107 protein-coding genes, 2 pseudogenes and 1 riboswitch (2 of these 110 cut by a window edge) are annotated in these 113,174 nt (G+C 62.9%); of the genes and pseudogenes, 66 read left to right on the top strand and 43 right to left on the bottom strand.

What is annotated here, in order from left to right; genetic code table 11:
* A protein-coding gene (locus tag BN2154_RS02195; protein ID WP_050617231.1) for a CRISPR-associated endonuclease Cas3'' crosses the window boundary here: on the bottom strand, positions 1-1,872 show its 5' portion. It extends 276 nt beyond the left edge of the window; 1,872 of the gene's 2,148 nt are visible here — the first part of the coding sequence; its start codon is at positions 1,870-1,872; its stop codon lies off the left edge, out of view.
* Positions 1,873-2,119: 247 nt separating this feature from the next.
* Between BN2154_RS02195 and BN2154_RS02190 the strand changes: the two genes are divergently transcribed.
* The gene (locus tag BN2154_RS02190) at positions 2,120-8,800 is read left to right on the top strand and encodes a phosphodiester glycosidase family protein (RefSeq protein WP_242853668.1); all 6,681 of its coding nucleotides are present in this window, start codon (positions 2,120-2,122) and stop codon (positions 8,798-8,800) included.
* Positions 8,801-8,892: 92 nt separating this feature from the next.
* On the opposite strand, the gene BN2154_RS02185 is transcribed toward BN2154_RS02190, so the two are convergent.
* From BN2154_RS02185 to BN2154_RS02160, 6 genes are all read right to left on the bottom strand, one after another.
* A complete protein-coding gene (locus tag BN2154_RS02185) occupies positions 8,893-9,648 on the bottom strand; it encodes a polysaccharide deacetylase family protein (protein ID WP_050617230.1) in 756 nt (251 codons plus the stop codon).
* Positions 9,649-9,732: 84 nt separating this feature from the next.
* Complete coding sequence (locus BN2154_RS02180; protein ID WP_050617229.1) at positions 9,733-10,122, bottom strand: hypothetical protein; 390 nt, start codon at positions 10,120-10,122, stop codon at positions 9,733-9,735.
* A gap of 101 nt (positions 10,123-10,223) precedes the next feature.
* Positions 10,224-11,624, bottom strand: coding sequence for a short-chain fatty acid transporter (locus BN2154_RS02175; protein ID WP_050617228.1), 1,401 nt, complete (start codon positions 11,622-11,624; stop codon positions 10,224-10,226).
* 60 nt (positions 11,625-11,684) lie between these two features.
* The gene (locus BN2154_RS02170; protein ID WP_050617227.1) at positions 11,685-12,614 is read right to left on the bottom strand and encodes a 3-hydroxyacyl-CoA dehydrogenase family protein; all 930 of its coding nucleotides are present in this window, start codon (positions 12,612-12,614) and stop codon (positions 11,685-11,687) included.
* 14 nt (positions 12,615-12,628) lie between these two features.
* Complete coding sequence (locus BN2154_RS02165) at positions 12,629-12,820, bottom strand: hypothetical protein (protein WP_050617226.1); 192 nt, start codon at positions 12,818-12,820, stop codon at positions 12,629-12,631.
* Positions 12,817-13,656 carry a beta-keto acid cleavage family enzyme gene (locus BN2154_RS02160; RefSeq protein ID WP_050617225.1) on the bottom strand — a complete coding sequence of 280 codons (840 nt, stop codon included), beginning with the start codon at positions 13,654-13,656 and terminating at the stop codon, positions 12,817-12,819. The genes BN2154_RS02165 and BN2154_RS02160 overlap by 4 nt, the downstream gene beginning before the upstream one ends.
* Here BN2154_RS02160 and BN2154_RS15630 point away from each other — a divergent pair.
* Positions 13,643-14,059: a hypothetical protein gene (locus BN2154_RS15630; RefSeq protein ID WP_154666618.1), complete on the top strand. Its 417-nt coding sequence runs from the start codon at positions 13,643-13,645 to the stop codon at positions 14,057-14,059. The two genes, BN2154_RS02160 and BN2154_RS15630, sit on opposite strands and share 14 nt — an antisense overlap.
* Here BN2154_RS15630 and BN2154_RS02155 read toward each other — a convergent pair.
* The 8 genes and pseudogenes from BN2154_RS02155 to BN2154_RS02130 all read right to left on the bottom strand — a co-directional run bounded on the left by BN2154_RS02155 (position 13,993) and on the right by BN2154_RS02130 (position 21,923).
* Complete coding sequence (locus BN2154_RS02155; RefSeq protein ID WP_242853667.1) at positions 13,993-15,498, bottom strand: sigma-54 interaction domain-containing protein; 1,506 nt, start codon at positions 15,496-15,498, stop codon at positions 13,993-13,995. The genes BN2154_RS15630 and BN2154_RS02155 overlap by 67 nt on opposite strands.
* Positions 15,499-15,630: 132 nt before the next feature.
* Positions 15,631-17,052, bottom strand: coding sequence for a sigma-54 interaction domain-containing protein (locus tag BN2154_RS02150; RefSeq protein ID WP_050617224.1), 1,422 nt, complete (start codon positions 17,050-17,052; stop codon positions 15,631-15,633).
* An 82-nt stretch (positions 17,053-17,134) separates the two neighbouring features.
* Positions 17,135-17,482 (bottom strand): acyl-CoA dehydrogenase family protein, encoded by a 348-nt coding sequence (locus BN2154_RS16555; protein ID WP_368013980.1) that lies wholly within the window; start codon positions 17,480-17,482, stop codon positions 17,135-17,137.
* A 202-nt stretch (positions 17,483-17,684) separates the two neighbouring features.
* A pseudogene (locus BN2154_RS16550) lies at positions 17,685-17,855 on the bottom strand (acyl-CoA dehydrogenase family protein); the annotation flags it as partial.
* Between the two features lie 145 nt (positions 17,856-18,000).
* Positions 18,001-18,243, bottom strand: a pseudogene (locus tag BN2154_RS16545) (acyl-CoA dehydrogenase family protein); the annotation flags it as partial.
* Between the two features lie 118 nt (positions 18,244-18,361).
* Positions 18,362-19,600: a CaiB/BaiF CoA transferase family protein gene (locus BN2154_RS02140; RefSeq protein WP_050617223.1), complete on the bottom strand. Its 1,239-nt coding sequence runs from the start codon at positions 19,598-19,600 to the stop codon at positions 18,362-18,364.
* A gap of 146 nt (positions 19,601-19,746) precedes the next feature.
* Entirely contained in the window at positions 19,747-21,063 is a 1,317-nt protein-coding gene (locus BN2154_RS02135; protein ID WP_050617222.1) for a GntP family permease, read from the bottom strand.
* A 53-nt stretch (positions 21,064-21,116) separates the two neighbouring features.
* Complete coding sequence (locus tag BN2154_RS02130; RefSeq protein ID WP_050617221.1) at positions 21,117-21,923, bottom strand: enoyl-CoA hydratase-related protein; 807 nt, start codon at positions 21,921-21,923, stop codon at positions 21,117-21,119.
* A 573-nt stretch (positions 21,924-22,496) separates the two neighbouring features.
* Between BN2154_RS02130 and BN2154_RS16415 the strand changes: the two genes are divergently transcribed.
* Positions 22,497-24,833, top strand: a complete 2,337-nt coding sequence (locus BN2154_RS16415; RefSeq protein ID WP_050617220.1) for an S-layer homology domain-containing protein — start codon at positions 22,497-22,499, stop codon at positions 24,831-24,833.
* Positions 24,834-24,983: 150 nt separating this feature from the next.
* On the opposite strand, the gene BN2154_RS02120 is transcribed toward BN2154_RS16415, so the two are convergent.
* The 11 genes from BN2154_RS02120 to BN2154_RS02070 all read right to left on the bottom strand — a co-directional run bounded on the left by BN2154_RS02120 (position 24,984) and on the right by BN2154_RS02070 (position 36,628).
* Positions 24,984-25,784: a gluconate 5-dehydrogenase gene (locus BN2154_RS02120; RefSeq protein WP_050617219.1), complete on the bottom strand. Its 801-nt coding sequence runs from the start codon at positions 25,782-25,784 to the stop codon at positions 24,984-24,986.
* 5 nt (positions 25,785-25,789) lie between these two features.
* The gene (gene kduI, locus BN2154_RS02115; protein ID WP_050617218.1) at positions 25,790-26,632 is read right to left on the bottom strand and encodes a 5-dehydro-4-deoxy-D-glucuronate isomerase; all 843 of its coding nucleotides are present in this window, start codon (positions 26,630-26,632) and stop codon (positions 25,790-25,792) included.
* 15 nt (positions 26,633-26,647) lie between these two features.
* Positions 26,648-27,067 (bottom strand): HIT family protein, encoded by a 420-nt coding sequence (locus BN2154_RS02110; protein WP_050617217.1) that lies wholly within the window; start codon positions 27,065-27,067, stop codon positions 26,648-26,650.
* Between the two features lie 17 nt (positions 27,068-27,084).
* Positions 27,085-28,563 (bottom strand): UxaA family hydrolase, encoded by a 1,479-nt coding sequence (locus BN2154_RS02105; RefSeq protein ID WP_050617216.1) that lies wholly within the window; start codon positions 28,561-28,563, stop codon positions 27,085-27,087.
* 11 nt (positions 28,564-28,574) lie between these two features.
* Positions 28,575-30,068: a tagaturonate reductase gene (locus BN2154_RS02100; RefSeq protein ID WP_050617215.1), complete on the bottom strand. Its 1,494-nt coding sequence runs from the start codon at positions 30,066-30,068 to the stop codon at positions 28,575-28,577.
* A 5-nt stretch (positions 30,069-30,073) separates the two neighbouring features.
* Positions 30,074-31,273, bottom strand: coding sequence for an MFS transporter (locus BN2154_RS02095; RefSeq protein WP_195892297.1), 1,200 nt, complete (start codon positions 31,271-31,273; stop codon positions 30,074-30,076).
* A 15-nt stretch (positions 31,274-31,288) separates the two neighbouring features.
* Entirely contained in the window at positions 31,289-32,722 is a 1,434-nt protein-coding gene (gene uxaC / locus BN2154_RS02090) for a glucuronate isomerase (RefSeq protein ID WP_050617213.1), read from the bottom strand.
* 35 nt (positions 32,723-32,757) lie between these two features.
* On the bottom strand, positions 32,758-33,843 hold the full coding sequence (locus BN2154_RS02085; RefSeq protein ID WP_050617212.1) for a sugar kinase: 1,086 nt from the start codon (positions 33,841-33,843) through the stop codon (positions 32,758-32,760).
* 43 nt (positions 33,844-33,886) lie between these two features.
* Positions 33,887-34,909, bottom strand: coding sequence for a sugar kinase (locus BN2154_RS02080; protein WP_050617596.1), 1,023 nt, complete (start codon positions 34,907-34,909; stop codon positions 33,887-33,889).
* A gap of 18 nt (positions 34,910-34,927) precedes the next feature.
* Positions 34,928-35,890, bottom strand: a complete 963-nt coding sequence (gene eda / locus BN2154_RS02075) for a VOC family protein (protein ID WP_050617211.1) — start codon at positions 35,888-35,890, stop codon at positions 34,928-34,930.
* A 204-nt stretch (positions 35,891-36,094) separates the two neighbouring features.
* Positions 36,095-36,628, bottom strand: coding sequence for a YcxB family protein (locus BN2154_RS02070; RefSeq protein ID WP_195892296.1), 534 nt, complete (start codon positions 36,626-36,628; stop codon positions 36,095-36,097).
* Between the two features lie 418 nt (positions 36,629-37,046).
* Here BN2154_RS02070 and BN2154_RS02065 point away from each other — a divergent pair, with 418 nt between their 5' ends.
* The 42 genes from BN2154_RS02065 (at position 37,047) to BN2154_RS01860 (ending at position 70,973) form a co-directional block, all read left to right on the top strand.
* Positions 37,047-38,126, top strand: coding sequence for a TRAP transporter substrate-binding protein (locus BN2154_RS02065; protein WP_050617209.1), 1,080 nt, complete (start codon positions 37,047-37,049; stop codon positions 38,124-38,126).
* Between the two features lie 98 nt (positions 38,127-38,224).
* Positions 38,225-38,752, top strand: coding sequence for a TRAP transporter small permease (locus BN2154_RS02060; protein WP_050617208.1), 528 nt, complete (start codon positions 38,225-38,227; stop codon positions 38,750-38,752).
* Positions 38,752-40,050, top strand: coding sequence for a TRAP transporter large permease (locus BN2154_RS02055; RefSeq protein ID WP_050617207.1), 1,299 nt, complete (start codon positions 38,752-38,754; stop codon positions 40,048-40,050). The genes BN2154_RS02060 and BN2154_RS02055 overlap by 1 nt, the downstream gene beginning before the upstream one ends.
* A gap of 26 nt (positions 40,051-40,076) precedes the next feature.
* A complete protein-coding gene (uxuA, locus tag BN2154_RS02050; RefSeq protein WP_050617206.1) occupies positions 40,077-41,156 on the top strand; it encodes a mannonate dehydratase in 1,080 nt (359 codons plus the stop codon).
* Between the two features lie 13 nt (positions 41,157-41,169).
* On the top strand, positions 41,170-42,786 hold the full coding sequence (locus BN2154_RS02045; protein ID WP_050617205.1) for a mannitol dehydrogenase family protein: 1,617 nt from the start codon (positions 41,170-41,172) through the stop codon (positions 42,784-42,786).
* Between the two features lie 68 nt (positions 42,787-42,854).
* On the top strand, positions 42,855-43,529 hold the full coding sequence (locus BN2154_RS02040) for a GntR family transcriptional regulator (protein WP_050617204.1): 675 nt from the start codon (positions 42,855-42,857) through the stop codon (positions 43,527-43,529).
* A gap of 298 nt (positions 43,530-43,827) precedes the next feature.
* Entirely contained in the window at positions 43,828-44,892 is a 1,065-nt protein-coding gene (locus BN2154_RS02035) for a substrate-binding domain-containing protein (RefSeq protein ID WP_050617203.1), read from the top strand.
* A gap of 191 nt (positions 44,893-45,083) precedes the next feature.
* Positions 45,084-46,190 (top strand): bilirubin reductase, encoded by a 1,107-nt coding sequence (gene bilR / locus BN2154_RS02030; RefSeq protein WP_050617202.1) that lies wholly within the window; start codon positions 45,084-45,086, stop codon positions 46,188-46,190.
* 235 nt (positions 46,191-46,425) lie between these two features.
* Complete coding sequence (locus BN2154_RS02025; RefSeq protein ID WP_195892295.1) at positions 46,426-53,055, top strand: alpha/beta hydrolase domain-containing protein; 6,630 nt, start codon at positions 46,426-46,428, stop codon at positions 53,053-53,055.
* A gap of 508 nt (positions 53,056-53,563) precedes the next feature.
* Positions 53,564-53,878: a 30S ribosomal protein S10 gene (rpsJ, locus tag BN2154_RS02020; protein WP_050617200.1), complete on the top strand. Its 315-nt coding sequence runs from the start codon at positions 53,564-53,566 to the stop codon at positions 53,876-53,878.
* 128 nt (positions 53,879-54,006) lie between these two features.
* Entirely contained in the window at positions 54,007-54,726 is a 720-nt protein-coding gene (gene rplC / locus BN2154_RS02015; RefSeq protein WP_050617199.1) for a 50S ribosomal protein L3, read from the top strand.
* A gap of 18 nt (positions 54,727-54,744) precedes the next feature.
* Positions 54,745-55,365: a 50S ribosomal protein L4 gene (gene rplD, locus BN2154_RS02010; protein ID WP_050617198.1), complete on the top strand. Its 621-nt coding sequence runs from the start codon at positions 54,745-54,747 to the stop codon at positions 55,363-55,365.
* A complete protein-coding gene (gene rplW / locus BN2154_RS02005; RefSeq protein ID WP_050617197.1) occupies positions 55,365-55,664 on the top strand; it encodes a 50S ribosomal protein L23 in 300 nt (99 codons plus the stop codon). Before rplD ends, rplW begins: the two co-directional genes overlap by 1 nt.
* A gap of 15 nt (positions 55,665-55,679) precedes the next feature.
* A complete protein-coding gene (gene rplB / locus BN2154_RS02000; protein ID WP_050617196.1) occupies positions 55,680-56,513 on the top strand; it encodes a 50S ribosomal protein L2 in 834 nt (277 codons plus the stop codon).
* 14 nt (positions 56,514-56,527) lie between these two features.
* Positions 56,528-56,800 carry a 30S ribosomal protein S19 gene (gene rpsS / locus BN2154_RS01995; RefSeq protein ID WP_050617195.1) on the top strand — a complete coding sequence of 91 codons (273 nt, stop codon included), beginning with the start codon at positions 56,528-56,530 and terminating at the stop codon, positions 56,798-56,800.
* A gap of 15 nt (positions 56,801-56,815) precedes the next feature.
* Positions 56,816-57,148, top strand: coding sequence for a 50S ribosomal protein L22 (gene rplV, locus BN2154_RS01990; RefSeq protein WP_050617194.1), 333 nt, complete (start codon positions 56,816-56,818; stop codon positions 57,146-57,148).
* Positions 57,149-57,165: 17 nt separating this feature from the next.
* Positions 57,166-58,062 carry a 30S ribosomal protein S3 gene (rpsC, locus tag BN2154_RS01985; protein WP_050617193.1) on the top strand — a complete coding sequence of 299 codons (897 nt, stop codon included), beginning with the start codon at positions 57,166-57,168 and terminating at the stop codon, positions 58,060-58,062.
* Positions 58,062-58,496, top strand: a complete 435-nt coding sequence (gene rplP / locus BN2154_RS01980; protein WP_050617192.1) for a 50S ribosomal protein L16 — start codon at positions 58,062-58,064, stop codon at positions 58,494-58,496. The genes rpsC and rplP overlap by 1 nt, the downstream gene beginning before the upstream one ends.
* Before the next feature lie 2 nt (positions 58,497-58,498).
* Positions 58,499-58,696: a 50S ribosomal protein L29 gene (rpmC, locus tag BN2154_RS01975; RefSeq protein ID WP_050617191.1), complete on the top strand. Its 198-nt coding sequence runs from the start codon at positions 58,499-58,501 to the stop codon at positions 58,694-58,696.
* A gap of 17 nt (positions 58,697-58,713) precedes the next feature.
* Positions 58,714-58,974 (top strand): 30S ribosomal protein S17, encoded by a 261-nt coding sequence (gene rpsQ, locus BN2154_RS01970; protein ID WP_050617190.1) that lies wholly within the window; start codon positions 58,714-58,716, stop codon positions 58,972-58,974.
* A gap of 12 nt (positions 58,975-58,986) precedes the next feature.
* Entirely contained in the window at positions 58,987-59,355 is a 369-nt protein-coding gene (gene rplN, locus BN2154_RS01965; RefSeq protein WP_050617189.1) for a 50S ribosomal protein L14, read from the top strand.
* Positions 59,356-59,372: 17 nt separating this feature from the next.
* Entirely contained in the window at positions 59,373-59,690 is a 318-nt protein-coding gene (gene rplX, locus BN2154_RS01960; protein WP_050617188.1) for a 50S ribosomal protein L24, read from the top strand.
* Between the two features lie 32 nt (positions 59,691-59,722).
* Positions 59,723-60,265 carry a 50S ribosomal protein L5 gene (gene rplE, locus BN2154_RS01955; RefSeq protein ID WP_050617595.1) on the top strand — a complete coding sequence of 181 codons (543 nt, stop codon included), beginning with the start codon at positions 59,723-59,725 and terminating at the stop codon, positions 60,263-60,265.
* 15 nt (positions 60,266-60,280) lie between these two features.
* Entirely contained in the window at positions 60,281-60,466 is a 186-nt protein-coding gene (locus BN2154_RS01950) for a type Z 30S ribosomal protein S14 (RefSeq protein WP_006573415.1), read from the top strand.
* Positions 60,467-60,601: 135 nt separating this feature from the next.
* Complete coding sequence (rpsH, locus tag BN2154_RS01945) at positions 60,602-61,000, top strand: 30S ribosomal protein S8 (RefSeq protein WP_050617187.1); 399 nt, start codon at positions 60,602-60,604, stop codon at positions 60,998-61,000.
* 15 nt (positions 61,001-61,015) lie between these two features.
* Positions 61,016-61,564, top strand: a complete 549-nt coding sequence (rplF, locus tag BN2154_RS01940; protein ID WP_050617186.1) for a 50S ribosomal protein L6 — start codon at positions 61,016-61,018, stop codon at positions 61,562-61,564.
* Between the two features lie 14 nt (positions 61,565-61,578).
* On the top strand, positions 61,579-61,938 hold the full coding sequence (gene rplR / locus BN2154_RS01935; RefSeq protein WP_050617185.1) for a 50S ribosomal protein L18: 360 nt from the start codon (positions 61,579-61,581) through the stop codon (positions 61,936-61,938).
* Between the two features lie 18 nt (positions 61,939-61,956).
* Positions 61,957-62,457, top strand: a complete 501-nt coding sequence (rpsE, locus tag BN2154_RS01930; protein ID WP_050617184.1) for a 30S ribosomal protein S5 — start codon at positions 61,957-61,959, stop codon at positions 62,455-62,457.
* A gap of 14 nt (positions 62,458-62,471) precedes the next feature.
* A complete protein-coding gene (rpmD, locus tag BN2154_RS01925) occupies positions 62,472-62,654 on the top strand; it encodes a 50S ribosomal protein L30 (RefSeq protein ID WP_050617183.1) in 183 nt (60 codons plus the stop codon).
* A 13-nt stretch (positions 62,655-62,667) separates the two neighbouring features.
* Positions 62,668-63,108 carry a 50S ribosomal protein L15 gene (rplO, locus tag BN2154_RS01920; RefSeq protein ID WP_050617182.1) on the top strand — a complete coding sequence of 147 codons (441 nt, stop codon included), beginning with the start codon at positions 62,668-62,670 and terminating at the stop codon, positions 63,106-63,108.
* Between the two features lies 1 nt (position 63,109).
* Positions 63,110-64,480 (top strand): preprotein translocase subunit SecY, encoded by a 1,371-nt coding sequence (gene secY / locus BN2154_RS01915; RefSeq protein WP_050617181.1) that lies wholly within the window; start codon positions 63,110-63,112, stop codon positions 64,478-64,480.
* A 15-nt stretch (positions 64,481-64,495) separates the two neighbouring features.
* The gene (locus BN2154_RS01910) at positions 64,496-65,137 is read left to right on the top strand and encodes an adenylate kinase (protein ID WP_050617180.1); all 642 of its coding nucleotides are present in this window, start codon (positions 64,496-64,498) and stop codon (positions 65,135-65,137) included.
* 2 nt (positions 65,138-65,139) lie between these two features.
* Positions 65,140-65,904, top strand: coding sequence for a type I methionyl aminopeptidase (gene map, locus BN2154_RS01905; protein WP_050617594.1), 765 nt, complete (start codon positions 65,140-65,142; stop codon positions 65,902-65,904).
* Complete coding sequence (locus BN2154_RS01900; RefSeq protein WP_050617179.1) at positions 65,897-66,181, top strand: KOW domain-containing RNA-binding protein; 285 nt, start codon at positions 65,897-65,899, stop codon at positions 66,179-66,181. The genes map and BN2154_RS01900 overlap by 8 nt, the downstream gene beginning before the upstream one ends.
* 2 nt (positions 66,182-66,183) lie before the next feature.
* The gene (gene infA / locus BN2154_RS01895; RefSeq protein ID WP_050617178.1) at positions 66,184-66,402 is read left to right on the top strand and encodes a translation initiation factor IF-1; all 219 of its coding nucleotides are present in this window, start codon (positions 66,184-66,186) and stop codon (positions 66,400-66,402) included.
* A gap of 87 nt (positions 66,403-66,489) precedes the next feature.
* Positions 66,490-66,603, top strand: a complete 114-nt coding sequence (rpmJ, locus tag BN2154_RS01890; RefSeq protein ID WP_006573428.1) for a 50S ribosomal protein L36 — start codon at positions 66,490-66,492, stop codon at positions 66,601-66,603.
* An 18-nt stretch (positions 66,604-66,621) separates the two neighbouring features.
* Entirely contained in the window at positions 66,622-66,990 is a 369-nt protein-coding gene (gene rpsM / locus BN2154_RS01885) for a 30S ribosomal protein S13 (RefSeq protein ID WP_050617177.1), read from the top strand.
* A 16-nt stretch (positions 66,991-67,006) separates the two neighbouring features.
* A complete protein-coding gene (rpsK, locus tag BN2154_RS01880) occupies positions 67,007-67,408 on the top strand; it encodes a 30S ribosomal protein S11 (protein WP_050617176.1) in 402 nt (133 codons plus the stop codon).
* Between the two features lie 18 nt (positions 67,409-67,426).
* Entirely contained in the window at positions 67,427-68,056 is a 630-nt protein-coding gene (gene rpsD / locus BN2154_RS01875; protein ID WP_050617175.1) for a 30S ribosomal protein S4, read from the top strand.
* A 136-nt stretch (positions 68,057-68,192) separates the two neighbouring features.
* Positions 68,193-69,143 carry a DNA-directed RNA polymerase subunit alpha gene (locus tag BN2154_RS01870; protein ID WP_050617174.1) on the top strand — a complete coding sequence of 317 codons (951 nt, stop codon included), beginning with the start codon at positions 68,193-68,195 and terminating at the stop codon, positions 69,141-69,143.
* A 189-nt stretch (positions 69,144-69,332) separates the two neighbouring features.
* Positions 69,333-69,674 (top strand): 50S ribosomal protein L17, encoded by a 342-nt coding sequence (gene rplQ / locus BN2154_RS01865; protein ID WP_050617173.1) that lies wholly within the window; start codon positions 69,333-69,335, stop codon positions 69,672-69,674.
* Positions 69,675-69,806: 132 nt separating this feature from the next.
* The gene (locus tag BN2154_RS01860; RefSeq protein ID WP_050617172.1) at positions 69,807-70,973 is read left to right on the top strand and encodes an aminotransferase class I/II-fold pyridoxal phosphate-dependent enzyme; all 1,167 of its coding nucleotides are present in this window, start codon (positions 69,807-69,809) and stop codon (positions 70,971-70,973) included.
* 97 nt (positions 70,974-71,070) lie between these two features.
* Here BN2154_RS01860 and BN2154_RS01855 read toward each other — a convergent pair whose 3' ends face one another.
* The 5 genes from BN2154_RS01855 to BN2154_RS01835 form a co-directional block, all read right to left on the bottom strand.
* Complete coding sequence (locus BN2154_RS01855) at positions 71,071-73,716, bottom strand: ATP-binding cassette domain-containing protein (protein ID WP_050617171.1); 2,646 nt, start codon at positions 73,714-73,716, stop codon at positions 71,071-71,073.
* Positions 73,689-74,591, bottom strand: coding sequence for an energy-coupling factor transporter transmembrane component T (locus BN2154_RS01850; RefSeq protein WP_050617170.1), 903 nt, complete (start codon positions 74,589-74,591; stop codon positions 73,689-73,691). The genes BN2154_RS01855 and BN2154_RS01850 overlap by 28 nt, the downstream gene beginning before the upstream one ends.
* A gap of 50 nt (positions 74,592-74,641) precedes the next feature.
* The gene (locus BN2154_RS01845) at positions 74,642-75,505 is read right to left on the bottom strand and encodes a DUF4430 domain-containing protein (RefSeq protein WP_050617169.1); all 864 of its coding nucleotides are present in this window, start codon (positions 75,503-75,505) and stop codon (positions 74,642-74,644) included.
* A gap of 10 nt (positions 75,506-75,515) precedes the next feature.
* Positions 75,516-77,171 carry an S-layer homology domain-containing protein gene (locus BN2154_RS01840; RefSeq protein WP_050617168.1) on the bottom strand — a complete coding sequence of 552 codons (1,656 nt, stop codon included), beginning with the start codon at positions 77,169-77,171 and terminating at the stop codon, positions 75,516-75,518.
* Positions 77,172-77,276: 105 nt separating this feature from the next.
* A riboswitch (cobalamin riboswitch) is annotated at positions 77,277-77,514 on the bottom strand.
* 205 nt (positions 77,515-77,719) lie between these two features.
* A complete protein-coding gene (locus tag BN2154_RS01835; protein WP_050617167.1) occupies positions 77,720-78,124 on the bottom strand; it encodes a hypothetical protein in 405 nt (134 codons plus the stop codon).
* Positions 78,125-78,436: 312 nt separating this feature from the next.
* Between BN2154_RS01835 and BN2154_RS01830 the strand changes: the two genes are divergently transcribed.
* From BN2154_RS01830 to BN2154_RS01800, 7 genes are all read left to right on the top strand, one after another.
* Entirely contained in the window at positions 78,437-79,573 is a 1,137-nt protein-coding gene (locus BN2154_RS01830; RefSeq protein ID WP_050617166.1) for a galactose ABC transporter substrate-binding protein, read from the top strand.
* Positions 79,574-79,765: 192 nt separating this feature from the next.
* A complete protein-coding gene (locus BN2154_RS01825; protein WP_050617165.1) occupies positions 79,766-81,265 on the top strand; it encodes a sugar ABC transporter ATP-binding protein in 1,500 nt (499 codons plus the stop codon).
* Positions 81,266-81,281: 16 nt separating this feature from the next.
* Positions 81,282-82,331: a galactose/methyl galactoside ABC transporter permease MglC gene (locus BN2154_RS01820; RefSeq protein WP_094762309.1), complete on the top strand. Its 1,050-nt coding sequence runs from the start codon at positions 81,282-81,284 to the stop codon at positions 82,329-82,331.
* A 105-nt stretch (positions 82,332-82,436) separates the two neighbouring features.
* Positions 82,437-84,023 (top strand): response regulator, encoded by a 1,587-nt coding sequence (locus BN2154_RS01815; RefSeq protein ID WP_050617164.1) that lies wholly within the window; start codon positions 82,437-82,439, stop codon positions 84,021-84,023.
* Positions 84,024-84,068: 45 nt separating this feature from the next.
* Positions 84,069-85,868, top strand: a complete 1,800-nt coding sequence (locus BN2154_RS01810) for a sensor histidine kinase (RefSeq protein ID WP_050617592.1) — start codon at positions 84,069-84,071, stop codon at positions 85,866-85,868.
* Entirely contained in the window at positions 85,865-86,824 is a 960-nt protein-coding gene (locus BN2154_RS01805) for a sugar ABC transporter substrate-binding protein (RefSeq protein WP_050617163.1), read from the top strand. The genes BN2154_RS01810 and BN2154_RS01805 overlap by 4 nt, the downstream gene beginning before the upstream one ends.
* A gap of 30 nt (positions 86,825-86,854) precedes the next feature.
* On the top strand, positions 86,855-87,901 hold the full coding sequence (locus BN2154_RS01800; protein ID WP_050617162.1) for a galactose ABC transporter substrate-binding protein: 1,047 nt from the start codon (positions 86,855-86,857) through the stop codon (positions 87,899-87,901).
* A 46-nt stretch (positions 87,902-87,947) separates the two neighbouring features.
* On the opposite strand, the gene BN2154_RS01795 is transcribed toward BN2154_RS01800, so the two are convergent.
* Positions 87,948-88,769, bottom strand: a complete 822-nt coding sequence (locus BN2154_RS01795; RefSeq protein WP_195892294.1) for an AraC family transcriptional regulator — start codon at positions 88,767-88,769, stop codon at positions 87,948-87,950.
* Positions 88,770-88,920: 151 nt separating this feature from the next.
* Between BN2154_RS01795 and BN2154_RS01790 the strand changes: the two genes are divergently transcribed.
* The 11 genes from BN2154_RS01790 to cysK all read left to right on the top strand — a co-directional run bounded on the left by BN2154_RS01790 (position 88,921) and on the right by cysK (position 100,313).
* Positions 88,921-90,204, top strand: a complete 1,284-nt coding sequence (locus tag BN2154_RS01790) for a galactokinase (RefSeq protein WP_050617160.1) — start codon at positions 88,921-88,923, stop codon at positions 90,202-90,204.
* A gap of 14 nt (positions 90,205-90,218) precedes the next feature.
* The gene (galT, locus tag BN2154_RS01785; protein WP_094762307.1) at positions 90,219-91,706 is read left to right on the top strand and encodes a UDP-glucose--hexose-1-phosphate uridylyltransferase; all 1,488 of its coding nucleotides are present in this window, start codon (positions 90,219-90,221) and stop codon (positions 91,704-91,706) included.
* A gap of 19 nt (positions 91,707-91,725) precedes the next feature.
* Positions 91,726-92,712: a UDP-glucose 4-epimerase GalE gene (galE, locus tag BN2154_RS01780; protein ID WP_050617159.1), complete on the top strand. Its 987-nt coding sequence runs from the start codon at positions 91,726-91,728 to the stop codon at positions 92,710-92,712.
* Between the two features lie 3 nt (positions 92,713-92,715).
* Positions 92,716-93,738 carry an aldose epimerase family protein gene (locus BN2154_RS01775; protein ID WP_050617158.1) on the top strand — a complete coding sequence of 341 codons (1,023 nt, stop codon included), beginning with the start codon at positions 92,716-92,718 and terminating at the stop codon, positions 93,736-93,738.
* Positions 93,739-93,830: 92 nt separating this feature from the next.
* Positions 93,831-94,265, top strand: a complete 435-nt coding sequence (locus BN2154_RS01770; RefSeq protein WP_050617157.1) for an RrF2 family transcriptional regulator — start codon at positions 93,831-93,833, stop codon at positions 94,263-94,265.
* Between the two features lie 149 nt (positions 94,266-94,414).
* The gene (gene nifS / locus BN2154_RS01765; RefSeq protein ID WP_050617156.1) at positions 94,415-95,608 is read left to right on the top strand and encodes a cysteine desulfurase NifS; all 1,194 of its coding nucleotides are present in this window, start codon (positions 94,415-94,417) and stop codon (positions 95,606-95,608) included.
* A gap of 29 nt (positions 95,609-95,637) precedes the next feature.
* A complete protein-coding gene (gene nifU / locus BN2154_RS01760) occupies positions 95,638-96,078 on the top strand; it encodes a Fe-S cluster assembly scaffold protein NifU (protein WP_050617155.1) in 441 nt (146 codons plus the stop codon).
* Between the two features lie 129 nt (positions 96,079-96,207).
* Positions 96,208-97,239 carry a methionine ABC transporter ATP-binding protein gene (locus BN2154_RS01755; protein ID WP_050617590.1) on the top strand — a complete coding sequence of 344 codons (1,032 nt, stop codon included), beginning with the start codon at positions 96,208-96,210 and terminating at the stop codon, positions 97,237-97,239.
* Positions 97,232-98,005, top strand: a complete 774-nt coding sequence (locus BN2154_RS01750) for a methionine ABC transporter permease (protein WP_050617154.1) — start codon at positions 97,232-97,234, stop codon at positions 98,003-98,005. The genes BN2154_RS01755 and BN2154_RS01750 overlap by 8 nt, the downstream gene beginning before the upstream one ends.
* A 418-nt stretch (positions 98,006-98,423) precedes the next feature.
* Positions 98,424-99,314 (top strand): MetQ/NlpA family ABC transporter substrate-binding protein, encoded by an 891-nt coding sequence (locus BN2154_RS01745; protein WP_050617153.1) that lies wholly within the window; start codon positions 98,424-98,426, stop codon positions 99,312-99,314.
* Positions 99,315-99,395: 81 nt separating this feature from the next.
* Positions 99,396-100,313 carry a cysteine synthase A gene (cysK, locus tag BN2154_RS01740; RefSeq protein ID WP_050617152.1) on the top strand — a complete coding sequence of 306 codons (918 nt, stop codon included), beginning with the start codon at positions 99,396-99,398 and terminating at the stop codon, positions 100,311-100,313.
* A 44-nt stretch (positions 100,314-100,357) separates the two neighbouring features.
* On the opposite strand, the gene BN2154_RS01735 is transcribed toward cysK, so the two are convergent.
* The 11 genes from BN2154_RS01735 to BN2154_RS01685 form a co-directional block, all read right to left on the bottom strand.
* Positions 100,358-101,401, bottom strand: coding sequence for an LCP family protein (locus BN2154_RS01735; RefSeq protein WP_050617151.1), 1,044 nt, complete (start codon positions 101,399-101,401; stop codon positions 100,358-100,360).
* Between the two features lie 154 nt (positions 101,402-101,555).
* A complete protein-coding gene (locus tag BN2154_RS01730; protein ID WP_050617150.1) occupies positions 101,556-102,665 on the bottom strand; it encodes an AI-2E family transporter in 1,110 nt (369 codons plus the stop codon).
* A gap of 87 nt (positions 102,666-102,752) precedes the next feature.
* Positions 102,753-103,595 (bottom strand): prephenate dehydrogenase, encoded by an 843-nt coding sequence (locus BN2154_RS01725; RefSeq protein WP_050617149.1) that lies wholly within the window; start codon positions 103,593-103,595, stop codon positions 102,753-102,755.
* 1 nt (position 103,596) lies between these two features.
* Positions 103,597-104,613, bottom strand: a complete 1,017-nt coding sequence (gene aroF, locus BN2154_RS01720) for a 3-deoxy-7-phosphoheptulonate synthase (RefSeq protein ID WP_050617148.1) — start codon at positions 104,611-104,613, stop codon at positions 103,597-103,599.
* 288 nt (positions 104,614-104,901) lie between these two features.
* Positions 104,902-106,629 carry a phospho-sugar mutase gene (locus BN2154_RS01715; protein WP_050617147.1) on the bottom strand — a complete coding sequence of 576 codons (1,728 nt, stop codon included), beginning with the start codon at positions 106,627-106,629 and terminating at the stop codon, positions 104,902-104,904.
* A 44-nt stretch (positions 106,630-106,673) separates the two neighbouring features.
* The gene (locus BN2154_RS01710; protein WP_050617146.1) at positions 106,674-107,069 is read right to left on the bottom strand and encodes a hypothetical protein; all 396 of its coding nucleotides are present in this window, start codon (positions 107,067-107,069) and stop codon (positions 106,674-106,676) included.
* Position 107,070: 1 nt separating this feature from the next.
* Positions 107,071-107,259 carry a hypothetical protein gene (locus BN2154_RS01705; RefSeq protein WP_050617145.1) on the bottom strand — a complete coding sequence of 63 codons (189 nt, stop codon included), beginning with the start codon at positions 107,257-107,259 and terminating at the stop codon, positions 107,071-107,073.
* Positions 107,260-107,268: 9 nt separating this feature from the next.
* Positions 107,269-107,751 (bottom strand): 23S rRNA (pseudouridine(1915)-N(3))-methyltransferase RlmH, encoded by a 483-nt coding sequence (gene rlmH / locus BN2154_RS01700; RefSeq protein WP_050617144.1) that lies wholly within the window; start codon positions 107,749-107,751, stop codon positions 107,269-107,271.
* 10 nt (positions 107,752-107,761) lie between these two features.
* On the bottom strand, positions 107,762-108,556 hold the full coding sequence (locus BN2154_RS01695) for an MBL fold metallo-hydrolase (protein WP_238074151.1): 795 nt from the start codon (positions 108,554-108,556) through the stop codon (positions 107,762-107,764).
* Positions 108,557-108,635: 79 nt separating this feature from the next.
* Positions 108,636-109,931, bottom strand: a complete 1,296-nt coding sequence (locus tag BN2154_RS01690; protein ID WP_050617143.1) for a UDP-N-acetylglucosamine 1-carboxyvinyltransferase — start codon at positions 109,929-109,931, stop codon at positions 108,636-108,638.
* 316 nt (positions 109,932-110,247) lie between these two features.
* Positions 110,248-110,745 carry an adaptor protein MecA gene (locus BN2154_RS01685; protein WP_050617142.1) on the bottom strand — a complete coding sequence of 166 codons (498 nt, stop codon included), beginning with the start codon at positions 110,743-110,745 and terminating at the stop codon, positions 110,248-110,250.
* Positions 110,746-110,925: 180 nt separating this feature from the next.
* Here BN2154_RS01685 and BN2154_RS01680 point away from each other — a divergent pair, with 180 nt between their 5' ends.
* From BN2154_RS01680 to BN2154_RS01670, 3 genes are all read left to right on the top strand, one after another.
* A complete protein-coding gene (locus tag BN2154_RS01680; protein ID WP_050617141.1) occupies positions 110,926-111,462 on the top strand; it encodes an NUDIX domain-containing protein in 537 nt (178 codons plus the stop codon).
* Positions 111,463-111,481: 19 nt separating this feature from the next.
* Positions 111,482-112,189 (top strand): response regulator, encoded by a 708-nt coding sequence (locus tag BN2154_RS01675; RefSeq protein ID WP_050617140.1) that lies wholly within the window; start codon positions 111,482-111,484, stop codon positions 112,187-112,189.
* 294 nt (positions 112,190-112,483) lie between these two features.
* Positions 112,484-113,174: the start of an ATP-binding protein gene (locus tag BN2154_RS01670; protein WP_050617139.1), read on the top strand. 1,115 nt of this gene lie beyond the right edge of the window; the window shows 691 of its 1,806 coding nt (coding positions 1-691); it begins with the start codon at positions 112,484-112,486; its stop codon lies beyond the right edge, outside the window.

Genomic DNA, 113,174 nt, shown 5'->3' with positions numbered 1-113,174 from the left:
GTGGAAGCGCTCTGATACGGAGCGGAAAGGCATCCGTCCCGCATCCGACCCCCGCTGAAAGGCGTCCAGGACCCCATACCGGTCCAGGGCAGGGCCGGACAGGTCCAGCAGGGACAAAAAGTAGCGGCGGACCGTCTCCGGCCGGGCGGGGTCGGCCCCGTCGGACAGGGCCTCCCGGGCGGCGCCGATGCTGCGGCGGAAGAGGGGCGGCGGGGCTTCCTCCCCCTGAAAGACGGTGACGGTGCTCTCCTGCGGCGGGCGGCGGCCCTCCCGGTTGCACCGGCCGGCGGCCTGCAGGATGGAATCCAGCCCCGCCTCCTCCCGCCAGACCGCCGGAAAGTCCACGTCCACCCCGGCTTCGATCAGACTGGTGGAGACCACCCGGCAGGGCAGGCCGTTTTTTAAGCGGCGGCGGACCTGGTCCAGTACGGCCCGGCGATGGACGGGGAACATGAGCGTGGACAGGTGGAAGCGGTGCTCCGGCGGCAGGAGCCGGTAGAGCGCCCCGGCGCTCTTGCGGCTGTTGACGATGCACAGCGCCTGGGGCTGGGCGGCCAGCCGCTCCGCCAGCGCCTCCCGGCTCAGCCGCCCTGCACGGGCAAAGGTCACGCGGCGGAAGTGCTCGTAGAGATCGGAGGTGCCGGGGCAGAGCTCCTGTATGGGCAGGGCGGGGGCAAACGCCCGGAACTGCGCCTCCAGGGCGGGCTGGGTGGCGGTACACAGCACCGCCGTGGAGCGGAAGTGAGCCACGAGCTGGGCGATGGCCGCCACGCAGGGCCGCAGATGTTCCAGGGGGAGCATCTGCGCCTCGTCAAAGATGAGCACGCTATTGGAACAATTGTGGAGCTTGCGGCATTGGGAGGGGCGGCTGGCGTACAGGGACTCGAAGAACTGTACCGCCGTGGTCACCACCACCGGCGCGTCGAAATTCTCCGCCGCCAGGGTCTGCCGGTACCGGGCAGGGGCGGTCTCGTCCTCCGGGTCCCAATTTACGCCGGAATGGTGTTCCACTACGTTGCCCTCCCCCAGAATGCCCCGAAAGACGGCCGCGTTCTGTTCGATGATGGAGGTATACGGAATGATGTAGATCACCCGGTCCAGCCCGTTGGCGATGGCGTGGCGGAGGGCGAAGGCCAGGGAGGCCACGGTCTTACCGCCTCCGGTGGGCACCGTGAGAGTGTACAGGCCCCGGGGGCGGTCTCCGCCGTCCAGGCAGGCGCGCAGGATTTGGCATCGGCGGCGGTTCAGGTCAGTTTTGGGCGGCCACCAGCCGGAGATATGCCCTTCCAGGCGCTCCAGCAGCACGGGCAGGGGGTCATGCCCGCCCCGGGGCGGCGGCGCGGCGCGCAGGAACGCCTCCGTATCCAGGTAATCGCCGTCCACCAGGCAGGAGTAGAGCATCCGGACGAAAAAAGAGTCGGTCAACGGGTCCCGGCCCCAAAGGGCCGGCGGCGTGGAAGGCGGCAGGCCCCCAGGCCAGGCGGAGTAGTCGGGAATGCCGCCGGACAGGCCCCTTTTCAGGCGGCCCATCAGGGTGGAGCAGCCGGCATCATCCAGGCTTGAGCCCCCGTCCGGCAGGCCGCCGTGATGGCCGGCCACGCAGAAGGCGGCCCACTCCGCCCCCAGGCGGGCGCACTCCACCGCGCCGGCGGTGGCATGATCCACCTTTCTGCCATTCTCCAGCAGGCGGCGCTGAAAGGCTTCGGAATACTTTCCAATGTCGTGGGCCAGCCCCACGAAACGGCCCTGCGCCCCGGCGCCGAAGGGCGCGGCGAAGCCGGCGGCCAGAGCGGCCGTTCCCTCCAGGTGGGCTTCCACGGACTGCTCGGAGCCGTCCTCAGAGACGTGGGCGAGACAGCGGCGGACGGGCATGGCGGACACCTCCTATGGGCAGCGTAATGCTGCCAAATTGTGATAGATACATTCTACAGGATCTGATGAAAAATTACAATTTATTTTTAGTAATATGCACAACAAAACCTTCGGACAGGAAAAGAGAGCGGCGCATAAGGTCTTGACTTTGTAAAAGAGACTTTACGCAATCCCTACAATGGCGTGGTGGATGGGCGCGGGAAAAAACTCTATACTAAACGACAGTTTTCTCAAGGAGGTAGAGATTTTGAACGTCATTGGACGGCGCCTGCTATCGGGCGCACTGACCTGCGCTCTGCTGCTGGGACAGGTCCCCGGCGCGTTTGCGGCGGGCGCGCAGAGCACACAGGACGCCCAGACCCCGGGACTGGGCACGGTATCCATGGAGTGGAGCCGGGACATTTACAACGGCGTCACCCTGGACCATGTGGCCAGTGAAAACGAACATGGGCTGCAAAAAAGCTATACCGTTACGTACGATCCCCAGACCACGCAGATCCGGCCGGTCCTCAACTACGGCCCCTACGTCATGGGCGGGGACATCATGTCCGACATGGTGGCCCAGGTGGAGGCCGATGGCTCCAAGGTGGTCTTTGCCATCAACGGCGACGCCTATGATACCAGCAACGGCGTCTCCAACGGCCTGATGATCAAAAACGGCGTCCTTATTTCCACGTCGTACAACAACAGCGCCGAGGCCGTGGGCTTCAAGGCCGACGGTACGGTCATCTACGGCCACACCAGCCTGAACATCACCGCCACGCCGGAGGGCGGCTCCCCCATCACGGTGTTCCATGTGAACAAAGAGCGCAAGCTGGATACCGAGAACGTATACCTGCTCACCGAGCAGTTTGCCAAGACCACCAGCTCCACCCAGCCCGGCGTGGAGGTGGTGCTCAACGTCACCACCCCAGGCTATCAGGGCCTGGTCATCGGCGGGCAGATCACCGCCTCGGTGGCCAGCGTCAATCAGGTGGAGGCCAACGTGGACAAGAACACCACCCCCATCGGGAAGGGGCAGATTGTCCTCAGCGCCAACACCGGCAGCAGCCGCTACGCCGCACTAAGCGCCCTGACGGTCGGCCAGAGGGTAACGGTGGACGTGCAGAACAACAACAGCGACGTGGACTGGAGCCAGGCGGCTCAGGCGCTGGGCATTTTCCATGTGCTGATGCTGAACGGTGTGGTCAACGAGGGCGCCTACTCGGGAGACGCCGACATCTACGCTCTGGCTGCCAATCCCCGCACCGTGCTGGGCGTCAAAGCCGACGGAAGCGTGGTGTTGTTCCAGTGCGACGGCCGTCAGGCGGGCTGGGCGCTGGGCATCAGCTTCCGGAACATTGTGGACTACCTGAGGGACCAGGGCTGCGTCACCATCTTCAACTTTGACGGCGGCGGCAGCTCTACCATCACGGCCACGCTGCCCGGCGACAAGAGCTCCACCATCCTCAACCGCCCCTCTGACGGCAGCGAGCGGGCCAACTGCAACGCCCTGCTCTTCGTGGCCACCAGCCAGCCGGACGAGAGCAGGGAGCTCCTCCACGTCTACCCCGATATCGACGAAGGGTACGGCAACAAGGTCATGGTGCTGGAAAACGGCAAGCTGGGCCTGAGGGTGGGGGCCACCGACGGCAATTACCACTATCAGGACCTGGGGAGCACCGGCCTGAAATACACCGCCGAGGGCGGCATCGGCTCCGTCTCCAAAGCTGGCGTGCTGACGGCGGCGACCGGCACCCATGAGGGCAGGATCACCGTCTCCACCCAGGACGGCTCCGCCAGCGGTGCGATCTCCGTCCGGGTGGTGGACTCCATCACCAAGCTCACCGCCGACCGCTCTATCCTGTCGGTGGCCCCCGGCGCCACCACCCAGATGCGCTTTACCGCCGAGTACAACGGCAGCCCGGTGGTGCTCACCAGCGAAGCTCTGACCTTCCAGCTCTCCGACCCCTCACTGGGCTCCATGGCCGCCGACGGCACCTTTACCGCCGCCGACACCCAGGGTACCGGCGAACTGAAGATCTCCTACAAGGACTACACCCTCACCCTGCCGGTGGAGATCGGCAAGCTGCCGGTGCTCCTCAATGACTTTGAAGAGGACTTCGGCGACGCGGGCTGGAAGTGGCGCTACTTCAACGGCGCCGACGGCGGCCTGGGGGACCGGGGCGGCGACGCCAGGATGTCCATCAATTACGATGAGCGGTACGTCAAAAGCGGCGACGGTTCCCTGCGGGTGGACTACGACTTTGCCACCAAGCCCCTCACCGGCACCGTCACCTGCGAGACCGGCCCCGTTGGGGAGCTGTACCTGGAGGGTCAGCCCAAGGCCATCGGCTGCTGGATCTACGGCGACGGCAACGGCGCCTGGGTGCGCATCCAACTGGCCCCCGCCGCCTATGCCGGCGACGTGTATGTGGACTGGGTGGGCTGGAAGTACGTGGAAAACGCCATTCCGACCACGGCATCCTTCCCCTACCGGCTGGTGTGGGGCGTACGGGTGCTGGGCACACCCAATACCGCCAACGGCAAGAAGGGCACCATCTATGTGGACGGCCTGCGGGCGGTCTATGACTTCAAAAATGACGACACGCTGGCCCCTGAGCTGGTCCCAGGTACCGGCGTGACCCCCGCCGACGGCGCGGTGGACGTGGCCAATGAGCCGGACATCTCCCTCACGGTCCGGGACCCCCAGACGGAGGGTCAGCCCTACACCGGGATCCATACCGGGCGGACCAAGCTGTGGATCAACGGTAAGGTTATGGACCACGCCGCCATCCAGCAGGAGGTGGCGGCCGACGGCTCGGTGAAGATCACCTTCCATCCCGGCGCCCTCACCGCCCTGCGACCCGGCCTCAACAGGATCAAGTACCGGGTGGAGGACAATGCGGGAAACAAATTCTTCCAGGAGTGGTCCTTCACCGTGGCAGGCTACGCCGTCAATCTAGAGGAGACCTGTCCCGCCGACGAGAAGGCTGCTGCGGGCAGCACCTTCCACTACATCGTCAACGCCACGGACTACAAGAACTTCGAGGAGTTCCAGTTTGAGCTGAGCTTCGATCCCAAGTATGTGACCCTGCTGGATGCCGGCTACGACGACCGGCTGACCGCCCCGGTCAGCGAGGTGGATGGGGAGAGCGGTTCGGTCAAATACACCCTCACCGGCATGGCCGCCCTCCAGAAGGATGCCGGCCGGCCCCTGGTGGACCTGACCTTCCAGGTCGGCCGGACAGCCGGCGGCCAGACCGGCATCAAGGTCAACAAGGCGGTGGTCCGTCAAACGGGCGAGATCGACGGCGCCGACCTGGTGCTGGACGGCTACGACCGGGAGGTGGCCCTGAAGTACACCCTCTCCTGGACCGGCTCCACCGTGGGCGGCGAGACCGTCCTCAAGCTGGCCGACAGCGCCGGCGAGCCCGTGCCCGGTCTGGGCTTCCATGTGACCCAGAACGGTGAGGCCGTGGATTTTGACGCGGTGACCGGCGGCGACGGCACGGTGTCCACCGACTTTTTTGGCGCTTATCCCGCGGGCACGGAGTTTCAGGTGTGGGTGGAGGACGCCGCCGGCGCCCTCAGCAACACCCAGAAGATCACCGTCTATGACAGCCTGGGCACCGCCGATCCCGCAAAGGTGACCATTACCACCGGCGAGGACCCGGCCACCGCCGTGGGTGTGAGCTGGGAGACCAGCCTGAGCGTGGACGCGGGTGAGCTGATCCTCGGGACCACCGCCGACCTGACCGGAGACGACACCCGGACCCTGTCCGCCGCCGGGCGCACCATCGACACCAAAATGAACGGCTTTGTGCGCAACTACCAGTCCTGGGGCGTCCGAGCCACCGGGCTGAAGAGCGACACCACCTACTACTATCAGGTGGGCTGCGAGGGGCACTACAGCCCCATCCAGTCCTTCACCACCGCCCCCGCCGAAGGGGACCTGACCCTGGCCTTTTACGGCGACATCCAGGGGGCGTATAATCAGTTCCCCGAAGCCATCAAAGCCCTGGAGGGCCGGTATCCCGACATTGACCTGAACCTCCAGGCCGGGGACGTATCCGACGACGGACAGGCCTACAGCGACTGGACCAACGCCTACAGCGGCTTCGGCAGCTACCTCTCCAGCCGCATCTGGGCCCCCACCATCGGCAACCACGACTCCAGCAGCGATGCCCAGGCCTTTACCTCGTACTTCTACGGCCCGGACAACGGCACCTACGATACCCCCCGCAACTACTGGTTCCGGGTGGGCGACATCCTCTTCTATAACCTGGATACCGAGGCCACCTACACCTATGACCCCGGCTTTGCCGAACAGCTTGCCCGCATGCGGGAGGTCTTTGACGGCTCCGACGCGGGGTATAAGGTGGTGCTGATGCACCGCTCGGCCTACCCCATGAGCTACGACGAGGCCGACGTCCGGGCCCTGCACGCCGACTTTGAGGAGATGGGGGTCAGCCTGGTCCTCTCGGGCCACGACCACATCTATAACCGCACCGAGATGTACGGAGGTGAAAAGGCCCCCGGCTCCGGTATCGCCTATGTGGTGGGCGGCTGCTCTTCCGGCTCCAAGTACTACGACGCCGACAGCAACGGCCGCCCCTGGCAGGACGTGGTCTACGACGAGAATAACCCGGTGTTCTCCGTGCTCAAGCTGCGCGATGGCGTCCTGAACTTCGAGGCCTACGCCCTGAAAGACGGCGAGAGCGTTCTGGTGGACCAGTTCACCGTCCTGAAGCGCGGGGACGACGCCGCCATGCTGGCGGCCGCCCAGTCCATTGTGGAAGGTACGGAGAGCCTGGGCACTCTGCCCCAGGCCGAGGCTGCCGACGCCGAAGCGGCCGCTCAGGCCCTGAGGAACGCCGTCCGGACCCTGCCCGGCTTCGGGGTCACCGGCGCGGAGGTCCAGGTGGAGATCGCGGACTTCGTGGAGGCATCGGCCGGCGGGGTGGAGAACTACGCCGGGACCGACGGGAGCTTCACCTATACCATCACCCTGACCCTGGGCGGCGGGACCGCCGTTCTGGAGCCAAAGACGGGGGTAATTACCGCCACGGCTTACGAGCCGGTGGAGCTGACCGGCAGCGTGGCCATCCTGGGGGAGGGCCGGTATGGTGAGACCCTGACCGCCGTCACCACCGGACTGCTGCCTGCCGACGCCAAGCTGACGTACCAGTGGACCCGCGACGGCGGAGAGGAGCCGGTAGGGGCGGAAGAGGGCTATACTCTGACCGCTGCGGACATCGGCAGCATTCTCACCCTGACCGTCACCGGCGTGAGGGGCTACGAAGGCAGCTTTACCGCCGACACCGCCGAGATCGGCAAGGCCCTCCAGGCCGCGCCGGAAGGGGTGCGCGGCATCGACGCCGACGAGGAGGGCGGCGCCGGAGCCCTCACAGGACTGGACGCCTCCATGGAGTACAAGGCCGCCGATGCCGACGAATGGACCGGCGCGGAGGGGGAGACCGCAGAGGGTCTGGCCCCTGGAAACTATCGGGTCCGGTACGCCGGGACCGATACCCAGGCGCCCAGCGTGGCCGTGGCGGTATCGATTCTGGACTTTGAGGCCCCTGAGCGAAATGAGACCCCAGAGGCGGAGTTTGACGCCTCCTCCATGACCCTCTCCGATTTGGCTGCCGGACAGGCCTACTCCCTGGACGGCGGCGCGACCTGGAATGACGCCGGGAGCGACGAGGTCCAACTGTGCGAAGAGGACGTGACCGTCGAGCAGGGCATCCGGATTTATGTCCCCGGCGTGGAGGGGGAGAGCAGCGATTCGGACGAGCAGTTCATCTCCCTGGCCCGGGCGGAGGCCCCCACAGGCGTGGGACGTATCGGACAGACCGCCGCCGCCTCGGGCGCCCTCACCGGCGTGGACAGCTCCATGGAATATAGGGCCCAGAACGATGCGGAATGGACTGCCGTGGGTGGGGACGCTGATACGGTGGAGGTGGCGCCCGGCGTCTACCTGGTGCGGGCGGCCGGCTCCGGCACGGTCCTGGCCAGCCAGAGCATTCCCGTCGCGGTGGCTGCCTACGCGGCCCCCGGCGCCACCGGCATCACCCTGGACCAGACCAGCCTGCGCCTGTATCACAACGCCAGTCCCCGCACTGCCGTCCTGACCGCCTCCGTCCTGCCGGAGGGCGCGAAGCAGACCGTCACCTGGAGCTCCAGCGACGAGGGCGTGGCCACCGTGGAGGACGGACTGGTTCGGGCTGTGGCGGAGGGCACCGCCGTCATCACCGTGACCAGCGCCGACGGCGGTTTTACGGCCCAGTGCAGCGTCCGGGTCCGTACCCGTCACGCTTCCAGCAATGATTCGGGCTCCTCCGGCAGCGGCTCCGGTTCCGCAGGGGGCAGCGCCGCCACGCCGGAAGTGCCCGCCGAGCCCGCACAGCCCGTCGTGCCAGATGAGCCTGCCGCACCGGAGGCCCCGGCCCCCACCTTTGCCGATGTGGAGGGCCACTGGGCGGCGGAGAGCATTGCCTATGTAGCAAGACAGGGGCTGATGAAAGGGACCTCCGAGACCGCATTTGATCCGGACGGGACCATGAGCCGGGCCATGCTGCTGACCGTGCTGTACCGTATGGACGGCGGCAAGGACTCCGGCACCGGTGCGGCCTGGTATTCCGATGCGCTGAGCTGGGCTGTGGAGCGGGGCGTTTCCGATGGGAGCAACCCCGAGGGCAGCGTCACCCGGGAGCAGCTTGCCACCATCCTCTACCGCTATGCGGGCAGCCCCGCCTCCGGCGGCGGAACGGCCGCCTATGGCGACAGCGGGCAGGTATCTGCCTGGGCGGCCGATGCCATGGCCTGGGCGGTGTCTGGCGGCCTGATCTCCGGCAAACCGGGGAGCCTGCTGGACCCCCAGGGCACCGCCACCCGCGCCGAGGTGGCCGCCATCCTGATGCGGTTTGTTGAGCAAAACGCATAACACAGGGCCCAATCCGATAAGAAAGGAGCGCCTCTCCGCGGAGAGGCGCTCCTTTCTTATCGGGAAAGGGGGTTTAGGTCGAGGGTTTGGTCTTATGCGGGCAGTTGCCGCCCGGTGTGGTCAATGGTGTAGGGCTGCGGAAGGATGATCTCTGAGATGGGGACGAAGGTGTAGCCATCCTGCAGCAGAGTTTCGATGATGCCGGGCAGGGCCTCGGGTGTGTGGAGGGCGGCGTTGTGGAAAAGAACGATGGAGCCGGGCTGGACCTTCCCGGTCACCCGTTTCGTGATCTCGGGGGCGGACAGATCCTTCCAGTCCAGGCTGTCCACGTCCCACTGGATGGGCTCCATGCCGATGGAACGGATGGCGGTAATAACGTTGTCGTCATATTCCCCATAGGGCGGGCGGATCAGGGTGGGGCGCACACCGGTGACTGCCTCAATCTTGTCGTTGCACGCCTCCACGTCGGCAATGATCTCATCCTTGGAGAGCTGCGACATATGGGCGTGGGTATTGGAGTGGTTCATGACCTCATGTCCGGCGTCGTGGAGGGCCTTGACGGATTCTGGATATTTGTCCACCCACTCCCCCACCACAAAAAAGGTGGCTTTAATCTTATACTTGCCCAGGATGTCGATGAGCATCTGGGTGTCCTCATTCCCCCAGGCGGCGTCAAAAGAGATGGAGAGGACCTTCTGGTCCCGCTGGACGCAGTAGATGGGAAGCTGGCGGGCGGCGGCGGCGGCTCCGACAATGGCGGGGTGATTGACCACATAGAACATGCCGGCGGCCAGCAGCAGACAGACCGCGGCCGTCAGTATCTTTCGTTTGACCAGAAACATCTTCATGGCGGGCATTCCTCCTTTTGATTCTCGGTCATATATATGACAAGAATCAGACCGCCATGTCCGGGAATGAGAAGCGCCCCGGGGCTACCGCATGTCCGAAGCCGGCGCAAGGACACGGGTCACCCGGTATTCCATGATCCGGCGCATCCGGGCCCGGCGGTTCATGAGCCAGGCCATAACGAAGGTGAGGAGCGCCAGCACTCCCCCGGCAGTCAACCGGTCGGCAATACCGCCGGCCCCGCCGAGCAGGCAGCCCATGGCGAAGAAGACGGGGACCGCCAAATAGGCCAGGCGGGCCAGGGGCTCCTCCCGGGGGGAGGCAGAGGCAAGCTCCACCACGGCCCCGCGGCGGCTGCCGAAAGAGTCTTCAATGATACAGTGCCGCTTCCCCGGCGCGCCGTTTTCCCACAGGGCGCACTCCGCATAGCCCTTGGTGATGACACGGGTGATAGTGGCGGTAATGGGTTCACACATGGTTGGGCTCCTTTCTATGGACCGAAAAGGGGGGGGACCTTCCGGCCCCCCCCCTTTTTTGTCATGTATTGGATCAAGGAATCAGGGAAACGCCGTTGGGCTCAGAGGAACATGGGGATAAAGTACAGACCGGCGCAGACAATCACCACCCAGAAGACGCAGATGAAGGCCATAAAGCCCCACACATCCTTCAGCTTCATGCCCACCACGGACAGAGCGGGGATGACGTACAGAGGCTGCAGCAGATTGGTGCACTCGTCGCCGTAGACGAAGGCGTTCAGGCAGTTGACCAGGTTGGCGTCGGGAATGGCCTTGGCCGCCGCAACGATCAGAGGACCCTGCACGGTAAACTGGCCGCCCTGAGAGGGGATGAACAGGTTCACGATGCAGGCGGACAGGAAGGAGAAAATGGGCAGGGTCTGGGCGTTGGCCACAGAGACCATGGCGTTGATGAGCACGGAGCCCAGGCCGCCGTCCAGGTACATCATGCCCATGATGGCGCCGTAGAAGGGGAACTGAAGCATAACGTCGGTGGCCAGGTGCATGCTGTTCTTGTGGGCCTCGATCCACTGGTGGGGCTCGGGGAACAGGAAGCAGTTGATGCCCACGAAAAGGAAGATCACCAGATTCATGTTCAGTGCGCCCAGCAGGCCCTTGGTGGCCACGGAGTAGACAATGTAGAAGAAGATGAAGGCTCCGGTGATCCACATGAAGGGCCTGAAGGTGTTCATGTGTTCGGCCGCATTCTCGGGCTTCTTGGTGCTCTTGTAGGACTCGGGCTCCACGTCAGCCTCGGTGGCGATGTTGCCCAGCTCCACCAGTTCATGCTCACCCGGACGGGTGAAAAGGACCAGCAGGATAAACACTACGGCCAGCACGACCCAGAGGATGATGTTCATGGGGTTGTAGCAGGTTTCGGCTACGCTCATAGACTGGCCTACAATTTCAGCATAGGAGCTGCCCTCGGTGGCTAGGTTGGAGTACAGAGTGGCGGAGGGCCCAAGGCACTGGCCCAGGATCATGCAGGAATAGCCGCCGGCCACCATCATGGGGAAGTGGAGGCCCTTGATGCGCTTGGCGAGGTGCATGGCCAGAATGGGGGTGACGATGGTGCAGAAGGCCCAGTTGAGCATGGAGGTCACATAGCCGAAGATCATCAGCACGATCAGAGCGGCGGTGCGGGTGTTCACCAGACTGGCGATTTTGTTGAGCAGCTTCGCGGCCTGGGGGCTGCGGGCGCAGGTGGAGGTGACAATGACCATCAGGCCCATCTGGAAGGCCAGGGTGAACTGGCTGCTCAGGCCGTTCCACCAGGCAATCAACAGATCCAGGGGGGACTTGCCGCAGAGCAGCAGGGACAGGACAAAGACGGCGAGCATCAGGATGACACAGAATACAAAGGAATCCGGAATGATTTTCTCGGCGGCAAAGTTGAACTTCTTGCTGATCCGCCAAAGTAGGGTGCCCTGGGAGGCGGAGCGGGACTTGGTCTGCTCGGACATGGGATCGCTTCCTTTCTCTCTCAACATTCTAAAATGATACGCGGATGTGATACGCGGGAGCTACTTACCGTAGAGCATGTCCACCAGGTAGTCGTTCAGGGCTTCCTTGGACTGCTCAATCTGCTGGGGGGTCCACGTCTGGAAGCCCTCGCCAGTCTTGAAGCCCAGCTTCCCCTCATCCCGCAGCCGGGTCAGCAGGGGGGAGGGCTCGTGGGAGTCCTCCAGGTCCTTAAGGATGTAGTCGTGGATATTGTAGGTCAAATCAGTACCCACCATGTCGGCGTTCTCCATGGGGCCGAGCTGGGGCAGGCGCAGGCCAAAGGAGTAGCGCACGGCCTTGTCCACGGTGGCGGCGTCGGCGATGCCCCGCTCCACGATGGAGATGGCCTCCCGCCACAGGGCGTGCTGCATCCGGTTGGCGATGAAGCCGGGCACGTCCTTTTTGCACAGGACGGGCTCCTTGCCGGCGGAGGAGAGCACCTCCATTACGGTCTGGGCCGTCTCATCGGAGGAGGCGTCGGACTTGACCACCTCCACCAGGGGGATCAGATGGCCGGGGTTCCAGAAGTGGGTGCCCACGAAGCGCTCCCGGTGCCGGAGCTCGGCGGAGATCTCGCTGGGGCTCATGACGGAGGAGTTGGTGCAGAAGATGGTGTCGGGCCGGCAGCGGGCCTCCAGCTTGGCGAAGGTCTCGCGCTTGATCTTCATGTCCTCGAACACGGCCTCAATCACCAGGTCGGCGCGGGAGACCAGCTCGGAATCCAGGTCGGTGGTGAAGGAGATGCGGGACAGCCGGGCGTCCAGTTCCTCCTCCGTCAGCGCTCCCTTGGCGATGAGCTGCCTGGTGTTGGCCCGGATACCGCCGGGCACGTCGGTTTCATACAGGTCATAGACCCCCACCTGATAGGCGGGGTTGGACGCCATGACGAAGGCAATGTTTTTGCCCATCATGCCGGCGCCGCAGATCAGGATATACTTGATAGCATTCATTTGAGACCGTCTCCTTATTCAGCAGTATCCTCGTAGTCGTTGGCGTCGGACGGGCTTGCCTTGCCGCTCTCCCCCACCAGCACGCCTTCGGCGTGGCAGGCAGGGCACATGCCGAAGGTGGGCTCGGTGATGGTATCGGCGCCGGACTTGAATTTCTTTCCGCACTGGGGGCATTGGTAGAACAGCCAGTAGACGCCCCAGCTCATTTCTTCAGACCCAGAATCTCGCGGGCCTCGGCGGGGGTGGCCACCTCGTTGCCGTACTCCCGGATGACCCGGGCGGCGCGCTCCACAAACTGGGCGTTGCAGGCCGCCAACTGGCCCTTGGCGTACATCACGTTGTCCTCCATGCCCACACGGATGTGGCCGCCCAGCGCCACAGCGCCGTAGAGCATCTCCATGGCGGAATGGCCCACGCCAAAGCAGCTCCAGGTGGAGCCCGGGCAGAGGGACTCCATGGTCTCCTTCATAAACACCAGGTTCTTTATGCTGCCGGGGATGCCGTTGGCGCAGCCCATGCAGAACTGGAAGTGAAGAGGGGCCTTCAGCACGCCCTTTTTCAGGTAGTAGGCCGCGTTGGCAATCATGCCGGGATCAAAGGCCTCGATCTCGGGCTTCACGCCCCACTCCTGCATGTGCTGGCCCAGCTCCTCCAGGAACTTGGGGTGATTGAGGAACAGGCTGGAGTGCAGCCAGTTCATAGAGCCGCAGTCGTAGGAGCCCATCTCGGGGCGCAGCTCTTCCAGATGGGCCTGACGGGTCTCGTCCGTGGCGTTCAGGTCGCCCGAGGTGGTCATATTGAGGATGATATCGCACTCGGGATGGTTTTTCCGCAGCAGCTCCACGGTCTGACGGAACTTGTTCTTGTCCATGGTGCCGTTGCCGGCATCGTCCCGCATGTGCAGGTGGGCCATGGCCGCGCCGGCCTTCCAGCAGGCGTACACGTCCTCGGCAATCTCGGCGGGCGTCATGGGGACGTTGGGATTATTCTCCTTCTTGGGCCAGGCGCCGGTGGTGGCCACAGTGATAATGGTCTTTTTCATTGCGATGAACCTCTGCTTTCTTTCTGGTTTCGGGCGGCTGCCCGCTCACAGCCTTTGTTTATGCAAGAGCCGTGCCAAAGTCCGGAGCAAAGAGCGGGAAAGCCTGCAATCCCTTCTGCCCCTAAGTAATTTTTTTGTTTGGATCACCCTGGGACTTTGGAAAGACAGCAAAACGAGTGGTGAAAATTTTCACCACTCGTTTTTAAAAACACAAGCAAAAAACCCGGCCTTTTTAATGAGTTTGCGACAAACCGATTCCCTTATATTTGGACAGGGTGCACAGGAAACAGCGGCAAAATCAAATGGTGAAAAAAATCACCTGGGTGGTGACAAAGTTCACCGATTATCTGGGTGCGCCTCCTCCATTTCGTACTGTCTGCGCTTTTTGACCAGGGTGGAGTGATCCACGCCCAGGGCCCGGGCGGCCCTGCGCAGGGAGCCCTCCCGCTCGATGGTGTGGAGGATGACCTCCCGCTCAAAGGCGGCTACCTGACGCTTGAGGGTGGCTCCCTCCTGCCCGTCCCCGCCGAAGCGGAGGCCGCCAGGGCTGAGAGCGGCGAACACGCTGTCCCGGTTGATGAGGGCCCCGGAGCTGGTGACCACGATGCGTTCCACCAGATTTTCCAGCTCCCGGATGTTGCCCGGCCAGGGATACTCCAGGAGCAGCTCCATGCCGCCGGGGCTAATATGGGCGTCTTTTCCGTATTTTTTGTCAAAGTTCCGGCAGAACTGGTCGGCCAGATAGACGATATCCTCCTTGCGCTCCCGCAGGGGCTTGAGGGCGATGGGGACCACGTTGAGCCGGTAGTAGAGGTCCTCCCGGAAGCCGCCCTGCCGCACCTGCTCCCGCAGGTCCTTGTTGGTGGAGGCGATGACCCGGATGTCCAGCTTGACCACCCGGCTGCCGCCGAGCCGGACGAGCTCGCGCTGCTGCAGGACCCGCAGCAGCTTGGCCTGTAGGGGGAGGGGCATGTCGCCGATCTCGTCCAAAAGGATGACCCCGGTGTTGGCCAGCTCGAACATGCCGGCCTTGCCTGCCCGCTTGGCTCCGGTGAAGGCCCCCTCCTCGTAACCGAAGAGCTCGGACTCCAGCAGCTCGGAGGGAATGGCGGCGCAGTTGACCTTGATAAAGGGCTTGCCCCGCCGGTCGCTCTGCTGGTACAGCTCGTTGGCCACCAGCTCCTTGCCGGTGCCCGACTCGCCGGTGATGAGCACCGTGACGTCGGTGGGGGCCACGGTCTGGATGAGGGACATCACCGACTGCATGGCCGCGCTGCGGTAGGAAAGCTGCTTGTCGCCCGCCTGCTGGCGGCGCAGATAGGCCAGCTCCTCGTGGGCCTTCCGGCTCTCCTCCGTAAGGGTGAGGAGCTGCTGCTCCAGCCGTTTGAGCTCGGGAAAGTCCCGGGTATTGGTCACCACCATTTTGATGGCGCCGTCGAAACCGAACACCGGGGTGCCGGTGACCAGAACCTCCTTGTTGAGCCCCAGGATGGTAGCCACCGAGTTGACCCGCTCCCGGCGCTCCAGCACCTGGGCCGTGACGGAGCCGCGGTAGAGCTTGCCCTCGGCCTCGATGTCGGAGACACGCCGGCCCAATACGTCCTCCGGACGGATGCCGGTAGTGCGGGTGTAGGCCGTGTTGATGAAAAGCACCTTGCCCTCCCCGTCGGTGATGTGGATGCCGTCGTAGAGGTTTTCACAGACCTCCCGGAAGTCCAGGCGGTCGGGGCACAGCTCCGCCACCAGCCGGAAGAGCTCGTCGGCCTCATGCTGTGCCATGCCGGAGGAGAGGAACGCCTCCATCTGCGTCTCCAGCCTGCGGCGCGCGGCGCGGTCGTCCATACTGGGACCTCCCTTTCCTGTTGCTGCTGCTATTATATAACACAACCGCGGGAATATCGACAGAAAGTTGCTCTGCCGCGCGCAAAGAAGAAAGGGGCACCGGACAGATGTCCGGCGCCCCGGGTGGAGTGCTCACTCATAGACGTTCTCTTTCCGGCGGTGGATGCTCAGCCGGGCCATCTTTTTATACAGGGCGCTGCGATGGATGCCCAGTTCCTCCGCCGCCTGCTGGCAGTTGCCGCCCGTCGCCCGCAGGGTGGACTTGATAATCTCCCGCTCGTAGTTGTCCATCAGCTCGGCCAGCTTTTTGGAGCCCTCCGCACCCGGTCCGGCTCCCTTCTGCAGATTGGCCAGACGGGCGGGCAGGTCGATCATGTCGATGGAGAAGCCGTCGCAGGTGGCGTAGGCCCCCTTGATGACGTTGTCCAGCTCCCGGATGTTGCCCGGCCACTGGTAGTTCATCAGGCAACGCTTCACCTCGCCGGAGAGGACGGTGGACTGGTGGTAGGTCTTGTTCAGCCGGGCCAGAAAGTAGTTGGCCAGCTCCAGGATGTCACCCCGCCGCTGGCGCAGGGGCACCATCTCAATGTTGATGACGTTCAGGCGGTAGTAGAGATCCTCCCGGAACTCGCCCCGCTGGATCATCTCGGTCAGGTTCTTCCGGGTGGCGGAGAGGATGCGCACGTCCACCGGCTCGGGTCCGGAGCCGCCCACCGGCTCCACCTCGCCCTCCTGAAGGACGCGCAGGATTTTGGCCTGCATGTGCAGGGGCATGTCGCCGATCTCGTCCAGAAAGAGAGTGCCGCCGTTGGCCATCTGAAACTTGCCCTTTTTACCGCCCTTTTTGGCCCCGGTAAAGGCCCCCTCGGCGTAGCCGAAGAGCTCCGACTCCAGCAGCTCGGAGGGGATGGCGGCACAGTTGATGCTGACCATGGGCTTGTCGGAACGGGGGCTGTTGTTGTGGATGGCCCGGGCAAAGACCTCCTTGCCGGTGCCCGTCTCACCCGTGAGCAGGACGGCAAAGTCGGTCTTGGCCGCCTTGAGCCCTGCCCGCTTGGTTTCCAGGAAGCGCTCGCCGCTGCCCACGATGTGCTCAAAGCTGTACTGGTTGCCGCTGTAGTTCTGGTACTCTTCCCGGTAAAATTCCAACTCGGCGTACTCGCTCATCAGCCGTTTGGCCGAGTCCAGGGTTTGGAGCCGGAACTTCACCTGGGCTACACCAGCCACGACCTGATCGGCGTCGTCAAAGACGCAGGAGCGGCTGACCAGCACGAAGTTGTCGTCGTTGGCCTTGGTGTCGCCCGGGACGTACTTGTGGAGGGCCAGCTCCTCGCTGTACCGCCTGCGGACGATGTCGATCATCTTGGAGTTCTTGATGACCTTAGTGATGGGATAGCCCACCACCTCGTCCCGGGTCCGGCCCAGGAAGTCGCAGTACTGCTCGTTGATGTCAGTGACCACGCCCTGGGGGTCCACCACAATGAAGCCGTCGTCGGTCAGGCGCAGGATCTCATCCAAAATGTACTTGTAGCGGGCGATATCAGGTTCCGGCATGGCGCTTCCTCCCGTCGTCGGAAAAGCCGGAAAGGGAAGCCCTGACCAATGTCAAGACTTCCCTGGTACCGGCGGTGATTGGTTACTTCATGACCTCGCGTGCGATGACCATCTTTTGGACCTCGGAGGTGCCCTCGTAGATGGGGACGATGCGTGCGTCGCGGTACATGCGCTCGATGGGGTAGTCCCGCATGTAGCCGTAGCCGCCGTGGATCTGAAGGGCCTTGTTGGTGACCCAGACGGCGTTCTCAGAGGCGTAGTATTTGCACATGGCGGCCAGCTTGGACAGCGGCTGGCCGTTGTCGGCGGCGACGGCGGCCTCCAGGATGAGGGCCTTGGCGGCCTCGGTGCGGGTGGCCATGTCGGCCAGATACCACTGCAGGCCCTGGTTCTTTCCGATGGGCTTGCCGAACTGGACCCGCTCGCCCATGTACTTGACGGAGGCGGCGATGGCGGCCTCGCAGATGCCCAGTCACCCGGGCGGCAATTCCGCCGGCCCCGCCGAGCAGGCAGCCCATGGCGATCTTGAAGCCTTCGCCCTCCTTGCCCACCAGGTTGCTGCGGGGGACCCGGCAGTCCTCAAAGATCAGCTCGGAGATATCCGCGCCCCGGATGCCCATCTTCTCTTCCCGCTTGCCCACGGTGAAGCCGGGGGTGCCCCGGTCCACCACGATGGCGGACATGCCCTTGACGCCCTTCTCCGGCTCGGTGAGGGCGATGACCACCACATAGTCGCCCTCGGTGGGGCCCATGTTGGAGATGAAGCACTTGCTGCCGTTGATGACGTAGTCGTCCCCGTCCACCACGGCCTTGGTCTTGGCCGCGGGGCGGGGGAGCCCCCGCCCCGGGGAGGGGGAAGGCGCCGATCATCCCCCTGTATCCGGCGGCGGTGAGGTACTTCTGCTTCTGCGCCTCGGTGCCGTGCTTGAGGAAGATGTCGTTGACCAGGGTATGCACGGCGATGACCTCCGCGGTGCTGGCGCACTGCCGGGCCAGCTCGGAGACCACCAGCACCTTGCACACGGTGTCCAGACCGGGCCCGCCGTACTCCTCGGGGACGTTCAGGGCGGTGAAGCCGATCTCGGCCATCTTCTCGATGATCTCCTTGGGGATGCGCTCCTCCCGGTCGATCTCGGCGGCGATGGGGGCCAGCTCGGACTCCGCAAAGTCCCGGGCCAGTTGCTGGATCATCTGTTGATCTTCGGTAAATAGCATAGGGAAACCCTTCCTTTCACATAAGGCGGATGGGGCGCGGAGCACAGGTTAAGTTATTGTACCATGGAACCCCGCGCTGCACAACAGGGGGAATTTACAGCTTTTCGATGGTGATGACCTTGTCGGCCAGGAATCTTTCGATGTCGGCGTCGGAATAGCCGTACTCCCGGAGGATCTCGGCGGAGTGCTCGCCGACCATGGGGGCCTGACGGTCCATGGTGGGGGCGATGTCCTCGATGCAGGTGGGCTCGGTCAGGGCGAAGCGAATGGGCGTGGCGGGCTGCTTGGTGACAGTGCCGTCCTTGTTCGCCATGGGGACGATGTACATGTTCTCCAGGGCCTGGGGATCGTCCAGGACTTCCTTAATGTGCTGGACCCGGTCATAGGCGATATCGGCCCGGGCAAACATGCCGGAGATGTCATCCATGGTGTGCTGGGCGAAGGCCTTGCTCAGGATGGCGACCAGCTCCGCGGTGTGAGCCTTGCTGCCCACGGCGGTGGAGTAGTCGGGATTGCCAATGAGCTCGTTCAGGCCCAGCTCCTTGAAGAGGGCGTCGTTGTAGCGGTCGGGCTCCAGGATGCTCATGTAGAACCACTTGCCGTCGGAGCTCTTGAAGGTGTCCATGACGGGAGACCCGGGATTCAGGCGGGTTTTGGGGTACTCGTCGCCATACTGGGTGGAGACCATGCCGGCGCTTTCGCTCCAGATGGCCTGGGCGAACAGGGAGACCATGACCTTGCAGCCCTTGCCGGTCTTGGCCTTCTGATAGAGGGCCGCGCAGATGCCGCCGGACAGGGAGCAGGAGGTGGTGGCGTCGCCGAAGCCGATGAGGGGGTTGACGGGGGAGGTGTCCTTCTCGGTGATGTCGATCATGGCGCCGGAGCGGGCCCAGAAGGCCACGGTGTCAAAGCCGGCGTTGTCCTTGGCGGGGCCGAAGTCGCCGAAGCCGTTGATCTGGGCCCAGATGAGGTGGGGGAACTTCTTGCTCAGAGAATCGTAGTCCAGGCCCAGGCGCTTCAGGGCGCCGGTACGGTAGCTGGACACAAACACGTCGGCGGTTTCCAGCATCTTGTCCAGAATGGCCTTGCCGTCCTCGCTCTTCAGGTTGAGGGACAGGCCCCGCTTGTTGGCGTTGTAGGCGGTGTAGAAGGGGTTGCAGTCCTTGTTGGTGGGGCAGGACATGGTGGCGCCGGTGCCGCGTCCGGGGTCGCCGAAGCTGGGCTCCACCTTGATGACGTCGGCACCCCAGTCGGCCAGGATGCGGGCCGCGCCGGGGCCGGCGACGAAGTAGGTCAGGTCAATGACTTTTACGCCTTCCAAAGGCTTAAACATAACAGAAAACTCCTTTCAATCGTTCCCCCCGCAGGGTCCGGAGAGAGGCGGCGCGGCGGATGGAGGGAACGCCGCGCCGGCCTCCGGACAGGATGGGAGAGAAGCATCGTATGGCAAGGGAGAAAGCAGTGGGATGGACCGCCCGGTCAGGGCAGGTTGGGGAAGATGGTAAAGAGCAGTACGCCCACCAGCGAGCCCAGGAAGGGGATGACCACGGTCAGAGCGAAGGTCAGGCCGTAGGAGTCCTTGTGGGTCTCGTTGCACAGGCCGTTGGTGACGGTGACGATGTAGCCGTTATGGGGCAGGGAGTCCAGCGCGGAGGAGGACAGGGCCATGACGCGGTGGACGATGGAGGGGGCGATACCCAACTGAGTGTAAACCGGCCCCAGGATGGGCACTGCGATGCCCAGACCGCCGGAGGCAGAGCCGCAGATGCCGGCGATGACGGTGGTGCCGATGACCAGGCCCAGCAGCTTGGGGCCGGGGATGTTCACCATGGCGTCGGTGATGGTGGAGAACACAGGGCTGTTGGAGGCTACGCCGCCGAAGCCGTTGACGGCGCAGGTGTTGGTGATGGAGATCAGAGCCATGGCGGCGCCGTCGGCAAAGTGCTTGGGCAACTGCTTGACGTCGATGTACTTGATCATCAGGATGACGGCGGACACAGCACCGGCCAGCACGCCAACCTCAACGGGGGCGATGACCACGCCGCCTACCTTGATGTTGACCAGGCAGATGGTGATGACCAGGGGCAGCAGGGCCACGATGGGGTTGGGCAGGCTCTCGTTGGCGTCGTCGCCGAAGTCGTCGCTGGCCTTGGCCACAAAGTGCTCGCCGTTGTTCTTGGCCTTTTTCAGCCAGAAGTGCAGGTAGATGATGCCGACCACCAGCATGAAGCCGCAGGCCAGGAAGCCGTTGACCGCGCCGGCCATATAGGTGGTGCCCAGGTTGGTGGAGGGCACGGCGTTGTGGATCTGCACGGCGCCGGGGGCGATCATGGCGAAGGTGGAGCAGCCGAAGCACAGCGCGCCGGGGATGCCGCGGCGGGGCAGGTCGGCGGCCCGGAAGACCTGCAGGGCGATGGGGAACACGCAGAAGGAGCATACGAAGGCGGACACGCCGCCGTAGCACAGCACGCCGCAGGCCAGAGGCACGGAAATAAAGGCCCACTCCGTGCCCATGATTTTGATGATGGCCTTGGCGATGGCCTTGGCGCCGCCGGTGATATCCATGGCTTTGGCCATCAGGGTGCCGGTCAGGAAGACCAGGTAGTAGTTCTTAAAGAAGTTGGTAAAGCCGGTCATGAAGTGGACCTTGTACGCCTCGTACACATTCATCTGGCTGGTCAGCGCCACCACCAGGGTGCAGACAAACACGGTCAGATAGATGTTGAAGCCCTTCATGATCATATACATCAGTAAACAGAAAGCCGCAATGATGCCGATGATACCAAGAACGGTCATAGAAGCTCCTCCTTAATCAATTCAATTCTCTTTCTTTCTCTTGCAGGGGAGAATCACTTGTTTTGAAACACGGCGGGACGCTTGGCCAGGAACGCGGCGGTGCCTTCCTTGGCGTCCTCGGAGGCAAAGGCCAGGGCGGCGACGTCCTTCTCCAGCTCCAGACCGTTCATCAGATCCATATTGACGCCCTTGTTGATGGCTACCTTGGCATAGCGTACGGCCATGGGGGCCTTGCTGATGATGACGCCCATCATGGCCTTGGCCTCGTCCAGCAGGGCCTCGGGCGCCACGACCTTGTTGACCAGGCCGATGGCCTTGGCCTCGTCGGCCTTGATCTGGCGGGCGGTGAAGATCATCTCCTTGGCGATGCCAGTGCCCACCAGGCGGCTGAGACGCTGGGTGCCGCCGAAGCAGGGGACCAGACCCAGGTTGACCTCGGGCTGGCCGAACACAGCCTTCTCGGAGGCGATACGGATATCGCAGCTCATGCTCAGCTCGCAGCCGCCGCCCAGCGCATAGCCGTTGACCGCCGCGATCACGGGCTTTTCCAGCCCCTCGATCTTATTGAACAGGGTCTGGGCGCGGTTGGCGTAGTTGCGGCCTTCTTCGGCGCCGTAGCCGTTCATCTGGCTGATGTCGGCGCCGGCCACAAAGCCCTTGCCCTCGCCGGTGATGATGACGCCCAGCACCTCCGCCTCGGTCTCGATGCAGCTAAAGATCCGGTCCAGCTCGCCTAGAGTCTGGTCGTTGAGCGCGTTGAGCGCTTTGGGACGGTTCATGGTGATCACGACGATGGCCCCGTCCTGCTCCACCTTTGTATTTTCCAGGCTTTCCGCCAGCTTCTTGATTGCTTCGCTCATGGTTGACAGCCTCCTTGCAAAAATTCCAATCCAAACCAATTTGCCAGATCCGCAGCTCCCCGCGCCGGCCGGCCGCGTGAGCGTTGTCTCTTGTCCCAAAATTCTAGCAAAGTCTGTGCCAATTGGTGCGACCAGATCCGGAATCCCTTGGACGCCTAGCGCAAAAAAACGCTGGACTTTTTGTAGGGGGGCCTCAAAAAAGTAGAAGCGGCTGGGCAAAATCGTCTCCGCATGGCACTGAATGTATCCAAATGGAGACGCGATAAACGGCCAGAGAGAAGGCAAAATTGCAAAAAAATAAAAATCTTAAAAACCATTATTTCACTTTTAAGTAAAAGAAAACATTCTTTGTTCGCGTTTTACGCGGATGATTTTCTGTAGCCGGGCCTTTAAAACAGGCAGTCTCCGTTTGGAGACTGCCCGCCAACCGCGCCGGAGGGTCCGGGGCCTCGCTTGTCCAGGTTTTTGACGATTCCGACAACTGCCGGTTGCTTTTTTGCCGGGAGAACGTTATAATTTTAAAAGTAGTATGGTTATGTTACCCTGCGCGCGACAACTGCATGGAGGTGCGATATGAAATCCAAACGACTGCTCACTTGCCTGCTGGCCTTCGCCCTGACGCTGACCATGACGGCGCTTCCGGCTTCGGCGGCCACTTTCCCGGACATTGCCAGCCATTGGGCCAAGAGCTACATCGAGGAAATGACCGACGCGGGCATGTTCAAGGGCTATGAGGACGGCACCTTCAAGCCGGAAAACAAGCTGACTACGGCGGAGGCCCTGGCCCTCTGCGCCCGGGCCGTACCCGTCAAACAGGGGATCGCCGACCGGATTGCCTCCGACCGCAAGAAGGATGTAGACGGCCTGCTGAACGGGGCCCAGTCCTGGTTCTACCGGGAGTTCGCCATCTGCCTGGAGACCGGCATCCTCTCCTACACCGAGCTCAAGGGTCTGGTGCAGAACGGGAGTCTCTCCAAGCCCATCGAGAAGGAGGACCTGTCGGTCTACCTGGTGCGAGCCATGCAGCTCGGTCCCATGGCCGAGGGACTGGACTCCTATTCCATGACCTTCCGCGACACCGCCTCCATCCGCGAGTCGGCCAAGCCCTATGTTTATCTGCTCAACGTCTACGGCATCGTCCAGGGCGACACCAACAACGCCTATGGCCCCAAGGGCGAGGTCACTCGGGCCATCATGGCCACCATGCTCTCCCGCGCCCTGACGTTCATGGAGGAGCGGGGCACCATCACCGACCTGAGCGAGTACGACGACTATGACTTTATCCAGGGCACCATTGCCGCCGTCACCAAGGGGGACAGCGGCGTGGTGGTCCTGACCCTCACCGGCGATCTGACCGGCGCCACCAGCAGCATCTCCCTGCCCGCCGACGCCGTCATCTATGAGAACAATATGGAGACCACCAGCAGCAGCCTCAAGGCGGGCAAGCACGTCCGCATCTCCCTGACCAGCAAGGGCGTGGCGGAGGACGTCTACCTCAGCGCCGCCCTGAAGGAGTTCACCGGCTCGGTCAACGGCATCGAGGACAACAGTATTGCCCTGACGGTGGGCGGTGCCGGTCGGGTGGTCACCATGAACCGCTTCACCCAGGTGCAGGTGGGCTCCAAGACCATCGGGGACCGCTCGGTGGTGGACCCCGACGCGGGCTACGCCACCGCCGTCTGCATGACCGACGACCAGGGCCGTCTGGTGGCTGTCCGCCTCACCGGCGGCACCCGGGAGGAGACGGGCATTCTCTCCAGCGTGGAGAAGTCCGGCAGCGGCTGTACCCTGCGGGTCAGCGGGTTTGACGGCGTCACCCACCAGTATGCCGTGCCCGGCGGCTCCGCCGTCACCGTCAACGGCCTGGAGGGGACCCTGTCCTCCGGTTACGAGGGGTGCTACGTCTCTCTGCGGGTATCCAACGAGGATGGCTCCGCCCTGTCCGTCTCGGTGGATTCCGTCACGAAATATGTGCAGGGCGGTATCAAGGCCTTTACCTGGGCCAGCAGCACCAACACCGTTACCCTCACCGACCCGGCCACCGGTAAATCCACCAGCTATGACGTGGCCGATAGCTGCGTATTCACCTATAACGGCTCGGCCATCAAGCTCAAAGAGCTGGAGAAGGAGTGGTTCGCCACCGCCCGCTTCTCTGGAGAGAAGCTGGTGCGGCTGGACTGCTACCCCGGCTCGGCGGTGACCGAGGGCGTTCTTACCAACCGGGTGTTCACCTCCAGCGGCTCCACCGTCACCCTGGAGGTCACCGAGAGTGACGACACCGTAGTGAGCTTTGCCATCGACCTGTCCGATCCCCCCGCCATCTACCGCAACGAGGAGAAGAGCGCCATTGACAAGCTGCGGCTGGGTGACGAGGTGGAGGTCACCGTCCGTTACCACGTGGTTACCCGCATCGAGGCCACCCCCCAGAGCGCCAATATGACCGGTACCATCAACCGCATCATTCAGGAGGTGGGCGGCAGCACTCTGGAGGTGACCCTCTCCGATGGGGAGGAAGCGTCCTATACGGTTACCTCGGCCACCTCCATTACCCAGAGCGGCAAGACCATCGCACTGTCCGCCCTGAAGCCGGGCTACAAGATCGGCCTGGTGGTCAACGGCGACCAGGTCGCCGCCATCGAGGTCCAGCAGGCCGTCACCTCCGGCAGCCAGCTCAACGGCACCGTGGTCTATGTCAGCACGGAGCGTGGCAATCAGTACATCTATCTGCGCAGCCTGGACAGCGCCGGCAACGAGGAGCTCATCACCGTCCATGTGGACGACGACACCAAGTTCCTGGAGTGGGACGGCGGAACCCTGACCCTGCGGAAGCTGGAGGTGGGGGATTACCTTCAGGTGAACGGAGCCTACGATGGCGCGGAGTTTAACGCCGCCCTGATCCTGCGCCAGTAAGCGGCGCATACCCTGAAGAGCGCTGTGACTCCATGGGGAGAAAAACGTGCTCTTTGCCCCGAAAACGAGAGGGAGTCCCCCGGCTACAAGACCGGGGGACTCCCTTTTCGGTATTTGAAGGCGTATACGTCAATGGAAGCAGCCAGCGGATCAGGGCTGCTTGCCAATATAGGCTAAGATGCCGCCGTCCACATACAGGATGTGGCCGTTGACAAAATTGGAGGCATCAGAGGCAAGAAAGACGGCGGGACCAGCCAGATCTTCCGGCCTGCCCCACCGCCCCGCCGGGGTTTTGGAGCAGATAAACTGGTCGAAGGGGTGACGGCTGCCGTCTGGCTGTGGCTCACGCAGGGGGGCTGTTTGGGAAGTGGCAATATAGCCGGGGCCGATACCGTTGCACTGGATGTTGGCTCCACCAAACTCGGCGCAGATGTTTCGGGTGAGCATTTTTAGCCCGCCCTTGGCGGCGGCGTAGGCAGAGACCGTCTCCCGGCCAAGCTCGCTCATCATGGAGCAGATGTTGATGATTTTGCCATGTCCCTTTGCGATCATGCCCGGGATACAGGCTTTGGCCACAATAAACGGAGCGGTCAGATCGACGTCTACTACGCGGCGAAAATCCTGGGCGGACATATCCAACAGGGGAGTACGCTGGATCATCCCCGCATTGTTGACCAGAATGTCCACCGGCCCCAAGTCGGCAGAGATCCGGGCTACCATGTTCTGGACGGCGGTCTCGTCAGTGACGTCGCAAAGATAGCCCCGCGCATGGATTCCCCGCGCGGCGTACTCGGCCTCAGCGGCCTTCAGCCGGTCCGGACTGTGGCCGTTAAAGGCAATTTCGGCGCCCGCGCCGGCCAGAGCGACGGCCATGGAAAAGCCGATCCCATGGCTGGCCCCGGTGACCAGAGCAACTTTTCCCTTTAGGGAAAATTGACCCAACATATCCATGACCGTCACCTCAGCGCGGTGACAGGAATCACATCCATGTCGTCAAAGGCCTGATTTTCACCGCCCATTGCCCAGATAAAGGAATAGCTTCCGGTGCCGGCTCCGGCATGAATGGACCAGGAGGGGGAGATCACGGCCTGCTCGTTCTGCAGGACAATGTGGCGGGTCTCCTGCCCCTCACCCATCATATGGAAAACCACATTGCCCGCAGGGATCTCGAAGTAGGTATATACCTCCATGCGCCGTTCGTGTGTGTGGGCAGGCATTGTGTTCCACACGCTGCCCGGCTCCAGTACGGTCATGCCCATGGATAGCTGGCAGGTCGGGAGTACGTCGGGGTGGATAAACTGGTGGATGACCCGCTTATTGGAGGTTTCCAAAGCGCCCAGGGGCTTTCTGGCGGCGTCGGAAAGCCGGATGATCCGGGTCTCATAGGAGCAGTGGGCCGGGGCGGAGACCATGTAGAATTTGGCGGGGGCGGTAGGGCTGTCGCTGGAAAACAACACCTCACGACTCCCGCGGGTAATATACAGGCAGTCCTTATAGCCCATGGGATAGACTGTGCCGTCTACGGTTACCTGACCTGGCCCGCCGATATTGAACAGGCCGACCTCCCGGCGCTCCAGAAAGAAATGAGTGCCAAAATTGGCCCACACATCAATGCCCTGATCGATGGGTATGCTTTTGGTTACCGGCATGCAGCCCAGGGTGACCATTCGGTCAATATGGGAGTAGACCGCCGTCACCTGGTCAGGCCGGTAAAGATCTTCGATAAGGAACTCCTTTCGGATCTCCTCCGTGGTATAGCGCTTGAAGTCCCGCGGATTGGCGGAATAACGGATATCCATATAGATATTCTCCTTTTACAGATGGAGCTTGATCTGCTCGATCATGCGCGTATACTCCTCCTGGGAGAGAAACGTTCGGCCGGGATTCATCCCAAAGACGTCTCCCCACTCGTAGCCGCCCTGATACTTGGGGACCAAGTGAAAGTGAAGGTGCCTTCCGGTATCTCCGTAAGCGCCGTAGTTTACCTTGTCCGGGTGAAAGACGGCGTGGATCGCCCTGGCTGCTCTGGCTACGTCCGTGAAGAAGGCGTTCCGCTCCGCGTCGGTCAGGTCCACCAACTCACTGATATGATCCTTATAGGCCAGGATACAGCGGCCGGGGTGGCTCTGTTCCTGAAAGAGGATGAGCGTGCTGACGCTCAGCTCACAGATGGGAATGCCGAAGGCGGCCAGGGTCTCTCCGCCTGCGCAGTAGCCGCAATGAGGGTCTTTCATAAAACCTGCTTCCTTTCTTACAGCACCACGCCGTCCTTAAAGATGGCAATCTCGCGGGCCCCGTGGAGTTCGGTTTTCGTAGGACTGCCGCTGGCCGCCTCAAGCACCAGATCCAACAGGCGGTCTCCCACGGCATCCAGGGTCTCGCCTTCCGCCACCGTACCGGCGTTAAAGTCGATCCAGCTCCCCTTTTTCTGAAAAAGGGCGGTATTACTGGAGATTTTTACCGTTGGAGCCGGAGCCCCAAAGGGGGTGCCGCGGCCGGTGGTAAAGAGAATGAGGTGGGCACCGGCCGCGGTGAGGGCGGTGGTGGATACCAGATCGTTGCCCGGTCCGCTGAGAAGGTTCAGGCCCCGCCGGGTCACGGCCTCGCCGTAACCCAGCACATCCACGATCCGGGCGCTTCCACCCTTTTGCACACAGCCGCAGGACTTGTCCTCCAGCGTGGTGATGCCCCCAGCCTTGTTGCCGGGGCTGGGATTTTCATAGACTACCTGGCCGTGGCGGATAAAGTAGCGCTTAAACGCCTCCACCATTTGGACGGCCTTGTCAAAAACGGCCTCATCCTTGCAGCGGTCGAAGAGGATGGATTCCGCACCGAACATCTCAGGTACCTCGGTGAGGACAGTAGAGCCGCCCAAGGCGATGAGCCGGTCGGAAAACCGACCCACTGCGGGGTTGGCGGTGATGCCGCTGAGACCGTCGGAGCCGCCGCATTTCAGACCAACCACCAGCTCAGAGGCAGAAATCGGCTCCCGGCGGAAGGTCCCGGCATAATCGGCCAGTTCCTTGAGCAGGGCGGCACCGGCGGCCAGCTCATCCTCCACGTCCTGACAGACCAGAAAACGGACGCGGTTTTTGTCATGGGGCCCCAGCTCGGCCTGAAATTGCTCCATCGTCAGATTTTCGCACCCCAGCCCCAGCACCAGCACGCCCCCCGCATTGGGGTGGCGGGCCAGGGCGGCCAGCAGCTTCCGGGTCTGGGCATGGTCCTCCCCCATCTGGCTGCACCCGAAGGGGTGCGGAAAGGCATAAAGACCTTCCACCGTGCCGCCTGTCAGATGCTGGTTTTCCCGTACCAGGGCCTGGGCGATGGCGTTGACGCAGCCCACAGTGGGGAGGACCCACAGCTCATTGCGGATGGCGGCCCTGCCGTCGGGGCGGCGGTAGCCCTGGAAAGTCCGGGGAGGGACGGGGGGCAGGGCGCCGACCCGGGGATGGTAGGCGTACACGCCGTCCTCGCTGAGGCCGGTGCGCACGTTGTGGACGTGGACCCAGTCCCCGGGGGCGATGTCCGCCTTGGCCAGACCGATGGTGCAGCCGTATTTGATGATCCGGGCCCCCGCGGGAACGGCTGCCAGGGCGAGCTTGTGGCCCCGCGGAATGGCCTGGCGGGCGGTGACGGTACTACCTCCGGCGGTGACGGTCTCCCCTGCGGGAATGTCCTCCAGGGCCACCGCCACGTTATCCAGAGGATGAATGCGGATCAGGTTCATGGTGCGCCTCCTTACAGACAGGCGGCATAGGCCGCCAGAGCGCCCTGTTCCCGGATCAGCTTCAGATCGGCCACGGCCGCAGCTTCAAAGCCAGGGACGGCGGTCAGATTCTGGCCCCACATCCGTTCATTGGTCATAACGGCGTGGATCAGATCCTCCGGGCGGTCGCCCCTGTGAGCCCAGTAGAACTCCAGGACCCAGCGGTCGTCGGAACAGGTATACTCGTCGCCCTTGGGCCGCCGGCACACCAGCCCGGCATCGGTGAGCCTCTGGACATCGTTGGAGTAAAAGGCCACATAGGCGGCAAAGCTCATAGCGAGGCAGGCGGGCAGCGCTCCCGTCTGCTCCACATATTCCAGCAGGCTGGGCAGGTTCCGGGCCCGCCACTTGGAGGTGGAGTTGAGAGAGATGCTCATGAGCTCGTGATCCACGAAGGGGTTGTTGAACCGGTCCTGGACAGCGGAGGCAAACGCCTCCAGATCCTGTCTATCCAGGGGAAGGGTGGGAATAACCTCCTCATGGAGCATCCGGTTCATGAAGCCCCGGACGGTGTCGTCCCCCATGCAGTCCCGCACGATGTCGAAGCCGGCCAGATAGGCCCCCAGCACGAAGCCGGTGTGGGCGCCGTTGAGAATGCGTACCTTGCGCTTTTTATAGGGGGTCACGTCGGGGACTACCGGGCAGTTGAGGCCCGCCCGCTTAAAGGGCAGCTTCTCCTCCAGCCATGCCGGACCTTCGATGTTCCACACGCCGAAGATTTCCCCCACGTCGATGAGATCATCCCGATAGCCGTTGGCGGCTTCCATGGCGGCGGCCTCTATCGGGTCCTTCACCCGACCGGGGACGATGCGGTCCACCAGGGTGGAGCAGAAGGTGCACTCCCCCATAACCCAGGTGCGGAATTCGGGTTCCAGGGCCCACTGGTCGATATACCGGTTCACGCATCGGAGTAATTCCCTGCCGTTGTTGTCGATCAGCTCGCAGGAGAGAATGACTAAGCCCGGCCTGCCGGCCTTCCAGCGGGCGTAGAGGACCTGAGTCAGCTTGGCGGGGAAGGAGGCGGGGGGCGCGTCATCCGGTTTGCAGGCGGGGGCGTAGACGATGCCCGCCTCGGGCGTATTGGAAACCACGTATTCCAGGTCGTCGGAGACGGCCAGGGCCATCATGGCGGCGTAGTCCTCCGCCTCATAGGGGTTAAGGCAGCGGCTGACGGAGGAGATGACCCGCTTCCGATCCACCTTTTTTCCATTATGGCGGCCCCTGAGATAGAGCGTGTAGAGCCCTTCCTGGCGGTTGATGGGGCTGGCCAGGCCCTGGGGGATGGGCTGGACCAGGACGCATTTGCCGTTCCAGCCCGCCTTTTCATTGGAGACGTCAAACCAGTAGTCCACGAAAGCCCGCAGGAAGTTGCCCTCGCCGAACTGGAGGACCTTTTCCGGGGCGTCTCTGAGCAGATATCCGCTATAGCCCTGTGCTTCCAGAGTCTTGTAAGAGAGTGTTTCCATTCGCATCATTCTCCTTTTTCGGGTAGAGCCTGGGCTGTGCGTACGCTGAACACGCTGAGGAGGATGGAAAACAGCAGCAGGGCCGCAAATACCACAATCAGGCCCATCCCCGCCCGGATGCCCGCCCACTCGGCTACAAAACCCACCATGGCCGGGGTGAGGATGCCGCCGGCGCTGCCGGTAAAGATCATGACACTGCAGCCCAGGTCGTTGCCCCGGATGCAGTCGCTGCCAAAGGCAAACGCAGTGGGGTAAATAGTGGCCATGAAGAAGCCGACGCCCACCAGTCCCAGGATGATCGGGGCTGGGGTCCGGCTGAAGAACATAACAAGAAAGAAGGAAAAAAGGCCCACCCCGTCCAGCAGCAGCAGCTTGCTCCGGGAGAGTTTTCCCGTAATGACGGCCCCCACCATTCGCCCGAGAAAAATGACCAGCCAGAGAAGACTGTTCATCATCTGGGATTGGTTGGGGTCCAGAACTCCGATGTCCTGAAAGTAGGTGACGAGCCAGCCCACGATGGCGTATTCGGTGGAGATGTAGAAAAAAAGCATGGCGGCGCCCAGCCAGAACTGCTTGACTTTAAAAAACCGGAGATCCACCGACGTGATGCTCTTTTTGGCATACTCCGGCGGAAGGGGCATTCTGGCGTAGACGACAAGCTGACTGATGCACAGCAGACACAACAGGCCGGCCATGATCCGCCAGCCCAGACCCGGCCACCGCCCGGCGCAGAAGATAAGCAGCAGAGGAGAGAGCAGGGCCCCCACGGCAAAGCAGCCGTGCAGCAGATTATAGCCGCGGGTGGCCTTATCTCCGGGCAGGGTGGAGATCATGGTGTTGGCGAAGTTGGAGTTGCCGCCGCGGGCGATACCGGTCATGAGGCAGGCCAGGATCAGCAGGACGGGGGTCCCCATGCCGCTGGCAAAAATCAGATAGCCGGCCGCCATCCATACCGCAGTGGTCAGAATGCTCCGCCTGCGGCCCAGGTAGACGGGCAGGAAGCCTGCGGCCAGCACAGCCAGCAGGTTCCCAATGGACTGGCAGGACAGCAGTACGCCGGACAGGTCGTAGCTGAAGCCATAAGTGTCCCTCAGGAAGGGGATGAAGGAGCCCAGGGGCTGAGAGGCCGCACCGCTGACAAAAAAGGTAAAGAGCACATTGCGAAGCAACCGGCCCTCCCGCTGAGTCTCCGATGTCTGAGTCACGAAACGGACCACTCCTTACAGATCAAAATACCGGGCGGCATTGGTATAGCATACGCCTTCCACGATTTTCTTCAGGGCCTTTTCATCGTTGGGGTACTCCCCATTCTCCACCCAGCGGCCGATGAGGTTGCACAGGATGCGGCGGAAGTAGTCGTGCCGGGCATAGGAGAGGAAGGAACGGGAATCGGTGAGCATTCCCACAAAATTGCCCAGCAGCCCCAGATTGGCCAGGGAAGCCATCTGTTCCTCCATACCGGACTTGGTATCATTGAACCACCAGGCGGAGCCATGCTGAATCTTACCGGGGATCTCATCGGACTGGAAGCATCCCAGCATGGAGTCCAATTGCTCATTGTCAGCGGGATTGAGGGAATAGAGAATGGTCTTGGGACACTGGCCGTCCATGTCCAGCGCGGACAGCAGGGAGGCGATATTGCCGCCACAGGTGTTCTGGGCAATCATGTCAAAGCCGGTGTCGGGCCCCAGAGCGGTAAACATCCGCCGGTTGGCATTGCGCAGACAGGAGTAGTGGAGCTGCATGACAATGCCCAACCGATGGTAGGCCCGGCCCAGGCAGAGGAGGATGACGGTCTGGTAGCCCTCGGCCTCCGCCAGGCTCAAGGGCTCTCCCGCCATGGCCTTCCGATAGGCCGCGTCGGCCTCGGCCATGGTGGCGGGACGGAAGGGAACATAGTCCAAGCCGTGGTCGCTGGCCCGGCAGCCCAGCGTTTTAAAGAACTCCAGCCGCTCCACCAAGGCGTCACAGACGTCCGCAACGCTGTCCAGGCTTTTTCTGCCTACGCTCTGGGCCAGCTTGGCCATGTAATCTGCAAAGCCCGGCTTGGTAATGTTGATGGCTTTGTCCGGGCGGTAGGAGGGACAGACCTGAAAGCGGATCGTGGGGTCGGCGGCGATCTTCTCATGCCACTCCAATGGGTCCACGGGGTCGTCCGTGGTGCCGATAAAGGCCACGTTGGACTGCTCAATCAGCCCCCGTACGGTGAGCCTGGGGTCGTTTTGCAGTTGATCGGAGGTGACGGCCCATACCTCGTCCACGGTTTCGGGCGACAGGTAGCCCTCATAGCCAAAAAACTTGCGCAGTTCCAGGTTACACCAGTGGTACATGGGGTTGCCGATGGCCAGCTCCAGAGCCTCGGCAAACTTCTTCAGCCGCTCCACCGGGGGCTTGTCACCGGTAACATAGTCCTCGCTCACCCCGTTGGAACGCATGACCCGCCACTTGTAGTGGTCGCCAAAATAGCTGCCATCGGGCTGCTTCCCCCCAAGCCAGACCTCTACAAGATCGTTGAAACGGCGGTTCTCGTAGATCTCCCTCGGAGAAATGTGACAGTGGTAGTCCACCAGGGGCATCTGTTCCGCATAGTGGTGGAATAGGTGCTTGGCGGTATCGGTTTCCAGAAGGAAGTCCTTGTCCATAAACGCTTTCATCCACAGGCTCCTTTTCGTTGATTTTGTGTCGGGGCTTACCGCTTGATGTCGCAATTCATGTTCATCAGGTTGCGGATGCTCTCTACGTCATCGGTAATGTTTCCGTCCCCGTGAATCGTGTGCTTGATGACGCTGCTGGCTACGGCAAAATTGACGATGTCCATGGGGCGATAACCGCACATCATGGCATAGATCAGACCGCTGGCGAAAGCGTCGCCGCCCCCGACCCGGTCTAGGATATGAAAGGTAAACAGCTTGCTTGCAAAGGTATGACCCTGGTACCACATGTAAGCCATCAGGCTGTTTTCACTGCCGGAATGGACATACCGAACATGACGGGCGATGCACTGGAGGTTGGGGTAGCGCTCCAGAAAGACCTGAAAGATCTCGTCCTGCTGCTCATAGCTGGGCTGCAGGGGGAGACCGTCCTTCCAGTCGCCCTTGCCGGGGTCATCCGCATCCCGCCAGAGGTGGTAGGGCTCGATACCGAGCAGGACATCCACATAGGGCAGGCACTGGGTACAAAAGTCCCGTGCTTCCTCCCAGCTCCACAGGGCGCTGCGGAAGTTGCCGTCGAAGCTGATGGTCATACCCTTTGCCCTGGCCGCCCGGAGGCAGTCAAGGGTAAGGGTCCGGCAGCTTGGGGACAGGGCGGGGGTGATACCGCTCATGTGGAGCCAGTCAAAACCCTCCAGCAGAGCGTCCAGGTCCACCCGGGAAAAGTCATACTCGGTGATGGCGCTGTGCTTGCGGTCATACGTCACCTTACTGGGGCGGATGCCATAGCCGGTCTCCAGATAGTAGGTTCCCAGCCGGTGGGTGGGGGTGTCCTGGGGCGAGCTGAGAATCATGGGCGTGCAGTGAACGTCATTGCTGCGCAGCATCCGCACTGCGCTTTTGCCCAGACTGTTGTTGGGCACCACGCTGAAGAAGGTGCTGTCGATACCCAGATTGGCCAGAGCCAGGGCGATGTTGGCCTCGCTTCCGCCATAGCTGGCCTCAAAGCTGGTGGCCACCCGGATCTTGTCATAGTTGGGCGGGGTCAGACGCAGCATGATCTCCCCGATGGTGATAAACTTCTGAGGGCTTTCGCCCCGCAACAAAGGGTTGGAATGGACCATCCGAAACCTCCCTGAGACAAAGATAGGGCAAAGTTGACTGCTGTTACCGCTGGACGCGGCCGGAGCCGTCGCCGCCGGAGAGCTTCTCTACCTCGGCCACTGTGACCCGGTTGAAGTCGCCCTCGATGGAGTGCTTGAGTGCGGAGGCCGCCACGGCAAACTCAATGGCGTCCTGGGTGGACTTGCCGTTCAGCAGGGCATAGATGAGGCCGCCGCCAAAGCTGTCGCCGCCGCCCACCCGGTCCACGATGCGCAGATGATACTCCTTGGAGAAGCAGAAGTCCTTCCCGTCGTACAGCATTCCCGCCCAGTCGTTGTCGCTGGCGGAGATGGAGGTGCGCAGGGTGATGGCAACCTTCTCAAAACCGAACTGGTCCATGAGCTGCTTGGCCACGGACTTGTAGCCCTCCTTGTTCAGCTTGCCGCCGGTGATGTCGGTGTCCTCGGCCTCGATGCCGAATACGTCCTTAGCGTCCTCCTCGTTGGAGATGCACACGTCCACGTACCGGCACAGCTCGGTCATGGCGGCCCGGGCCTCGGCCCGGGTCCACAGCTTGCCCCGGTAGTTCAGGTCGCAGGAGATCTTCACGCCGTGGGCCTTGGCCGCCTGACAGGCGTCCTTGCAGATCTCCACCACGTTGGGCCCCAGGGCCGGGGTGATGCCGGTGAAATGGAACCAGTCCGCGCCGTCCAAGATCTGGTCCCAGTCGAAATCGTCGGGCTGGGCCTCTTGGATCGCGGAGTGGGCCCGGTCGTAGATGCACACGCTGCCCCGCTGGGAGGCCCCCTTTTCCAGGTAGTAGATGCCCACCCGGTCGCCGCCCCGGACGATCCTGGAGGTGTCCACGCCGAAATACCGCAGGGAATCCACGGCGGCCTGGCCGATGGCGTGGGCGGGCAGCTTGGTCACATAGGCGGAATCCAGGCCGTAGTTGGCCAACGAAACGGCCACGTTGGCCTCGCCGCCACCGAAGGTGGCCTGCATCTGATCGTTCTGGAAGAAGCGGTAGTAGCCGTTGGGGGCCAGCCGCAGCATAATTTCGCCGAACGTAATGACTCTACTCATGATCATACATCACCTTTCTTATTTTTGCACCAGATGAATGGCAAATCCGCCGAACTCACCCTGGAGATAGATGGCCTTGGTGCGGCCCTTAGCGTCGGTCTTGCGGGTGGCCTCGTCGAAGGCAGCGCCCTGGAGTCCCAGGTGATACACCGCCCGATCCACGCTGTTGACGCCGATGGCGATGTGCCCGTGAGTCCCCAGGTAGGGCTGTTTGGTGCACTCCACGGCGGGCATGGCCACGATGGAGGAGTTGCCCATTTGATAGGTAAAGCCGAAGAGGGCGCACAGCGTCCGGACGGTGCGGTCGGCCTCTGCCTCGTCGGCGCAGTTGATGCCCACGTGGTGGAGAGAAAAGCCCAGCATGGTCTTTACGGCCTCTCTGCACACCCGGGTAATCTCATCCCACTGCTCTGCTTCAATCAGGTCTTTCTTTACCATCCAGGTGCCGCCGCAGGCCACGATGCGGTCATAGCCCAGATAATCCATCAGATTCTTGGCGCTTACGCCTCCGGTGGGCATAAAGCTCAGCTTGGGAAACACGGGAGCCAGAGCCTTGAGAAAGCTCAGGCCGCCGGACTGCTCGGCGGGGAAGAACTTCACCACCTCCAGGCCAGCGTTTACCGCGCGGGTCATGTCGGAGGCGTTGACGCAGCCGGGCAGCACGGGGATGCCTCTGGCCTGGCAGTGGGCCACCAGCGCCTCGTTGTAGCCGGGCGAGACGATGAATCTGGCGCCGGCGGCAATGGCCCGGTCACACTGCTCCTCATTCAGCACGGTGCCGGCGCCCACCAGCACCTCCGGGCAGTTCTGCGCGATCTGCCGGATGGCCTCTTCCCCCGCCGCCGTGCGAAAGGTCACCTCTGCGGCCGGAATGCCGCCCGCCGTCAGCGCGCGGGCCAGGGGCACCGCCTTGGCGGCATCCTCAATGGCGATTACGGGGATCACGCCGATCTGTTGGACCTTTGCGAGCACTTCGTTCATGATGATACTCCTCCTACCATGCAAGATTAAAACTGTTGAACCGCTGTATGATCTTAGAAATTACTATTTCTATTATAATACTTGCATACTAGAGCGCAAGTGGAAAGACAAGAAAATTTTTCGGCGTGTTTTTGTGTAATTTGCATTAGATTCGCATAGGTTTTCCAAAATTTTAGTTAAGACGGGGCATCGGGACATTACCCGTCACATGGCATGGAGGTTCTTTTGGGGCAGCTTTGTGCAGAGAAGCTCCCACAAGCCATCGACACCGCCGGCAATCTGGTCGGCAGGCAACAGGTAGGCCCTTTGGGGCGCGGCATACAGATAGATTCCGTCCAGGACCCGATAAGCGGCATATAACTGCTCCCAGGAATAGAAAGCCTGTTCCCGGTCGGTAGAGACGGATACGCCGCTCTGCCCCTGAAAGACAACTGTGTATACATGCTGTGGGGTGGTTAGGCCGAGCTTTTTGACTTGGGTGCGGACCGAGAGAAAAAAGTTGAGGAAATAGGCCGCTGGCAAAAGCAGCCCAACGGCCAGCAACGTGCCGCCCAGTAAGACCGCCTGCTCGGCTTGCCCACGCAGGGCAAAGCAGACGCAAGAAAACCCGATCATAATGGCGGCAAACAGGGCGGGGGAAACCCACTTGCGCTGCCGCCGGAAGGTATCAAACAGGGCAAAATTGCGAAATAGCCTTCCGTCAATGTGTACCATTACCGTGAGTTCGTGCTCGTTCACTTGATTCATCGCCACCTAATCTGTAAAATATAAAATTAAAAATAGAAAATGCGGTGTCCATGCCCGCCGTCCCCCGCCGCACCATGGAAACGGGGGGACAGAAAGGATGGCTGTGGGAAGAAGCCCCCCGAGATTTCGTGGGAGCAAGGGCGGGCGCACCCGTTGAAAGGGGTTGTGCTGCGGACCGTATTGGCCGGCCGACTTGGCCTTCCGGTTGCGTCTAAGGAGGGGCTTCATACTATTTTTGCATTTAAGACTAGAATTGGCAAGGGTGGCAGGGCACTTTTGGCGATGTGCACAAGAATGCATCCGTATTTTCTACTAGCATACTAGTGGACAAATAGAGAGGTTTATGATACATTGAAATCACACAAAGGCAAACACCATTCCGCTATCACAATTTCAAGGAGGAAATGACATGAAGAAACTTATCTCTGCTCTGATGGCCGGCGCCATGATGTTTGGGCTGGTGGCCTGTGGCGGCGGCAGCACCGCAAGCCCCTCTCCCTCGGCCAGCGCCCCCGCGCCCAGCGCCTCCGCGCCTGTGGAGAGTGCCTCTGCCGGCGATGTGGCCAACGATCCTAAGGTGACTTTGGTTTACGCCGAGGTGAACCCCCTCGACACCATCGTGGGCCAGACCGCCACGGCCTTTAAGGAGAAGGTGGAGGAGCTGTCCGGCGGCTCCATCACCATTGACGTGCAGGCCAGCGGTGTGCTGGGCTCGGAGAACGACGTTCTGGACGGCATGCTGGGCGGCGAGACCACCGTTGACATCTCCCGTATCTCTGCCTTCGCCCTGAACAGCTACGGCGCGCAGAAGTCCAAGCTGCTCTCCATCCCCTTTACCTTCGAGAGCCGCGAGCATTTCTGGAACTTTGCCAACAGCGACTTGGCCGCCGAGTTCCTCAACGAGCCCCAAGAGCTCGGTCTGCCCCTGCGCGGCATCTTTTACGGTGAGGAGGGCTTCCGTCACTTCTTCACCCGCACTCCCGTCAACAGCATCGAGGACCTGAAGGGCATGAAGCTGCGTGTGTCCAACGACCCCGTTATGAACGGTTTGGTTGAGGGCCTGGGCGCCTATCCCACCGTCGTATCCTTCGGCGAACTGTACTCTGCCCTGCAGACCGGCGTGGTGGACGGTGCCGAGCAGCCCATTGCCAACTACAAGTCCAACGCCTTCCCGGAGGTCGCCAACAATCTGATCCTGGACGGCCACACCCTGGGCGCCATTCAGGCCGTCATCACCGATGCCGCTTGGAATAAGCTGACTGAGAATCAGCAGAAGGTCATTATGGAGGCCGGCAAGTATACCCAGGAATTTAACGCCACGCTGTCCGCCGATGCCGAGGCTAAGGTCCTGGAAGAGCTGAAGGCCGACGGCTGCAACGTGGTCGAGGTTACCGATCTGGCTCCTTGGCAGGAGGCCTGCTCCAAAGTGATTGAGGAGAACACCGCTGACCAGGCCGAGCTGTATCAGCAGATCAAGGACCTGAAGTAAGAGTCGCCGCTACCATACATAATGGTCGAAAAGCGAGGGCGCGGGGGTGTGTGCCCCTGTGCCCTCGCTTCTCATAGTCAAAAGAAGGGAGAGCTCATATGCCGCAAATTTTCGTCGCCCTTGACAAGATTAAGCCGGCCTACGACATTACCTATAGGGTCGTTTTAGTCCTGTGTAAGATCTTGCTGGTAGCCGACATCCTGATTACCTCCATGGCCGTGGCCGGCCGCTATATCCCGTTCATCCCGGACCCCTCCTGGAGCGAGGAGGTCGTGCTGACCCTCATGAGCTATATGGCCGTCCTTTCCGCCGCGCTGGCCATCCGCCGGGGGAGCCACATCCGCATGACCGCTCTGGATGGCTTTCTGCCCAAGGGCCTGCTGAAGTTTCTTGACATCCTGGCGGACGTTGCCGTTTGCATCCTGGCCGTCATCATGATTGTGGTGGGCTGGCGGTACACCTCCACCCTGGGCGGTCGCGGCACCTATGTGTCTATGCCCTGGCTGTCCCGCTTTTGGATGTACTTCCCCGTGCCTCTGGCCGGTGTAGCCATGGTCATTTTTGAACTGGAAGCCATCTATAACCACATCAAAGCATTCTTCGTGAAAGAGGGGGTGGATGCATAATGGATACTCAGACCTTAGCGATTGCGGTGCTGCTGATTAGCTTCCTGGTCATGATCCTCCTGCGCTTTCCCATTGCCTATGCCGTTGCCCTGTCCTCTGTGCTGTGCCTGCTGGCTCAGGGGCAGGACTTGGTCACCCTCTGCCGTCAGATGGTCAAGGGCATCAGTTCCTTCTCTCTGATGGCGGTGCCGTTCTTCATCACCATGGGCGTGCTTATGGGCTCCGGGGGCATTTCGGAAAAGCTGATTGCCCTAGCCAACGCCTGCGTGGGTTGGATGCGGGGCGGCCTGGCCATGGTCAATATCGTGGCCTCCTACTTCTTCGGCGGCATTTCCGGGTCCGCCGCTGCCGACACAGCCTCGATCGGTTCGATTATGATCCCCATGATGGTGGACCAGGGGTATGACGCGGACTTCTCCACCGCTGTCACGATTACCTCCTCCTGCGAGGGCCTGCTGGTGCCCCCCAGCCATAACATGGTTATCTATGCAACCACGGCCGGCGGTATCTCGGTTGGCAGTCTGTTTTTGGCCGGCTATCTGCCCGGCGCCCTGCTGGCAGTCAGTCTAATGGTGGGTTCCTATATTATCTCCGCCAAGCGCAACTACCCCAAGGGTGATAAGTTTAGCATAATTAACTTCATCAAACAGATCGGCACTTCGATTTGGGCTTTGGCTGCGGTCGTCATCGTCGTCATCGGCGTGGTGGCTGGTGTCTTCACCGCCACTGAATCCGCCGCCATCGCCGTCATCTATTCCTTGTTCGTCTCCGTCTTCGTTTATAAGGGTCTGGACTGGAAGGGGGTATGGCGCGAGTTGGGCAACTGCGTGGATACTCTGGGCATCGTGCTGATCCTGATCTCCACCTCCAGCGTCTTCGGCTACTGCCTGACCACCCTGCACGTGCCCGATCTGGTGGCTGGCGCCGTGGTGGGGCTCACCGACAACCCAATTGTCCTGACCCTTATGCTCAACTTAATCCTGCTGGTGCTGGGCTGCATCATGGACATGGCCCCCATTATCCTGATCGCCACCCCCATCCTGCTGCCCATCGCTACCCAGTACTGCGGTCTGGACCCCATTCAGTTTGGTATCATGGTGGTGCTCAACTGCGGCATCGGCCTGCTGACTCCCCCTGTGGGCGCCGTGCTGTTTATTGGATCTGCCGTGTCCAAGCAACCCATGGAAAAGGTGGTTAAAGCCACCCTGCCCTTCTATCTGTGTATGATTATCACCCTGCTGCTGGTCTCTTACGTGCCCCAGATCAGCATGCTGCTGCCCAACCTGTTTGGAAACTAAGTTTTGACTCATAGGAGTATTACCATATGAAAATGACATTCCGCTGGTACGGCTCTCAGAGCGACAGCATCACCCTGAGCCAGATCAAACAAATTCCCGGTATGACCGGGATCATGGGTTTACTCGACTACAAGGCTGCCGGTGAGGTGTGGACGGAACCAGAGATTCGGGCCTACATTGATGAGGTCCACGCCGCGGGCCTGGAGTGCGAGGTCATCGAATCAGTCAACGTCCACGAGGACATCAAGATGGGGCTGCCCAGCCGGGATGCCTACATCGAGGGCTACAAGACCACCATCCGCAATCTCGCCAAATACGGAGTGAAGGTCGTTGTCTACAATTTTATGCCGGTCTTTGACTGGCTGCGCACCGATTTGGCCCGCCTCATTCCTGAGGACGGCTCCAACAGCCTGTATTTTGATGAGAAGGAACTGGGAACCATGACGCCCGTGGACCTGGTCCGCAATACCATTGACAACTGCAACGGCTTTTCTCTGCCCGGTTGGGAGCCGGAGCGGCTGGCTGAGCTGGAGACCACTCTGGAGCGGTATAAGTTCATTACCCCCGATGATCTGCGAGCCAACTTTAAGTATTTCCTGGATGCCATCCTTCCCACCTGCGAGGAATGCGGCGTAGTTATGGCCTGCCATCCCGACGACCCGGCCTGGCCCATCTTCGGCCTGCCACGCATCGCCCACAGCCAGGCGGACTTTGACCAGATCGTGGCGCTCCACGATTCCCCCTCCAACGCCATCTGCCTGTGCACCGGGTCCCTGGGCTCTAACCCGGAAAATGATATTCCGGCCATCATCCGCCACTTCGGTGAGAGGGGCCGCATCGGCTGTCTGCACGTCCGGAACGTGAAGTACCTGGGTCATCACCGCTTCCGGGAGGCAGCCCACTTGTCCTCTTCCGGAGATCTGGACATGTTCGCCATTATGAAGGCCATCTATGACACCTGCCCGGACACCTACATCCGGCCCGATCACGGCCGCATGATCTGGAACGAGTCCGGCCGCCCCGGCTACGGCCTCTATGACCGGGCCTTGGGCGCCACCTACCTCAACGGCCTCTGGGAGGCGATTGACCGGATGTCCACAAAGTAAGGGAGGCACGAATATGAAATTGAGCTACGCCGGCATTCAGGACCGGCGCGCCTGGGAGGAGGCCGGAGTCCGGCTGCCATCCTTTGACTGGAAGGCCATGCGTGCCGAGACGGAGGAGCATCCCACCTGGGTCCACTTTGGCGCCGGCAACATTTTTCGCGGCTTCATTGCCCGGCTGCAGCAACCTCTGCTGGAGCAGGGGCTGGTCAAGGGCGGCATCATTGCCGCCGATACCTTTGACTTTGACATCATGGACCAAATTTATGCCCCCCACGACTCGATGACCCTGATGGTCAGCCTGAAGCCCGACGGTTCCATGGAGCGGGAGGTGGTGGCCTCCATCGCGGAGGGACTCCGCGCCGGGCGGGCTTATCCGCAGGATCTGGAGAAGCTGCGGACCATTTTCCGCGCCCCATCCCTTCAGATGGTGAGCTTTACCATTACGGAAAAGGGCTATGCCCTGGCTGACCTGGCCGGGCGGTTCCTTCCCGCCGTGGAGGCCGACTTCGCGGACGGCCCCTCCCGCTGCTCCCACGCCATGTGCCTGGTGTGCGCCCTGCTGCTGGAGCGTTACCGTGCCGGTGCCGCCCCTGTCGCCATGGTCAGCATGGACAACTGCTCCCACAACGGGGAGAAGCTCCGCGCCGGCATCCTGACCGTGGCGGAGCAGTGGCGGAAACGGGAGTATGTGGATGAAGGCTTTGTGGCCTGGGTATCCGACGAGACCCGGGTCTCGTTCCCCTGGTCCATGATTGACAAAATCACGCCCCGCCCCGCCAGGGTGGTGGAGGAGGCGCTGACCGCCGCGGGAATTGAGGGCATGGCCCCCGTTGTCACCGCCAAGAACACGTATATTGCCCCCTTCGTCAACGCCGAGGTCCCCCAGTACCTGGTGGTGGAGGACCGCTTCCCCAATGGCCGCCCGCCGTTGGAACGGGCGGGGGTCTATCTAACCGACCGACAGACCGTCAACGATACCGAGCGCATGAAGGTGACCACCTGCCTCAACCCCTTGCACACCGCTCTGGCCGTCTACGGCTGCCTGCTGGGTTACGACAGCATCGCCGCCGAAATGCGGGACCTGGAGCTTAAGGCTTTGGTTGAGCACATCGGCTACGACGAGGGGATGCCCGTGGTAGTGGACCCCAGAATCCTCAATCCTCGCGCCTTCCTGCAAGAGGTGTTGGAGCAGCGGCTGCCCAATCCCTTTATCCCGGACACCCCCCAGCGTATCGCCACCGACACCAGCCAGAAGGTGCCCATCCGCTTTGGCGAGACCATTAAGGCCTATGCCCGGAGGCAGGATCTGGAGGTAACCCACCTTACCTTTATCCCCCTGGCGATTGCCGGCTGGCTGCGCTATCTGCTGGGGGTGGACGACCAGGGCAGGGCCATGGAGTGCAGCAGCGATCCCATGCTGGATGCCCTTCAGACTCAGTTGGCCGGGGTGACGTTGGGTGACCCTGCCAGTCTGGGGGACCGGCTCGGGCCTGTCCTCTCCAATCCGGTGCTGTTCGGCTGCGATCTTACGGCGCTGGGACTGGGGAAAAGAATCGAAGGCATGGTCCGCGAGATGCTGTCTGGGCCCGGTGCCGTACGGGAAACTTTAAAAAAATATCTGAAAAGCTAGTATACGAGCTCTTGACGGGCGAGCTTTGGTCCTGTATGCTAAAAAAGAATACAGGAGGCGACGGCAGTATGCGCTTGACTCAGCGGCAACCCAGAGAGACCGGGCGGGATTATGCCTTGCGTACCATCAAAGACAACATCATCCACCTGGAGCTGGCCCCAGGCAGCATGGTCAGTGAAAATGAACTGGCCGCGGCGATGGGGCTGTCCCGCACCCCGGTGCGGGAGGCACTGATCGAATTATCCAAGGTGAAGATCGTGGAGATCTATCCCCAGAAGGGGAGTGCGGTGGCTCTCATCGACTACGACCTGGTGGAGGAGTCTCGCTTCATGCGTAAGGTGCTGGAGTGTGCGGTGGTGGAGCTGGACTGTGAAATGGCTACGCCGGAGGATATCCGACGTCTGCAGGAAAACGTGCGGCTGCAAAATTTTTATTTGGAGAACTACTACCCTGAGGCGCTGATGGACCTGGACAATCAGTTCCATGCTTTGATTTTTGAAATTGCCCACAAGGACCAGGTTTATGCCCTGATGGATAACATTTCCATCCATTTTGACCGGGTCCGCAGCATGGCACTGAGCGCGGTGAAAAACCTGAAGATTGTCCAAGACCATGAAAATCTGGTGAACGCCATCGCCCGAAAGGATGCTGCTGCCGCCACGAGTCTGATGGAATTGCACCTGAGCCGATATAAGATTGACGCCAAGGCCATCCGGGAAAAATACCCAGACTATTTTCGATAACTGCCATTGACGCATAAAAGGAGCCGGATAGAAGAGAAATCTCTTCTATCTGGCTCCTTTTATAAACCGAAAAGTCAAAAAAAGGGAAAATGCACGATTACAGCAATATAAAAAATTAAAATTTGGATAAGTGCACAAAAAGTGATGTGTAAATTTTGCTAGTACACTAGTGGACGAAGGAGGCATAACTATGTTACACTAAGGTTACTTACAAATCTGGAATAAATGTGACCTTTTTTTCAAATTTAGGGCAAAGGATATCACAATATGAATTAAAACGTTTTAAAACGAGGGCAGCATGGACAACGCAAGTAAAAGGATTACGATCAAGGATATTGCAACCCAGACGGGGCTGTCTATAGCGACGGTGCATTTGGCGTTGGCCGGAAAGGCCGGTCCCAAGGAGGAGACGCGCAGACGTGTGCTGCAGACGGCAAAAGAGCTAAATTATCAGTGCAACTCCGCGGCATCCTCGCTAAAGCGCGGCGTAACTCGAATAGCGGCAATTTTGCCGGCGCTTACGCAGGACAATCTTCTCTACTATGAGCCAATCTGGCGTGGGGTCCGGGCTTACTGCAGGGATGCAAAAGACTTTAATATTGAACTGGTGGAGCTGCCCTATGTCAACCAGGATTCGGTTTCGGTGCCTCTTGAGGCCGTTGGGCGCGCGCGGGGGGAGAGAAAGCTTTCGGGGCTGATCGTGCTGGGCGACATAGAGCCGGAGGCCGGGCGGGCGCTGAGGGATCTGAGTGACCAGGGCGTATCCATCGTATTGGTAAACAGCGATACCCCTGAGGTGGGCCGGATTTGCTGCATACAGGCAGAGAACTATTTGCTGGGCCGCATCATGGGAGAAATCCTGCTGGGGCGTACTCCGCGCGGCGGCCCCATCTTGGTTTGCGCGGGAGAGAAAAGCACGCCGGCGAATGCCGATTCTACCCGGGGGCTAAACGATTATCTGGAGGAGCATGATGCCAATCGGGAAATTTACGCACTGCACTACGGCAATGATATGGACCGGCTTTACCGGCGGCTGGTGGAGCGGTTTGAGAAGGACCGTGGCATCACTGGCTGCTGCAGCGTTACAGCGCGGGGCAGCGTACAGCTTGCTCGCGCACTGGTGGACACGGGCTTGGCGGGCCGGATTCCGGCTATTGGAAGCGATGTGTTTGGGGAAAACATCGAAAACCTAAAAAGAGGCGTTTTTCAAAACCTGATGTTTAAAAATCCGTATCAGCAGGGCTGGCTGGCGGCAGAGTACCTATTCAAACACATCTTTCGCAATCGACCGACGGGGGACACAACGATTTTTGTGAAAAGCGAGGTTGTTTTTCAGAGCTCCATTTCGATGTACAAGGAATAACTTTGTAGTGAAAGGAGCGCGGCCGAAGGAGCGGCAGTCAACGGATGCGGATACGCACCGGAATATGGCGGCAGAAGGAGGCCTGCGCGTGATCAAAGACAAGCAGAAGATTTCCGACCGCTGTTTTTGGCAGGTGGATCGTAAAGTAAGGTCCGAGACATGAATTTGCCGAGCAAAGGGAGACGAATGTTATGTTTGAAACGTTGCTCAGCCCCATTGAATTGGGGCATGTAAGACTGAAAAACCGTATTATCTTTGCGCCAACGTCCATGGGGCTCGCAGAGGAGGAATATTTTAAGCGGATCGAAGAGATTGCGGCGGGAGGATGCGCCATGATCATCCTGGGAGATGTTCCGGTGCTGCCCGCCCGCTTTGGATACAGCCTTTACAGCAAGAAGGGATTTGCACACTATCAAAAACTGGCTGGGATCGCGCACAGACACGCCTGCCTGATCTGCGCCCAGCTTCACCAGTCCGACTCCGACTTAAAGAGCATGCTCCGATATATCCCGGGTATTCTCAGCAAAAAAATTACGCCGCAGGAACTCCGCTCACGACTCAATGCACAGGTCGCACCTTACATATCAAAATTGAGCGTTCATAAAATCAAAAAAATTACCGCGGCGTTCGGCGATGCAGCCGTACTGGCCCAAAAGGCCGGATTTGATATGGTGCAGGTGCATGGAGATCGGATGTGCGGAAGCTTTAGCTCCGCCAGCTTCAACCATCGTACAGACGCCTACGGCGGAAGCGCGGAAAGGAGGGCTCGATTTGCCGTAGAAGCGGTTTCCGCCATCCGCGCCAAGCTGCCGGATTACCCCATTGATTATAAGCTGGCAGTCCGTCAGGAGAATCCCCATTACGGCAACGCCGGCGTACTGGAGGAAGAGCTGGAGGTCTTTGTACCACTTTTGGAAAAGGCGGGTGTTACCAGCTTTCATGTGGCTCTGGCAAATCATTCCGACCTGCAGGATACGATCCCCGGCGCAAAGCATCCGTATTTTTCGGAGGAAGGCTGCTTCCTGAAGTTCTGTGATCAGGTGCGCCAGTTTACATCGCTGCCGATTTGCGGAGTGGGAGGCATGGTTCATCCGGAATTTGTGGAACAGCAGCTAAAGGAAGGGCGTATCCAATGCGCTGCCATGAGCCGGCAGTTGGTGGCTGATTCCCAATGGGTAAATAAAGTTGCAGCCGGAGAGACGAGCAAGATCCGGTACTGTATCCGATGCAACAAGCAATGCTTGGGAGGGATGATGGAGCATAAGGGGGTACACTGCATATACCACGAAAAGCAGTAACATCACGATCCCCAAAGGGTGTAAAGCGCCAGAACAAAATCAACCTGAAAGGGGCATGGTTGAAATGGCAAGATAAGAGCCGTCCGTTTGACTGTAACTTATACTCAACCTATGGACCACCCACAAAAAGGATCGAAGTGAGAATTGGTTCCTATGAGTTGAAAGAGGAGGTATTCAAAAAATGGCACGAAAGACAACGACAGTGTATGGAAGAAGGAAATCTCTATTTCAGCGAATGGCAGCTTTGACGGTGACCGCATCTCTGGTTCTGAGTACGTTTGCCGGGGCGGCGGTCCTGGCGGTAGAACCGGAGCAACCCCTGCAGGCTTATCCGGCAGCATCTGACACTGCGGCCTTCCTGGATACGGAGGGTCACTGGGCGGAGGACCAGGTGCTCCGCTGGAACCGACTCGGAATTGTCAACGGGGTGGATGCACAGCACTTTGCCCCAAATCAACAGCTGACCAGGGTGGAGTTTTTCGCCATTTTGGGCCGGGCGTTGGGAGGCGAGGGAACGGCAGACCTCAGTGGATTCCCTGATGTTGATCCCACTGCATGGTACGCAAAGGACCTGTCCCGTGCGGTGACGCTTGGCCTGACCATTGGCGATGAGAATAAGAACATCCATCCCAATGCGTTTATCACCCGTGAGGCCATGGCTGTGACCATTGCCCGCGCGTTCTGTCTGGACCAAAAGAAAAGCGCGGCGCTCTCCCGCTTTACCGACGGAAGCAAGGTTTCCGATTGGGCGGCTGAGGCGGTGAGCGCTGTGGTGGATGCCGGCCTGATGAACGGTAAGGACAACGGGCTTTTTGACCCGCAAGCCAACGCGACCCGCGCGGAAGCTGTGACGGTGCTGGATAATGCCGTGGCGCGGCTGGTCCAGGATGATGCCAGCGGCGATGTTAAGGGCAACGCGTTGGTCAACACTGGCGGCGTGGAATTTTCAAATGCCGTGGTAAGCGGCTGGTTGTACCTGAGTCAGGGCGTCGGCAAACCGGCAACCCTCGGGAACGTGACGGTCCAAGGCGATACCCTTGTTCTGGGCGGCGGTTTTACCGCGACCGGCAGTTCTTTCGCTACGCTTTATATAAAAGCCGACAACGCCGTGGTGACGCTGTCCAAGGACTGCTCCGTGGATCGGATTGTAATCACGGGCAAAAATGTTTCCGTGCTGGGCGAATGCAAGGCGGGCTCCGTGGAAATTGAGGCGTCCGGCGCTGTGATTGAGACTATGCCCGAAAATGTCAGTTTGGCTGACGGGCTGACTGCCACAGTGGAAGGAAAAGCGTATCCGTCCCAGAGCGGCGACAGCAGCAGCAACAGCAGCAACAGCAGCAACAGCGGCAGCAGCAGCGGCGGAAGCGGCGGCAGCTCCAGCGTGAAGGAGACGGGCCATACCAACGAGTACGACCCCAAGAATCCCTACGCCGGGGTGAATGTCGGCCTGTTCCACAATATCCCCATCACGGTGGACGAGAACACGTCCGGCGTGGCTACCTACTATCTCCCCCGGGGGATGGACCCCTGGGCGCCCGCCGTCATCGTGTTGACCCCGGACAACACAACCGCCAAGAGTTTCTCCGGTACCAAAACGGGCCTTGCCTGGCGTGCCGTGGCCGATGAAAACAAAATCGCCGTGGCCTTTTTGGGGCCCCAGGACGGAGAGACCTGGAACCTGTCCCTCGACGCGGACGGTCGGGACGACGCAGCCCTCCTGGACCAGCTCTACCAGACCATGCGTAAAAAGGGCACAAACCTGAAGGGCGCCTTCTCCATGGATAAGTCCCACACCGCACTGGTGGGCTACCAAGAGGGCGGCGCAGCCGCTCTGCTCTTTGGCGCGCGCTGGGCCAGCGATTTCAGCTCCATCTGCGCCGTGGATGCCGCAGAGGTCCCCGCCGACTCCCTGGCTGTCTTGGGCGAGCAGTATGTCCTGCCCTTCCCCGGCGACAGCAGAAGGGGCGTTGAGGAATTGGCCATCGCAGCCAAGACGGTGGATACGCCTGTCTGGTTGATCAACTCGGCTGCAGACGCGGAAAACAAAACGGTACTAAACTACTATGTGACCGCCGCCAACGCTGCGGCCGGCACGGCTAACCCCTATGCCGGTGAGGTCTATGTTTCGGGCCGGGAGGGCTCCGATGCGGAGATTTGGGTCAGCACCGAGGCTCAGACCCCCAAGACCATCTGGAATCAGTTCCTGGGGACCTATAAGCGCTTTATGGCCATGCAGCTTCCCGGCCGTGTGTCCAAGGCCCAGGACTTTACCGAGACGGGCTTTACCATTCACGAGGAGGAAGTGAACGGCGAAATCCGCCGCTGGATGACCTATGTGCCCTCCACCTATACCGGCGAAGCCGAGGTGCCCCTGGTACTGGTGATGCACGGCTATACCGCCTCCATGTACGCCATCGCCGAGGAGTCCCGCTGGTACGACGTGGCCGAGGAGAACGGCTTTATCGTGGTCTTTGCCCAGGGCCTGGTCCGACCGGCTGGTATGATGGGCAACATCCCCACCGCCATGTGGCTTGCGGGCCCCTTTTCCGCTCTGGCCGGCGCGGGTGTGGACAAAGATACGGATCTGAAGTTCCTTGACACCCTGCTGGATAAGCTGGAGGAGGAATACAGCATTGACACCAGCCGCGTCTACGCCACCGGCCATTCCAACGGCAGCCTGATGACCTGGGCCATGGGCTCCAAGTTTGCCGACCGTTTTGCCGCCATCGCCCCCGTGGGCTATATGTCGGCGCCGATGGACGGGATTGAGTCCGGTACCATGCTGCCCACCTGGTCCTTCCTGGGCGAGTACGACTCCGCCGGGGATCCCACCCTGGTGGAAGGCGGCGCGACCGTCAAGGCGCTTCAGGGATGGAACCAGCAGAACGGCACCAACGAAGCTCAGATGAGCACCAGCAAGCAGTACGACGACGCTTTTGTCACCCGCACCTTTGCCAATAACGACAACGTGCCGCTGGTCAAGTTTACCGAGGTAAAGAATACGCCGCATGTCTACCTTCAGGAAGAGAGCGAGGCCATCTGGAACGACTTCTTCTCCAAGTACAGCCGCGGCGAGGACGGCACACTCTATTACCAGGCCAGTGAGGAGAGCGAAAAAACTGAGGTCACAATGAGCGAATACGTCGCCGACGACGGCTGGTACAAGGCTGACGGCGACGCAGACCAGACCAGCCCGGACGCTGCGGCGATTCAGAAGTCCATCACCGCGATTGCGGAAACCGATGGCTTTCAGCTCGTAAACGTCCCGTATGAGTGCACGACCAACCACAAGAACGGCGAAGCGGTGGGCAGCCATCCCTTCAGCTCCATGTACTGCTCCGTGGGCGACATCGACCAACTGGCCAAGCAGTATGGCTTTGGCGAGATGGAGTTCTTCATGTCGGGCAAGGCCAACGTATATGGCTTGTCTGACAAGGGGACCAACGTGCCGGTCATCAAGACTGCGGACGTGGATTATACCACCCGCCTGCTGATCCATTACCCTGAAGATGCGGAAAAGTTTTCCGGGAATATCTATGTGGATATCCTGAATGCCTCCGCCGGCTATGACCTGGAGGATATCTTCCGCCGCAGCTACGAGCACTTCATGGCCAACGGCGACATCTACATCGGCATCACATCCAAGACCACCACCGCCCAGGCGCTGAAGGACTTCGATCCTGAGCGGTACGCCGCTATTGACTGGCTGGTGGACAACAACGACCCGGAGTCCGCCGAGAACGGCCTGTTTTGGGATATGCTCTCTCAACTGGGCACCGTACTGAAGGAACGGCCCGAGGACATCTTTGGCACCGAGTTGGGCCAAAAGATAAAGGACAACGGCCGTACCTACCTGGTGGGGCAGAGCCAGTCCGGCTTCTATCTCCAGACCTATTTGATGGCATTCTATCCCTACATCAACAATGTCCTGGATGGAAAAGACATCTATGACGGCTATTTCAACGCAGTCGGCTCCACTCCGACGACCCTGTCCAATGGTGTAAAAATGGAAAATGTGGGCTGGCCGAAGACCGAGGAGCCCTACCTGGTGCTCATGGGTGAGGGTGAAGCCAAAATGCGTCTGTCGTCCAACTATTACCCCCTGCAGGAGGACAAGAGCGAGGAGGACTGGAAGTTCCGCCTCTACGAAGCGGCCGGCGCGCCCCATGCCGACCCGACTGCGGCCATTCTCCCCAACAACTTTGAGATCGCCAAGGCCAAGGCCAACGGCACCTCCCGAGACATCAAGTCTTACAAAGGCAACCATGTGGAGGGCGATCTGCACCTGAATGAATTTGTGACGGCTGCCCTGGTCAACCTGGACAACTGGGCGCGCAACGGCATCGCGGCTCCTTCGGCCGACAACCATTGGCTGCAGGCTGACGCAGACAACGGCAAGGCGGTTGCTCGCGACGCGTACGGCAACGCACTGGGCGGGCTGCGCAGCCCCAAGATCGACGCCCCCCTGGCCACGTATTTTGGCTGTATCAATGACAGCGCGTACTCCACCGAGGGCAGCATGATCCACTTCACCCAGGAACAGTTGGACGCGCGCTATGAAGGTGCCACCCAGGCCGAGAAGTATGCCGACTATGTGGCGGAATTCAAGGCCAGCGCCGACGCGGCGCTGGAGGGCCGCTACATCACGCAGGCCGACTATGACAAGCTCATCGCCTGGAGCGAAGGCACCTCTGCCTTTGGTCAGCAGGACGATGTGATCCTGGGCGGTCAGACCGACATCGACAGTCTGGAAATCGAGTGGCAGGACGTGTCCAGCGACGAGATCTTTAACTCCACCGCCATGAGCGTGGGCCGGATGGATTCTGAATGGAATGAAAAGGCTCCCGTCTGGGTGCCCTCTCTCCAGCTGAATGACGACGGCACCATCCAGTACGTGAACAAGAGCGGTGAAAGTGACGTTCTCTCCGAAAAATACACCGAAAAAGAATACTTTGTCTCCGGCTCCGCCAACCTGTACGACATTGCCTCCGACAACCGCCTGATGGTCCGTGAGGCTGGTCTGCCGTACACCAACCGCATCCTGGTCCGGACCCCCGAAAATCCCGAGGACTTCAACGGCAAGGTCTACGTGGACATTCTGAACGCCAGCGACAAGTACGACAACGAGTCCCTGTGGCGCAGGGCCTACGGTATGATCATGGAGGAGGGAGCGGCCTATGTGGGCATTACCTCCAAGCCCGTGTGCGTCGCCGCGCTGCAGAGGTTTGACGACCGTTACGACGCCCTGAGCTGGGCGAGCCCCAACTCCTGGCTGTATACCAGTTATAAGATCGACAAGGCCAACGGTCAGACTGCCGAAGCGGCCTACGAGAAGTTCTGGGTCACCGCCGGCGAGCTCCCCTACACCGATATCGGTTTGGTATGGGACATCCTCAGCCAGACGGGCTATGCCATTCAGGAAAATGCCAACGACATGTTTGGCACAGGTAAGTCCGTGGAGGGCGTCTACCTTTACGGCCAGAGCCAGAGCGGCTTCGTGATGAACGAATACTTCCGCTTCATGGACTTCCTGAAGGAGAAGGGTGAAGATCTGCCCTACGACGGCTTTATGAACGTCGTGGGCACCTACCCCGCCAACAAGATCAACCAGTCCGATACCACCGCGGTTGCCAAAAACACCGAAAGCTACTATGTGGGCAAGAATCTGGGTGTGCCCGTGATCTACGTCACCTCCCAGATGGACTACAATGCCGGCTTCCGTCCCGGCGAGAGCAACGTGGATGAGGATGGCATGGTTGCCCTGTACGAGATCGCCGGCGCCCCGCACTCCGATCCCGCCGCGCCTGTGTTCCCGTACAACGACATCCTGACCGAGATGGGATATCCTGCCCGCAACCTGTTCCCCACCTTCAATCAGGATCAGGAAGTCAGCGACTACAATTCCAATATGTTTGTCCAGGCCCTCCTGCTGCAGCTAGATGCTTGGGCGACAGAGGGCACTGCCCCCACCGTGCTGGACGATCCCTACATTACCAAGAACGAAGACGGCACAGTGACGGGAGGCCTGCGCTCTCCCCAACTGGACGTGCCGGTTGCGCACTATTATGAGAAGCCTCTGGGCAGTGTGTTCTCCACCACCGGCACCATGGTACCCTTTACCTCCGAAGAGCTGAAGGCTGCCTACGACGGCTATGCCGACTATGCGGAACGGTTTGAGGCCGCACTGGAGAAACTGGTAGAGGCCGGCCTGATCCGCGATACCGACAAGGCGTACATGCTGAAATACCGCGACAGCAAGGCCGCCCTGTTTGGGGAGAGCCCTGCCGTGCTGGAGATGGGCCCTGATGTTGCTCCCATTGACGAGGCCCTGGACGCGGCGGGCCGCGCCAAGGATGACGTTATCATCAGCGATCTGGATGCGACCGAAGTAGAGAGCGGCGTCCAGTTTGTCAGCGCCGAAGCCATGGATGCCCTGGATGCCGCCATCAGCGCAGCAGAAGCGGCCAAGAACAGCGCCGCGAGCGAGGCCGATGTGGCCGCTGCTGCGGAGGCGCTGAACGGCGCGGTGGAGACCTTTAGGGCCGCAATCCAGACGGGTGCGAAGGAAGCGACGCCTCCGAAACCGGACACCGCTGCCATCGACGAAGCCATTGCCTCGGCGAACGAGGCCCAAAACGGCATTGCCGTCAGCGACCTGGATGCGACCGAAGTAGAGAGCGGCGCCGAATTTGTCAGTTTCGCAGCGATGGAAGCGCTGGATACTGCGATTCGCGCGGCGGAAGAGGCTCGGGACACCGCGACGAGCGAGGCCGACGTGGCCGCCGCCGTGGAGGCGCTGAACGGCGCGGTGGAGACCTTTGAGGCTGCAATCCAGATTGGCGCCAAAGAAGCCGACCCCGCCTGACCGGACACAGCGGCGCCTTTTCAAAGAGGTCCCCGAAGGAGCTGAGCCGGGCGAAGCGTTTCCTGCGATGCTCCCGCGATGGTCAAAAACGTTAAGATGAGCCAACGGACCGCCCCGGCGACATGGAACCTGTGTCGCCGGGGCGGCTGTATGCGTAGCGCTGGCCGGAAAACAGAAAAGGCAAGCGAATTTTGTTCAATTTGTGCTTGACTTTGGGGCCTGGTTGTTATATCATAATCAAGCGCCTATTTAGGGCGCAGTCTGCGATGATGCGGGAGATTGCTCAGGAATGAGGTAACTTCCGCGGAGTATGTCCGTGAATCGGGCGGCTGAGGAATCCTTGGCGCTCAGCGTATATCGCTGTGCTTGAATGGGACCGGCCGGCTTTGGAGTGCGCCGGTTTTATTCATGCCACGGAATGATACGCACGGGAGAGTGTTCAAAAGATTTCTCGCCGTACAAAGCGAGGAACGGCATCACTTTGTACGTTTTTAAGGAGGAACAAACCATGGCAGCTCACAAGGAAATGATCCGCATCCGTCTCAAGGCCTACGATCATCAGCTCATCGACCAGTCCGCCGAGAAGATCGTGGAGACCGCCAAGCGCACCGGCGCCACCGTGTCCGGCCCCGTGCCCCTGCCCACCAAGAAGGAAGTCGTCACCATCCTGCGCGCCGTACACAAGTATAAGGACTCCCGTGAGCAGTTCGAGCGCCGCACGCACAAGCGCCTCATCGACGTCATCAAGCCCTCCCCCAAGACCGTGGAGGCCCTGATGGCCCTGGAGCTCCCCGCCGGCGTCGAGATCGAGATCAAGCTGTAAGCCCCGCGCATCCTTTCGTTGTACCCGCAGCCTGCCGCGTTTTGAGGCAGGCGGGTCAAGTCGGCCGAGCAATGACCCCCCAATGGTCAACTCGCCCGACCAATAACCTTTATTAAGGAGGAAGTCAAATGGAAAAGGCCATCATCGGCAAGAAGGTCGGCATGACGCAGATCTTCGACGAGGCCGGCCACGTGATCCCGGTCACCGTCATCGAGGCGGGCCCCTGCACCGTGGTGCAGAAGAAGACCGCGGAGAAAGACGGCTACGAAGCCGTGCAGCTCGGTTACGAGGACGTGGCGGAGAAGAAGCTCACCAAGCCTGAACTGGGCCATCTGAAGAAGGCGGGCGTGTCCGCCAAGAAGGTCCTCAAGGAGTTCCAGCTCAAGAACGCCGCCGACCTGAACGTGGGCGACGAGGTGAAGGTGGACACCTTTGCAGAGGGCGACCATGTGGACGTCACCGGCATCAGCAAGGGTAAGGGCTACGCCGGCGTGGTGAAGCGCCACGGCGCCCACCGCCTGAAGGAGTCCCACGGTACCGGCCCCGTCCACCGTCACGCGGGCTCCATGGGCTCCGGCACCGACCCCAGCCGGATCTTCAAAGGCAAGATCGGCGCCGGCCACATGGGCGCCGAGCAGGTCACCGTCATGAACCTGGACGTGGTGAAGGTGGACAGCGAGCTGGGCATCATCGCCGTGCGCGGCGCCATCCCCGGGCCCAAGGGCGGCCTGGTGTTCGTGCGCAACACCGCCAAGACCATCATCGAGAAGAAGGGCGCCGCCGGCATCAGCGCCAACCCGCAGAAGGCATCCGGACGGAATCCCCAGAAGGCTTCGGCCCGAAAGTAAGGAAAGGAGAGAGACGAAATGCCTAAAGCAAACGTATACAACATGGCCGGCAAGCAGGTCGGCGAGATCGACCTCTCCGACGCCATTTTCGGCATCGAGCCCAATGAGAGCGTCGTCCACGACGTGGTGAAGAACCACCTGTCTAACTGCCGGCAGGGCACCCAGTCCGCCCTCACCCGCGCCGAGGTCTCCGGCGGCGGCAAGAAGCCTTACCGCCAGAAGGGCACCGGCCGCGCCCGTCAGGGCTCCACCCGGGCCCCCCAGTGGACCCACGGTGGTATCGTGTTCGCCCCCAAGCCCCGCTCTTACCGCTACACCCTCAACAAGAAGGTGAAGCGCCTGGCGTTGAAGTCCGTCCTCTCCGCCAAGGCTGCCGAGGGCAACGTGCTGGTGGTGGACGACATGACCCTGCCTGAGGTCAAGACCAAGAACGTCGCCGCTTTCCTGAGCGCGGTGGGCGCCTCCAAGGCCCTCATGGTGACCAACGAGGTCAACGAGAACGTGGTCAAGTCCGCCCGGAACATCCCCGGCGTGGAGACCAGCCCCGCTCGGCTCATCAACGTGTATGACATCCTGAAGGCTAAGCAGCTCATCGTGGACAAGGCTGCCCTGGCCGTCATCGAGGAGGTGTTCCAGTAATGGCCGCTACTGCTTACGATATCATCAAGCGCCCCATCATCACCGAGAAGTCCATGGCGCAGGGCGACATCAAGCGCTACACCTTTGAGGTGGCCAAGGACGCCAACAAGATCGAGATCGCCAAGGCGGTCGAAGAGATCTTCGGCGTGAAGGTCGCCAAGGTGAACACCCTGAACATGCAGGGCAAGGAGAAGCGCACCGGCCGTTACCCCGCCGGCCGCCGTCCCTCCTGGAAGAAGGCCATGGTCACCCTGACCGAGGATTCCAAGACCATCGAGTTCTTCGAAGGCATGGTGTAAGGAGGATAACGAAGAATGGCTATTAAGACTTTTAAGCCCACGACGCCCTCCCGCCGCCACATGACGGTGAGCGCCTTCGAGGGCATTGACAAGAAGGCGAAACCCGAGCGCAGCCTGACCGAGAACCTGAAAAAGAATGCCGGCCGCAACAGCTATGGCCGCATCACCGTCCGCCACCGCGGCGGCGGAAACAAGAAGAAGTACCGCATCATCGACTTCAAGCGGGACAAGGAGGGGAAGGCCACCGTCATCAACCTCCAGTACGATCCCAACCGCTCCGCCAACATCGCTCTCATCGAGTACGAGGACGGCGAGCGCCGCTATATCCTGGCTCCTGTGGGGCTGAAGGCCGGCCACATCATCATGACCGGCCCCGACGCCGACATCCTGCCCGGCAACTGCCTGCCCATCGCCAACATCCCCGTGGGCGAAATGATCCACTGCATCGAGCTCTACCCCGGCAAGGGGGCTCAGCTCGTCCGGGCTGCCGGCGTGGCCGGCCAGCTCATGGCCAAGGAGAACGGCATGGCTCAGGTCCGTCTGCCTTCCGGCGAGGTCCGCTATGTCCGCGAGGAGTGCAAGGCCACCATCGGCCAGGTGGGCAACACCGACCACGGCAACGTCCAGATCGGCAAGGCCGGCCGCAAGCGCCACATGGGCTGGCGGCCCACCGTCCGCGGCTCCGTCATGAACCCCAACGACCACCCCCACGGCGGCGGCGAGGGCAAGAGCCCGGTCGGCCGTCCCGGCCCGGTCACTCCCTGGGGCAAGCCGGCCCTGGGCTACAAGACCCGCAAGACGAAGAGCCGTACCGAGAAGTTCATCGTCAAGCATCGCAACAGCAAGTAAGGAGGTAGTAAAACATGTCTAGAAGCATCAAGAAAGGCCCGTTTTGCGCCCCCGAGCTGCTCAAGCGGGTCGATGAAATGAACAAGAACGGCGAGAAGAAGGTCCTCAAGACCTGGAGCCGTGCCTCCACCATTTTCCCCTCCTTCGTCGGCCACACCTTCGCCGTCCACGACGGCCGCAAGCATGTGCCCGTCTACGTCACCGAGGATATGGTGGGCCATAAGCTGGGCGAGTTCGCCCCCACCCGCACCTTCCGCGGCCATGCGGGCGCCAAGTCCGGTAAGTAAGGAGGAGAGAGAAACATGGAAGCCAAAGCACATCTGAATTATGTCCGCATCTCTCCCCGCAAGGTCGGCATCGTGTGCGACCTCATCCGTGGGAAGAGCGTGGCTCAGGCCACCGCGATCCTGATGAACACCCCCAAGGCCGCCTCCGAGCCTCTGCTCAAGCTCCTCAAGAGCGCCGCGGCCAATGCCGAGAACAACCACGGCATGGACCCCGAGAAGCTCTATGTGTCCGAGACCTTCGCCAACCCCGGCCCCATCATCAAGCGCATCATGCCCCGGGCTCAGGGCCGCGCCTATCGGATCAACAAGAGAACATCCCACGTCACCATCGTGGTGGCAGAACGCTAAGGGAGGAGGCAGAATCAATGGGACAGAAAGTCAATCCCCACGGCCTGCGCGTGGGCGTTATCAAGGATTGGGACTCCCGCTGGTATGCCCGCAATGAAAAAGTGGGCGACCTGCTGGTCGAGGACAACAAGATCCGCAGCTACCTGAAGAAGACCCTGTATTCCGCCGGCATCCCGAAGATCGAGATCGAGCGGGACAGCGCCAAGGTGCGCATCTATCTGCACTGTGCCCGTCCCGGCGTGGTCATCGGCAAGGGCGGCACCGAGATCGAGCGCATCCGCCTGCAGGTGGAGAAGATGATCGGCAAGAGCGTGGCCCTCAACATCGTGGAGGTCAAGAGCCCGGATATGAACGCCCAGCTCGTGGCCGAGAACATCGCCCAGCAACTGGAAAAGCGCATCGGCTTCCGCCGGGCCATGAAGAACGCCATGGGCCGCGCCATGCGCATGGGCGCCCGCGGCATCAAGACCCAGGTGTCCGGCCGTCTGGGCGGCGCCGAGATTGCCCGCACCGAGCACTATCACGACGGCACCATCCCCCTGCAGACCCTCCGCGCCGACATCGACTACGGCTTTGCCGAGGCTGCCACCACTTACGGCCGCATCGGCGTGAAGGTGTGGATCTACAAGGGCGAGATCCTCTCCCAGGCCCTGCGGACCACCCCCCGCACCTTGGACACCAAGAACTTTAAGGAGCGTCCCGACCGTCCCCGCCGCCGCGATGGCGACCGGAAGTTCGGCGACCGGAAGCCCGGCTTCGGCGGTCAGCGCCAGGGCGGCTTCGGCGGCCAGCGTCCCCAGGGCGGTTTCGGTGGCCAGCGTCCAGCCGGCCAGGGCTTCCGCCCCAACAACAACCGGCCGGCGGCCCCCCGTCCCGCCGCTCCCGCCACTCCTAAGGAAGGAGGCGCCAACTAATGCTGCTGCCTAAGAGAGTCAAATACCGCCGCGTCCACCGCGGCCGCATGAAGGGTAAGGCCACCCGCGGTAACACCGTTACCTATGGTGAGTTTGGCCTGCAGGCCACCGAGCCCGCCTGGATCACCTCCAACCAGATCGAGGCCGCCCGTATCGCCATGACCCGCTACACCAAGCGTGGCGGTAAGGTCTGGATCAAGATCTTTCCTGACAAGCCGGTGACCGAGAAGCCTGCCGAGACCCGCATGGGTTCCGGTAAGGGCTCCCCCGAGTATTGGGTGGCTGTGGTCAAGCCCGGCCGCGTCATGTTCGAGATTGCGGGCGTCTCTGAAGAGATCGCCCGTGAGGCCCTGCGTCTCGCTTCCCACAAGCTGCCCGTCAAGTGCAAGATCGTGGCGAAAGAGACCGCCGAGACCGAGAATGGTGGTGAATAATGATGAAGGCAACTGAGGTACGCAAGATGTCCGCCGCCGAGCTGGACAGCAAGCTGGTGGAACTGAAGAAGGACCTGTTCCAGCTCCGGCTCCAGCACGCCACCAATCAGCTCGACAACCCCGTCCGCATTGCGGAGGTCAAGAAAGACATTGCCCGAGTCAAAACCATGATCCGTGAGCAGCAGCTCGCAGGCCGATAAGAAGGAGGAAATAGAACATGGAAAACAGAACTTCTTCCCGCAAGACCAGAGTCGGCCTGGTTGTCTCGGACAAGATGGATAAGACCGTGGTGGTGGCCATCGCCGACCGTGTGGCCCACCCCCTGTATAAAAAGATCGTCAAGAGCACCTACAAGCTGAAGGCCCATGACGAGAACAACGAGTGTGGCATCGGCGACCGCGTGCGGGTCATGGAGACCCGCCCCCTGTCCAAGGACAAGCGGTGGCGCGTCGTCGAGATCATCGAAAAAGCGAAGTAAGGAGGTGCCGTTATGATTCAGCAGGAGTCCTACCTGAAGGTGGCCGATAATACCGGCGCCAAAGAGATTAAGACCATCCGGGTACTGGGTGGTTCCAAGCGTAAGTTCGGCAACATCGGCGACGTGGTCGTGGCTTCCGTCCGCAAGGCCCAGCCCGGCGGCACCGTGAAGAAGGGCGAGGTCGTCAAGGCCGTCATCGTCCGCTCCGCCCGCGGCGTCCGCCGCGCCGACGGCAGCTATGTCCGCTTCGACGACAACGCCGCCGTGCTCATCAAGGACGACAAGAACCCCAGAGGGACCCGTATCTTTGGGCCCGTGGCCCGCGAGCTGCGCGACAAGGATTACATGAAGATCCTGTCCCTGGCTCCCGAAGTGCTGTAAGGGGGTAGGAGAGAACAATGAAGAATATGAGCATTCGTAAGGATGACACCGTGATCGTCCTGTCCGGCAAGGACAAGGGCAAGAAGGGCAAGGTCCTGACGGTCATGCCCAAGGACGGCAAGGTCATCGTGGAGAAGGTCAACGTCATCTCCCGCCACCAGAAGCCCCGCAAGCAGGGCGAAGAGGGCGGCATCATCAAGCGCGAGGCCCCCATCTACGCCTGCAAGGTCATGCGGGTGTGTCCCAAGTGCGACAAGCCCACCCGGCCCGCCCACAAGACTCTGGCCGACGGCAAGAAGGTCCGCGTCTGCAAGAAGTGCGGCGCTGAAATCTGAGAGAGGAGGAGAGATCTAACATGTCTGAGAAAATGCCCAACCTGAAGAAAAAGTATCAGGATGAAGTCGCTCCTGCTCTGATGCAGAAGTTCGGCTACAAGAGCCCCATGCAGATCCCCCGCCTGGACAAGATCGTGGTCAACTGCGGCTGCGGCGAGGCCCGGGACAACTCCAAGGTGCTGGAGGCCGTCGTCAGCGACCTGACCACCATCACCGGCCAGAAGGCCATCATTACCAAGGCCAAGAAGTCCGTTGCCAACTTCAAGCTCCGCGAGGGCATGAACATCGGCGCGAAGGTCACCCTCCGCGGCGACCGCATGTGGGAGTTCCTGGACCGCCTGTTCAATGTGGCCCTGCCCCGTGTCCGCGATTTCCGCGGCATCAACCCCAACGCCTTTGACGGCCGCGGCAACTACGCCATGGGCATCAAGGAACAGCTCATCTTCCCCGAGATCGAATACGACAAGATCGACAAGATCCGGGGCATGGACATCGTGATCACCACCACTGCCCGGACCGACGAAGAGGCCAAGGAGCTGCTGACCCTGGTCGGCGCGCCCTTCGCCACGAAGTAAGGAGGAGAACCCAAAATGGCTAAGAAATCCATGATCCTCAAGCAGCAGGCTGAGCCCAAGTTCTCCACCCGGCGCTACAACCGGTGCAAGATCTGCGGCCGCCCCCACGCCTACCTGCGGGACTACGGCATCTGCCGTATCTGCTTCCGCGAGCTGGCTTACAAAGGTCAGATTCCCGGGGTCAAAAAGGCGAGCTGGTAACACCAGCCCGCCTTCCCCCGTGTTTTTGAACATCCCACGGCAGGACGGTTAACAGGTCGGAGCCGCAGACTCCGATACCTTGCCGCCTTAACGGGCCCTTTCAAAGGCCCGTAACTCTGATAGGAGGTAACACTCATGCACATCACGGACCCCATTGCGGATATGCTCACCCGCATCCGCAACGCCAACAACGCGAAGCATGACACCGTGGACGTTCCCGCGTCCAACATGAAAAAGTCCATCGCGCAGATCTTGCTGGAGGAAGGCTATATCAAGAACTTCCAGCTCATCGACGACGGTACGCAGGGCGTCATCCGCATCACCCTGAAGTACCTGCCCGGCAAGGAGAAGGTCATCACCGGCCTTCGCCGTGTTTCCAAGCCCGGCCTGCGGGTCTACGCCGGAGCCGAAGAGCTCCCCCGCGTCCTGCGTGGTCTGGGTATCGCTATCGTGTCCACGTCCAAGGGCGTCATGACCGACAAGGCTGCCCGTGCAGCCCATGTCGGCGGTGAAGTCCTGGCCTTCGTGTGGTAAGGGAGGGAGAGAGAAATGTCTAGAATCGGAAGAACGCCCATCTCTGTCCCCGCCGGCGTGGAAGTCAAGATCGGCGACGACAATCTGGTGACCGTGAAGGGCCCCAAGGGCACCCTCACCCAGAAGCTCAGCTCCGCCATGACCCTCACCCAGGAGGGCGGCGAGCTGCATGTGACCCGGCCCAACGACCTGAAGGAGAACCGCTCCCTCCACGGCCTGACCCGCACCCTGCTGCACAACATGGTGGTGGGCGTGACCGAGGGCTTTAAGAAGGAGCTGGACGTCAACGGCGTCGGCTACCGTGTGGCCAAGGACGGCAAGAAGCTGGTCATGAACATCGGCTTCTCTCACCAGGTCACCATGGAAGAGCCCGAGGGCATCACCATCGACGTGCCCAACCCCAACAAGATCATCATCTCCGGCGCTGACAAGCAGAAGGTGGGCCAGTTTGCCGCCGAGGTCAGAGAGAAACGTCCCCCCGAGCCTTATAAGGGCAAGGGTATCAAATACACTGACGAGGTCATCCGCCGCAAGGAAGGCAAGACCGGCGTCAAGAAGAAATAAGGAGGTGTGCCTAAATGATCAAGAGACCGAATACCAACGCCCAGCGGCTTAAGCGCCATAAGCGCGTGCGTTCCAAAATTTCCGGCACGCCCGAGCGTCCCCGTCTGAACGTGTTCCGCAGCGAGACCAACATCTATGCCCAGATCATCGACGATGTGGCGGGCAAGACCCTGGTCTCCGCCTCTTCCCTGGAGAAGGGCTTCGCGTGCGACGGCACCAAGTCTGACGCCGCCAAGCAGGTGGGCCAGATGGTGGCCGAGCGCGCCAAGGCCGCCGGCATCACCACCGTGGTGTTCGACCGCGGCGGCTATGTCTACCACGGCCGGGTCGCTGCTCTGGCTGAGGGCGCCCGCGAGGGCGGCCTGGAATTTTAAGGGGAGGAGAAAACGAACATGGCTAGATTTGAAAGAGAACCCAGCGAGTTCACCGAGAAGCTCGTTTCTCTGAACCGCGTGTCCAAGACCGTCAAGGGCGGCCGCGTGATGAAGTTTGCCGCTCTGATGGTAGTGGGCGACGAGAAGGGCCGGGTCGGCTTCGGCACCGGCAAGGCCGCCGAGGTGCCCGAGGCCATCCGCAAGGGCATCGAGGACGCCAAGAAGAACATGTGCACCATCACCCGCTCCGGCACCACCATCCCCCACGAGGTGATCGGTGAGTTCGGCGCTGGCCGCGTGCTTCTGAAGCCCGCCGCCCCCGGTACCGGCATCATTGCCGGCGGCCCCGTCCGCGCCGTCATGGAAGCGGCCGGCATCCGGGACATCCGCGCCAAGTGCCTGCGCTCCAACAACCCGCAGAACGTGGTCTCCGCGACCTTCGAGGGCCTGAAGGCTCTCCGCGGTCCCGAGGAGATCGCCCGTATCCGCGGCAAGAGCGTGGAAGAAATCGTAGGTTAAGGAGGGCTTGAACCATGGCTAAGCTGAACATTAAGCTGGTCAAGAGCCTGAACGGCCGCATCGCCAAGCATAAGGCGACTGCCGAGGCTCTTGGGCTTCGTAAGATCGGCGACACCACCGTGCAGCCCGACAATGAGGCCACGCGCGGCAAGATCGCCCACATCGGTTACCTTCTGCAGGTGACCGAGGAAAAGTGAGGAGGTGCGCACCATGAATCTGCATGATCTGTCTCCGGCTGAGGGCTCTGTGAAGAGCAACTACCGGAAGGGCCGGGGCCACGGTTCCGGCAACGGCAAGACGGCCGGCCGCGGCCACAAGGGCCAGAAGGCCCGCTCCGGCGGCGGCGTCCGCGTCGGGTTCGAAGGCGGCCAGATGCCTCTGGCCCGCCGTATCCCCAAGCGGGGCTTCCACAACATCTTTGCCAAGCCCCTGGAGATCGTCAACGTCTCTGCCCTGAATAAATTTGAGGACGGCGCTACCGTCAATGTTTGCGATCTGCTGGAAAAGGGTATCCTTTCCAAGTGCGAATATGGCGTGAAAATCCTGGGCAACGGCAGCGTCAGCAAAAAGCTGACGGTCCGCGCCACCGCGTTCTCCGCCTCCGCCAAGGAGAAGATCGAGGCTGCCGGCGGAAAGGCGGAGGTGGTCTGACGTGATCCAGACCATCAAAAACGCCTGGAAAATTGAAGAGCTGCGCAAGAAGATCCTTTTCACCGTCTTTGCTCTGCTGATTTTCCGGCTGGGTTCCGCCGTGCCCGTGCCCTTCGTGGACACCCAGGCGCTGGGGACCTATCTGGATAGTATGAGCGGCACCATTTTCGGCCTGATGAACGCCATGAGCGGCGGCAGCTTCAGTACGGCAACGGTATTCGCACTGTCCATCCAGCCCTATATCAACAGCTCCATCATCATCCAGCTCCTCACCGTCGCCATCCCCGCCCTGGAGCGTCTCCAGAAGGACGGCGGCGAGGAGGGCCGGAAGAAGATTGCGGCCATCACCCGCTACACCACCGTGGGTATTGCACTGCTTCAGGGCTTCGGCTACTACACCCTCATCAAGGCCAACGGCCTGCTGGACCTGGGCGACATGAACGGCGTTTGGGCCGGTGTGGTCATCGTGGCGTCCTTCGTGGCCGGCTCCGCCTTTATCATGTGGCTGGGTGAGCAGATCACCGAGTTCGGTATCGGCAACGGCATCTCCATCATCCTGTTCGCCGGTATCGTCTCCCGCGGTCCGTCCATGGTCATGAGCATGTATACCGGCGTCACCCGCTGGCTCAACCCTCTGACCACCGAGCAGATGAGCAGCCTGAACTGGACGGCGGAACAAATCGCCGCCTATCAGAAGAGCCTGCTGCACCCCGCCTTTATCCCTGTCATCATCATCGGCATGCTGGCCCTGATCGTCTTTATCGTCTTCATCCAGAATGCCGAGCGCCGCATCCCCGTCCAGTACGCCAAGCGCGTGGTGGGCCGGAAGATGTACGGCGGCCAGGCCAGCCACATCCCCATGAAGGTGAACATGTCCGGCGTGCTGCCCATCATCTTCGCCCAGTCCATCGCTGCGCTGCCGGCCACCATCGGCATGTTTGCCGGTAAGACCGTGGACAGCGAGGGCTTCTGGGGCGGCTTCCTGAAGCTGTTTGACACCAGCGGCGTGGCCTATATCATTATCTACTTCCTGCTGATCCTGGGCTTCAGCTACTTCTATTCCACCATCCAGTTCAACCCCATCGAGGTGGCCAACAACCTGAAGAAGAACGGCGGCTTCATCCCCGGCTTCCGGCCGGGCAAGCCCACCGCCGACTTTATTCAAAAGGTGCTCAACAAGATCACCCTGTTCGGGGCGTTGTATCTGTCCGTCATCGCCATCCTGCCCATCGTGACCGGTAATATCTTCGGTTACAGCAACCTGGCCATCGGCGGCACCTCCATCATCATCGTCGTGGGCGTGGCTCTCGAGACCGTGAAGGCCATGGAGGCCCAGATGCTGATGCGCCACTACAAGGGCTTTTTGGAGTAAGGAGGTGCTGGGGGAATGAAACTGATTCTGCTGGGACCTCCAGGCGCCGGAAAAGGCACCCAGGCCGAGATCCTCTCCAAGGATTTGGCCATCCCGACCATCTCCACCGGAAACATCCTCCGGGCCGCCGTCAAGGCGGGCACGCCCATCGGCCGGAAGGCCAAGGCCTTCATGGACGCGGGCAAGCTGGTCCCCGATGCGGTCATCATCGGAATCATCCGGGAGCGGCTGGAAGAGGCGGACTGCGCCAATGGCTTTATCCTGGACGGGGTGCCCCGCACCATCGCCCAGGCCGAGGCTCTGGAGGAGGCCGGCGTCCTCTTTGACGCTGTCATCTCCCTGGAGGTCTCCGACGAGGCCATTGTCAAGCGCATGGACGGCCGCCGGGTCTGCACCCACTGTGGTACCCCCTTCCATGTGGAAACCAAGCCTCCCAAGGCCGAGGGCGTCTGTGATGCCTGCGGCGGCGCCCTCATCGAGCGCGACGACGACAAGCCGGAGACGGTACGCGCCCGGCTGACGGTCTACCACGAGGAGACCGAGCCTTTGAAGCACTTCTATGAGAAGCGCGGCAAGCTCCGCACCGTGCCCGGCGATCTGGGCACCATTGAGGAGACGACGAAGGCCATCGAAAGGGCTCTGGAGGCCGCCCATTGAACATGATTTCCTTAAAATCCCCCCGCGAGATCGAGCTGATGCGCCGGGCCGGCGCCCTGACGGCTCAGGCCCGTGCGCTGGCCGGCTCCATGGTCGAACCGGGTGTCACCACCCTGGAGATTGACCACGCCGTCCGGGACTTTATCCGTTCCCACGGGGCAGAGCCCTCCTTTCTGAATTATGGGGGCTATCCCGGCTCCGCCTGCATCTCCATCAACGATGTGGTCATCCACGGCATTCCGGACCACCGGAAGCTGATGGAGGGCGATATCGTCAGCGTGGACGTGGGCGCCTATCTGGAGGGCTTCCACGGCGACTGCTGCGCCACCTTCCCCTGCGGCAAGGTGAGCGACGCGGCCATGGACCTGATCCAGGTCACTCGCCAGAGCTTCTTTGAGGGGCTCAAAATGGCGCGGCAGGGCAATCGGGTCTCCGACATTTCCCACGCGGTGCAGCAGTATGTGGAAAAGCATGGCTACTCCGTGGTGCGGGACTTCGTGGGCCACGGCGTGGGCGCCAAGCTCCACGAGCCCCCGGAGGTCCCCAACTTCGGACCCGCGGGACACGGGGCCAGGCTGCTGCCGGGTATGGTCATCGCGGTGGAGCCCATGGTGAATGCCGGCGACTGGCCGGTCCGGGTCCTGAAGGACAAGTGGACCACCGTCACCGTGGACGGCTCGCTGGCCGCCCATTACGAGAACACCATCCTCATCACCGAGGGAGAGCCGGAGCTGCTCACCCCCATCGGAGACAGCCCTTATGTATGACGTGGGGCAGATCGTCCGCTCCCTGGCCGGGCACGACAAACAGGGGCTCTTCTGCGTGATCGGCGCGCAGGGGGAGCACCTGCTGCTGGCCGACGGAAAGCGGCGCAGAGTGGCGTCGCCCAAGCGCAAAAAGTGCGGCCATGTGTCGCCGCTGGGCGCATCCGGGCATCCGGCCGTCCAGAAGCTGAAGAGCGGCCAGCCGGTGTCCGACCGGGAGCTGCGGAGGGCGCTGGGCGCCTTCCGGGACGAGTTAGGTAGAGACCAAGGAGGGAATTAGGCTTGGCAAAAAGCGACATGATCGAGCTGGAAGGTGTCGTCACCGAGGCTCTGCCCAACACCACCTTCCATGTGGACATCGGAAACGGGCACATCATCCTGGCCCACATCTCTGGAAAACTCCGCATGAATTTTATTCGAATTCTGCCTGGGGACAAGGTAACGGTGCAGATGTCGCCGTATGATCTGACCCGGGGCCGGATCACCTGGCGGTCGAAATAAGACCGCTGACGACCCAAAAACGACCGGCGGCACAGGGCCTTGCCCGCTGACCGCCGGGGCCATCAAGGCATTCAGGAGGTTTATGACATGAAAGTTAGACCGTCCGTGAAGCCCATGTGCGAGAAGTGCAAGATCATCAAGCGCAAGGGCAAAGTCATGGTCATTTGCGAAAACCCCAAGCACAAGCAGAGACAAGGTTAAAGGAGGCGCTGAAGAAATATGGCACGTATTGCCGGCATTGACCTGCCGAAGGATAAGAGAGTCGAGATCGGCCTCACCTATATCTACGGCATCGGGCGCACCAGCGCCAACAAAATCCTGAAGGAAGCCGGGATCAATCCCGACACCCGGGTAAAAGACCTGACCGACGCCGACGAGGCGAAGCTGCGCGAGGTCATCGCCAACAGCTATACCGTGGAGGGCGACCTGCGCCGCGACGTGGCGATGGACATTAAGCGCCTGACCGAGATTGGCTGCTACCGCGGCATCCGTCACCGCAAGGGCCTGCCGGTCCGCGGCCAGCGCAGCAAGACCAACGCCCGTACCCGCAAGGGTCCGAAGCGCACGGTTGCCAACAAGAAGAAGTAAGGGAGGGATATGAACAATGGCTGCGAATACCAAGGGCAAAAAAGTGGTGCGTAAGCGCCGCGAGCGTAAGAATATCGAGAAGGGCGCCGTGCATATCCGCTCTTCCTTCAATAACACCATGGTCACTGTGACCGACACCCAGGGCAACGCCCTGAGCTGGGCCTCCTCCGGCGGCCTGGGCTTCCGCGGCTCCCGGAAATCCACCCCCTTCGCCGCCCAGACGGCTGCTGAGACTGCCGCCAAGGCCGCGATGGAGCATGGACTCAAGAGCGTGGAAGTGTACGTGAAGGGCCCCGGTTCCGGCCGTGAGGCCGCGATCCGCGCGCTGCAGGCCGTGGGCCTGGAAGTCACCCTCATCAAGGACGTGACGCCCATCCCCCACAATGGCTGCCGCCCGCCCAAGCGCCGCCGCGTCTGATTTAGAGGAGGTAAGAATATGGCAAGAGATACCGGAGCGGTCTGCCGCAAGTGCCGTCGGGAAGGCCAGAAGCTGTTCCTGAAGGGCGACCGCTGCTATACCGACAAGTGCGCCGTTGAGCGCCGCCCCTTCGCGCCCGGCCAGCACGGCAACGCGAGGAACAAGAAGATGAGCGAGTACGGCATGCAGCTTCGTGAGAAGCAGAAGGCCCGCCGCTACTACGGCGTGCTGGAGAGCCAGTTCCGCAAGTACTATGAGATGGCCAACGCCAAGAAGGGCGTCACCGGCGAGAACCTGCTGTCCATTCTGGAGACCCGTCTGGACAACGTGATCTACCGCCTGGGCTTCGCCATGAGCCGGCCCGAGGCCCGTCAGCTCGTCCGTCACGGCCACTTCACCATCAACGGCAAGAAGGTGGATATCCCCTCCTACCTGGTGAAGCCCGGCGAAGTCATCGCTCTGAAGGATTCCAGCCGCAGTCTGGATAAGTTCAAGGGCTCCCTGGAGGCCAACGGCTCCCGTCCCGCTCCCAAGTGGCTCGATTTTGACCAGAATACGCTCACGGCCAAGGTGGTGGCCTTCCCCGCACGGGAGGACATCGACCTGCCCATCGAGGAGCATCTGATCGTCGAGTTGTATTCCAAGTAATCCTTAATACCCTCGACTCATGGAAGCGAGGGGCCGCCGCCTGCGGGCCGGCGTCCAAAACCGGCCCGGCGGCCCCGTGAATGACGATACGGCGGATGCACCCGTCCGCCGCCGCAACAAGGAGGGTAACTATCACATGGTAGAAATCGAAAAGCCGCGCATCGAATGCGTGGAGAATCCCGGTGACGGCTCCTACGGCAAGTACGTGGTCGAGCCCCTGGAGCGCGGCTATGGCACGACTCTGGGCAACTCCCTGCGCCGCATCCTGCTCTCGTCTCTGCCCGGTACCGCGGTCACCTCCATCAAGATCGCCGGTATCCAGCATGAGTTCTCCACCATCCCTGGTGTAAAGGAAGACGTGACGGAGATCGTCCTCAACGTGAAAGGCATCATCGCCAAGCTGCACTCCGAGGGCGTGAAGACGGTGTATATCGAGATGAGCGGCGAGGGTGAGGTCACGGCCGGCGACATCAAGGCGGACGGAGAGGTGGAGGTGCTCAACCCCACCCACCACATCGCCACCCTGGGTCCCGACGCCACCCTCAACATGGAGCTCACCCTGTCCCACGGTCGGGGCTATGTCCCCGCCGACCGGAACAAGCCCGCCCAGACCATCATCGGGCTCATCCCGGTGGACTCCATCTACACCCCCGTCAAGAAGGTCAACTACACGGTGGAGAACACCCGCGTGGGCGACCTGACCGACTTCGACAAGCTGACGCTGGAGGTGTGGACCAACGGCACCATCACGGCCCGGGATGCCGTGAGCCTCGGTGCCCGCATCCTGTGCGACCACTTCATGCTGTTCACCGACCTGAGCGAGACCATGGGCAACAAATCCACCGTGGTGGAGAAGGCCGAGGCGCAGCGCGACAAGGTGCTGGAGCTGACCATCGAAGAGCTGGATCTGTCGGTCCGGTCCTTCAACTGCCTCAAGCGGGCCAACATCAACACGGTGGAGGACCTGATCTCCAAGACCGAGGACGAGATGATGAAGGTGCGCAATCTGGGCCGGAAGAGCCTGGAAGAGGTCATCAACAAGCTGGCTATGATGGGCCTGTCCCTGGCCAGCGACGAGAACAACTGACAGAGGCTTCCGGGCGGCGGTTCCGTCGCTCAGGAGCGCAGAAGAGCAGTCCGGGGGCATGTAACGTCCCCTCCCGGACACGGCCCGTCCGATGCCGCCCGTCCGGGCGGCGCTCTTCCGAGGGAAGGACCCTCAGGACGAATTTACGATGGATTTCGCCGCGCGAAATGCCTATAGGAGTTGAGTCAAATGTCCGGATACCGCAAGCTGGGCAAGCCGACCGATCAGCGGAAGGCGATGCTGCGCGCCATGGTGACCTACCTGCTGGAGAACGGTCAGATCAAGACCACCGTTACCCGTGCCAGGGAAGTGGCCCCCATGACCGAGAAGATGATTACCCTGGCCAAGAAGAATAACCTGGCCACCTACCGTCAAGCTCTGGCCTTCATCACCAAGGAGGACGTGGCCAAGAAGCTGTTTGACGAGATCGGCCCAAAGTATGCTGACCGTGACGGCGGCTACACCCGTATCGTCAAGATCGGCCCCCGCCGCGGCGACGCCGCTGAGATGGCCATCATCCAGTTGGTGTAAGCCTTCCAGAGCGCAAGCGCCCCCACCGCGCCCCAGGCTGCGGCGGGGGCCTTTTTGTACCACTGCCATTGCAAAGGCAGGGAAAAAGTGCTAAGATGGAGGAAAATTTTGAGATATGGAGTGCAGGGGACAATGGAATTTGCAAAACGGATGGAGCGCTTCGAGACCGGCATCTTTTCCAAGCTGCTGGACCTGAAGAGCGCCCGACTGGCGGCGGGCGGCACGGTAGTGGATATGAGCATCGGCGCGCCCAATCTGGCGCCGGCGGAGCACGTGATGCGGGCCTTGGCCGACGCAGCCATGGACCCCAAAAACTACATCTACGCCATTCAGGATCTGAATGAGCTGCATCAGGCGGTGGCGGCCTGGTATCAGCGGCGCTACGGGGTGACGCTGGACCCGGCGGCGCAGATCACCTCGCTGCTGGGCTCCCAGGAGGGGCTGGCCCATATTGCGCTGACCCTGGCCGACGAGGGGGACGTGGTGCTGGTGCCCGACCCCTGCTACCCGGTCTTTGCCGACGGGCCCAAGCTGGCCGGGGCGGAGCTGCACTATATGCCGATGAAGCCGGAGAAGGACTTCGTCATCGACCTGCGGGATATCCCCACGGAGGTGGCCAAGCGGGCCAAGCTGATGGTGGTGTCCTACCCCAATAACCCCACTACGGCCATGGCTCCCGACGCCTTCTACCGCGACCTGATCGCCTTTGCCCGGGAGTACGGGATCGGCGTCCTCCACGACAACGCCTACAGTGAGCTGGTCTACGACGGGGCGCAGTGGGGCAGCTTCCTGCGTTTTGAGGGGGCTGCCGACGTGGGCGTGGAGTTCAATTCCCTCTCCAAGACCTACGCTCTGGCCGGGGCCCGGGTGGGCTTCTGCGTGGGCAATGCCGAGATGGTGGGACAGTTGGCCAAGCTGAAGTCCAATATGGACTACGGCATGTTCCTGCCCGTCCAGCGGGCGGCCATCGCCGCCATTACCGGAGATCAGAGCTGTGTGGAGACCACCCGGCGGGCCTATGAGGCGCGGCGCAACTACCTGTGCGACGGCCTGACCGCCCTGGGCTGGAACGTCCCCCGGTGTTCCTCCACCATGTTTGTGTGGGCCAAGATCCCGGAGGGATTTGGGGATTCCCAGCACTTTTGTGAGCAGCTCCTCCAGCGTACCGGCCTGCTGGTGACGCCGGGCAGCGCCTTCGGCCCCTCGGGAGAGGGCTATGTGCGCCTGGCCCTGGTGCGTACCGAGGCGGAGATGAAGCTGGCCCTGGACAACATCCGGGAAAGCCGTCTGCTGGTCTGAAAAAGCCAAGCCCCAGGGTCCCCGGAAAGGCATTGCCTTTCCGGGGACCCTGGGGCTTTATGGCCCTTTGGAGCGGCAGCCGCCGCTTTTTCCGGCCCTACTCCATCAGCCCGTACTTTACCTTGATGCGCTCCAGCTTTTCCAGCAAGGGTTCGGCGGCAAACCAGAGGAACAGGAAGGTGGCGATTGCCTGGATCAGGTCCATGGGAAAGCCGGAGAGGTAATAGGTCAGCAGGACCGCTCCATTGAGCGCCTGAGACCACAACAGGGCGGATACCGGGTTCATGATTCCGCCGTAGACCACGATGGCCGCCAGCGCGCCGAAGACGGCCAGCGAGACCCGGCTGCGGCGGAGCAGCCCCCTGCGGAACAGCAGGCCCGCCAGAAAGCCGATGATGCCCATGGCGAACATCTGATAGGGAGTCCACGGCCCCTGGGCGAAGAGAAGGTTGGACAGCAGCATGGTCATAGCTCCCACCAGGAAGCCGGCCTCCCCCCCGAAAGCCACGCCGGCCAGAATCGTAAGGGCCATCACCGGCTTGCACTGGGGCAGCATGAATAACGCCGCCCGGCCCGCCACGGCCACCGCGCAGAGCACTGCGATGACCACCAGCTCCCGGGCTTGGGGCTTTCTCCCCTCGAAGAGAAGGAAGAAGGGCGCCATACACTCCAGCAGGATCAGCAGGGAGATGAAGTAATACTTCTTGTTGTCCAGATAAAAAAGCCCCACGAAGAGGGTCACCGGGATCAGCAGCAGGATCATGACCGCCGCCGCCACAGTGCGCTTGGGGAGCCTGCGCCGCTCCCGCGGGACCTGGATGGGAACCACAGGGGGTGGGGCCCGGCGGCTGACCGCCAGGGTAAAGACCAGCAGAGCGGCCAGGAGAAGGGCGTCCAGCTTGAGATGGGTCATGCCGGCAGAGGAGGCCCCTGCCGCACCGATCAGGGCGGTCAGATCGGCCGCGCCCACGGCATTGCACAGCAGGAGCAGTGCAGCGGCGGCGGATACGGCGGCGATCAGCCGGCGCCACCAGGGCAGGGGCCCGGGCCGGTCGTCGGCGCTGTGTACGCCGGGGGGAGGAAGGGGCGGGGACGCCTCCGGCAGCTCCGGTTCCGGCGGCAGGGCGCCGCCGCAGGCGGCAATGACCTCCTCGGCGGTGACCGCCCCCGGCAGGCGGGCCCGGGCCATCCGGTTGGCGGCGGTGGTGTAGAAGCTGTTGCCGGAGAAAAATGCCCGGGGCGGGCCCTCTGTGACGATCGTCCCATCAAAAAACAGCGCGCAGCGGTGGGCGTAGCGGGCGCAGAACTCAATGTCGTGGCTGACCATAAGGACGGGCACCCCCCGGCGCAGGAGCCGCTGCAGGATCTCGGCCAGAGTCTGCTTAAACCCGGCGTCCAGCCCCTTGGTGGGCTCGTCCAGCAGCAGGACGTCCGGCTCCAGCAGCAGGATCTTGGCCAGAGCGGCCCGCTGCTGCTCGCCGCCGGAGAGGTCGTAGGGGTGCCGGTCCAGCAGCTCCTCCAGACGGCACAGCGTCACCGCACGGGCGACCTGCTCCTCCTGCGCGGCCCTGGGCAGCGGTCGGCCCTTCAGAAGCTCGAAAAGGTCCTCACGCACCGTCTTTTTCACAAACAGGGCCTGGGGGTTCTGGGGCAGTACGCCCAGCCGGCCCACCGTCTCCAGCTCCCCGCGGCAGGGCTGCAGCAGGCCGGAGAGCAGCTTCAGGCTGGTGGTCTTGCCGGTGCCGTTCCCCCCCAGCAGGGCCAAGAATTCCCCCCTCCGCACCGTAAGGGACAGGCCCTTCACCACGTCGGGCAGGTCCTTTTCATACTTGAACCACAGGTCCCGGGCGGTGATGGCGGCCTCCGGCGGATAGGCGTGCCGCTGCTCCTCCGGGAGCGCTCCCAGGGGGTGAGCGGCGGCGAAACGGCCCAGCCAGTCCCGTCCCTCCCGGACGGTGACGGGGCAGGGGGAGGAATCCCCCACCGCCGCCCAGATGCGCATGGGTGCGGGCATGGCCTGGAACATGGCGTGGCCGGCGTCCTTCAGGGCGGCGCCCACCTGGCTGGGGGTGCCGGTGCACAGGAGCCTGCCCCGGTCCAGCACCGCCACGCGGCCGGCCAGGGGGAAGGCATCTTCCAGCCGGTGCTCGGTGAGGAGAATGGTGGTGCCCAGCTCTCGGTTGATCTTGCCCAGAGTGGCCAGGAAATCGGCCGCGGCGATGGGGTCCAACTGACTGGTGGGCTCGTCGAGAATCAGCACAGAGGGCTGCATGGCCATGACCGAGGCCAGGTTCAAAAGCTGCTTCTGTCCGCCGGACAGCTCGGCTACGTTTTTGTAAAACCAGGTCTGGATACCGAAAAAGGAGGCCATTTCGGCCACCCGCCGGCGGATGGTGGGGGTGTCGTAGCCCAGGCTCTCCAGGCCGAAGGCCAGCTCATGCCACACCTTATCGGTGACGAGCTGGTTCTCCGGGGACTGGAGCACGAAGCCAATGCGCGCCGCCTGCTCCCGCTGGTCCAGCTCGTCCAGGGGGACGCCCTCAAAGCGGATCTCCCCCAGCCGGTGGCCATGGGGGGCCAGCACCGTCTTGAGCTGGCGCAGCAGGGTGGATTTGCCGCAGCCCGAAGGGCCGCACAGCACCCAAAATTCCCCCGACCGGACGGTCAGGTCCAGCCGGTCCAGGGCGGGGACCGCCTGCCCAGGGTAAAAGAAGGTCAGGTCATGGATCGCAAACGTGTCCACTGGCGATCCTCCCTTCGATCTATGATGACCGGCGTCAGGCACAAAAGCCCGAACGCCAGCAGCCCGGAGAGGCTCCAGCCGTCCCGGGGGGCCAGGCGGAAGGTGGGAAAGTAGCGGCAGGCAAAGCCGCCCGCCCCCCACATGGACAGGATATAGCCGCCCAGAGCCCCCAGCCACCAGAGGGCGGCCTGGTCCCGGTCGTCCAGACGATAGATGGAAAAGGCGGTTCGCCCCGGCAGACCGTAGCCCCGGCTCTTCATGCTGTCCGCCGTCTCGAGGGCGTTTTCCAGGCACCAGGTGAGCAGGATGGAGAGGATGGTCACCCCATTGCGCAGGCGCTGTAGGAGGCTGCCGTCCGACACGTCCCGCCCGACGCAGCGCTGGGCCTGAGACACCGCCCGGGCCTGGACCTGGAACCTGGGCACGAACCGCAGGGCCATGGAGAGGACCAGGGAGAGGGCGGGGATGACCCGCCCGAAGAGATAGACGAACTTGTCGGAAGTCATCACCGCCGTATAGCAGGAAAACCAAGTGACCACGGCGGAGAGCAGGGCGGCGGCAGCCAGGCCGTAGGCAATGCTCTCCAGCGTCAGGGGGTTGCCCGAGGGCAGGTAGGTCAGGATCGTGGCCCCCTGGTGGTTGAAGGCCGGATTGATGAGGGCGGCCAGCAGCGCCGCAGGCAGCAGGTAGCGCAGGCTGCGCCGCACCGCCCGGCGCCCGTTGAGGCAGACGGCGTACCGCAGGGCGGCGGCCAGGGAGAGCAGCAGGCAGGCCGGATGCAGAAAGCACATGGTAAAGAACAGCACCAGGCCGAAATAAAGAAAGTTCACCGCCGGGTGGTAGCTGGAAAAGGCATCTCTGGATTGCAAACGCATCAGTCCATTTCAAAAAGGCGGCGCGGGGGTCTGCCGCGCCGCCCGGTATGTTACGCCCCTCCGACGGAGGAGAGGGCACCTACGTCGGCGCCCAGGTCGCAGGTGTAGAGCCATTCCACCACATCCCCCTCCTGAAGCTGGTAGCGGGAGCAGCCGTAGTTGGGGAACCAGCCGTTGACCCGGTAGGTCCAGCCGGACCCCTCGCCGCAGTCAAATTCATAGAGGTTGTGGATGCCCTCGATGTAGGCGGAGTGATAAAGGGGTGTCTCTTCAAACTCCAGGTGGATCTTGGCCTGCTTCATCTCACGCTGGAGCAGGTTGAAGACGCTCTCTCCCTCGTAAAAGGTGACCTGGGTCTCCGGAAAGATCACGCCGTCCTCCGGCACCAGCTCGGCCTTCTCCGCGTCCAGCCAATCCAGGTGGTCCAGAATGGTGTCGCACCGGACCGAGAGGGTGCAGGTGTGGGCCACGTCGGAGAAAGCCGCGTCCTGGGGGTCCACCGGCTGGGGCTTTCCCTCCGGCGCCGGGGCGGCGAGCGACGGGTCCGTACCCCCCATGCCCTGGAGGACTGAGGCTCCCGCACCGGCGGAGGGAGGCGGCGTAAGGGGCGCGGGTGTCTGCATCGGTAGAGGTGCTGCGGGCATCTCCTCCGGCATCGGGGACACGGGGAGGGCTTCCGGGGGTTCCGCCGGCTCCGGCGTGACGGTGGGAGCTGTTGAGGGGGCAGGAGTGGGGCTGACAGACGGCGCTGGGAGGACCTCCGTCTGTGCCGCGCTGGCAGAGGGCGCCGCCGGAGCCTCCGGTGCCCAGCCCCGGCTGCCCGGCGCGTTGCCGCCCAGCCAGAAGGCGCCGGCCAGCACCGCCGCCAGGAGCACCAGGATCAGAATCTGCCGCTTAGATCGGTTCCACCACATGCTGTGCCTCCTATACGAGCAGTTCGGCCCGGTCCAGCATCCGGAAGAGCATCCGGGCGACCTCACAGCGCCGGATGGCCTCCGCGGGGCGGATCGCCAGGTCGGACGGGTCCAGAATGTTCTCCTGATAACAGAAGGCCAGGCTCTCCCGCGCCCACGCCGCCGTGGTGACATAGTCGGAGAAGGAGGCCAGCAGGCTGCGCACGGCGGCGGCGTCCAGCGCCGTATCCAGACCGCACAGTCCGGCGGCCCGGGCCACCATGACGGCGGCCTCCTGCCGGGAGAGGGTGCCGTCAGGCCGGAACTTGCCGTCGCCCACGCCGCTTACGATGCCGCGGCGGTAGGCGACGTCCACGTAGGGGGCATACCACGCCTCCGGAGCCACGTCGGAAAAGACGGTCTCCCCGCCGAGGGGGCCGGCAGCCAGGCCCAGGGCCCGCACCACGATGGTGGCAAACTCCGCCCGGGTCATGGCACCGTCGGGGCGGAACAGACCGTCGTCGCCGCCGGTGATGATGCCCCGGGCGGCCAGAGCCTCCACGGCAGCCCGGTCGGCATGACCGGAGAGGTCCGGGAAGGTGACGCCGGGGGCGGTGACCGGCTGGGGCCGTACCGCCGGGTCCCTGCCCGCCGGGCCGCCCTCCGGCGCAGAGCCCGACGTTCCGGCCGCAGGGGCCGCGTCACCCATGCGGTAGAGGCTGCTGCGGCCCTCCCGGGCCCGCTGGGCGGCGGCCAGACCGTAGAGCGCCTGCTCCGTGGCCATCTGGCTGGAGCCCGTGCCCGCGCCGGTGTGGACAAACCCGGCTCCCCTCCGGTAGAAGAGCAGCAGATTGTCCAGCAGAGTAGAGCCGTTTTTGACAAAGCGGGCGTCATCCAGAGGAAGCCCCAGCTCACACAGGGCCACCAGCACCTGCACTACGCTCTCCGAATTGCTGGTGCTCCAGCTTGCAAAGCCGCCCTGCCCGTCCTGCTGACCGGACAGACAGGCCAGAGCCTCCCGGGTGGCCGCGGCCACGGCCGGCTGGTCCTGGTATTTGGCCAGGGCCTGGAGCGCCGTGGCGGTGACATCCGGGTCGGAGCCCGCGCCGTCCTCCCCCGCCAGACTCCAGCCGCCGTCGGAGCGCTGGCGGTCCAGGATGTGGTCGAGATACATCTGGCGGGTGGCCTGGGTCTCCGCCGCGGGGTTTTCCGGCATGGGGTAGTCCCCGGAATCCAGGGCGATCAGAGCCCAAATGGGACCGTTGATTCCCTGCCAGACGGTCTTGTCGTAGTCGCCCAGGGGCAGCGTCAGGTCATAGCCCGCCACATCCCGGGCATCCCGGCCGATGGCGGTCAGGGCCAGGATGACCCGGGCATATTCGGTGTACTTCTTGTCGTGGAGGATGCCGTTCCGGGCCTTAACATAGGCCTCCACCGCGTCATAGTAGCTCTGGTAGTACCCCTCCGGCACCGCATAGCCGCTGCGGGCCAGGCCCAGCACCGCCCACTCTCCGCCGATGGAGCCCACCCGGGGCTCGGGTACGGCGGCGCAGACATACTGCGCGGTGTCCGCCAGGGCGGCCTCCAGAGCGTCGTCCGATCCGGCGGCCCAGACCGGATTGGCCAGGCAGATGACTGCCGCCAGGGCCAGCAGCAGGCTGAGCCCTCTCTGACTGAATCGTTTCATCCAATCGCTCCCCCTTCTGTCATCAAAAAACGGACGTGGTGAATCCTTTGATTCACCACGTCCGTCTGTTCGCGTGGGCCCCTGTCCCTCGGCGCGCGGCGCGCCTCCGGCTTCGAGCATCATAGGTCTTCCGGCTCGCGCCATCCGGAGGTCTGACCCTGGAAACCCTCCCCGTCTGTCGTTCCGCCTTCTCAGGTTTCCCCAATGACCGACTCACGTCACGAACGACAGCCTCAAGCGCATACGGCAACGGGCAATGCTCCGGACTTTCACCGGATTCCCTCATCCCCGGGCCTGCCTGAACGGCAGCTCCTACCCGAGGACATGATGCGGCATATCAAATTTGAAGATATCCAAAAAGGGTCCCGGCCTTTTCAGACGGGACCCTTTTGATTATACCGCAGGCAGAGGAAAAGTCAACCATGCATTTTCGGCCCCCCGTTCAAGTCATTCCGAACAGACGCGGGGCAGCTTCCCGTCCAGCCGGGACAAAAAAGGCCCGGGACGGCCATCGCCGGTCCGGGCCTTTTGCTCGGCGCGCCTCTGGCTCAGCGAAAGGCGAGGTAGTGGAACAGAGAGCCGCTGCCGTTGGAATTGCTGATGCTGGCCGAGCCGCCGACGTGGACGGAAAAGCCGCTGCCGGTGATGGCCAGCACCGTCGCCCCGGTGGGCAGGAGGACGGGGTGGTCCCGCAGGGCCAGGCCCCCGTAATAGTTGCTGCTGTCCTTGCTGGCGCCGGTATTGCGGAGCAGCAGCACCGCCGTGGGCGAGAAGCCCAATTCGATGATCCGCTCCGACTCCCCGTCCCCGGTGTAGGTCCCGGTCACGGCTTCCGCCTTGCTGAACACCTCCGTGTCGATCTTGGAGAAGTTCGCGTTAAACTCCTCCCGCAAAAAACTGTCCTCCGGCTCCCACTGGGAGAGCCCGTAATGCGCGGTCTGTCCGCTTGCCATGAAGCATCCCTCCTCACTCCCCGCGCGCCCGGCAGCAGGGTAGGACGAACGGGTACACTCTGAGGGCGCGCTATGCGGAACACGCGGAGGAATCCTTCGTTACATTCCACCAATATTAGGCAAAAACGACAAAAATGAAGAAACTTATGCACCGTAGTTGTCATGGAAGCAAAGTTTTTTCCTAGAAGAGCAAAGAATTTTCTATCGTCTTTTCCCGCCCGGCCGATTACAATAGAGGCGTCCCGGGGAAAGACGTTCCCCAGCGGATGGAACCCTGCAAAAAACGATATGTATCATTTAGGAGGAAAAACGATGAAGAAGAAACTTGCTCTTGTTCTTGCAGCCGTTCTCATGTTTGCCGCCTTCGCCGGCTGCTCCGGCAGCGGCTCCGGCAGCAGCGCCTCTCCCTCCCCCTCCGCCTCTGCTCCTGCGGAGAGCCAGCCCGCTCAGGCCGGTGAGCTGAACGTGGCCGTGTTCTACTACAACTACTCCGACGTGTACATCTCCAGCGTCCGCAACAATATGGACGAGATGCTGACCGCCCTGGGCGTCAACTACGACAACTTTGACGGCGCCGGCAACCAGTCCCAGCAGACCGACCAGATCAACACCGCGCTGGCCAATGGCGCCAACCTGCTGATCGTCAACATCGTGGAGACGTCCTCCCCGGACGCCGCCCAGAACGCTGTGAACGCCGCCAAGGACGCCGGCATTCCCATCATCTTCTTCAACCGCGAGGTCTCCGACGACGTGGTGAACAGCTATGACAAGTGCGCCTTCGTGGGCACCGACGCCCCCGAGGCCGGCCACATGCAGGGCAAGCTCATCGGCGAGTACCTGCTGGCGAACTATGAGGCCGTGGATCTGAACGGCGACGGCGTCATCTCCTATGTCATGTTCAAGGGCCAGGAGGGCAACGCCGAGGCCGAGGCCCGTACCCAGTTCGGCGTGGAGGATGCCGACACCGTCCTGACCGAGGCCGGCAAGCCCGCGCTGGCCTACTACGCCGGCGACGTGGATACCAAGTATCAGGTTGACCAGAACGGCGCCTGGTCCGCCGCCGCCGCCGTGGCTTACATGGACACCATCCTGGCCGAGTACTCTGAGGCCAACGGCAACATGGTCGAGCTGATCATTGCCAACAACGACGACATGGCACTGGGCGCCATCTCCTCCCTGCAGACCGCCGGCTACAACCTGGGCGACGGCAGCAGCAAGACCATCCCCGTCTTCGGCGTGGATGCCATCGCCTCCGCCAAGCAGGCCATCGACGAGGGCAAGATGACCGGCACCATCATGCAGGACGCCGCCGGCATGGCCGAGACCATTACCACCCTGGTGGGCAACATCAAGGACGGCGCCGCCCTGATGGACAACACCGGCGACCTGAACGTGGACGAGGGCGTGGCCAAGATCCGTGTGCCCTACGGCGTGTACACCGCCGAATAAGGCAGACCCGGATACAAAACAGTACGCATCGCCCCAACCGAACACACCAACGGACGAGCGGGGCTGCCATCTGGCAGCCCCGCTTACGCCGTGGAGCCCCGGCGCCGGGCGCCTGCCGGACGGGATGCGCCCGGCGCGGCGGCTCCACACAGCAGCGCTCCTCCGGGGAGCGCCATGGAGAGGAGGAAGCATATGGATCAGCCGGCACTGCTGGAAATGAAAGGCATCAGCAAGGAATTTCCCGGCGTCAAAGCTCTGGACAATGTATCCCTGAAGGTCCGGCCCGGCACGGTGCACGCCCTGATGGGAGAGAACGGCGCAGGCAAGTCCACCCTGATGAAGTGCCTGTTCGGCATTTATAACAAGGACAGCGGCACCATCGTCCTGGATGGCAAGGAAGTCAACTTCAAGAGCTCCAAAGAGGCCCTGGAGAACGGGGTGGCCATGGTGCACCAGGAGCTCAACCAGGCCCTGACCCGCAGCGTGCAGGACAACCTGTGGCTGGGTCGCTACCCCAAGGTGGGCGGCATCATGGTCAGCGAGGCCGTCATGCGCAAGCGCACCAAGGAAATCTTTGACGAGCTGGAGGTCAAGGTAAACCCCAGCACCACCATGTCTGCCATGCCCGTGTCGCAGCGGCAGATGGTGGAGATCGCCAAGGCCGTCTCCTACGACGCCAAGGTCATTGTCTTTGACGAGCCCACCTCCTCCCTGACGGAGGTGGAGGTGGAGCACCTGTTCCGCATCATCAATATGCTCAAGGCCAAGGGCTGCGGCATCATCTACATCAGTCACAAAATGGAGGAGATCCTCCGCATCAGCGATGAAGTGACCATCATGCGCGACGGCACCTGGGTGGCCACCCGGCCGGCCAAGGAGCTGACCATGGAGGAGATCATCAAGCTGATGGTGGGACGGGAGCTCACCAACCGCTTCCCGCCCAAGACCAACGTGCCCGGCGAAGTCATCCTGGAGGTGGAGCACCTGGCGGGTAAGTACACCCGCCTAAAGGACGCATCCTTCCAGCTCCGCAAGGGGGAGATTCTGGGCATCGCCGGCCTGGACGGCTCCGGCCGTACCGAGGTGCTGGAGAATCTGTTCGGCGCCATGACCAAGGCGGGCGGCACCATCAAGCTCCATGGCCGGGTCATCCGGAACCGGACCCCCCGGGAGTCCATTAAAAACGGCTTTGCCCTGCTCACTGAGGAGCGCCGGGCCACCGGTATCTTCGGCATCCGGGACATCCGGGAGAATACGGTCATTTCCAACCTGAAAAACTATCTGGTGGGCGGCGTCTGCCTCAGCGACAAGAAAATGGAGGAAGACACCAAGTGGGCCATCGAGGCCATGCACATCAAAACCCCCAGCCAGAAGACCCAGATCCGCTCGCTGTCCGGCGGCAACCAGCAGAAGGTCATCATCGGCCGCTGGCTGCTGACCAAGCCGGAGGTGCTGCTGCTGGACGAACCCACCCGCGGCATCGACGTGGGCGCCAAGTATGAGATCTACCAGCTCATCATCGATCTGGCCAACGAGGGCAAGGGGGTTATCATGGTGTCCTCCGAGATGCCGGAGCTGCTGGGCGTCTGCGACCGCATCCTGGTCATGTCGGGCGGCCAGCTAGCCGGAGAGGTTGACGCTAAAAATACCAGCCAGGAGGAAATCCTCACCCTGGCTGCCAAATATGTTTAAGAGGGAGGAAGCCGCAATGAGTAAAGAATCCAAGGCCCTGGAGCGGCAGGCGTGGGATGCCAAGCGGGTGGGCAACCTGCTGCTGAACAACGCCCTGCTCATCCTGATGATCATCGCCGTGATCTACATAGCCGTCGTAAACCCGAACTTTCTGAAACCCGCCTCCATTATCAACATTCTGTCCCAGACGGCGGCCTATCTGCCTGCCGCATTGGGGATCGGCGGCTGCATCGTGCTCACCGGCACCGACCTGTCCGCCGGCCGTATCGTGGGCCTGACCGCCTGCATCTCGGCCTCCCTGCTCCAGAGCGCCGCCAACCTGGCCAACAAGATGTGGCCGGAGATCGGCACCCTGCCCATCTGGGTGGTCATCCCTGTGGCCATGCTCATCGGCGCGGCCTTCGGAGCCTTCAACGGCTTCTTTGTGGCCAAGTTCAAGCTCCATCCCTTCATCGTCACCCTGGGCACCCAGCTCATCGTCTACACCCTGCTGCTGCTCTACGTGCAGATGGGCAACAACAAGGGCATGGCCATCTCCAATCTGGACGCCAGCTATACCGACTTTGTCAAGGGCGAGCTCTTCCGCGTGGGCGACACCCCGGTGCCCCGGTATGTGCTCTTCGCCGTTATCCTGACGCTCATCATGTGGTTCATCTGGAATAAGACCACCTTCGGCAAGAACATGTTCGCCCTGGGCGCCAACGAGGAGGCCGCCCGTGTCTCCGGCGTCAACGTATTCCTGACCACCATCCTGGTCTTTGCCCTGGCCGGCGCCATGTATGGCTTCACCGGCTTCATCGAGGGTGCCCGGATTGGCTCCAACACCGCAAACACCGGCTTCAACTACGAGCTGGACGCCATTGCGGCCTGCGTCATCGGCGGCGTCAGCTTCGTCGGCGGCATCGGCAAGATCCGCGGCGTTATGGTGGGCGTGCTCATGCTGCGGCTGATTTTTATCGGCCTGAGTATGATGAAGGTGGACCCCAACCTACAGTACCTCATCAAGGGCGGCATCATCCTGTTTGCCTGCGCGCTGGACATGCGCAAATACCTGGTCAAGAAATAAGCCTTCCGACCTGCAAAAGGGCGCGCATCCGACGGACGCGCGCCCTTTGTATCTTTTCCCGGCCTGTGGTATACTACATGTAAGATGAAAGAGGAGGAATCTCCCATGGACCCCTATCGTGTGCTCCTGGTGGACGACGAGGAGGATATCCGGGTGGGCATCAGCCGGAAAATGGACTGGGCGGGACTGGGCTTCTCCCTGGTGGGGGAGGCGGAAAACGGCCAGGACGCGCTGGAGCTGGCCGAGCAGCTCCGGCCCGACGTGGTGCTCACCGATATCAAGATGCCCTTCATGGACGGCCTGGAGCTGTGCCGCATCCTGACCCAGCGGCTGCCGGCCGCCAAGTTCGTGGTGTTCTCCGGCTTTGACGACTTTGAATATGCCAAGCAGGCCATCCGCATGAACGTGTCGGAGTATATCCTCAAGCCCATCAACGCCCCCGAGCTGTCCGAGGTACTGCGCAAGCTGCGGGACCAGTTGGATACCGAGCGGGCCCAGCGCCAGGATCTGGAGATCCTGCGCAGCCGCTATGAGGAGAGCCTGCCTGTCCTGCGGGAGCTGTTTTATGCCCACCTGCTGGAGGGACGCATCCCTGCCGGGCAGGTCTACGACCGGGCGGCCCGGCTGGACCTGGACCTGAGCGGGAGCTCCTGGGCGGCGGCCCTCACCCACTTCGACGTGCCCCAGGCCCAGCGGGAGCTGCTCTCCCTGTCGGTGCAGCAGCTTTTGGACGAGAACCTGGGCGCGGGGACCTGCTGCGCCAAGGTGTTCCTCTACAACGACGCCATCGCCATCCTGGCCAGCTTTCCCCAGGCCGAGGCCCCCATCTACGATCTCATTGAGGAGCTGGACCGGGCCTGCAAGCTGGCCAAGAGCTATCTGAATTTGACCCTGACCGTGGGGGTAGGCGCCCCCTGCGGCTCGCCGGGGGAGCTGTCCCAGTCGGCGGCGGGGGCCCGCAGCGCGCTGGATTACCGGGTGCTGGTGGGTACGGGCCGGGCCATCTACATCGGAGATTTGGAGCCCGGTGCGGAGGCCCGCCTGGCCTTTGACGAAAACGACGAGCGGGAGCTGACCGGAGCGGTGAAGCTGGGCGGCGAGGAGGATATCCGCGCCGCGGTGGACCGCCTGGCGGACAAGCTCCGGCGGGCGGGGCTGGCCCTGTCCCAGTGCCACCTCTTCTTCCTGGAGCTGCTCACGTGTCTGCTGAAGCTCACCCGGGAGGCCGATCTGGAGCTGGAGGCCGTCTTTGGCGCCGGCTTTACCGGTGCGGTGCAGATCACCGACTTCAGCTCGCCAGAGGAGCTGGGGACCTGGTGCCTGGCGCGCTGCCTGCGCATCCGGGAGCTCATCGGCCGGCAGCGGACCGACTCGGCCTGGCGGACGGTGGAGAAGGCCAAAGCCTTTATCGCCGGGCATTACGCCGAGAGCGAGCTGTCGGTGGAGAAGCTGTGTGAGCACCTCCACCTGAGCCCGGCCTATTTTTCTACGCTGTTCAAGCGGGAGACGGGCATGAGCTTCATCGCCTATGTGACGGTGGTGCGCATGGAGAAGGCGGCCGAGCTCCTCCGGGGTACCGAGGACAAGACCTACCGGATTGCCGAGCAGACCGGCTATCTGGACCCCAACTATTTCAGCTATGTGTTCAAAAAGCATTTTGGCGTCTCTCCCACCAAGTTTCGGGCGGGGTGAGGCGCGGAAGGGAGGCGGACCGTGGGCGGATTTCTGAGCTCCATCATGGAGCGCTGGGGCAAGTTTTACCGCAGATCCAGTATCCAGGTCATCCTGTCCCTCTCCTTCACCGCCGTGGCCGTGGCGGGCATGATCTTCCTGGGGCTGACCCTGTTCCTGCGCTTCTCCGCCTCCAACAACGCCCAGCTCGCCAAGAACAGCCAGCGGGTTCTGGCCCAGGTGAATCTGAATCTGGACGCCTACCTGCGGGGCATGATGCGGGTGTCGGACACCATGTATTACCGGGTCATCAAGAATGCCGACCTGGAAAGCGACAGCCTGGACGCCCAGATGGCCCTGCTCTATGAGAACAACCGGGATTCCCTGGTGTCCATCGCCGTGTTCGCCCAGAGCGGCGAGCTGGTGTCGGCCACGCCTCTGGCGACGCTGAAAAAGAGCGTCTCCCCCCAGCGGCAGGACTGGTTCGCTGCGGCGGTGGACCGGATCGAGAACCTCCACTTTTCCACGCCCCACGTCCAGAATCTGTTCGAGGACCCGGACTACCGCTACCGCTGGGTGGTCTCCCTCAGCCGGCAGGTGGAGCTGACCCGGGCGGGCTCCATCGAGGGGGGCGTGCTGCTGGTGGATATGAGCTTCAGCGGGATTGAGCAGATCTGCAAGGACGTGGAGCTGGCCTCCTCCGACGGCTACCTCTATCTCATCGACGGGGACGGGGAGATCATCTACCACCCCCGGCAGCAGCTCATCTATGCCGGACTGCTGGAGGAGAACAACCGGACGGCCGCCGGGTATGAGGACGGCAGCCATGCCGAGACCTTCGGCGGCGCCAAGCGCCAGGTGACGGTCAAGACCGTGGGCTATACCGGCTGGAAGCTGGTGGGCGTGGTGCCCGCCGACAACATCTGGGACAACTACGGTCAGCTCCTGCTGTTCTTCCTCTTTGTGGTGCTCTTCTCCATTTTCCTGCTGGTCTTTGTCAACCTCCACCTGTCCGAGCGCATCTCCGTGCCCATCAAGACGCTGGAGCGGGCAGTGAAGGAGCTGGAGGCCGGCCGGGAGGAGGTGGATATCGACGTCAGCGGGCCCTATGAGATCGAGCGCCTGGGCCATTCCATCCGCTCCATGGTGTCCACCATGCGCCACCTGATGGACGACATCATCGAGCAGGAGGCCCAGAAGCGGCGCAGTGAGCTGGATGTGCTCCAGTCTCAGATCAACCCCCACTTTCTCTACAACACGCTGGACTCGGTGGTGTGGATGACCGAGAACGGCCGCACCGACGAGGCCATCCTCATGGTAACCTCCCTGGCCCGGTTTTTCCGCATCTCCCTGAGCCGGGGCAGCAACATCATCCCCATTGCCGACGAGCTGGAGCACGCCCGGCACTACCTGACCATCCAGAAGATGCGCTACAAGAACAAGTTCTCCGCCGTCATTGCGGCAGAGGACGGGGTGGAGGGCCTTTACACCATCAAACTCATTGTCCAGCCCATCCTGGAAAACGCCATCTACCACGGCATGGCCTATGCCGACGGGGACGGGGAGATTACCGTCCGGGCCCGCCGGGACGGGGAGGACGTGGTCATTGAGGTGGCCGACAACGGCCCCGGTATGCCCGAAGAGATGGTGGAGCGGCTGCTGGACCAGAGCTACGCCGCCGCGCCGGGCACCAAGGGATCGGGCATCGGGCTGCGGAATGTGCACCAGCGCATCCGGCTCACCTTCGGGGAGGAGTACGGCCTTGCCATCCACAGCGAACCCGACGCGGGCACCACGGTGTGCATCCGCCTCCCGGTTCTGGAGGGGCCGGAGGCGGCCGCCGTGCGAAGGGAGGGAGAGGCATGAAGCACAGGACCATGCTGCAGATGTCCATTCTGGTGGCTCTGGGCCTGGGGGTGCTCTTCTCCCTGGTGGCCTTTGACCAGCCCGGCCGCCAGGACACCGAGCTGCTGGAGGTCTCAGTCATCATCCGGGAGGCGGACAGCACTGGCTGGTCGGCGGCCCGACAGGGCATGGAGCAGGCCGCCGCCGACCTGGGGGCCGAGCTGCGCTTTCTCACCCTGAGTCAGTCCAACAGCGCGGAGGAGCAGCGCAGCCTGCTTGCCCGGGAGGTGGAGGGCGGCGCCGATGCGGTGGTGCTGGTTCCCGCGGACCCCGCGGACCTGGCGGACGCCGTAAAGGCGGCCGCCTCCCACGCCGCGGTGGTCACCATGGAGTCGGACCTGGCGGACAGCGGGGCGAAGGCGTGCATCTCGGTGGACAACGCCGCGCTGGGCCAGGCGCTGGGGCTGGCCGCCCTCAACGGCGTGCCGGAGGGAGGCGAGGCCGTTTTGGTGGACAGTGCGCCGGGCAGCGCCGGGGTATCCCGGCGGCTGACCGAGGCCGCCCGGGTGCTGGAGGAGGCGGGCCGGTCGGTGTATCTGTGCACCCTCTCCGGCGGACGCAGCCTGGCGGAGACCCTGAACGCCACCCTCCAGGCCCGGCGGCCGGACGCGGTGGTTGCCTTTGAGCCCTCCGCCCTGGAGCAGGCCGCCCAACTGGCGCAGGGGCAGGAGAAGCCGCCGCTGGTCTACGGTACCGGGGCCACCGGCACCATCGCCTCCTATCTGGAGCGCAGCAGCATCACCCTCAGCGCCGCCCAGAATGAGTTTGCCGCCGGCTACCTGGCGGTGGAGGCGGCGGTGCGGTCCGCCCGCGGCCAGGATCAAGCTGCCATCGCCCCCCTGGACTTTTCCCTCATCCGCCAGGAGAATATGTATGACCCGGACAACCAGAAGCTCCTCTTCCCGGTCACCCGGTGAGGCGGCTTCCAAACATGGAAGGAGGCCCGAATGGAATACCGCGCATGGCGCCGGCGGACCGCCGGCCTGCTCCTGCTGGCTCTGCTCCTGCTGGCGGGCTGCTCCGGCTCCAGCCGGGAGGGGCCCGTCACCGTCCGCATCGGGGTGGCCCTCTATCAGCAGGACGACACCTTCATCTCCACTGTGGTGCAGCATCTGGAGCAGTTTGCCCGGGAGGAGGAGCAGGCCCGGGACATCAAGCTCAATCTGAACGTGGCCGACGGCCGGGGCAGTCAGTCGGCCCAGAACGAGCAGGTGGACCGCTTCCTGTCTCAGGGCTATGACGTGATCTGCGTCAACATTGTGGACCGGACGGCGGCGGCCGTCATCATTGACAAGGCCCAGGCCGCAGGGGTGCCCGTCCTCTTCTTCAACCGGGAGCCAGTGGAGGAGGACCTGGCCCGGTGGAATGGGGCCTATTATGTGGGCTCCGACGGGGCCCAGTCCGGGCAACTCCAGGGCGGCATCGTCCTGGACGCCTGGAGGGCCGACCCCGCCGGGCTGGACCGCAGCGGGGACGGCGTGCTGCAATATGTGATGCTGGAGGGGGAGCCCGGCCACCAGGACGCCCTGCTGCGCACGGAGTACAGCGTCAAGACCCTGACCCAGGCGGGAGTGGCCACGGAGAAGCTGGCCAATGACACGGCAAACTGGCAGCGTGGCCAGGCCGCCGCCCGGATGCAGCTCTGGCTGGAGGAGTTCGGCGGACAGATCGAAGCGGTCTTTGCCAACAACGACGACATGGCCCTGGGAGCCATCGACGCCTGCCTGGACGCCGGGCTGACGGCGGAGGAGCTGCCCTTTATCGTGGGGGTGGACGCCACCCCTCCGGCTCTGGACGCGATGGAGGAGGGGGCCCTGAAGGGCACCGTCCAGAACGACGCCGCAGGGCAGGCCCGCGCCCTGGTGGAGCTAGCCTGCGCGCTGGCCTGCGGCGAAAAGCCGGAAGGAGCGGTGGAGCTGACCGACGGCAAATATGTCTGGCTGTCCTATGCCACAGTCACCCAGGACAACCTTGCGGACTTCCGAAGTCCCTGAAACGGGCGGAAAGGTCCCCCGGAAGCGCGCTTCCGGGGGACCTTTTTCAAGAGCGCTGGGTCCGGTAGGCCGTGGGGGAGACTCCGGTAATCCGGCGGAAGGTCCGGGAAAAATAGAAGTGATCTTCGAATCCCACCGAGTTGGCCACGGCGCCCACGCTGAGGGTGCTGTGGCGCAGGAGCTGACAGGCCCGCCGGATGCGACAGCGGGCCAGGTAGTCGCTGGGGGAGCAGGCGAACTCGGCCCGGAAGGCCCGGTAGAGATAGCTCCGGCTCACGCCCACCTGACGGGCCACCTCTTCTATGGTGAGGCCGCGGGAGTAGTTCTGGTGGATGAACTCCGCCCCATGCCGGGCGTAGAGGGCCAGGGCCTCCTCCCCACTGGGGGGCGTGGCCTCCATCAGCAGGCCCAGGGCGGCCTGAAGATAACCCGCCATGCGCACGGCGCTGGGGTAGCCGCTCCCACGGGCCTTGTAGATCTCCAACAGGGAGCGCCGGAAGCGGTCCCCCTCGGCCAGGGCGCACACGGAGCTCCCGCCGGCAAAGCCAGTCTGGGCCAGGAACAGCCCGGCGCTCACCCCGGCAAAGCCCACCCAGTAATACTCCCAGGGGTCGGAGGCCGCCGCGGCGTAGCGGGCCGGCACGTCGGGGCGGATGAGGAAGGCGTCCCCCGGCCCCAGGACGAAAGTCCTGCCCTCCAGCTCCAGCGTCCCCCGGCCGGAGACCACATAGTGGATCAGATAGTGGTCCCGGACGCCGGGACCCCAGGCGTAGCCCGGCGCACACTTTTGAAACCCGGAATTGTAGACCACCAGCGGCAGCTCCGCCCGGTCCGCCGCCTTGAAGGAGTGCTTGAAGCCCTGCGCCATATCCGCCATCCCTCCCTGCTGCATTCTTACCAACAGCATACAGGATGTGGAGGAAGGATGCAACTAAAATCCATGGAAAAGCGACGGGAGTGAATGGCATTTCCGGCCTAGACTTGATAGGATAGAGACAAACAGACAGGAGGAGATCCGAATGAACGAACATCGGACGCTGGAAGCGCGGCTGACCGCCGGGGAGCTGGACGGGACTCTGGTCCGGCTCTATGGAGCGCCGCGCCTGGAGGCGGTCCGCGCCCGCTGCGCCGGGGTGCTGGACCGCTATGCCAAGACCTTCGGCAGCCGGCCGGAGGCCCTGTTCAGCGCCCCCGGCCGCACCGAGCTGGGGGGCAACCACACTGACCACCAGCACGGCCGGGTGCTGGCCGCCGCCGTGGACCTGGATGTGCTGGCCGCCGCCGCCCCCAACCAGAGCGGCATGATCCGGGTCCAGTCCGAGGGGTATCCCCTCCTGGTGGTGGACCTGGCGGAGCTGTCCCCCCGGCCGGAGGAGGCCAACACCTCCGCGGCCCTGATCCGGGGCGTGGCCGCCCGCCTGGCCGCCCTGGGCTGTCCCCTGCAGGGGGCGGGCCTGGACGCCTATGTGGTCTCCAATGTGCCCGGCGGCAGCGGCCTGAGCTCCTCCGCTGCCTTTGAGGTGCTGGTGGGCGCCATGCTGAGCGGGCTGTTCTGGCCCGGCCGGTGCTCCCTCGTGGAGATCGCCCAGATCGGTCAGTACGCGGAAAACGTCTACTTCGGCAAGCCCTGCGGCCTGATGGACCAGACCGCCTCCTCGGTGGGGGGCGTGGTAGCCATCGACTTTGCCGACCCGGCCCGGCCTCAGGTGGAGCAGATCCCCCTGGATTTTGCCGCCACCGGCCACGCCCTGTGCATCCTGGACTCGGGGGCGGGCCACGCCGACCTGACGGCGGAATACGCCGCCATCACCGCCGAGTTGGGGGCGGTGTGCCGCTGCTTCGGCAAGGAGGTCCTGCGGGAGGTGCCCGAGGAGGCCTTCCTGGCCGACCTGCCCCGGGTGCGTGTGGCGGCGGGAGACCGGGCGGTCCTCCGGGCCTTCCACTGCTACGCCGAGAACCGGCGGGCCGGGGCGCAGGCCCAGGCGCTGAAGGACGGTGACTTCGACGCCTTCCTGGCCCTGGTGCGGGACTCGGGCCGGTCCTCCGCCCTCTACCTCCAGAACGTGGTCCCCACCGGCCAGACCACCCATCAGGAGCTGCTGCTCGCCATCGCCCTGTGCGAGCGCATCCTGAACGGCAAAGGGGCCGTCCGGGTCCACGGCGGCGGCTTCGGCGGCACGGTCCAGGCCTTTGTGCCGGCGGACCTGTTGGCAGAGTTCCAGACCCGGACGGAGGCCGTGCTGGGCGCCGGGAGCTGTCATGTCCTGTCCATCCGCCCGGCGGGCGGTGTGCGGCTGGCGTAAGGGGGGACGGAGAGATGATCGACAACGCTGTGGCCGCTCTGGCCGATTACGCCGTCCGCACCGGCCTCATCGAGGAGACCGACCGGGTTTGGGCCGTCAACCGCCTGCTGGATGCTCTGGGCAAAAAGACCTTTGAAGCGCCGGAGACGGTCGAGGCGCGCCCCCTGGAGGCCATCCTGGGGGAGCTGCTGGACTACGCCGTGGCCCAGGGGATCCTTGAGGACGGCGTCACCAGCCGGGACCTGTTCGACGCCGAGCTGATGGGCCGCCTGACCCCCCGCCCCTCCCAGGTCATCCGTACCTTTGAGGAGAAGTATGCCCGCTCGCCCCGGGAGGCCACCGACTGGTACTATCGCTTCAGCCAGGACACCGACTATATCCGGCGCTACCGCATCGCCCGGGACCGGAAATGGGTCACACCCACCTCCTATGGCGACCTGGACATCACCATCAACCTGTCCAAGCCGGAGAAGGACCCCCGAGCCATCGCCGCCGCCAAGGCGGCCCCCCAAGGGGGCTACCCCAAGTGCCAGCTCTGCCGGGAGAACGAGGGCTACGCCGGACGCATGGACCACCCCGCCCGGCAGAACCACCGCGTCATCCCCATCACCATCGACGGCCAGCCCTGGTTTTTGCAGTACTCCCCCTATGTTTACTACAACGAGCACTGCATCGCCCTCAACAGCCGCCATGTCCCCATGAAGATCGACCGCTCCGCCTTCCGGAAGCTGCTGGACTTCGTCAAGCGGTTCCCCCACTACTTTGTGGGCTCCAACGCCGACCTGCCCATCGTGGGCGGCTCCATCCTCAGCCACGACCACTTCCAGGGCGGGCGGTATACCTTCGCCATGGAGAAGGCCCCGGTGGAGCGGGCCGTCTCCTTCCCCGGCTACGCCGATGTGGAGGCGGGCATCGTCAAGTGGCCCATGTCGGTGCTCCGCCTGCGCTGCGCCGACGACGGACGGCTGGTGGACCTGGCCGACCGGGTGCTGACCGCCTGGCGGGGCTACACCGACGCCGACGCCTTTGTTTTTGCTGAGACGGACGGCGAGCCCCACAACACCATTTCCCCCATCGCCCGGATGCGGGAGGGACAGTTCGAGCTGGATCTGGTGCTGCGCAACAACATCACCACAGCGGAGTATCCCCTGGGTGTCTATCACCCCCACCCGGAGCTCCACCACATCAAGAAGGAGAACATCGGTCTCATTGAGGTGATGGGGCTGGCGGTGCTGCCCGCCCGGCTGAAGGGGGAGATGGCGGCGCTGGCCGACGTGCTGGTGAGCGGCGGCGACCTCCGGGCCGACGAGGCCCTGGCCAAGCACGCCGACTGGGCGGAGGAGCTGCAAACGCGGTACGCCTTCACCCGGGAGAATGTCACGGGTATTCTGGAGCAGGAGATCGGACAGGTATTTGCCGCCGTGCTGGAGCACGCGGGGGTCTACAAGTGTACGCAGCAGGGGCGCGACGCCTTCCTGCGGTTTATTGACAGCGTCAGATGACGCGAAAAGGAGGCAGCTTATGAAAACCATTCTGGTGGCCGGCGGGGCCGGCTATATCGGCAGCCACATGGTGGCGCTGCTGGTGGAGAAGGGCTATGACGTGGTGGTGGCGGACAACCTGTGCACCGGCCACTGGCAGGCGGTGAAGGGGGCCAGACTCCGGGTGGGGGACGTGCGGGACGCCGCCTTCCTGAACCGGGTGTTCACCGAGTTCGACATCGACGGGGTCATCAACTTCGCCGCCTATTCCCTGGTGGGGGAGAGCGTCACCGATCCCCTCAAGTACTATGGCAACAATGTGGCGGGAGCCCAGACCATGCTCCAGACCATGAAGAACCACGGCGTGGACAAGATCGTCTTTTCCTCCACCGCCGCCACCTACGGCGAGCCGGAGAAGCAGCCCATTGAGGAGACCGACCGCACCGACCCCACCAATCCCTACGGGGCCAGCAAGCTGGCCATCGAGGGGATGCTCAAATGGTGCGACCGGGCCTACGGCATCCACTATGCCGCCCTGCGCTACTTCAACGCCGCCGGGTCCAACCCCGACGCCGGCATCGGGGAGGACCACCACCCCGAGACCCACCTCATCCCCATCGTGCTCCAGGCTGCGCTGGGAAAGCGGAGCCACGTGGGCATCTTCGGTGACGACTACCCCACCCCCGACGGCACCTGCATCCGGGATTACATCCATGTCCGGGACCTGGTGGAGGCCCACCTGCTGGCCCTGGAGCACCTGGAACGGACCGGAGAGAGCGGCGTATTCAACCTGGGCAGCGGCGACGGCTTCTCGGTGAAGGAGATCGTGGAGACGGCCCAAAAGGTCACCGGCCGGGCCATCCCCGCCAAAATCGAGCCCCGCCGGGCGGGGGACCCGTCGGTGCTCATCGCCTCCAATGCCAAGGCCGCCCAGGTGCTGGGCTGGAAGCCCACCCGGGGTCTGGAACAGATCATCGCCGACGCCTGGGCCTGGCACCAGAGCCATCCGGACGGCTACGAGGGCTGAGGGATGTATGAGGTAAAGCCATTCGGGGCGGTGAACGGCCAGGATGTGCCGGTGATCCGCCTGTCGGATGGGGTGTGCACGGCGGAGCTTCTTCCCCTGGGCGCGGCGGTCCGCAGCCTGTGGGTGCCGGACCGGGCGGGGCAGCCCACGGACATCTGCCTGGGTTATGACGATCTGGACTGCTACCGGACTCTGGACGCCTGCTTGGGCGCCACCATTGGCCGGTGCGCCAACCGCATCGGCGGGGCCCGGTTCACCATCGACGGCCGGGAGTACCAGGTGACGGCCAACGAGGGGACGAACAGCCTCCACGGCGGCGCGGAAGGCTTCCATCAGAAGCTGTGGCGCTTTGCCTGCCGGGGAAACAGCGTGGCTTTTTCCCTGGAGTCCCCGGATGGAGAGGAAGGCTTCCCCGGAAACCTCCGGGTGGAGGTGACCTATACCCTGGAAAACGCCGCGCTGACCATCGACTACCGGGCGGTCAGTGACAAGACCACCGTGGTGAACCTGACCAACCACACCTACTTCAATCTTGCGGGCCACGACAGCGGGCCGGTGGACGGCCAGATCCTCACGCTGGCGGCCGACCGTTACACCCTCTGTGGGCCGGGCAATATCCCCACCGGGGCGCTTGCCTCCGTGGCGGGGACCCCCCTGGACCTGCGCTCCCCCGCCCGGCTGGGAGACCGGCTGGACCACCCCTTTCTGGCCGGGACCCGGGGCCTTGACCATAATTTTGTGCTGCGCAGCCCGGCGACGGGGCCCGCCGCCGTCCTTTCCAGCCCGGAGACCGGCGTGGCGCTGGAGCTGGAGACCACCCTGCCCGGGGTACAGGTCTATACCGCCGGTTTTCTGGGGGAGCGAAGGGGGAAAGGTGGTGCCCTTTACGGCCCCCGCCATGCCGTATGCCTGGAAACCCAGTATTTTCCAGATGCAGTCAACCAATTGAGCTTTCCATCGCCGGTCCTGCGGGCGGGAGAGACCTACCGCCAGCGCACCGTCTACCGTTTTCGCACCGAGCCATAAGTCCAGGCTGGGATTTTCCGCAAAACCGCTTTTCCTGCTTGAAATCCTACCTTCTCGGTGGTATTATAAGGAGAAAAGAAGGAGGGCGTGCCATGAAAATTTCCACGAAAGGGCGGTATGCCCTGCGGCTGATGCTGGACCTGGCCCTGTCGAACGACGGCCAGCCCGTCTCGCTGCGGGACGTGGCCAAGCGTCAGGGCATTTCGGACAAATATCTGGAGCAGATTGTGACCTCACTCTCTCGCGCCGGTCTGGTGCGGAGCGTCCGGGGGGCGGGCGGGGGTTACCTGCTGACCCGGGACCCGGGCAGCTATACGGTGGGGGAGATTCTCCGCCCGCTAGAGGGGAGCCTGGCGCCGGTGAGCTGTGTGGACGGCAGCGACTGCTGCGACCGGGTGGACCATTGCGTCACCGTGGACGTTTGGCGGCAGATCCAGGAAGCGGTGTCCTCCGTGGTGGACCACATCACCCTGCGCGACCTGGTGGAGCAGTATCACCAAAAGACCCAGGACCAAGCCAATCCGTAACCGTGTATGGGCCCGGCCATTTGGATGCCGGGCCCATTTTTGATACAGAGTTTCAAAAACGCCCTTGACAAGCCAGCGATTCCGGCCTATAATCCTAGTAAACAGATATGAATAAGGGAATTAAAAAGTTTTCGGAAGGAGTCGATCCTATGTCCCGTTTTCTCTATGCCGATCATGCCGCCACCACCCGGCTTTCCCCCGGAGCGCTGGCCGCTATGATGCCCCATCTGCAGGAGGCTTATGGCAATCCCTCCAGTCTCTACTCCTTTGGTCAGCAGGCCAAGGCCGATTTGGAAGCCGCCCGGGCGGACATCGCCGCCTGTCTGAACGCCCGGCCGGAGGAGCTCTATTTCACCTCCTGCGGCACCGAGGCCGACAACTGGGCCCTGCGCGGGGTGGCGGAGCTCCGTCAGAAGAAGGGCAGGCACATCATTACCTCCGCCATCGAGCACCACGCCATCCTCCACACGGCCCAGTACCTGGAAAAGCAGGGCTATGAGGTGACCTACCTGCCGGTGGACGCCCAGGGCCGGGTGGACCCGGCGGCGGTGCAGGCCGCCCTCCGGCCCGATACCATCCTGATCTCTGTGATGGCTGCCAACAATGAGATCGGCACCATTGAGCCCGTGGCCGAGATCGGAGCCATTGCCCGGGCCGCCGGGGTGCTGTTCCACGTTGACGCGGTGCAGGCGGTGGGCCACATCCCCGTGGATGTGGAGGCCTGGAGCTGCGACCTGCTCAGCCTGTCCGGCCACAAGTTCGGCGGTCCCCGAGGCATCGGGGCCCTGTATATGCGCAAGCCCCTGCGCCTGCCGCCCCTCATCCATGGCGGCGGCCAGGAGAAGGGCCGCCGGTCGGGCACGGAGAACGTGGCTGGAGCGGCGGGCATGGCCGTTGCGCTGAAGGAGTCCGTGGCCCGGCTGGAGGACGAGTCCGCCCGGCTGACTGCCCTGCGGGACCGGCTGATCCAGGGCCTGACCCAGATCCCCTGCTCCCGTCTCACTGGCGACCCGGTGAACCGCCTGCCGGGCACCGCCTCCTTTGTCTTTGAAGGGGTGGAGGGGGAGGCCCTGCTGCTCCACCTGGACGCCAAGGGCATCTGCGCCTCCTCCGGTTCGGCCTGCTCCTCCGCCTCCCTGGACCCCTCCCATGTGCTGCTGTCCATCGGTCTGCCTCATGCGGTGGCCCACGGCTCCCTGCGTCTGAGCCTGGGGGCGGACAACACCGAGGCGGATGTGGACTACCTGCTGAAGGAGGTCCCCGCCGTGGTGAGCTACCTGCGGGAGATGTCCCCCGTGTGGGACAAGGCCGCGCAGCGGCCCACCTGGGACCTGACCGCCTGAGAGCTTGAATACAGAAAGGAGAATTCCTCATGCTTTATACAGAAAAGGTAATGGATCACTTTGAGCATCCCCGGAATGTGGGGGAGATCGAGAACGCCGACGGGGTGGGCCAGGTGGGCAACCCCAAGTGCGGCGATATTATGAAGATGTACCTGAAGATTGACGACGGCGTCATCACCGACGTGAAGTTCAAGACCTTCGGCTGCGGCTCGGCCATCGCCACCTCCTCCATGGCCACCGAGCTCATCAAGGGCAAGCCCATCGAGGAGGCCATGACCCTGACCAACGCCGCGGTGGCCGAGGCGCTGGACGGCCTGCCCGCCTATAAGATGCACTGCTCGGTGCTGGCGGAGGAGGCCATCAAGGCTGCGCTGGCCGACTACTACCGGCGGCAGGGCAGGCCGGTGCCGGAATCCCTCCGACTGCCCTGTGAGGACGGAGAGCACGGCTCCTGCTGTTCCTGCCACTGAGTGTTCCGGGCTTTTCTCCTTGACAGGCGCGACCTCTTGTCATAGAATGAACTATGCATGAAATTCCGGGCTTTGCCCAGAAAAAATGGGAATTGTTTGGAAAAACAGTCCCAGAAGGAGATCGTTTCCGTGATCGAGCTCAAACACCTGTCAAAAACCTTCCATACCGGCGAGGGAGAGCTCCACGCCCTGGAGGACATCAGCCTGACCATCCGGACCGGAGACATTTTTGGGATCGTGGGCATGTCCGGCGCGGGCAAGTCCACCCTGGTCCGGTGCATCAATCTGCTGGAGAAGCCCACCTCCGGTCAGGTCCTGGTGGACGGCCTAGTGGACGGCGGAGGGACCGGCCCGCTGGACATGTGCCAGATGACGCCCACCCAGCTCCGTCAGGCCCGGCGCTCCATCAGCATGATCTTTCAGCAATTTAATTTGCTGATGCAGCGCACCTGTCTGAAGAACATCTGCTTCCCCATGGAGATCGCCGGCGTCCCGGCGGCCCAGGCCCGCAAGCGGGCTCTGGAGCTGCTGGACATCGTGGGCCTGCCCGACAAGGCGGACGCCTATCCGGTGCAGCTCTCGGGCGGGCAGAAGCAGCGCATCGCCATCGCCCGGGCCCTGGCCTCCGATCCCAAGGTGCTGCTGTGCGACGAGGCCACCTCCGCCCTGGACCCCACCACCACCCGGGCCATCCTCCGGCTCATCCAGGACATCAACCGGCGCCTGGGCATCACCGTCATCGTCATCACCCATGAGATGGCGGTGGTGGAAGAGATCTGCACCCATGTGGCCATCCTGGAGCACGGCCGTATGGTGGAGACCGGCACGGTGGAGGAGGTCTTTTCCAACCCCAAGACCGAGGCGGGCCGGCGGCTGGTTTACCCCGAGGGGGCCCATATCGACCAGTTCCCCGCGGCCAACGTGGTGCGCATCGCCTTCAACGGCGGTTCCTCCTATGAGCCGCTCATCGCCTCGCTGGCCATTGACTGCGGGGTTAAAGTCAACATTTTGGGGGCTGACACCCGCAACGTGAGCGGCAAGGCCTTTGGCTCCATGCTGCTGGGCTTGCCCCAGGACGCGGCGGAGGCCGCCAGAGCTCTGAGCTATCTCAGGGCCCAGAAGGATGTCACGGTGGAGGAGGTGCGCGACTACCATGCGTGAGCTGCTGCAAAATCCGGAGGTGGTCCGCCTGCTGTCCTTGGGCAAGGACGGCCTGCTGTTCGCCATCTGGGAGACCTGCTACGTCACTGTCATCGCCACCTTTTTTGCCTACGTCATCGGCCTGCCCCTGGGTGTGCTGATGGTGGCAGGGGAGGAGGGGGGCGTGCGGCCCCTGCCTCGGCCCGTCATGAGCGCCCTCAACGTGATCATCAACATCCTGCGCTCGGTGCCCTTTCTGATCCTGATGGTGCTGGTCATCCCCCTGTCCCGGGTGATTTTGGGTACCAGCATCGGCACGGTGGCTACAATTATCCCCCTCATCGTGGCCGCCTTCCCCTTCGTGGCCCGTCTGGTGGAGGCGTCCATCCGCGAGGTGGACAAGGGGGTGGTGGAGGCCGCTCAATCCATGGGCTGTTCCCCTCTGCAAATCATCGCCAAGGTGATGATCCCGGAAAGCCGCCCTTCCCTCATCTCCGGCTTTACCACTGCGTTTATCACCATCCTCAGCTACGGCGCCATGGCCGGCGCCATCGGCGGCGGCGGACTGGGCTCCATGGCGCTGAATCTGGGCTACCAGCGCCGCATGAACATCATCCTCTGGGTCTCGGTGGTGGTGCTGGTCATCCTGGTGCAGATCTTCCAGTCCGTCGGCACTTGCCTGGCGGTCCGGTTCGACCGCCGGATCGGCCCCGGCGGAAAGAGGCGTCGGCGCAAAGAGACTGGACAGAATATACAAAAGGAGCGCAAGATTCCAGGCACTATGTGAGCAAAATTCCCACTTGACGAGCGGGTGGTGCCTGGATTAAACTATTAAACAATCGAATACCGCTCAACAAAGGCAAGGAAGAGAAGAGTAGGCACGGAGATACGTTGCAGAGAGCCCCGGCTGGTGGGAAGGGGTACGGAAGGCCGCGCTGAACATGGTCTTGGAGCTGCGCACCGACTGCCGAAAGGCACAGGCTGCGACGGGAAGCGCCCGTGATCGCGCTGGCGTATCGGTCTGTCCTGTACGCTCTAAGGCCCTGGCCGCGAGGTCCGGGCGAAGCAAGGTGGTACCACGAAGCGTTTGCTTTCGTCCTTGATGTGTCTTTCGGCACGTCAAGGACGTTTTCTTTTGGTGAATCCCGCTCCGGCGGCTCACATAGTTCAAATCACTTCAGTTTGAAGGAAAAGGAGAATGTATCATGAAAAAGTTTGTCTCTCTGCTCCTGACCGGCGCGCTGGCCTGCGCTCTTCTGGCCGGCTGTGGCGGCGGGAACACCGCCAGTCCCTCCCCCTCCGCCAGCGCGCCCGCCTCCAGCGCCCCCGTGGAGCCCTCCGCGCCCGCTGCGTCCAACCCCCTGGAGGGTACTGTCCTGAAGGTGGGCGCCACCCCCGCCCCCCACGCCGAGATCCTGGAGGTGGTCAAGGGTCTCCTGGCCGAGCAGGGCATCACCCTGGAGATCGTGGAGTTCAACGACTATATCCAGCCCAACCTGGCCGTGGAGAGCGGCGAGCTGGACGCCAACTACTTCCAGCACGTCACCTACATGAATGAGTTTAACGTCAGTGACAGCACCCATCTGGTCAGCGCCGCCGATGTCCACTACGAACCCTTCGGCCTTTATGCCGGCAAGACCGCTTCCATTGCCGACCTGGCTGACGGCGCCCAGATCGCGGTGCCCAACGACACCACCAACGAGGCCCGGGCGCTGCTGCTGCTGGAGCAGGAGGGGCTCATCACCCTGAAGGAGGGTGCCGGCATCACCGCCACCAAGGCCGACATCGCTGAGAACCCCAAGAACCTGGACATCGTGGAGCTGGAAGCCAACCAGCTTCCCGTCCGTCTGGCCGACGTGGACATGGCCGTGATCAATGGCAACTACGCCATTGACGCCGGGCTGAAGGTGGCCGACGCCGTGGCCATTGAGGCCGCCGACGGCGAGGCTGCCACCGCCTACGTCAACGTCCTTGCCGTCAAGGAGGGCAACGAGGACAGCCCTGCCATCCAGGCCCTGGCCGCGGCCCTGACCAGCCAGGAGGTCAAGGACTTCATCGACGAGACCTACGCCGGCGCCGTGGTGCCCGTGTTCTAAAAAACCGCGTTGAAAAAGCCCGTCCGCCGATTGGACGGGCTTTTCTCCCGGAAAACATCCGATGGAATTGGAGGAGATACCATGCAGATCGCCCACATCCTCACCGACCTGATCGGCAATACGCCCCTTCTGGCCCTGGAGCGTTATGCGCCCGGCGCCCGAATCCTGGCCAAGCTGGAGTGCTTTAATCCCCTGTCCTCGGCCAAGGACCGGGCGGCCCTCTATATGATCCGGGACGCCGAGGCGCGGGGCCTGCTGCGGCCCGGCTCCGTCCTGGTGGAGCCCACCAGCGGCAACACCGGCGTGGGCCTGAGCTACATCGCCGCCCTGCGGGGCTACCGGGTCATCCTTACCATGCCCGAGACCATGTCGGCGGAGCGGCGGAGCCTGCTGTCCGCCCTGGGGGCGGAGCTGGTGCTCACCCCCGGCCCTGCGGGGATGCAGGGGGCCATCGACAAGGCCAATGAGCTGCTGGCCACCCTGCCCGGGGCCTGGATGCCCGCCCAGTTTGACAATCCGGCCAACGCCCGGGCCCACTACGAGACCACGGGCCCGGAGATCTGGCGGGATACCGAGGGCACCGTGGACATCTATGTGGCGGGGGTGGGTACCGGCGGCACGCTCACCGGGGCGGGCCGCTACCTGAAGGAGCAGAACCCCGCTGTCCGGGTGGTGGCGGTGGAGCCCGCTGAGTCCCCGGTTCTCTCCGGCGGCAAGCCGGGAGCCCATAAGATCCAGGGCATCGGAGCCAACTTCGTCCCGTCTGTGCTGGACCGGGACCTGGTGGACGAGGTCCTGCCCATCCCCGGGGACGATGCCTGCGCAGCCGCCCGGGACCTGGCCGTCCGGGAAGGGCTGCTGGTGGGCATCTCCTCCGGCGCAGCCGCCCGGGCCGCCGCCCTTCTGGCGGCCCGGGCGGAGAACCGGGACAAGACCATCGTGGCCGTTCTGCCGGACACCGGGGAGCGCTATCTCTCCACCGGTGTATTCCAGCGGTAAGGAAACCAAACACGCCCCGTGAGCCGCGGCTCACGGGGCGTGTTTCATCCCTGAAAGAAATGGACCCGATCCAGGGTCAGGTCGGTGGTGTAGGGGTTGACGGTCTGATTGAGCAGATCCAGGCACTCCTGGGGATAGAGGCGATAGCACCACCTGGTTCCCCGGTAGGTGACGGTACCGTCCCCGGGCAGGGTTCCGGTGGACAGCCCGGCGGCCAGATCCACCGATAGGGCATTGGAGGCGAAATAGGCGATGTCGCTGGCGGACAGATCGGTTTTGACATAGCTGGTGAAGATATCCACAAAGCGGTTGAACTTGGTCACGCTAGAGAGGGAAAATACCTTTTTGGCGATGGCGGCGAGCATCTTCTGCTGGGTCTGGGACCGGCCCACGTCGGTGTAGCCGCTGCCGTCGTTGTTGTGGCGGAAGCGCACCACCTCCAGCGCCTGGGCCCCGTCCAGGTGCCGCATTCCCTCCTGGTAGTGGATGGAGAGGTCCTGGGTGGGGTCGTCATAATCCATGTCGCAGGGGATGTAGAAGTCCACGCCGTCCACCGCGTTGACCAGAGCCTTGAAGGCCGTGATGTCCACCGTGATGTAGTAGTCGATGGGGAAGCCCACCAGATCGGCCACCACGCTTTTCAGGGTGGAGGCCCCGTCCTTACCCAGATAGGCCGCGTTGATCTTGGGGGTCTTCCGGTCCACCAGAGTGTCCCGGGGGATGGAGACCACCCCCACCTTGGCGTTGGGCACGTCGTAGGTGGCCACCATGATGGTGTCGGCGTTGCCGCTGGACTGATCGCTGGCCGCCAGCAGGAAGGTGTAGGTGTACGCCCGGCGCTCCGGCGGCGGAGCCGTTTCCTCGGCGGGCTCCTGAGGGGCGGCGCTCTCTCCCGCGGGCTGGGAGGCGGTGGGAAGGGGGGCCGTGGATGGGGGGGCGGCGCTCTGCGCGGGAGGACGCACCAGTACCTGCCACGCCACGAAGCCCGCGACGATCAGGGCCGAAAGGGCCACCGCCGTGCGGTAGAGCGTCCGGCCCGCCCGGCGCAGGCGGGAGGGCCTTCGTTTCTTCTGTATGCGCTTTGCCACAGCGTTCACTCCCAAGAATTATGTCAACAATGCTCAGTATACAAGGTTAGACGCCCGGCGGCAAGAGAAAGTTGCCGCATTCAGAAAAACTTTAGAATTTGCGAAAGGGCGCCCGGCGCGGAAGAAACTCCGCATCGGGCGCCCGAGCGTTGGGTCACATGCCGTCCAGCCGTCTGCGCACGTCCTGCCGCAGCAGGGTGTAGAGAATGGAGGCCACCGGGACGCTGAGGAGCATTCCCAGGAAGGAGAACAGCCCGCCGCCGATGGTGACGGCGGCCAGCACCCAGATCCCGGGCAGGCCCAGGGAGGTGCCCACCACCCGGGGATAGATGACGTTGCCCTCGAACTGCTGGAGACAGACCAGGAAAAGGAGAAAGATGACGGCCTTCATGGGATCAATCATGGCCAGCAGCAGGGCGGAGGTGAAGGCCCCCACATAAGCGCCCACAATAGGCACCAGGGCGGACACGCCGATGAGCACGGCAATCAGAAGGGGGTAGTCCAGCCGCAGGAGGACCATGCCCGCGAAGGTGAGTCCGCCCAGGATACAGGCCTCGGTGATCTGGCCGGTGACGAATTTGCTGAAGGTGCCCGCCGTCAGGGCGGTGACCTCCAGCACCATCCGGCAGACCTTGGGCGGCGTATAGGCCCGCAGCACCCGGCGGCACTGGGCCAACAGGCGGTCCTTCCCCGAGAGCATGTAGATAGAAAAGACCAGGGCCAGCACGCCGGTGACCACGATGGACACCAGATTGCTGGTGAGACTGACGAGCTGCGGCACGGCGTTGGACAGGGCGGCGAGGGCGCTGTTAAACAGGTCCCGGAGCACCTGGTCCAGCCGGGACAGGTCCAGCTCCTCCAGGTGGAGCCAGGCCGTGAGGTCGTTGATCCAGACCTGGGCCTGCCCCACATAGCCCTCCAGATTGGAGGCAAAGCGCCCGATGCTGCCCACAAGCTGGGGCAGCACAAAGGAAAAGACGGCTGCCACCACGCCGAAGAGCAGCAGGTAGGACAGAGTCACCGCCAGCGGGATAACGGCCTTTTTCAGAGCGGTCCCCGCCAGCAGACGGTCCAGGTGGCAGCGGAAAAAGGCGCAGGGCTTGGTGAGCACAAAGGCGATGGCCAGGCCGATGAACAGGGGGCGGCACACCGTGAGCACGCTGGCCACAGCACCCCACAGCACGTCAAATTTGACGATGACCAGGATGAGCAGCACGGTGAAGGTAATGAGCAGCAGAAGGCTTCGAAAAAGCTTTTTATCCATCCAGATACTCCCATTTCAATGATGTAAGACCACTATATCATCTCCCGCCGGTCCAAGTCAAGGAAGGGAAGATTAAGAATCTCTGATTTATTCCAGATTCATGTGCCGTTTGCGGTCGGCTGACCAGGCCAGCTTGGCGGCCAGAGCCTGGGTGTCACCGCTTTCGATGACCTCCCGGTAGGCGCGCAGGTTGTCCTCCAGGGTGCGGATGACGGTGCACAGGGCGGGGGCGTTCATGGAAAAGAGCTCGGTCCAGAGGGGGACGTCCAGGGCGGCCACCCGGGTGCAGTCCCGGAAGGAGCCGCCCTCGAAGCCCTTACAGTCGAACAGGTCCGGGTCGTCGCATACCGCCACGGCCATGATGTGCATGACCTGACTGGTGTAGGCGATGATGGCGTCGTGCTTTTGGGTGGTGGTGTTCACCACGTCCCGGCAGCCGATGTGCCTGGCGATGCGCTCCAGCAGGGCCACATGGGATGGGCAGCTCCGGGGCCCGGGGGTGATGATGTAGTGGGCCCCCCGGAACAGAGCGCCGTCGGCGTGGAAGATGCCGGAGGTCTCCCTGCCTGCCATGGGGTGGCCGCCGATGAAGTCCACAGCCTCCGGCAGTACCGCCGCGCCCTCTACGATGGCGGTCTTGATGCCGCACACGTCGGTGACCAGGGCCCCGGGCTTGAAGCGGTCCCGGTTGGCCTCCAGGAAGCGGACGATGCCCCGGGGGTGGAGACACAGGTAGACGACGTCGGCCTGGGACAGCACGGCCGGGGCGTCGTCGGTCAGCCGGTCAGCCACCCCATGGGCGGCGGCGAAGGCCAAGGTGTCCGGGTCCTGGTCCACCCCCACCAGCTCATAGTCCTCAAAGCCCCTCAGGGCCATGGCCATGGACCCGCCGATGAGGCCCAGCCCGATGATGGCGATCTGTCTTTTCATCTCACAGGCTCCGGCCCACGCAGGCCGCCACCGTAGCCAGCTTGCTCATCAGGCCGCCGAAATCCGCGGGGGTGATGGACTGGGCCCCGTCGCACAGGGCGTTTTTGGGGTCGTTGTGGACCTCGATGATAAGGCCGTCGGCCCCGGCCGCCACGGCCGCCAGGCTCATACGCTCCACCATCCACGCCTGGCCGCAGGCGTGGGAGGGGTCCACCACCACCGGCAGGTGGGACAGCTTCTTCACCGCCAGCACGGCGGACAGGTCCAGGGTGTTGCGGGTGAAGGTCTCAAACGTGCGGATGCCGCGCTCACACAGGATGACCTGATGGTTGCCGCCGGCCATGATGTATTCGGCGGACATGAGCCACTCCTCAATGGTGGAGGACAGGCCCCGCTTGAGGAGGATGGGCTTGGTGGTGTGGCCGAGCTGCTTGAGCAGGTCGAAGTTCTGCATGTTCCGGGCCCCCACCTGGATCACATCCACGCACATCTCAAACATCTCGATGTTGTCGGTGGACATGATCTCGGTGACGATGGGCAGGCCGGTGACGGCCTTGGCCTCCTGGAGCAGACGGATGCCGTCGTTGCCCATGCCCTGAAAAGAGTAGGGGGAGGTGCGGGGCTTGAAGGCGCCGCCCCGCAGGGCGGCGGCTCCGCTCTTCTGCACGGCCTCGGCCACCTCCACGATCTGGGCCTCGGACTCTACCGAGCAGGGCCCGGCGATGACGGCCAGCTTTTCGCCGCCGATGGCGGCGCCGTTGCCCAGGTCGATGACCGTGTCGTCGGGGTGGTACTTACGGTTGGCCTTCTTGTAGGGCTCGGTGACCCGCATGACCCGCTCCACGCCGGGGAGCAGGGCGATCTTCTCCTGGTCGATGCCGGCGGCGTTGCCCTCGGCGCCCAGGATGGTGGTCTCGGCGCCCTTGGACACCATCACCTGGACCCCGCCGGCCTCCATGGTCTGGATGGCCTCCTGAAGCTGTTCGGCGGTAAAATCCCGTTTCATAATGACGACCATAATGTGACAGATCCTTTCTCAGATAAAATGAAACCGCGGCGGCCCACTGGGCCGCCGCGGCAGGATACGAATGCTCCTATCGTGGACGTCCGGTCATGGGCAGCAGAAATTGCCGTTACCGAAAAAATCGTAACGGTAATAGGAGCCGTAATACACATGACCGGAGAACGAACGCATGAGAACACTTCCTTCTGGCTCACGACTTTAGCACTTTTTGCTGTTAAAGTCAAGAGGTTTTTTCAAGAAAATGTCCCCCGGCGAAAAGCTTCGCCGGGGGAGCGGGCCAGGTCAGCGCTTCAGGGTCTCCGCCCAGGCGGCGTACTTGGCCACCGTCGCGTCGCAGACTGCCTTGCTTGCGCCCTGGGCCAGGATATAGACCTTGACCTTGGGCTCGGTGCCGGAGGGGCGGACCACCAGGTCGGTGCCGTCGGCGAGCTTGTACTTGAGCACGTTGGAGCCCTTGAGCTCCATCTCCTTCACGGTACCGGCGGCCACGTCGGTCTGGGTGCCGTCGCTGTAGTCCTTCCGGAGGACCACCGCCGTCCCGGCGATCTCGGTAAGGGGACGGGCGCGCAGATCCTGCATCAGCGTGGCCATCTTTTTCAGGCCGTCCAGGCCGGGCATCACCAGATTGAGGGTCTTTTCCCCGTACCAGCCGTACTTTTCATAGAGGCCCATCATGGCGTCGTACAGGGTCATACCCTGGCCATAGTACCAGGCCGCCATCTCGGTGCATACCAGGGCGGCGGTGACGGCGTCCTTGTCCCGGACGTAGTCGCCCATCATATAGCCGTAGGACTCCTCATAGGAGAAGAGAACCTTGCCTTCGCCGCTTTGTTCCAGGGCATTTTTCTTTTCGGCCATAAACTTGAAGCCGGTGAAGGTGTCGAACATCTGGACGCCGTTCACCTCGGCCACCTTACGGGCCATCTCGGTGGTGACGATGGTCTTGAGGGCGGCGGCGTTGGCGGGCAGGGTGCCCGCCCGCTTCTTGGCGGTGATGAGGTAGTCCAGCAGCAGCACGCCGGTCTGGTTGCCGGACAGGGGGACGAACCGGCCCTCCCGGTTGCGGACCATCAGGCCCACCCGGTCGGCGTCGGGGTCGGAGCCCAGGATGAAATCAGCCCCCTCCCGGTCGGCCAGCGCCACCGCCAGATGAAAGCCCTCGGGATTCTCCGGGTTGGGGGAGGCCACAGTGGGGAAGTCCCCGTCGATGACCATCTGCTCGGGCACGCAGAGCACGTGCTTCATGCCCAGGCGGCGCAGCACCTCGGGGATGAGGCGGTAGCCGGTGCCGTGGAAGGGAGTGTATACCATCTTGAAGGTGTCGGCCACCCGCTCCACGGCGCTCTGGTCGTTGACCTGCCCCATGACGTGGGCCAGAAAGGCCTCGTCGGTCTCGGCGCCCATCCGGGTGATGCGGCCCTCGGCCATGGCCTGCTCAAAGTCGGCCAGCTTCGGGCTGGCGAACAGGTCGAGCTCGGCCATTTTTTGGGCGATGGCGTCGGCGTGGCGGGGGGGAAGCTGGGCCCCGTCCTCCCAGTAGACCTTATAGCCGTTGTACTCCTTGGGGTTGTGGCTGGCGGTGACATTGATGCCGGCGATGCAGCCGTATTCCCGGATGGCGAAAGAGAGCTCCGGGGTGGGGCGCAGGGATTCGAAGATGCGAACGGGGATGCCGTTGCCCGCCATGACGCGGGCGGCCTCCCGGGCAAACTCGTCGGAGTGGTGGCGGCAGTCGAAGCAGATGGCCACGCCCTTCCGGGCGCTCTCCGGCCCCTCGGCCAGGATGACCTCGGCAAAGGCCTGGGTGGCGTGGCGGATGACGTGGACGTTCATCTGGTGCAGGCCCACGCACATGGTGCCCCGCAGCCCGGCGGTGCCGAACTCCAGAGGGGCAAAAAAGCGGCTTTCGATCTCCTTTTCATCTCCGGCGATGGCCTGGAGCTCGGCCTTCTCGGCCTGGCTGAGGGCGGGGCTGTTCAGCCAATTCAGATAAGTCTCCTTGTAGGACATGACATCTCCTCCTTATATGAATGATTCTGCGGCGGAAATCGCCGCTATTCGTCGTGCAGCAACAGGGCCCGGGCCTCGGATTCCCGGCTTTTGGGGACGTAAAGGTCCACTCCATAGCCGGAAAAGCCCAGATAGACCTTGCCTAGGCCGCCTCCCTCGGGGTAGCGGGTGAGCACCGGGATGCCGGCCGCCTGAAACCGGGCCTGCACCACGGTCTGCACCGAAGGAAAATCCGCCAGATTGGACAGGCGGACGGCCTCCTCCGGTTCCCCGTGGGGCCCTAGGGGCCAAGGGACCTCGTCCGGATGGTGGATGGAGAAGGACCAGCCGCCCTCCTCGGGGGGCATGGCCTCCGGGTCCACCTCCTGGAGCAGCGCACCGCCGCAGACGGGACAGGTCAGGCCGTCGCATTCCCTCTCACAGCGTTCACAGTAGCCCATCTCACTCACCGGCCTCTCGGGCTTCCCGCCGCAGCGCGCGGATGGCCAGGAAGCGGAACAGGAGCATGGCGGCCAGACTCAGCAGGGCGGGGGTGATGCTGACGTCGAACAGGGCGGTCAGCAGGCCCAGCAGGGCCCCGGCCGCCGCGCTGATGCGCATCAGCAGGACAAACAGATTTTTGCGGTCCATAGCGTCACCTCATTTATGATAATTGGAGCCCTCGTTGATCTTGAAGGCCCGGTAGACCTGCTCCAGCAGCATGACCCGGGCCAGGTGGTGGGGGAAGGTCATGGGGGACATGGACAGACGCAGCCCGGCCTCCGCCTTGATGGAGGGATGGAGGCCGAAGGAGCCGCCAATGAGAAACACCAGGTGGCTCTCGCCCCGGTTCATCCAGTCGGTGAACAGCCCGGCCAGCTCCTCGCTGGAACGAGGCTTCCCCTCCACGCACAGGGCGACGAGGCCGCACCGGGGGGGCAGCTTGGCCCGGATGGCGTCGGCCTCCCGGGCCAGGGCGGCGTCGATCTGGGCCTGGGATGGGTCCTTGGGCAGCCGCTCCTCGGGGAGCTCCACAAGGGACAGCTTGCAGTAGGCCGACAGCCGCTTGGCGTATTCTGCCGCGGCCTGGGTATAAAACGGCTCCTTCAGCTTTCCCACGCACAGAAGGGTGATATTCAGCATGGCGGACCTCCTATGCGGTGCAGCACAGCCCGGGCTCGGCCCGGGGGGCCACGCTCAGCCGCAGGTCCCGGTCGGGGTCCGCCCCCATGGCGGAGAGAGCTAGGGCCACTGCGTTCCGGGCGCGGGCGGGGGTGTTGTTTTCGGCGGACAGGTGGGCCAGAATGACGGTGCGGGCGCCGGCCCGGACGGCTGTGCAGGCCAGGGCGGCCCCCGCCTCGTTGGACAGGTGGCCGTGGTCACCCAGGATGCGCCGCTTGAGGGAGTAGGGGTAGGGGCCGGACTTGACCCAATCCACGTCGTGGTTGGATTCCACCACCAGAAGATCCGCTCCGGCCACGCCGGCGAGGACCGCTTCGGTGACCACCCCCAGGTCGGTGACCACGGCGGCCTTCCGGCTGCCGTCCGAGACGGCGTAGCCCATGGGTTCCGCCGCGTCGTGGAGGGTGGGGAAGGTCTCCACCGCCAGACCGCCCACGGTGAAGGCCCCGCCGGGGGCGCAGGTGTGGAGCACATCCTCCAGGGCGGCGATGCGGTAGCACAGATGCCGTCCGGTGCCGGGGCTGGCGTAGACCGGCAGCCGGAACTGCTTGGTCAGGGTGGCCAGACCGGCGATGTGGTCGGTATGCTCGTGGGTGACCAGCACCCCCGACAGGGCGGAGGGGTCCACCCCCAGGTCCCGGAGGGACCGGCAGATACGCCGGCAGGAGATGCCCGCGTCCACGAGCAGGTGGGTCTCTCCGGCGGAGAGCAGCAGGCAGTTGCCGGAGGAGCCGCTGGCCAGGGTGGTGAGTGTCAGCAAGATCATCGCTCCTATGTATCGAAATCAAACAGGAAGGGCGGCGGCAACCTGCCGCCGCCCTAAAATCGTCGTGATGCGGTGGGACTCAGCCCACGTCGGCCTGGGCCTTGTCCGCGTCGGGGGTGATGACCACGCGGATGTCGGCCCCCACGCCGGAGAGCTTGCGGACGATGTCCTCATAGCCCCGCTCAATATAGTAGACGTGGTCGATCTCGGTGACGCCCTGAGCGGCCAGTCCGGCGATGACCATGGCCGCGCCGGCCCGCAGGTCGCAGGCCTGCATGGGCGCGCCGGTGAGCTTGTCCACACCCTCGATGACGGCCACCTTGCCGTCCACCTGGATCTGGGCCCCCATGCGGCGGATCTCGTCCACATAGCGGTAGCGGTTGTCCCACACGCCCTCGGTGACCACGCTGGTCCCCTGGGCCAGGCAGAGCACCACGGAGATCTGGGGCTGCATGTCGGTGGGGAAGCCGGGGTAGGGCAGGGTCTTGATGTTGGCGCGGTAGAGGGGCCCGGTCCGGCGCACCAGCACCGCGTCGTCCTCCTCCTCCACCTCCACGCCCATCTCCACCAGCTTGGCGGTAATGCAGTCCAGGTGCTTGGGAATGACGTTTTTGATGCGGACCTCGCCGCCGGCGGCGGCCACGGCGGCCATATAGGTGCCGGCCTCGATCTGGTCGGGGATGATGGAGTAGGAGCCCCCCCGCAGGCCGGGGACGCCCCGGACCTTGATGACGTCGGTGCCGGCTCCCATGATGTCGGCTCCCATGGAGTTGAGGAAGTTGGCCAGATCCACGATGTGGGGCTCCTTGGCGGCGTTTTCGATGATGGTGAGCCCCTCGGCCAGGGTGGCGGCCAGCATGATGTTCATGGTGGCGCCCACCGACACCACGTCCAGATAGATCTGGGCGCCGGTCAGCCGCCGACCGCCGGAGGAGGCGTGGACATAGCCCCCCTTGACCTCCACGTCGGCCCCCATGGCCACAAAGCCCTTGATGTGCTGGTCGATGGGCCGGTCGCCCAGATGGCAGCCGCCGGGCAGCGGGACCTCCGCCGCGCCGAAGCGGCCCAGCAGGGCCCCGATCAGGTAGTAGGAGGCCCGGATTTTCCGAGCCATGTCCAGCCGCACCTGTTCATTGTGGATGCGGGTACAGTCGATGTCCACGGTGGTACGGTCCACCGTGCGGACGTCGGCGCCCAGCTCCTGTAAGATTTTCAAAATCGAGGTCACATCGCTGATCTGGGGAATGTTCTCGATCCGGCAGGTGCCGTTTACCAGCAGAGCTGCCGGGATAATGGCCACGGCGGCATTTTTGGCGCCGCTGATGTCGATCGCACCATGCAGCGGTTTCCCGCCGCGAATCACATATTTTGTCAAGTCCGCACCCTCTTTTATCCTCCCGCCCGGGCGGCGGTGAGACCGCCCGCGCTATCAGGGGCCGGACGATCCAGATCCGGCCCCGATCCCTGTATACTGCGGCCAGGGCTTGCCGCCCAGCCGTTCCAATCGTCATATCATGGATGAGAGCCCCGGAAAAACGCCGCCGGTCGGCCCTATCATCCAATGATATTATAGCATCACTAGTATGCAAAATCAAAAGAAATTTTACGCAAATGTTACAGCGAAATTTTTTGACAAAACTTGCACAATAACGATGCCCCAAAAGGGGGAGGATCAAACCAAAACGGGCATTTTAATCGGGAAAATAGCGGTGGAGGGTGGCCAGGGCCTGACGGGGGAGGATGAGGCGGGCGTGCTCGGTCAGCCGGGCGTCCAGGAAGGGAGCCTGCTCCGCCTCCGCGCCGAACTCGGACAGGCGGCAGGCGGTCTGCTCCTCCCCGGCGGGGAGGGACAGCCAGTAGCGCCCCTCCCAGAAGAACAGGGCGGCCTCCTCGGGGCAGACGGCCCAGAGGGCGCGGGCGGCGGCCAGCAGCCCCTCCAGGTCGGGAAAGGCAAGCCAGATCCGAGGCGGCTCGCTCCGGCGGGCAAAGACCAGCACCCCGCAGGCGTCGGGATAGGCTTCGATCTCCAGGGGCCCCTCCGCCGGCAGGCCGGCACGGAGAAAGGCGTCCCGGGTCAGGGTGAGGGCCAGCTCCCGGGTCAGGCTTTCGGGGGTGAGGCCGTGCTCTTTCAGGTCGGCGGGGGTGAGGTACAGCGCAACGCTGGCGGCGCCGATGGGCTGGATGGTCATGTGAGGTTCCTCCTTGCGCTCCGCGGGGCGGATACTGTCCCCATTATAAGGGGTGCGCCGGGACATGGATAGCTGTAATGATTGGGGAAAACGGTGAAAAGTACCCGGCACGGCCGGGTATTGGCAGGCTGACCCAACTGTGGTATACTAAAATCACTGATGTGAATAGGAGCTGGCAACATGGAGCTATATGAAAAGACGGTATCCAGCGAGGAAAAATTCAAGGGCGTCATCGTGGACGTGCGGTTGGACCGGATCGAGCTGCCCAACGGCCGGCCGGCCACCCGGGAAGTGGTGTCCCATCCCGGCGGGGTGGCCATCCTGCCTCTCCACGACGACGGTACCGTGACGGTGGTGCGGCAGTTCCGCTACCCCTTCGGCCGGGTCATCACCGAGCTGCCCGCCGGCAAGCTGGAGCGGGGGGAGGACCACCGGGTGTGCGCGCTGCGGGAGCTGGAGGAGGAGACGGGCTATACCCCGGCCACGCTGACCTATATGGGGGCGCTGCTCTCCTCACCGGGCTTTACCGATGAGGTGCTCCATATGTACCTGGCCCGAGGGCTGAAGCCGGGCGAGTGTCATCCAGACGAGGACGAGTTCCTGGAGCGGGACCGGGTGCCCTTGGGGGAGCTGGTGAAGGAGGTCATGGACGGGACCATCCAGGACGCCAAGACGGTGGCCGCCGTCCTCAAGGCCAAGGTTCTGCTGGATCTGTAACGGGAAGAAGGGAGCGGTCATGGCAAAGACGATCTTGATTGTCGAGGATGAAAAGAACATTGTGGATATCCTCAGCTTTAATCTGGGGCGGGAGGGATATGCCACGCTGGAGGCCTATGACGGGGAGGCGGGGCTCCAACTGGCGCTGGAGCAGGACCCGGACCTGATCCTGCTGGATCTGATGCTGCCTAAGATGAACGGCTTTGATGTGTGCCGGTCCATCCGGGAGCACGGCCGGGCCACCCCGATCATCATGCTCACCGCCCGGGAGGAAGAGACCGACAAGGTTCTGGGCCTGGAGTTGGGGGCCGACGACTATATCACCAAGCCCTTTTCCATGCGGGAGCTGCTGGCCCGGGTGAAGGCCAATATCCGCCGGGTGGGGATGCTCACGGACCCGGCCCAGATCCGGCCCTCTGCGGCCAGCCGCCTGGAGCAGGGGCGTATCGCCATTGACACGGAACTGCTCATGGCCTACAAAGACGGAGCGCCCCTGGAGCTGACCCAGCGGGAGTACGAGCTGCTGAAATTCCTGGCCTCCAACCCGGGGAAGGTGTTCTCCCGGGAGGCCCTGATGGAGAACGTGTGGAATTACGAGGGCTATGTGGGCGACGTGCGGGCCGTGGACGTGGCCATCCGCCGCCTGCGGGAAAAGGTGGAGGACGACCCCGCCAGCCCGCAATTCGTAGTGACCCGGCGGGGGCTGGGGTACCTGTTCAACGCCTGAGCCGGTATCGTCCTCCACGTGGGCCCCATCAAAGATGGGGCGGCGCGTGAGCGCCGTGCAAGCGTTTTGCAGCCGGCAAAACCTTGGCGCAGGGGCAATTCATTTGCCCCAAGCGTTTGAAAAGGGCGGGGACCCCGTGCGGCAGCGCCCCATGGGGCGGAGGACGACCCCGCCAGCCCGCAATTCGTAGTGACCCGGCGGGGGCTGGGGTACCTGTTCAACGCCTGAGCCGGCAAAAGACTTTGGGCCCCGTGCGGCAGCGCCGCATGAGGCGGAGAAGGGGGCACTTGCCCGATGTTTCGTTCGCTGCATATGAAGCTGGTGCTCATCATGGTGCTGCTTATCCTGTCGCTGATGACGGTGGTGGGGGCTTTTTTGATGAACTCCGTGGTGCGCTTCTATCTGGACGACTTCTACGTCCAGATGCAGGATGTGTTCGGGGATCAGGTCTTCCTGGACGATCTGCAGACCCCCACCCAGGACGAGCTGGAGGGGCGCGTCGAGCCGGTGGACATGCTCAAACAGGTCCTCAATTCTAATATGGGTCCTCTGGGCATCGACAACCGTACCCGCTATTACTATATCCTGGACAGTGCCACCGGCGCCTACCTGACCAGCTCCGACGATGCCGACACCCTGCGGGAAAAGACCCCCAACATCACCCATGTGGTCAACGCGCTGGCCCAGGGCGAGCTGACCGAGGTGGGCAGCGACAGCGACATCACGGCTTCCTACATGGACCTGGCGGTCCCCGTCCGGCGGGGGGACAGCAGCTATATCATCTACATCTACGACTCCCGCCAGACCATCTCCGAGCTGAATGCATCCCTGTTCACCATCATCGTGGAGGCCCTGGTGTTCGGTCTGATCATTTCGGTGCTGCTCTCCTTTCTGCTGGCCAAGACCATGACCACCCCCATTGAACGGCTCACCGACGGCGTAAAGCGGGTGGCCTCCGGCAACTTCTCCCGGAAGATCGAGGTGG

The organism is Intestinimonas massiliensis (ex Afouda et al. 2020) (assembly GCF_001244995.1).
Classification (GTDB): Bacteria; Bacillota; Clostridia; order Oscillospirales; family Oscillospiraceae; genus Intestinimonas; species Intestinimonas massiliensis.
Note: the sequence above shows the minus strand (reverse complement) of the source record. Positions and strands in the feature narration are given on the sequence as shown.

Excerpts from the sequence above, each read along its gene's own strand:
- BN2154_RS02110 (WP_050617217.1), bottom strand. The coding sequence starts at position 27,067 with ATGAAAGACCCTCATTGCGGCTACTGCGCAGGCGGAGAGACCCTGGCC.
- rpsK (WP_050617176.1), top strand. The coding sequence starts at position 67,007 with ATGGCTGCGAATACCAAGGGCAAAAAAGTGGTGCGTAAGCGCCGCGAG.
- galT (WP_094762307.1), top strand. The coding sequence starts at position 90,219 with ATGATCGACAACGCTGTGGCCGCTCTGGCCGATTACGCCGTCCGCACC.
- rpsD (WP_050617175.1), top strand. The coding sequence starts at position 67,427 with ATGGCAAGAGATACCGGAGCGGTCTGCCGCAAGTGCCGTCGGGAAGGC.
- rpmD (WP_050617183.1), top strand. The coding sequence starts at position 62,472 with ATGGCTAAGCTGAACATTAAGCTGGTCAAGAGCCTGAACGGCCGCATC.
- BN2154_RS02140 (WP_050617223.1), bottom strand. The coding sequence starts at position 19,600 with ATGTTTAAGCCTTTGGAAGGCGTAAAAGTCATTGACCTGACCTACTTC.
- rplD (WP_050617198.1), top strand. The coding sequence starts at position 54,745 with ATGCCTAAAGCAAACGTATACAACATGGCCGGCAAGCAGGTCGGCGAG.
- BN2154_RS01850 (WP_050617170.1), bottom strand. The coding sequence starts at position 74,591 with ATGCGTTTGCAATCCAGAGATGCCTTTTCCAGCTACCACCCGGCGGTG.
- BN2154_RS01680 (WP_050617141.1), top strand. The coding sequence starts at position 110,926 with ATGGAGCTATATGAAAAGACGGTATCCAGCGAGGAAAAATTCAAGGGC.
- BN2154_RS02185 (WP_050617230.1), bottom strand. The coding sequence starts at position 9,648 with ATGAAGATGTTTCTGGTCAAACGAAAGATACTGACGGCCGCGGTCTGT.
- eda (WP_050617211.1), bottom strand. The coding sequence starts at position 35,890 with ATGAACGAAGTGCTCGCAAAGGTCCAACAGATCGGCGTGATCCCCGTA.
- BN2154_RS02170 (WP_050617227.1), bottom strand. The coding sequence starts at position 12,614 with ATGAATGCTATCAAGTATATCCTGATCTGCGGCGCCGGCATGATGGGC.
- BN2154_RS02175 (WP_050617228.1), bottom strand. The coding sequence starts at position 11,624 with ATGTCCGAGCAGACCAAGTCCCGCTCCGCCTCCCAGGGCACCCTACTT.
- bilR (WP_050617202.1), top strand. The coding sequence starts at position 45,084 with ATGTTTGAAACGTTGCTCAGCCCCATTGAATTGGGGCATGTAAGACTG.
- BN2154_RS01775 (WP_050617158.1), top strand. The coding sequence starts at position 92,716 with ATGTATGAGGTAAAGCCATTCGGGGCGGTGAACGGCCAGGATGTGCCG.
- BN2154_RS02065 (WP_050617209.1), top strand. The coding sequence starts at position 37,047 with ATGAAGAAACTTATCTCTGCTCTGATGGCCGGCGCCATGATGTTTGGG.
- rplQ (WP_050617173.1), top strand. The coding sequence starts at position 69,333 with ATGTCCGGATACCGCAAGCTGGGCAAGCCGACCGATCAGCGGAAGGCG.
- BN2154_RS01830 (WP_050617166.1), top strand. The coding sequence starts at position 78,437 with ATGAAGAAGAAACTTGCTCTTGTTCTTGCAGCCGTTCTCATGTTTGCC.
- BN2154_RS01800 (WP_050617162.1), top strand. The coding sequence starts at position 86,855 with ATGGAATACCGCGCATGGCGCCGGCGGACCGCCGGCCTGCTCCTGCTG.
- rplE (WP_050617595.1), top strand. The coding sequence starts at position 59,723 with ATGCCCAACCTGAAGAAAAAGTATCAGGATGAAGTCGCTCCTGCTCTG.
- rplO (WP_050617182.1), top strand. The coding sequence starts at position 62,668 with ATGAATCTGCATGATCTGTCTCCGGCTGAGGGCTCTGTGAAGAGCAAC.
- BN2154_RS02080 (WP_050617596.1), bottom strand. The coding sequence starts at position 34,909 with ATGAGTAGAGTCATTACGTTCGGCGAAATTATGCTGCGGCTGGCCCCC.
- BN2154_RS16555 (WP_368013980.1), bottom strand. The coding sequence starts at position 17,482 with ATGGGCGAGCGGGTCCAGTTCGGCAAGCCCATCGGAAAGAACCAGGGC.
- BN2154_RS02130 (WP_050617221.1), bottom strand. The coding sequence starts at position 21,923 with ATGAGCGAAGCAATCAAGAAGCTGGCGGAAAGCCTGGAAAATACAAAG.
- rpsQ (WP_050617190.1), top strand. The coding sequence starts at position 58,714 with ATGGAAAACAGAACTTCTTCCCGCAAGACCAGAGTCGGCCTGGTTGTC.
- rpsS (WP_050617195.1), top strand. The coding sequence starts at position 56,528 with ATGTCTAGAAGCATCAAGAAAGGCCCGTTTTGCGCCCCCGAGCTGCTC.
- BN2154_RS01835 (WP_050617167.1), bottom strand. The coding sequence starts at position 78,124 with ATGGCAAGCGGACAGACCGCGCATTACGGGCTCTCCCAGTGGGAGCCG.
- rpsJ (WP_050617200.1), top strand. The coding sequence starts at position 53,564 with ATGGCAGCTCACAAGGAAATGATCCGCATCCGTCTCAAGGCCTACGAT.
- BN2154_RS02135 (WP_050617222.1), bottom strand. The coding sequence starts at position 21,063 with ATGACCGTTCTTGGTATCATCGGCATCATTGCGGCTTTCTGTTTACTG.
- map (WP_050617594.1), top strand. The coding sequence starts at position 65,140 with ATGATTTCCTTAAAATCCCCCCGCGAGATCGAGCTGATGCGCCGGGCC.
- BN2154_RS01790 (WP_050617160.1), top strand. The coding sequence starts at position 88,921 with ATGAACGAACATCGGACGCTGGAAGCGCGGCTGACCGCCGGGGAGCTG.
- BN2154_RS16415 (WP_050617220.1), top strand. The coding sequence starts at position 22,497 with ATGAAATCCAAACGACTGCTCACTTGCCTGCTGGCCTTCGCCCTGACG.
- rplV (WP_050617194.1), top strand. The coding sequence starts at position 56,816 with ATGGAAGCCAAAGCACATCTGAATTATGTCCGCATCTCTCCCCGCAAG.
- BN2154_RS01710 (WP_050617146.1), bottom strand. The coding sequence starts at position 107,069 with ATGGGCTACTGTGAACGCTGTGAGAGGGAATGCGACGGCCTGACCTGT.
- BN2154_RS02160 (WP_050617225.1), bottom strand. The coding sequence starts at position 13,656 with ATGAAAAAGACCATTATCACTGTGGCCACCACCGGCGCCTGGCCCAAG.
- BN2154_RS01820 (WP_094762309.1), top strand. The coding sequence starts at position 81,282 with ATGAGTAAAGAATCCAAGGCCCTGGAGCGGCAGGCGTGGGATGCCAAG.
- rpsH (WP_050617187.1), top strand. The coding sequence starts at position 60,602 with ATGCACATCACGGACCCCATTGCGGATATGCTCACCCGCATCCGCAAC.
- BN2154_RS02045 (WP_050617205.1), top strand. The coding sequence starts at position 41,170 with ATGAAATTGAGCTACGCCGGCATTCAGGACCGGCGCGCCTGGGAGGAG.
- BN2154_RS02085 (WP_050617212.1), bottom strand. The coding sequence starts at position 33,843 with ATGGTCCATTCCAACCCTTTGTTGCGGGGCGAAAGCCCTCAGAAGTTT.
- kduI (WP_050617218.1), bottom strand. The coding sequence starts at position 26,632 with ATGGATATCCGTTATTCCGCCAATCCGCGGGACTTCAAGCGCTATACC.
- rpsC (WP_050617193.1), top strand. The coding sequence starts at position 57,166 with ATGGGACAGAAAGTCAATCCCCACGGCCTGCGCGTGGGCGTTATCAAG.
- BN2154_RS01860 (WP_050617172.1), top strand. The coding sequence starts at position 69,807 with ATGGAATTTGCAAAACGGATGGAGCGCTTCGAGACCGGCATCTTTTCC.
- BN2154_RS01805 (WP_050617163.1), top strand. The coding sequence starts at position 85,865 with ATGAAGCACAGGACCATGCTGCAGATGTCCATTCTGGTGGCTCTGGGC.
- BN2154_RS02155 (WP_242853667.1), bottom strand. The coding sequence starts at position 15,498 with ATGGACGACCGCGCCGCGCGCCGCAGGCTGGAGACGCAGATGGAGGCG.
- BN2154_RS02055 (WP_050617207.1), top strand. The coding sequence starts at position 38,752 with ATGGATACTCAGACCTTAGCGATTGCGGTGCTGCTGATTAGCTTCCTG.
- BN2154_RS01825 (WP_050617165.1), top strand. The coding sequence starts at position 79,766 with ATGGATCAGCCGGCACTGCTGGAAATGAAAGGCATCAGCAAGGAATTT.
- rpmJ (WP_006573428.1), top strand. The coding sequence starts at position 66,490 with ATGAAAGTTAGACCGTCCGTGAAGCCCATGTGCGAGAAGTGCAAGATC.
- BN2154_RS01845 (WP_050617169.1), bottom strand. The coding sequence starts at position 75,505 with ATGTGGTGGAACCGATCTAAGCGGCAGATTCTGATCCTGGTGCTCCTG.
- BN2154_RS01840 (WP_050617168.1), bottom strand. The coding sequence starts at position 77,171 with ATGAAACGATTCAGTCAGAGAGGGCTCAGCCTGCTGCTGGCCCTGGCG.
- BN2154_RS01705 (WP_050617145.1), bottom strand. The coding sequence starts at position 107,259 with ATGGACCGCAAAAATCTGTTTGTCCTGCTGATGCGCATCAGCGCGGCG.
- BN2154_RS01715 (WP_050617147.1), bottom strand. The coding sequence starts at position 106,629 with ATGTCCTACAAGGAGACTTATCTGAATTGGCTGAACAGCCCCGCCCTC.
- BN2154_RS01770 (WP_050617157.1), top strand. The coding sequence starts at position 93,831 with ATGAAAATTTCCACGAAAGGGCGGTATGCCCTGCGGCTGATGCTGGAC.
- BN2154_RS02040 (WP_050617204.1), top strand. The coding sequence starts at position 42,855 with ATGCGCTTGACTCAGCGGCAACCCAGAGAGACCGGGCGGGATTATGCC.
- BN2154_RS01910 (WP_050617180.1), top strand. The coding sequence starts at position 64,496 with ATGAAACTGATTCTGCTGGGACCTCCAGGCGCCGGAAAAGGCACCCAG.
- BN2154_RS02180 (WP_050617229.1), bottom strand. The coding sequence starts at position 10,122 with ATGTGTGAACCCATTACCGCCACTATCACCCGTGTCATCACCAAGGGC.
- galE (WP_050617159.1), top strand. The coding sequence starts at position 91,726 with ATGAAAACCATTCTGGTGGCCGGCGGGGCCGGCTATATCGGCAGCCAC.
- BN2154_RS02150 (WP_050617224.1), bottom strand. The coding sequence starts at position 17,052 with ATGCCGGAACCTGATATCGCCCGCTACAAGTACATTTTGGATGAGATC.
- BN2154_RS01870 (WP_050617174.1), top strand. The coding sequence starts at position 68,193 with ATGGTAGAAATCGAAAAGCCGCGCATCGAATGCGTGGAGAATCCCGGT.
- rpsE (WP_050617184.1), top strand. The coding sequence starts at position 61,957 with ATGGCTAGATTTGAAAGAGAACCCAGCGAGTTCACCGAGAAGCTCGTT.
- BN2154_RS02035 (WP_050617203.1), top strand. The coding sequence starts at position 43,828 with ATGGACAACGCAAGTAAAAGGATTACGATCAAGGATATTGCAACCCAG.
- rplX (WP_050617188.1), top strand. The coding sequence starts at position 59,373 with ATGAAGAATATGAGCATTCGTAAGGATGACACCGTGATCGTCCTGTCC.
- BN2154_RS01730 (WP_050617150.1), bottom strand. The coding sequence starts at position 102,665 with ATGGATAAAAAGCTTTTTCGAAGCCTTCTGCTGCTCATTACCTTCACC.
- BN2154_RS02060 (WP_050617208.1), top strand. The coding sequence starts at position 38,225 with ATGCCGCAAATTTTCGTCGCCCTTGACAAGATTAAGCCGGCCTACGAC.
- BN2154_RS02165 (WP_050617226.1), bottom strand. The coding sequence starts at position 12,820 with ATGAGCTGGGGCGTCTACTGGCTGTTCTACCAATGCCCCCAGTGCGGA.
- BN2154_RS01725 (WP_050617149.1), bottom strand. The coding sequence starts at position 103,595 with ATGAAAAGACAGATCGCCATCATCGGGCTGGGCCTCATCGGCGGGTCC.
- uxaC (WP_050617213.1), bottom strand. The coding sequence starts at position 32,722 with ATGAAAGCGTTTATGGACAAGGACTTCCTTCTGGAAACCGATACCGCC.
- BN2154_RS01815 (WP_050617164.1), top strand. The coding sequence starts at position 82,437 with ATGGACCCCTATCGTGTGCTCCTGGTGGACGACGAGGAGGATATCCGG.
- cysK (WP_050617152.1), top strand. The coding sequence starts at position 99,396 with ATGCAGATCGCCCACATCCTCACCGACCTGATCGGCAATACGCCCCTT.
- BN2154_RS01745 (WP_050617153.1), top strand. The coding sequence starts at position 98,424 with ATGAAAAAGTTTGTCTCTCTGCTCCTGACCGGCGCGCTGGCCTGCGCT.
- BN2154_RS01685 (WP_050617142.1), bottom strand. The coding sequence starts at position 110,745 with ATGACCATCCAGCCCATCGGCGCCGCCAGCGTTGCGCTGTACCTCACC.
- BN2154_RS02120 (WP_050617219.1), bottom strand. The coding sequence starts at position 25,784 with ATGGATATGTTGGGTCAATTTTCCCTAAAGGGAAAAGTTGCTCTGGTC.
- nifS (WP_050617156.1), top strand. The coding sequence starts at position 94,415 with ATGTCCCGTTTTCTCTATGCCGATCATGCCGCCACCACCCGGCTTTCC.
- BN2154_RS01900 (WP_050617179.1), top strand. The coding sequence starts at position 65,897 with ATGTATGACGTGGGGCAGATCGTCCGCTCCCTGGCCGGGCACGACAAA.
- aroF (WP_050617148.1), bottom strand. The coding sequence starts at position 104,613 with ATGGTCGTCATTATGAAACGGGATTTTACCGCCGAACAGCTTCAGGAG.
- BN2154_RS01695 (WP_238074151.1), bottom strand. The coding sequence starts at position 108,556 with ATGATCTTGCTGACACTCACCACCCTGGCCAGCGGCTCCTCCGGCAAC.
- rplN (WP_050617189.1), top strand. The coding sequence starts at position 58,987 with ATGATTCAGCAGGAGTCCTACCTGAAGGTGGCCGATAATACCGGCGCC.
- rpmC (WP_050617191.1), top strand. The coding sequence starts at position 58,499 with ATGAAGGCAACTGAGGTACGCAAGATGTCCGCCGCCGAGCTGGACAGC.
- rplB (WP_050617196.1), top strand. The coding sequence starts at position 55,680 with ATGGCTATTAAGACTTTTAAGCCCACGACGCCCTCCCGCCGCCACATG.
- rplW (WP_050617197.1), top strand. The coding sequence starts at position 55,365 with ATGGCCGCTACTGCTTACGATATCATCAAGCGCCCCATCATCACCGAG.
- BN2154_RS02025 (WP_195892295.1), top strand. The coding sequence starts at position 46,426 with ATGGCAGCTTTGACGGTGACCGCATCTCTGGTTCTGAGTACGTTTGCC.
- rplF (WP_050617186.1), top strand. The coding sequence starts at position 61,016 with ATGTCTAGAATCGGAAGAACGCCCATCTCTGTCCCCGCCGGCGTGGAA.
- BN2154_RS02105 (WP_050617216.1), bottom strand. The coding sequence starts at position 28,563 with ATGAACCTGATCCGCATTCATCCTCTGGATAACGTGGCGGTGGCCCTG.
- rplP (WP_050617192.1), top strand. The coding sequence starts at position 58,062 with ATGCTGCTGCCTAAGAGAGTCAAATACCGCCGCGTCCACCGCGGCCGC.
- BN2154_RS15630 (WP_154666618.1), top strand. The coding sequence starts at position 13,643 with ATGGTCTTTTTCATTGCGATGAACCTCTGCTTTCTTTCTGGTTTCGGG.
- BN2154_RS02100 (WP_050617215.1), bottom strand. The coding sequence starts at position 30,068 with ATGGAAACACTCTCTTACAAGACTCTGGAAGCACAGGGCTATAGCGGA.
- BN2154_RS01795 (WP_195892294.1), bottom strand. The coding sequence starts at position 88,769 with ATGGCGCAGGGCTTCAAGCACTCCTTCAAGGCGGCGGACCGGGCGGAG.
- rlmH (WP_050617144.1), bottom strand. The coding sequence starts at position 107,751 with ATGCTGAATATCACCCTTCTGTGCGTGGGAAAGCTGAAGGAGCCGTTT.
- rplC (WP_050617199.1), top strand. The coding sequence starts at position 54,007 with ATGGAAAAGGCCATCATCGGCAAGAAGGTCGGCATGACGCAGATCTTC.
- BN2154_RS01675 (WP_050617140.1), top strand. The coding sequence starts at position 111,482 with ATGGCAAAGACGATCTTGATTGTCGAGGATGAAAAGAACATTGTGGAT.
- rplR (WP_050617185.1), top strand. The coding sequence starts at position 61,579 with ATGATCAAGAGACCGAATACCAACGCCCAGCGGCTTAAGCGCCATAAG.
- rpsM (WP_050617177.1), top strand. The coding sequence starts at position 66,622 with ATGGCACGTATTGCCGGCATTGACCTGCCGAAGGATAAGAGAGTCGAG.
- BN2154_RS01810 (WP_050617592.1), top strand. The coding sequence starts at position 84,069 with ATGGAGCGCTGGGGCAAGTTTTACCGCAGATCCAGTATCCAGGTCATC.
- BN2154_RS01750 (WP_050617154.1), top strand. The coding sequence starts at position 97,232 with ATGCGTGAGCTGCTGCAAAATCCGGAGGTGGTCCGCCTGCTGTCCTTG.
- nifU (WP_050617155.1), top strand. The coding sequence starts at position 95,638 with ATGCTTTATACAGAAAAGGTAATGGATCACTTTGAGCATCCCCGGAAT.
- BN2154_RS01950 (WP_006573415.1), top strand. The coding sequence starts at position 60,281 with ATGGCTAAGAAATCCATGATCCTCAAGCAGCAGGCTGAGCCCAAGTTC.
- uxuA (WP_050617206.1), top strand. The coding sequence starts at position 40,077 with ATGAAAATGACATTCCGCTGGTACGGCTCTCAGAGCGACAGCATCACC.